The organism is Sphingomonas sp. AP4-R1 (assembly GCF_013113735.1).
Classification (GTDB): domain Bacteria; phylum Pseudomonadota; class Alphaproteobacteria; order Sphingomonadales; family Sphingomonadaceae; genus Sphingomonas_I.
On sequence record NZ_CP053346.1, the window covers coordinates 3,822,108 to 3,936,882 of the forward strand.

Annotated in this window: 104 protein-coding genes and 1 tRNA gene (2 of these 105 only partly in view); 65 read left to right on the top strand and 40 right to left on the bottom strand. The window is 64.9% G+C overall.

Annotation, left to right across the window (positions count from 1 at the left end; translation table 11 throughout):
- The 6 genes from HL653_RS17425 to HL653_RS17450 form a co-directional block, all read right to left on the bottom strand.
- Window positions 1-525, bottom strand: partial view of a LysR family transcriptional regulator gene (locus HL653_RS17425; RefSeq protein WP_171745637.1) — the 5' portion only. It extends 384 nt beyond the left edge of the window; 525 of the gene's 909 nt are visible here — the first part of the coding sequence; the start codon lies at window positions 523-525; the stop codon falls past the left edge of the window.
- Between the two features lie 115 nt (window positions 526-640).
- Window positions 641-1,381, bottom strand: a complete 741-nt coding sequence (gene arsH, locus HL653_RS17430; RefSeq protein ID WP_171745638.1) for an arsenical resistance protein ArsH — start codon at window positions 1,379-1,381, stop codon at window positions 641-643.
- Entirely contained in the window at window positions 1,378-2,046 is a 669-nt protein-coding gene (locus HL653_RS17435; RefSeq protein ID WP_171745639.1) for an MIP/aquaporin family protein, read from the bottom strand. The genes arsH and HL653_RS17435 overlap by 4 nt, the downstream gene beginning before the upstream one ends.
- Complete coding sequence (gene arsC / locus HL653_RS17440; RefSeq protein WP_171745640.1) at window positions 2,043-2,474, bottom strand: arsenate reductase (glutaredoxin); 432 nt, start codon at window positions 2,472-2,474, stop codon at window positions 2,043-2,045. The genes HL653_RS17435 and arsC overlap by 4 nt, the downstream gene beginning before the upstream one ends.
- Window positions 2,475-2,484: 10 nt before the next feature.
- Entirely contained in the window at window positions 2,485-2,814 is a 330-nt protein-coding gene (locus tag HL653_RS17445; RefSeq protein WP_171745641.1) for a helix-turn-helix transcriptional regulator, read from the bottom strand.
- Window positions 2,815-3,224: 410 nt separating this feature from the next.
- Complete coding sequence (locus HL653_RS17450; RefSeq protein WP_171745642.1) at window positions 3,225-4,127, bottom strand: LysR family transcriptional regulator; 903 nt, start codon at window positions 4,125-4,127, stop codon at window positions 3,225-3,227.
- Between the two features lie 193 nt (window positions 4,128-4,320).
- Between HL653_RS17450 and HL653_RS17455 the strand changes: the two genes are divergently transcribed.
- From HL653_RS17455 to HL653_RS17475, 5 genes are all read left to right on the top strand, one after another.
- On the top strand, window positions 4,321-5,448 hold the full coding sequence (locus HL653_RS17455) for an epoxide hydrolase family protein (protein WP_171745643.1): 1,128 nt from the start codon (window positions 4,321-4,323) through the stop codon (window positions 5,446-5,448).
- Window positions 5,449-5,769: 321 nt separating this feature from the next.
- Complete coding sequence (locus HL653_RS17460) at window positions 5,770-7,389, top strand: SulP family inorganic anion transporter (RefSeq protein ID WP_171745644.1); 1,620 nt, start codon at window positions 5,770-5,772, stop codon at window positions 7,387-7,389.
- Entirely contained in the window at window positions 7,386-8,015 is a 630-nt protein-coding gene (locus HL653_RS17465) for a ParB-like protein (RefSeq protein WP_171745645.1), read from the top strand. The genes HL653_RS17460 and HL653_RS17465 overlap by 4 nt, the downstream gene beginning before the upstream one ends.
- A gap of 331 nt (window positions 8,016-8,346) precedes the next feature.
- Entirely contained in the window at window positions 8,347-9,564 is a 1,218-nt protein-coding gene (locus HL653_RS17470; protein ID WP_171745646.1) for a sensor histidine kinase, read from the top strand.
- A 59-nt stretch (window positions 9,565-9,623) separates the two neighbouring features.
- Window positions 9,624-11,348 (top strand): PAS domain-containing protein, encoded by a 1,725-nt coding sequence (locus HL653_RS17475; protein ID WP_253717002.1) that lies wholly within the window; start codon window positions 9,624-9,626, stop codon window positions 11,346-11,348.
- Window positions 11,349-12,119: 771 nt separating this feature from the next.
- Here the strand turns inward: HL653_RS17475 and HL653_RS17480 are convergent.
- Window positions 12,120-13,118 carry a serine hydrolase gene (locus tag HL653_RS17480; protein ID WP_253717003.1) on the bottom strand — a complete coding sequence of 333 codons (999 nt, stop codon included), beginning with the start codon at window positions 13,116-13,118 and terminating at the stop codon, window positions 12,120-12,122.
- Between the two features lie 420 nt (window positions 13,119-13,538).
- Between HL653_RS17480 and HL653_RS17485 the strand changes: the two genes are divergently transcribed.
- Both HL653_RS17485 and HL653_RS17490 read left to right on the top strand, forming a co-directional pair.
- Window positions 13,539-13,856 (top strand): multidrug efflux SMR transporter, encoded by a 318-nt coding sequence (locus HL653_RS17485; protein ID WP_171745647.1) that lies wholly within the window; start codon window positions 13,539-13,541, stop codon window positions 13,854-13,856.
- Between the two features lie 282 nt (window positions 13,857-14,138).
- Window positions 14,139-15,011, top strand: a complete 873-nt coding sequence (locus HL653_RS17490) for a PEPxxWA-CTERM sorting domain-containing protein (protein WP_171745648.1) — start codon at window positions 14,139-14,141, stop codon at window positions 15,009-15,011.
- Between the two features lie 54 nt (window positions 15,012-15,065).
- Here the strand turns inward: HL653_RS17490 and HL653_RS17495 are convergent, their stop codons facing one another.
- A complete protein-coding gene (locus HL653_RS17495; RefSeq protein WP_171745649.1) occupies window positions 15,066-16,025 on the bottom strand; it encodes a GlxA family transcriptional regulator in 960 nt (319 codons plus the stop codon).
- Window positions 16,026-16,142: 117 nt separating this feature from the next.
- Here HL653_RS17495 and HL653_RS17500 point away from each other — a divergent pair, with 117 nt between their 5' ends.
- The 4 genes from HL653_RS17500 (at window position 16,143) to HL653_RS17515 (ending at window position 20,005) form a co-directional block, all read left to right on the top strand.
- Window positions 16,143-16,823 carry an alpha/beta fold hydrolase gene (locus HL653_RS17500; RefSeq protein ID WP_171745650.1) on the top strand — a complete coding sequence of 227 codons (681 nt, stop codon included), beginning with the start codon at window positions 16,143-16,145 and terminating at the stop codon, window positions 16,821-16,823.
- 24 nt (window positions 16,824-16,847) lie between these two features.
- A complete protein-coding gene (locus HL653_RS17505) occupies window positions 16,848-17,663 on the top strand; it encodes an alpha/beta fold hydrolase (protein WP_171745651.1) in 816 nt (271 codons plus the stop codon).
- A 29-nt stretch (window positions 17,664-17,692) separates the two neighbouring features.
- Complete coding sequence (locus tag HL653_RS17510) at window positions 17,693-18,514, top strand: enoyl-CoA hydratase/isomerase family protein (protein WP_171745652.1); 822 nt, start codon at window positions 17,693-17,695, stop codon at window positions 18,512-18,514.
- Window positions 18,515-18,763: 249 nt separating this feature from the next.
- Window positions 18,764-20,005: a glycoside hydrolase family 105 protein gene (locus HL653_RS17515; RefSeq protein ID WP_216599895.1), complete on the top strand. Its 1,242-nt coding sequence runs from the start codon at window positions 18,764-18,766 to the stop codon at window positions 20,003-20,005.
- 57 nt (window positions 20,006-20,062) lie between these two features.
- On the opposite strand, the gene HL653_RS17520 is transcribed toward HL653_RS17515, so the two are convergent.
- Window positions 20,063-21,175: a cellulase family glycosylhydrolase gene (locus tag HL653_RS17520; RefSeq protein WP_171745653.1), complete on the bottom strand. Its 1,113-nt coding sequence runs from the start codon at window positions 21,173-21,175 to the stop codon at window positions 20,063-20,065.
- A 230-nt stretch (window positions 21,176-21,405) separates the two neighbouring features.
- Between HL653_RS17520 and HL653_RS17525 the strand changes: the two genes are divergently transcribed.
- The 6 genes from HL653_RS17525 (at window position 21,406) to HL653_RS17550 (ending at window position 29,197) form a co-directional block, all read left to right on the top strand.
- Entirely contained in the window at window positions 21,406-22,146 is a 741-nt protein-coding gene (locus HL653_RS17525; protein ID WP_171745654.1) for a YafY family protein, read from the top strand.
- Window positions 22,147-22,174: 28 nt separating this feature from the next.
- Window positions 22,175-22,546 carry a DUF1330 domain-containing protein gene (locus HL653_RS17530; RefSeq protein ID WP_171745655.1) on the top strand — a complete coding sequence of 124 codons (372 nt, stop codon included), beginning with the start codon at window positions 22,175-22,177 and terminating at the stop codon, window positions 22,544-22,546.
- A gap of 309 nt (window positions 22,547-22,855) precedes the next feature.
- On the top strand, window positions 22,856-23,299 hold the full coding sequence (locus HL653_RS17535) for an RNA polymerase sigma factor (protein ID WP_171745656.1): 444 nt from the start codon (window positions 22,856-22,858) through the stop codon (window positions 23,297-23,299).
- Entirely contained in the window at window positions 23,283-24,248 is a 966-nt protein-coding gene (locus HL653_RS17540) for a FecR family protein (RefSeq protein ID WP_171745657.1), read from the top strand. The genes HL653_RS17535 and HL653_RS17540 overlap by 17 nt, the downstream gene beginning before the upstream one ends.
- 90 nt (window positions 24,249-24,338) lie before the next feature.
- The gene (locus tag HL653_RS17545; RefSeq protein WP_253718129.1) at window positions 24,339-27,497 is read left to right on the top strand and encodes a TonB-dependent siderophore receptor; all 3,159 of its coding nucleotides are present in this window, start codon (window positions 24,339-24,341) and stop codon (window positions 27,495-27,497) included.
- Between the two features lie 98 nt (window positions 27,498-27,595).
- On the top strand, window positions 27,596-29,197 hold the full coding sequence (locus HL653_RS17550) for an alkaline phosphatase (protein ID WP_171745659.1): 1,602 nt from the start codon (window positions 27,596-27,598) through the stop codon (window positions 29,195-29,197).
- A gap of 224 nt (window positions 29,198-29,421) precedes the next feature.
- Here the strand turns inward: HL653_RS17550 and HL653_RS17555 are convergent, their stop codons facing one another.
- The gene (locus HL653_RS17555) at window positions 29,422-30,000 is read right to left on the bottom strand and encodes a PEPxxWA-CTERM sorting domain-containing protein (RefSeq protein ID WP_171745660.1); all 579 of its coding nucleotides are present in this window, start codon (window positions 29,998-30,000) and stop codon (window positions 29,422-29,424) included.
- A 604-nt stretch (window positions 30,001-30,604) separates the two neighbouring features.
- Here HL653_RS17555 and HL653_RS17560 point away from each other — a divergent pair.
- Window positions 30,605-31,444 (top strand): RMD1 family protein, encoded by an 840-nt coding sequence (locus HL653_RS17560; RefSeq protein ID WP_253717004.1) that lies wholly within the window; start codon window positions 30,605-30,607, stop codon window positions 31,442-31,444.
- Between the two features lie 93 nt (window positions 31,445-31,537).
- Here the strand turns inward: HL653_RS17560 and HL653_RS17565 are convergent, their stop codons facing one another.
- Window positions 31,538-32,086 carry a lipocalin family protein gene (locus tag HL653_RS17565; RefSeq protein ID WP_171745662.1) on the bottom strand — a complete coding sequence of 183 codons (549 nt, stop codon included), beginning with the start codon at window positions 32,084-32,086 and terminating at the stop codon, window positions 31,538-31,540.
- Window positions 32,087-32,220: 134 nt separating this feature from the next.
- Complete coding sequence (locus HL653_RS17570; protein WP_171745663.1) at window positions 32,221-33,027, bottom strand: transporter; 807 nt, start codon at window positions 33,025-33,027, stop codon at window positions 32,221-32,223.
- Between the two features lie 71 nt (window positions 33,028-33,098).
- Between HL653_RS17570 and HL653_RS17575 the strand changes: the two genes are divergently transcribed.
- The 3 genes from HL653_RS17575 to HL653_RS17585 all read left to right on the top strand — a co-directional run bounded on the left by HL653_RS17575 (window position 33,099) and on the right by HL653_RS17585 (window position 35,836).
- The gene (locus HL653_RS17575; RefSeq protein WP_171745664.1) at window positions 33,099-33,245 is read left to right on the top strand and encodes a hypothetical protein; all 147 of its coding nucleotides are present in this window, start codon (window positions 33,099-33,101) and stop codon (window positions 33,243-33,245) included.
- Window positions 33,246-33,395: 150 nt separating this feature from the next.
- On the top strand, window positions 33,396-35,216 hold the full coding sequence (locus tag HL653_RS17580) for a sodium:proton antiporter (RefSeq protein WP_171745665.1): 1,821 nt from the start codon (window positions 33,396-33,398) through the stop codon (window positions 35,214-35,216).
- A 125-nt stretch (window positions 35,217-35,341) separates the two neighbouring features.
- Window positions 35,342-35,836 (top strand): OmpA family protein, encoded by a 495-nt coding sequence (locus HL653_RS17585; protein ID WP_253717005.1) that lies wholly within the window; start codon window positions 35,342-35,344, stop codon window positions 35,834-35,836.
- A gap of 451 nt (window positions 35,837-36,287) precedes the next feature.
- Here HL653_RS17585 and HL653_RS17590 read toward each other — a convergent pair whose 3' ends face one another.
- Window positions 36,288-36,557, bottom strand: coding sequence for a hypothetical protein (locus tag HL653_RS17590; protein WP_171742673.1), 270 nt, complete (start codon window positions 36,555-36,557; stop codon window positions 36,288-36,290).
- A 263-nt stretch (window positions 36,558-36,820) separates the two neighbouring features.
- On the opposite strand from HL653_RS17590, the gene HL653_RS17595 reads away from it, so the two are divergent.
- Window positions 36,821-37,111, top strand: a complete 291-nt coding sequence (locus tag HL653_RS17595) for a hypothetical protein (RefSeq protein WP_171745666.1) — start codon at window positions 36,821-36,823, stop codon at window positions 37,109-37,111.
- 586 nt (window positions 37,112-37,697) lie between these two features.
- On the opposite strand, the gene HL653_RS17600 is transcribed toward HL653_RS17595, so the two are convergent.
- Window positions 37,698-38,453 carry an exonuclease domain-containing protein gene (locus HL653_RS17600; RefSeq protein WP_216600045.1) on the bottom strand — a complete coding sequence of 252 codons (756 nt, stop codon included), beginning with the start codon at window positions 38,451-38,453 and terminating at the stop codon, window positions 37,698-37,700.
- A gap of 87 nt (window positions 38,454-38,540) precedes the next feature.
- Window positions 38,541-39,101, bottom strand: coding sequence for a hypothetical protein (locus HL653_RS17605; RefSeq protein WP_171745668.1), 561 nt, complete (start codon window positions 39,099-39,101; stop codon window positions 38,541-38,543).
- A 121-nt stretch (window positions 39,102-39,222) separates the two neighbouring features.
- On the opposite strand from HL653_RS17605, the gene HL653_RS17610 reads away from it, so the two are divergent.
- Together HL653_RS17610 and HL653_RS17615 are read left to right on the top strand one after the other, a co-directional pair.
- Window positions 39,223-39,888 (top strand): response regulator transcription factor, encoded by a 666-nt coding sequence (locus HL653_RS17610; protein WP_171745669.1) that lies wholly within the window; start codon window positions 39,223-39,225, stop codon window positions 39,886-39,888.
- Window positions 39,885-41,261, top strand: a complete 1,377-nt coding sequence (locus HL653_RS17615; protein ID WP_171745670.1) for a HAMP domain-containing sensor histidine kinase — start codon at window positions 39,885-39,887, stop codon at window positions 41,259-41,261. Before HL653_RS17610 ends, HL653_RS17615 begins: the two co-directional genes overlap by 4 nt.
- A gap of 35 nt (window positions 41,262-41,296) precedes the next feature.
- Here HL653_RS17615 and HL653_RS17620 read toward each other — a convergent pair whose 3' ends face one another.
- The 5 genes from HL653_RS17620 to HL653_RS17640 form a co-directional block, all read right to left on the bottom strand.
- On the bottom strand, window positions 41,297-42,220 hold the full coding sequence (locus HL653_RS17620) for an NAD(P)/FAD-dependent oxidoreductase (RefSeq protein ID WP_253717007.1): 924 nt from the start codon (window positions 42,218-42,220) through the stop codon (window positions 41,297-41,299).
- A gap of 26 nt (window positions 42,221-42,246) precedes the next feature.
- Window positions 42,247-42,486 carry a CsbD family protein gene (locus HL653_RS17625; protein WP_171745671.1) on the bottom strand — a complete coding sequence of 80 codons (240 nt, stop codon included), beginning with the start codon at window positions 42,484-42,486 and terminating at the stop codon, window positions 42,247-42,249.
- Window positions 42,487-42,953: 467 nt separating this feature from the next.
- Window positions 42,954-43,301: a MarR family transcriptional regulator gene (locus HL653_RS17630; protein WP_171745672.1), complete on the bottom strand. Its 348-nt coding sequence runs from the start codon at window positions 43,299-43,301 to the stop codon at window positions 42,954-42,956.
- Window positions 43,301-44,242, bottom strand: coding sequence for a phytanoyl-CoA dioxygenase family protein (locus tag HL653_RS17635; RefSeq protein WP_171745673.1), 942 nt, complete (start codon window positions 44,240-44,242; stop codon window positions 43,301-43,303). The genes HL653_RS17630 and HL653_RS17635 overlap by 1 nt, the downstream gene beginning before the upstream one ends.
- Window positions 44,239-44,865 (bottom strand): acyl-homoserine-lactone synthase, encoded by a 627-nt coding sequence (locus HL653_RS17640; protein ID WP_171745674.1) that lies wholly within the window; start codon window positions 44,863-44,865, stop codon window positions 44,239-44,241. The genes HL653_RS17635 and HL653_RS17640 overlap by 4 nt, the downstream gene beginning before the upstream one ends.
- A gap of 226 nt (window positions 44,866-45,091) precedes the next feature.
- Here HL653_RS17640 and HL653_RS17645 point away from each other — a divergent pair, with 226 nt between their 5' ends.
- The 7 genes from HL653_RS17645 (at window position 45,092) to HL653_RS17675 (ending at window position 48,300) form a co-directional block, all read left to right on the top strand.
- Window positions 45,092-45,550, top strand: a complete 459-nt coding sequence (locus tag HL653_RS17645) for a hypothetical protein (protein ID WP_171745675.1) — start codon at window positions 45,092-45,094, stop codon at window positions 45,548-45,550.
- Window positions 45,547-46,455, top strand: coding sequence for a toprim domain-containing protein (locus tag HL653_RS17650; RefSeq protein WP_171745676.1), 909 nt, complete (start codon window positions 45,547-45,549; stop codon window positions 46,453-46,455). The genes HL653_RS17645 and HL653_RS17650 overlap by 4 nt, the downstream gene beginning before the upstream one ends.
- 54 nt (window positions 46,456-46,509) lie before the next feature.
- Window positions 46,510-46,659, top strand: coding sequence for a DUF2256 domain-containing protein (locus HL653_RS17655; protein ID WP_171745677.1), 150 nt, complete (start codon window positions 46,510-46,512; stop codon window positions 46,657-46,659).
- Window positions 46,660-46,776: 117 nt separating this feature from the next.
- Window positions 46,777-47,175: a thermonuclease family protein gene (locus tag HL653_RS17660; RefSeq protein ID WP_171747075.1), complete on the top strand. Its 399-nt coding sequence runs from the start codon at window positions 46,777-46,779 to the stop codon at window positions 47,173-47,175.
- Window positions 47,172-47,372 carry a hypothetical protein gene (locus tag HL653_RS17665; RefSeq protein WP_171745678.1) on the top strand — a complete coding sequence of 67 codons (201 nt, stop codon included), beginning with the start codon at window positions 47,172-47,174 and terminating at the stop codon, window positions 47,370-47,372. The genes HL653_RS17660 and HL653_RS17665 overlap by 4 nt, the downstream gene beginning before the upstream one ends.
- Before the next feature lie 107 nt (window positions 47,373-47,479).
- A complete protein-coding gene (locus HL653_RS17670) occupies window positions 47,480-47,716 on the top strand; it encodes a hypothetical protein (RefSeq protein ID WP_171745679.1) in 237 nt (78 codons plus the stop codon).
- Complete coding sequence (locus HL653_RS17675; protein ID WP_171745680.1) at window positions 47,716-48,300, top strand: alpha-ketoglutarate-dependent dioxygenase AlkB; 585 nt, start codon at window positions 47,716-47,718, stop codon at window positions 48,298-48,300. Before HL653_RS17670 ends, HL653_RS17675 begins: the two co-directional genes overlap by 1 nt.
- A gap of 8 nt (window positions 48,301-48,308) precedes the next feature.
- Here the strand turns inward: HL653_RS17675 and HL653_RS17680 are convergent, their stop codons facing one another.
- The 3 genes from HL653_RS17680 to HL653_RS17690 form a co-directional block, all read right to left on the bottom strand.
- Window positions 48,309-48,917 (bottom strand): hypothetical protein, encoded by a 609-nt coding sequence (locus tag HL653_RS17680; protein ID WP_171745681.1) that lies wholly within the window; start codon window positions 48,915-48,917, stop codon window positions 48,309-48,311.
- A 311-nt stretch (window positions 48,918-49,228) separates the two neighbouring features.
- Complete coding sequence (locus HL653_RS17685; protein WP_171745682.1) at window positions 49,229-49,501, bottom strand: HU family DNA-binding protein; 273 nt, start codon at window positions 49,499-49,501, stop codon at window positions 49,229-49,231.
- Between the two features lie 741 nt (window positions 49,502-50,242).
- Entirely contained in the window at window positions 50,243-51,055 is an 813-nt protein-coding gene (locus HL653_RS17690; RefSeq protein WP_253717009.1) for a transglutaminase-like domain-containing protein, read from the bottom strand.
- 227 nt (window positions 51,056-51,282) lie between these two features.
- On the opposite strand from HL653_RS17690, the gene HL653_RS17695 reads away from it, so the two are divergent.
- The 4 genes from HL653_RS17695 to HL653_RS17710 are packed head-to-tail and all read left to right on the top strand — an operon-like array spanning window position 51,283 to window position 57,440.
- Entirely contained in the window at window positions 51,283-51,657 is a 375-nt protein-coding gene (locus HL653_RS17695; RefSeq protein ID WP_171745683.1) for a hypothetical protein, read from the top strand.
- A gap of 14 nt (window positions 51,658-51,671) precedes the next feature.
- The gene (locus HL653_RS17700) at window positions 51,672-52,442 is read left to right on the top strand and encodes an ImuA family protein (RefSeq protein ID WP_253717011.1); all 771 of its coding nucleotides are present in this window, start codon (window positions 51,672-51,674) and stop codon (window positions 52,440-52,442) included.
- A complete protein-coding gene (locus HL653_RS17705; RefSeq protein WP_367613566.1) occupies window positions 52,357-54,183 on the top strand; it encodes a DNA polymerase Y family protein in 1,827 nt (608 codons plus the stop codon). Before HL653_RS17700 ends, HL653_RS17705 begins: the two co-directional genes overlap by 86 nt.
- A complete protein-coding gene (locus HL653_RS17710) occupies window positions 54,180-57,440 on the top strand; it encodes an error-prone DNA polymerase (RefSeq protein ID WP_171745684.1) in 3,261 nt (1,086 codons plus the stop codon). The genes HL653_RS17705 and HL653_RS17710 overlap by 4 nt, the downstream gene beginning before the upstream one ends.
- Before the next feature lie 259 nt (window positions 57,441-57,699).
- On the opposite strand, the gene HL653_RS17715 is transcribed toward HL653_RS17710, so the two are convergent.
- The gene (locus HL653_RS17715) at window positions 57,700-58,188 is read right to left on the bottom strand and encodes a MucR family transcriptional regulator (RefSeq protein WP_171745685.1); all 489 of its coding nucleotides are present in this window, start codon (window positions 58,186-58,188) and stop codon (window positions 57,700-57,702) included.
- Window positions 58,189-58,388: 200 nt separating this feature from the next.
- Here HL653_RS17715 and HL653_RS17720 point away from each other — a divergent pair, with 200 nt between their 5' ends.
- Together HL653_RS17720 and HL653_RS17725 are read left to right on the top strand one after the other, a co-directional pair.
- Complete coding sequence (locus HL653_RS17720; protein ID WP_171745686.1) at window positions 58,389-59,588, top strand: DUF932 domain-containing protein; 1,200 nt, start codon at window positions 58,389-58,391, stop codon at window positions 59,586-59,588.
- A gap of 42 nt (window positions 59,589-59,630) precedes the next feature.
- Entirely contained in the window at window positions 59,631-60,173 is a 543-nt protein-coding gene (locus tag HL653_RS17725; RefSeq protein ID WP_171745687.1) for a hypothetical protein, read from the top strand.
- Window positions 60,174-60,380: 207 nt separating this feature from the next.
- On the opposite strand, the gene HL653_RS17730 is transcribed toward HL653_RS17725, so the two are convergent.
- On the bottom strand, window positions 60,381-61,823 hold the full coding sequence (locus HL653_RS17730; protein ID WP_253717013.1) for a DUF4403 family protein: 1,443 nt from the start codon (window positions 61,821-61,823) through the stop codon (window positions 60,381-60,383).
- Window positions 61,824-62,120: 297 nt separating this feature from the next.
- Entirely contained in the window at window positions 62,121-64,019 is a 1,899-nt protein-coding gene (locus tag HL653_RS17735; protein ID WP_171745689.1) for a transglycosylase domain-containing protein, read from the bottom strand.
- 511 nt (window positions 64,020-64,530) lie between these two features.
- On the opposite strand from HL653_RS17735, the gene HL653_RS17740 reads away from it, so the two are divergent.
- Entirely contained in the window at window positions 64,531-64,746 is a 216-nt protein-coding gene (locus HL653_RS17740) for a DUF6117 family protein (RefSeq protein ID WP_216599896.1), read from the top strand.
- 49 nt (window positions 64,747-64,795) lie between these two features.
- Here HL653_RS17740 and HL653_RS17745 read toward each other — a convergent pair whose 3' ends face one another.
- A complete protein-coding gene (locus tag HL653_RS17745; protein WP_171745690.1) occupies window positions 64,796-65,308 on the bottom strand; it encodes an SRPBCC domain-containing protein in 513 nt (170 codons plus the stop codon).
- A gap of 447 nt (window positions 65,309-65,755) precedes the next feature.
- Between HL653_RS17745 and HL653_RS17750 the strand changes: the two genes are divergently transcribed.
- The 4 genes from HL653_RS17750 to HL653_RS17765 all read left to right on the top strand — a co-directional run bounded on the left by HL653_RS17750 (window position 65,756) and on the right by HL653_RS17765 (window position 68,186).
- On the top strand, window positions 65,756-66,223 hold the full coding sequence (locus tag HL653_RS17750) for a DUF736 domain-containing protein (protein WP_171745691.1): 468 nt from the start codon (window positions 65,756-65,758) through the stop codon (window positions 66,221-66,223).
- Window positions 66,224-66,304: 81 nt separating this feature from the next.
- On the top strand, window positions 66,305-67,318 hold the full coding sequence (locus HL653_RS17755) for a DUF2493 domain-containing protein (protein ID WP_171745692.1): 1,014 nt from the start codon (window positions 66,305-66,307) through the stop codon (window positions 67,316-67,318).
- A 191-nt stretch (window positions 67,319-67,509) separates the two neighbouring features.
- Window positions 67,510-67,776: an AbrB/MazE/SpoVT family DNA-binding domain-containing protein gene (locus tag HL653_RS17760; protein ID WP_171745693.1), complete on the top strand. Its 267-nt coding sequence runs from the start codon at window positions 67,510-67,512 to the stop codon at window positions 67,774-67,776.
- Window positions 67,773-68,186 carry a type II toxin-antitoxin system VapC family toxin gene (locus HL653_RS17765; RefSeq protein WP_171745694.1) on the top strand — a complete coding sequence of 138 codons (414 nt, stop codon included), beginning with the start codon at window positions 67,773-67,775 and terminating at the stop codon, window positions 68,184-68,186. Before HL653_RS17760 ends, HL653_RS17765 begins: the two co-directional genes overlap by 4 nt.
- A gap of 495 nt (window positions 68,187-68,681) precedes the next feature.
- On the opposite strand, the gene HL653_RS24690 is transcribed toward HL653_RS17765, so the two are convergent.
- Together HL653_RS24690 and HL653_RS24695 are read right to left on the bottom strand one after the other, a co-directional pair.
- Window positions 68,682-69,113: a hypothetical protein gene (locus HL653_RS24690; RefSeq protein ID WP_367613567.1), complete on the bottom strand. Its 432-nt coding sequence runs from the start codon at window positions 69,111-69,113 to the stop codon at window positions 68,682-68,684.
- Window positions 69,065-69,277: a hypothetical protein gene (locus HL653_RS24695; RefSeq protein ID WP_367613568.1), complete on the bottom strand. Its 213-nt coding sequence runs from the start codon at window positions 69,275-69,277 to the stop codon at window positions 69,065-69,067. Before HL653_RS24695 ends, HL653_RS24690 begins: the two co-directional genes overlap by 49 nt.
- Before the next feature lie 78 nt (window positions 69,278-69,355).
- Here HL653_RS24695 and HL653_RS24700 point away from each other — a divergent pair, with 78 nt between their 5' ends.
- Window positions 69,356-69,637: an SLOG family protein gene (locus HL653_RS24700; RefSeq protein WP_367613569.1), complete on the top strand. Its 282-nt coding sequence runs from the start codon at window positions 69,356-69,358 to the stop codon at window positions 69,635-69,637.
- Window positions 69,638-69,732: 95 nt separating this feature from the next.
- Here the strand turns inward: HL653_RS24700 and HL653_RS17775 are convergent, their stop codons facing one another.
- Window positions 69,733-70,077 carry a hypothetical protein gene (locus HL653_RS17775; RefSeq protein WP_216599897.1) on the bottom strand — a complete coding sequence of 115 codons (345 nt, stop codon included), beginning with the start codon at window positions 70,075-70,077 and terminating at the stop codon, window positions 69,733-69,735.
- Window positions 70,078-70,812: 735 nt separating this feature from the next.
- Here HL653_RS17775 and HL653_RS17780 point away from each other — a divergent pair.
- The 13 genes from HL653_RS17780 to HL653_RS17840 all read left to right on the top strand — a co-directional run bounded on the left by HL653_RS17780 (window position 70,813) and on the right by HL653_RS17840 (window position 88,066).
- Entirely contained in the window at window positions 70,813-72,729 is a 1,917-nt protein-coding gene (locus tag HL653_RS17780; RefSeq protein ID WP_171745695.1) for a methyl-accepting chemotaxis protein, read from the top strand.
- Between the two features lie 56 nt (window positions 72,730-72,785).
- Window positions 72,786-74,150, top strand: a complete 1,365-nt coding sequence (locus HL653_RS17785) for a chemotaxis protein CheW (RefSeq protein ID WP_171745696.1) — start codon at window positions 72,786-72,788, stop codon at window positions 74,148-74,150.
- Entirely contained in the window at window positions 74,147-75,301 is a 1,155-nt protein-coding gene (gene cheB / locus HL653_RS17790; protein WP_171745697.1) for a chemotaxis-specific protein-glutamate methyltransferase CheB, read from the top strand. The genes HL653_RS17785 and cheB overlap by 4 nt, the downstream gene beginning before the upstream one ends.
- The gene (locus tag HL653_RS17795; RefSeq protein WP_171745698.1) at window positions 75,298-76,122 is read left to right on the top strand and encodes a protein-glutamate O-methyltransferase CheR; all 825 of its coding nucleotides are present in this window, start codon (window positions 75,298-75,300) and stop codon (window positions 76,120-76,122) included. Before cheB ends, HL653_RS17795 begins: the two co-directional genes overlap by 4 nt.
- On the top strand, window positions 76,119-78,074 hold the full coding sequence (locus HL653_RS17800) for a chemotaxis protein CheA (RefSeq protein WP_367613570.1): 1,956 nt from the start codon (window positions 76,119-76,121) through the stop codon (window positions 78,072-78,074). Before HL653_RS17795 ends, HL653_RS17800 begins: the two co-directional genes overlap by 4 nt.
- Window positions 78,071-78,349, top strand: coding sequence for a hypothetical protein (locus tag HL653_RS17805; protein ID WP_171745699.1), 279 nt, complete (start codon window positions 78,071-78,073; stop codon window positions 78,347-78,349). Before HL653_RS17800 ends, HL653_RS17805 begins: the two co-directional genes overlap by 4 nt.
- Before the next feature lie 40 nt (window positions 78,350-78,389).
- Entirely contained in the window at window positions 78,390-78,770 is a 381-nt protein-coding gene (locus HL653_RS17810; protein WP_171745700.1) for a response regulator, read from the top strand.
- A complete protein-coding gene (locus HL653_RS17815) occupies window positions 78,767-79,405 on the top strand; it encodes a chemotaxis protein CheX (protein ID WP_171745701.1) in 639 nt (212 codons plus the stop codon). Before HL653_RS17810 ends, HL653_RS17815 begins: the two co-directional genes overlap by 4 nt.
- Window positions 79,398-81,386, top strand: coding sequence for a hybrid sensor histidine kinase/response regulator (locus HL653_RS17820; RefSeq protein WP_171745702.1), 1,989 nt, complete (start codon window positions 79,398-79,400; stop codon window positions 81,384-81,386). The genes HL653_RS17815 and HL653_RS17820 overlap by 8 nt, the downstream gene beginning before the upstream one ends.
- 538 nt (window positions 81,387-81,924) lie before the next feature.
- Window positions 81,925-82,224 carry a ribbon-helix-helix protein, CopG family gene (locus tag HL653_RS17825; protein WP_171745703.1) on the top strand — a complete coding sequence of 100 codons (300 nt, stop codon included), beginning with the start codon at window positions 81,925-81,927 and terminating at the stop codon, window positions 82,222-82,224.
- On the top strand, window positions 82,221-84,224 hold the full coding sequence (locus HL653_RS17830) for a type IV secretion system DNA-binding domain-containing protein (protein ID WP_171745704.1): 2,004 nt from the start codon (window positions 82,221-82,223) through the stop codon (window positions 84,222-84,224). Before HL653_RS17825 ends, HL653_RS17830 begins: the two co-directional genes overlap by 4 nt.
- Entirely contained in the window at window positions 84,221-87,160 is a 2,940-nt protein-coding gene (gene mobF / locus HL653_RS17835) for a MobF family relaxase (RefSeq protein ID WP_171745705.1), read from the top strand. The genes HL653_RS17830 and mobF overlap by 4 nt, the downstream gene beginning before the upstream one ends.
- A 600-nt stretch (window positions 87,161-87,760) precedes the next feature.
- Window positions 87,761-88,066 (top strand): helix-turn-helix domain-containing protein, encoded by a 306-nt coding sequence (locus tag HL653_RS17840; RefSeq protein ID WP_171745706.1) that lies wholly within the window; start codon window positions 87,761-87,763, stop codon window positions 88,064-88,066.
- A 3-nt stretch (window positions 88,067-88,069) separates the two neighbouring features.
- On the opposite strand, the gene HL653_RS17845 is transcribed toward HL653_RS17840, so the two are convergent.
- Both HL653_RS17845 and HL653_RS17850 read right to left on the bottom strand, forming a co-directional pair.
- On the bottom strand, window positions 88,070-89,524 hold the full coding sequence (locus HL653_RS17845; protein ID WP_367613571.1) for a tyrosine-type recombinase/integrase: 1,455 nt from the start codon (window positions 89,522-89,524) through the stop codon (window positions 88,070-88,072).
- Window positions 89,525-89,600: transfer RNA gene (locus HL653_RS17850), tRNA-Thr, on the bottom strand.
- A gap of 133 nt (window positions 89,601-89,733) precedes the next feature.
- Between HL653_RS17850 and HL653_RS17855 the strand changes: the two genes are divergently transcribed.
- Window positions 89,734-90,771: a hypothetical protein gene (locus tag HL653_RS17855; RefSeq protein WP_171745707.1), complete on the top strand. Its 1,038-nt coding sequence runs from the start codon at window positions 89,734-89,736 to the stop codon at window positions 90,769-90,771.
- A 124-nt stretch (window positions 90,772-90,895) separates the two neighbouring features.
- Window positions 90,896-95,557, top strand: a complete 4,662-nt coding sequence (locus tag HL653_RS17860) for an NAD-glutamate dehydrogenase domain-containing protein (protein WP_171745708.1) — start codon at window positions 90,896-90,898, stop codon at window positions 95,555-95,557.
- 144 nt (window positions 95,558-95,701) lie between these two features.
- Here HL653_RS17860 and HL653_RS17865 read toward each other — a convergent pair whose 3' ends face one another.
- The gene (locus HL653_RS17865) at window positions 95,702-96,493 is read right to left on the bottom strand and encodes an arginyltransferase (RefSeq protein WP_171745709.1); all 792 of its coding nucleotides are present in this window, start codon (window positions 96,491-96,493) and stop codon (window positions 95,702-95,704) included.
- 257 nt (window positions 96,494-96,750) lie between these two features.
- Between HL653_RS17865 and hemC the strand changes: the two genes are divergently transcribed.
- Genes hemC through HL653_RS17880 form a run of 3 tightly spaced genes read left to right on the top strand, consistent with a single transcriptional unit; the run spans window position 96,751 to window position 99,241 of the window.
- The gene (gene hemC, locus HL653_RS17870; RefSeq protein WP_171745710.1) at window positions 96,751-97,665 is read left to right on the top strand and encodes a hydroxymethylbilane synthase; all 915 of its coding nucleotides are present in this window, start codon (window positions 96,751-96,753) and stop codon (window positions 97,663-97,665) included.
- On the top strand, window positions 97,665-98,375 hold the full coding sequence (locus HL653_RS17875) for a uroporphyrinogen-III synthase (protein ID WP_367613572.1): 711 nt from the start codon (window positions 97,665-97,667) through the stop codon (window positions 98,373-98,375). Before hemC ends, HL653_RS17875 begins: the two co-directional genes overlap by 1 nt.
- A gap of 38 nt (window positions 98,376-98,413) precedes the next feature.
- A complete protein-coding gene (locus HL653_RS17880; RefSeq protein WP_253717015.1) occupies window positions 98,414-99,241 on the top strand; it encodes an MICOS complex subunit MIC60 in 828 nt (275 codons plus the stop codon).
- A gap of 46 nt (window positions 99,242-99,287) precedes the next feature.
- Here the strand turns inward: HL653_RS17880 and HL653_RS17885 are convergent, their stop codons facing one another.
- Entirely contained in the window at window positions 99,288-100,085 is a 798-nt protein-coding gene (locus HL653_RS17885) for an inositol monophosphatase family protein (protein ID WP_171745712.1), read from the bottom strand.
- The gene (gene argJ / locus HL653_RS17890) at window positions 100,085-101,308 is read right to left on the bottom strand and encodes a bifunctional glutamate N-acetyltransferase/amino-acid acetyltransferase ArgJ (RefSeq protein ID WP_171745713.1); all 1,224 of its coding nucleotides are present in this window, start codon (window positions 101,306-101,308) and stop codon (window positions 100,085-100,087) included. Before argJ ends, HL653_RS17885 begins: the two co-directional genes overlap by 1 nt.
- Before the next feature lie 190 nt (window positions 101,309-101,498).
- Here argJ and HL653_RS17895 point away from each other — a divergent pair, with 190 nt between their 5' ends.
- From HL653_RS17895 to dnaE, 4 genes are all read left to right on the top strand, one after another.
- On the top strand, window positions 101,499-103,352 hold the full coding sequence (locus HL653_RS17895; RefSeq protein ID WP_171745714.1) for a pilus assembly protein TadG-related protein: 1,854 nt from the start codon (window positions 101,499-101,501) through the stop codon (window positions 103,350-103,352).
- A complete protein-coding gene (locus HL653_RS17900) occupies window positions 103,349-103,855 on the top strand; it encodes a TadE/TadG family type IV pilus assembly protein (RefSeq protein WP_171745715.1) in 507 nt (168 codons plus the stop codon). The genes HL653_RS17895 and HL653_RS17900 overlap by 4 nt, the downstream gene beginning before the upstream one ends.
- Window positions 103,852-104,277 (top strand): TadE/TadG family type IV pilus assembly protein, encoded by a 426-nt coding sequence (locus HL653_RS17905; RefSeq protein WP_171745716.1) that lies wholly within the window; start codon window positions 103,852-103,854, stop codon window positions 104,275-104,277. Before HL653_RS17900 ends, HL653_RS17905 begins: the two co-directional genes overlap by 4 nt.
- A gap of 80 nt (window positions 104,278-104,357) precedes the next feature.
- Window positions 104,358-107,852: a DNA polymerase III subunit alpha gene (gene dnaE / locus HL653_RS17910; protein WP_171747082.1), complete on the top strand. Its 3,495-nt coding sequence runs from the start codon at window positions 104,358-104,360 to the stop codon at window positions 107,850-107,852.
- 204 nt (window positions 107,853-108,056) lie between these two features.
- Here dnaE and HL653_RS17915 read toward each other — a convergent pair whose 3' ends face one another.
- From HL653_RS17915 to HL653_RS17935, 5 genes are all read right to left on the bottom strand, one after another.
- The gene (locus tag HL653_RS17915; protein WP_171745717.1) at window positions 108,057-108,356 is read right to left on the bottom strand and encodes a DUF4919 domain-containing protein; all 300 of its coding nucleotides are present in this window, start codon (window positions 108,354-108,356) and stop codon (window positions 108,057-108,059) included.
- Between the two features lie 254 nt (window positions 108,357-108,610).
- Window positions 108,611-109,855, bottom strand: a complete 1,245-nt coding sequence (locus tag HL653_RS17920) for a DUF445 domain-containing protein (protein WP_253718138.1) — start codon at window positions 109,853-109,855, stop codon at window positions 108,611-108,613.
- Window positions 109,856-109,910: 55 nt separating this feature from the next.
- Entirely contained in the window at window positions 109,911-113,060 is a 3,150-nt protein-coding gene (locus HL653_RS17925; RefSeq protein ID WP_171745718.1) for an efflux RND transporter permease subunit, read from the bottom strand.
- A 10-nt stretch (window positions 113,061-113,070) separates the two neighbouring features.
- Window positions 113,071-114,228, bottom strand: coding sequence for an efflux RND transporter periplasmic adaptor subunit (locus HL653_RS17930; protein ID WP_171745719.1), 1,158 nt, complete (start codon window positions 114,226-114,228; stop codon window positions 113,071-113,073).
- An 80-nt stretch (window positions 114,229-114,308) separates the two neighbouring features.
- On the bottom strand, window positions 114,309-114,775 hold the 3' portion of the coding sequence (locus HL653_RS17935; RefSeq protein WP_171745720.1) for a 50S ribosomal protein L11 methyltransferase. Its footprint extends 451 nt past the window's final position; 467 of the gene's 918 nt are visible here — the last part of the coding sequence; its start codon lies beyond the right edge, outside the window; it ends in the stop codon at window positions 114,309-114,311.

Genomic DNA, 114,775 nt, shown 5'->3' on the forward strand with positions numbered 1-114,775 from the left:
AGCGGCGAGATAGTCCGGCGCCGCCACGGTGATCATTCTCATGTCGCCGATCTTGCGGGCGACGAGGTTCGACGAGCCGAGTTCGCCGACACGCAGGGCGACATCTACCCCATCCCTGACCAGATCGACCAAGCGCTGGCCACTGATGAACTCGATCTCGATCCTGGGAAACTGCGCGAAGAACGCAGCGAGCCTCGGGATGATATACATACGACCCAGCGCTGGCGGCGTGGCGACGCGCACCAGGCCAGACGGTTCGGCGGCGCCGTCACGGACGCGGGCTTCCGCCTCGTCGAGATCGCTCATCAGGCGCGTTGCCGAATGATAGAGGTCGAGGCCTGCGGCGGTCGGCCGGAGGCCTCGCGACGAACGGTCCAGCAACCGCGTTCCCAGGCGCGCCTCGAGGGCCGCCATCTGCTTGCTCACCGCTGGCTGGCCAAGTCCTGCCTCGTGGGCCGCGCGCGTGAAATTGCCCAGCTCGACGACGCGGGTGAACAACTGCAAGGGAGAAAAGCGATCGGCCATAACCATTCCTAGCGGGAATGATCTACAACTGGCCAGCCCTCGACAGCTCTCGATCAAAGGTTGCCGGCTGAGGGACGCGCCACCATCCCCGTAACCTGTCATCCAGAGCGAAAATCTACCGTCCGATCGCGATCGCCGAATGGTCCTCACGTGCGACCGGCATGCCGCTCTCCTTACGCTCGGAATAACGGTCGACGAGCTGGGCGACGTGCGGGCGCATCAGCACAGTCGTCCGCACGAGTTCCTCCATCACGTCGACGATCCGGTCGTAATAGCTGGACGGATGCATCCGATTGTCATCGCCGAATTCCTCATAGGCCATCGCAACCGAGCTCTGGTTCGGGATCGTGAACATCCGCATCCAGCGGCCGAGCAGGCGCAGTGTGTTGACGCTATTGAAGGACTGCGATCCGGCCGACACCTGCATGACGGCGAGCGTGCGGCCCTGAGTTGGGCGCATGCCACCCATCGACAGCGGCAGGTGGTCGATCTGGGTCTTCATCACGCCCGTGATCTGGCCGTGCCGCTCGGGGCTGCACCAGACGTGTCCCTCGCTCCACATCGACAACTCGCGCAGCTCGTGAACAGCGGGATGGTTGTCGCCCGCCGCCTGGTCGGGCAGCGGCAAGTCGGACGGATCGAAGATTCGGGTCTCGGCGCCGAACAGCTGCAGCAGGCGGGCGGCCTCCTCGACGCAGAGCCTTGAGAAGGACCGCTCGCGCAGCGATCCGTAGAGCAGCAGGATGCGTGGCGGCGGCTGGTCGGCACCGAGGCCTAGCGCCGGCCGGTCGATGACGAAGGATCGGTCGAGGGCGGGCAGATGGTAGGGATCGGACAGGACGCGGACGCGGCTCATGTGGTGGCCTTCAGTTGTTCGGTGAACAGTAGATCGGCCGCGAAGTGCGCTGCGAGGGCACCCAGGACCTGCGCCGCGATGAAGCCCGGGACGCACGCGGGGGAGATCCCGGCGAAGCTGTCGCTCAGCGACCGTGCCACGGTGATCGCGGGGTTGGCGAAGCTGGTCGACGACGTGAACCAATATGCGGCGGTGATGTAGAGTGCGACGCTCGTCGGAATGCTCTCCGGTCGTATCCTCGCCGTGCCGAAGATGGTCACGATGAGACCGAAGGTGGCAACCGCCTCGCCGGTCCATTGGCCGGGCCCGGTACGGATCTTGTGGGACAGCTGCAGCACCGGGACGTCGAACATCAGGTGGGCGAGCCAGACGCCGAGGATGCCACCGAGCAGCTGGGCGACGGCGTAGCCTATGGCCACCCTGGTGCTGACATGGCCGCGCAGGCGCATGACTAGCGTGACGGCCGGGTTGAGATGCGCGCCGGAGACCGGGCCGAGCATGGTGACAAGCACGAAGAGGATGGCGCCGGTCGCGAGAGTGTTGCCTAGGAGTGCAACGGCGACATTCCCGCCGGCCAGCCGCTCGGCCATGATGCCGGATCCGATGACCGTCGCGAAGAGGATGAGGCTGCCGAGTGCCTCGGACAGGAGAGCGCGGCGGATCACCTATCGCTGACGCGCTGGCCGGCCGCATCGACGACCTGCTCGCCGTCCTCCTTGGCGAAGGCGCCACGCTGCGCGTCCGGCAGGATGTCGAGCACCACCTCGGACGGACGGCATAGCTTCACGCCCAGCGGCGTCACGACCAGCGGCCGGTTGATGAGGATCGGGTGCTCCATCATCACATCGACCAGCGCCTCGCCGGTCAGGGCTTGGTCGTCGAGGCCAAGCTCGGCGAAGGGCGTGCCCTTCTCGCGGAGCAAATCGCGAGGCGTCATGCCGGCTCGCTCGATCATCTCGATGAGCAGCGTGCGCGACGGTGGCGTCTTCAGGTACTCGATGACGTGCGGCTCGACGCCGCTGTTGCGGATCAGGTCGAGCACGTTCCGCGACGTGCCGCAGGCGGGATTGTGGTAGATTACGATGTCGGTCACGGCCGGTCCTTCAGCAGCAGGCGAGGTCGGCGAGCAAAGGCTCGCATAGTTCGGGACGGCCCGCGCAGCAGTCCTTCGCCAGGAAGGCCATGAGAACCCGGAGCGTGTCGATGTTGGCGCGTTGGATCTGTTGCCGGCCCTGTCGCTCAGCAATCACCAGCTCGGCTTTAGCGAGCACAGCGAGGTGCGTTGAGAAGGTGCTCTGTGTCAGGCCACTCGCCTCGACCAGCGCGCCTGTCGGCAAACCATGCGGCTCGTGGCGAACGAGCAAGCGGAAAGCGTTGAGCCGGGTTGGGTGAGCCAGCGCCGCGAGCGCGGCGATTGCCGAGTCCTGATCCATAGATCGGAAATATCCGATCAGTGTGCGGCAGGCAAGACCTATCGGATTATCCCGATGCAAGTGGCGTCAGGTAAGGCTAGTCGTGGTCCTCAGAACAGCCCGACTGCTTTGTCCCAAATCTTGCCGTCGCGGTCGACCGTCAGGCCCGGTAAATGAATGTCGAAAGTCGGGAAGCAGCGGCTTGGCCGTCAACGCCCGCTATTGGGTGCTAACCGCCGTTTCAGAACGCCATTCGAAAACGCCCCATGTTCCCGTAGATCCGTCTCTGAGGTGCATGTTCGGGACAGAGCAGTTGGGAACGAGCCGCGGGGGATACGTGTCTCTAGTGTGGGAAAAGAGTGGTCGGCGCCAGCCGGCTTCCCACCGGCCGTTACCTTGCGGCAAAGCGGATTGTTCCGATCTGGTAACGATCATCTTCGCCCGGACCGCCATTCGGCCACATGATCCACCAAGGCGCGTAGTTTAAGCGGCATGTGACGGCGACCGGGATAGAACAGGAAGAAGCCCGGAAACGGCGGACAGAACGGTCCTAGCACCTCTCTTAGTTCTCCGCTGTACAGCCACGGGGTAAAAGTCTCGGACATGCCGATGGTCAAGCCGCTGCCGGCCAGCGCCATCTTCACCATCAGTGCCATGTCATTGGACGTCACTTCGGGTTCGACCTCGACGGCGAACTCGCGCCCGACCTCGCTGAACTCCCAGCGATAGGGTGCCGTCCCTTCGGATGAACGCCAGCCGATGCAGCGGTGTTGTGTCAGGTCGCGCGGGTGAAGCGGCGTTCCGGCCGCGTCCAGATAGGCGGGGGAGGCAACGACGATCTGGCGCTGCTCCTCGCTCACCGGCACCGCGATCATGTCGCGCTCGATCACCTCGCCGAGCCGCACGCCAGCATCGAACCCGCCCGCCACGATATCGAACCTGGCATCGGTGACGAGAATATCGAGGTGTACATGCGGATGGGCGGCCCGAAAGGACGCCAGCAGGTCTCCCGATAGGAAGGTTTCCGCGATGGAAGACACCGCGAGGCGTAGAAGGCCGGCAGGCTTGCCCTCATGGGCGGCTGCGGCTGTGGCAGCCGCTTCGATTTCGGCGAGCGCCGGCGCGACACGATCCAGCAGGGCTTCGCCTGCCTCCGTCAACGCAACACTGCGCGTTGTACGACGCAGCACCGCCACTCCCAGCACGTCTTCCACCTTGCGGACGGCTTGGCTGACCGCCGACCGGGTCACGCCGAGCTGATCGGCCGCGCCCCTGAAGCTGCGGGCGCGAGCAACCGCCGCGAGGGTGGTGAGAGCGTTGAGGTCAAGCTTCATTGTCCAGCCAAGCTTACCAGACCATGCATGATTATGCCAATAGTAGCGACCTTTCCCAACGCATAAGTTTCGGGCGGCCATAGGACCGCCAGTCGACGAAGGAACGCCGCCCGGGGCCGCGTCACCGAGCAGAGGGTAACGTCTGAGTCCGGAAAGCTCAGCGACGAAACAATTCTCAAGGAAGAGTCACACCATGATCCGTCCATTTAAGATTTTCATTTCAGATGATCGCCTGAGCAGGATCCGGCGGCAGGTCGAAGACTTCGACTGGCAAGATTTCCCCGATGCCGGCGGGTGGAAGTCGGGCGTTGGTCTTGCCGACCTCCGCCGCCTCATCGACTATTGGCTGAATACCTTCGACTGGCGCTCTCAAGAATCAAAACTCAACCGACGGCATCATCATCTCGCCGATATCGATGGGCAGACGCTCCACTTCGTGAAGGAGAGCGGAGACAGCTCGCGGCTGCCAATCCTGCTCCTACATGGTTGGCCCGGGTCGTTTATCGAGTTCGAGGCGCTGATCGATCCGCTGACGAGAGACGGGCACGACGTCGTCGTTCCCTCGCTGCCCGGCTGCGTTTTCTCCGGCCGTCCAGACACGCCGATCGGGCCGCGACGCGCGGCCGTGCTGATGGACGGGCTGATGCGCGAGCTCTTCCCAGGTACGCGCTATCTCGTCCAGGGCGGCGATTGGGGCAGCGCGATCGGCGCGTGGCTGGCTCACGACTATCCCGATCGCGTCGCCGCGCTCCATATCAACATGATGACGGCGGAGGCGGACGGCGTTCATCCCGAAACATTTGAAGAGAAGGTTTGGGCGGAGCGCGTCCGCGCGCTTGCCGAGGAGGAGCGCGGCTATTTCCTCGAGCAGTCCACCCGTCCTCAAACGCTCGGCATCGCCATGTCGGACAGCCCGGTTGGTGTCGCCGCCTGGATCCTAGAAAAGTTTGGCGCTTGGGCGGACGTTCCTCGCGACGACGCCGGTCGTCCCGATCTATGGGCTGCCTTCGACGAGGATCTGCTCCTCACGAACATCATGCTCTACGTGGCGCCCCGATCGTTCGTCACCTCGACTTGGCTCTATCGGGGGCGCGTCTTGGAAGGCTCCCACGTTTTCCCGGCCGGCTCGCGCGTCAGCGTTCCCACGGGGTTCGCGGCGTTCCCTGATCCGGTCTTCCCACTTCCGCCGCGCTCGATCGCAGAGCAAAGCTACAGCATCAAGTCATGGACGGACATGGAGCGTGGCGGCCATTTCGCGGCGCTCGAACAGCCCGATCTGCTGCTGGCTGACCTTCGAACCTTCGTCAAAAACGTTCGGTAACGCCGTAGTCCAAACACTATCCTTTCAGGAATGACAGCAGGGTAAAGAGGGGCACCGCCGCCTTCAAACGGTGGTGGCCACCTAAATGAACGGGCGTCCGCTTATGGGAAGTCGGTGGAACAGTCCGAACGACTGAGATTGAGTCATATTGCTCGGAAGGTATCTGCGGAGCTACCACGTCGCACTCTATTCACATCTGGCAGCGGTTCTGGCGGACTGGCCGCTTTGTATCAGCGACCATCGCTGCAGCAATAAGCTCGGACAACGCCCCACCGCAGGTCCGCTTGCCAAGCGTTACGACAGTGGTGCTAGTCACTAGCCGTGCGCAGTAACGATCTGGTCGCCGGCTTGTGCGTCGCGGGCCTCATGCTTCCCGAGGCCGTGGCTTATGCCGGCATTGCGGGATTGCCGCCGCAGCATGCGATCTTCGCAGGGATAGCTGGGTGCCTCGTCTACTCTCTTGCTGGCCGGAGCCGGTTCGCGATCGTCTCGCCCACATCGTCCTCGGCCGCGATTCTTGCAGCAACCCTGGCGGTCGTACCATTGCCGGGGGCAGCGCGCATTGCCTTCGCTACCGTCGTCGTCGGCATGGCAGGACTGCTGTTCCTGCTCGCGGCGGCGGTCCGGCTCGGCGGGTTGACCGGCTTCATCTCCAGGCCGGTGTTACGCGGTTTCGCGCTCGGCATCGCGCTGACCATCATTCTCCACCAGTTCCCGGTCATGACGGGAGCCAGCATCCAGGCGTCCAGCCTTGCGGCCTTCTGCCTAGCCCTGATCCGATCGATACCCGCCTGGCACCCGGCGAGCGTCGCGACCGGCGGAATCGCGCTCGTCCTTCTCCTCGCGCTACGCCGCTATCCCGCCGTTCCTGGCGCCTTTCTCGTGCTCGTTGGCGGAATCGCCGCATCTTATTGCCTTGATTTGCACAACCACGGCGTAGGTATTGTCGGAGCCGTCGAAACCGCGCTTACCTTGCCAACATTCCCAAGGCTGGACTGGAACGACATATCGCGCCTCGGGCAGTTCACGGTCCCATTGGTGCTGATCCTATTCGCGGAATCCTGGGGGACGATAAGGACCCTGGCGCTTCGACATGGTGATGTGGTCGATGCCGATCACGAGCTTGCCGCGCTCGGGCTCGCAAACGTCGCGAGTGCGCTCGTTCAGGGCTTGCCTGTGGGGGCCGGCTTCTCGGCCGGTTCGGCGAACGAGGCAGCCGGCGCGACGAGCCGGATGTCCAGTGCGATCGCAGCGGCCGGACTGGCGATCATACTTCTTATGGCGATGCCGTTCGTGGCTCTGTTGCCTGAGCCGGTACTGGCCGCAGTTGTGATCGCTGCGCTGGTCCACGCGCTCGATCCCACACCGATCCTGCGTTTGTGGCGGCTCGATCGCGATCAGTTCGTGGCGCTTGGCGCTGCGGCTGGTGTGCTCGTGTTGGGCGTACTCGACGGCATGCTGGTGGCGATCGCACTGTCATTGGCTGCGCTCGTCCGTCGCTTTGCTACGCCGCGCGTGGCGCGGCTCGGCAGATTGGGCCACAGCCACGATTATGTCGACGTCGCCCGCCATGCGGACGCGGTCGCACCACCGCACGTCGCGATCTGGCGCCCGACCGCGCCGTTGTTCTTCGCTAACGCGGAGCGCATGCTCGGTCTGGTCGTCTCGGGCGCGCGTGGCGATCCTGCAATCCATGCGGTCATCCTCAGCCTTGAGGAGAGCTATGATCTCGACAGCACCGCGCTCGACGCGCTGATCGAATTCGATCGGACGATGACGCGCGATGGCTTCTGCGTGCAACTCGCTCGCGCTCACGATCGCGTTCGCGACCTGATCGCGGCAGCCGGCGAAACCGACCTCGATCAACGCAGCGCTTATAGTGTCGATGACGCCGTCGCGCAGATAGACGCGACGCTGAGCCAAGGGAGGAATGAACCATGAGTGAGGATTTCGCGCCCACCCTTCGTCCGGTCGAAATCGCGATACTGCGGCCGACCCAAATGACGGTAGGTTTCCGGGAAATAAAGCGGAAGCGCGGGGAGTGGTGTAAGCGCGCTGAACGCGACGGTCCGGATTTTCTGGGTCGGCACATGATCCCGGTGATCCTCGGGCCGAAACACACGCCGTATGTGATCGACCATCACCACCTGGTGCGCGCGCTGCATGAGGAGGGCATCAGTCATGTTCTGGTCAGCGTCGTCGCGGATCTCCATCACCTGAAGAAGCAGGTGTTCTGGACCTTCATGGACAACCGCAACTGGCTGCACCCGTTCGATGCCGACGGTACGCGTCATAGCCACGACCAGCTGCCGAAGCGTGTGGCCGACATGAAGGATGATCCATACCGCTCTCTTGCGGGCGAACTGCGGCGGTCGGGTGGCTACGCCAAGGATGCGACCCCATATTCCGAGTTTCTTTGGGCGGATTTCCTGCGCAGGCGGATCAGTGCGAAGCTTGTCGAGCACGACTTCGCTCGCGCAGTGAGCAAAGCATTGAAGGCGGCCGGGCAGGGCGATGCCGCCTATCTGCCTGGATGGTGCGGGCAGTCGGGGGATACGGACGGCTGATCGGCGGCGTCACCGAATGCCGGGCTGATCCCTCTGAGCTAGCCGACAACGCTACGATGCGTTTGGAAGCGGCGGACTTGGGTACCTCGCGCATTTTTTTGCTCTCGATGGGAAATCTGTCGGATCGGCGATGCATCGCGCCAGCGGACCTAGCCGCCAAGATCGGCGTGCTCCTCGACCAAGTTCAAGCAGGGCACGGGCGAGCAAGCGCCGATCTCTCATGGCGACCATGACGATTTGCGCACCGCCTGGGGAAACGTTCGCCAGCCCGGCTTGCTTGATCGAGGTTTATTGAGAGACGAAGCAGGTCGCGACTATAGCGGGGTAGGTGATGGCGCGTAGCGGCCGACAAGCCTGCATCAAGGAACGCCGTTTGCCATCTACCCATGCTCCCGTGATCTCTTCTGACCTTCTGTTGGCGGAGCGCGACATCCTCGCGCGCGTTGCCCGCGGTGGCCCGTTGGCCGAAGTGCTGACCGACATCGTCCTCCTCGCGGAGAGCCCGACAAACGGCCAGATGCTCGCATCCGTCTTGCTTGTGTCCGACGACGGCAGGTCCCTGCTCGAAGGCGCGGCGCCGAGCCTCCCCAAGGCGTACAACGCTGCCGTACATGGTATACCGATCGGCCATGGAATAGGCTCGTGCGGAACGGCGGCGGCGAGCGGCAAGCCGATCATCGTCACCGATATCGCGGTGGATCCGCTCTGGGCGGACTATCGCGATCTCGCGCTCGGCTTCGACCTGCGGGCCTGCTGGTCTATGCCCATCGAAGCCGCAGATGGGCGCCTGCTCGGCACCTTCGCCAATTACTACCGGGAGCCACGGGAACCGACCGAGCGCGATCTCGAACTGATCAGCATGGCCGCCCGCACGACGGCCATCGCCGTTGAGCGTCACATCAACGACCTCGAGCGTGAACGCGCCGAGGAGCAGCGCATGCTGGTGGTCCGGGAACTCAACCACCGCGTGAAGAACGTCTTCGCGCTCGTCCAGTCGCTCCTTGCCATGAGCGCCCGCTCCGCCACGAGCGTCGAGGCCTACGCACAGGCCGTCCAGGGGCGGATGAGCGCGCTCAGCCGCGCGCATGAACTGGTGCAACCCGGGCTCTCTCTCGACGATCTCGCAGGACCGTGCGATGTCGCGTTGCGCGAGATCTTCGCGGATATCCTCGCCCCATATCTGCACGACGACATCACCGAAAAGGTGGTGCTCACGGGCGGCGACGAGCAGGTGTCGCCGCATGCCATAACTGGCCTTTCGCTCATCCTGCACGAACTTGCGACGAACGCGGCGAAGTACGGCGCGCTTAGCAAGCAGGACGGTCGACTCAGGGTGTCCTGGCAACTTGTAGACGATCTCGTCGAGATCGTCTGGTCGGAGCGCGGGGGACCGCGGCCGACGGTGCCGACGCAGACCGGGTTCGGATCGACCCTGATCAAGCGGACGGTGGAACGCCAATTTTTGGGAACCATAGACCGTGACTGGCGTCCAGAAGGGCTCGACGTGCGTCTCCGCCTTTCCGTGGGCCGGTTCACGAAGTCCCTTTGACATAGCCGAACGGCACGCCCGCCGATCGGGATCGCAACCACGCCAGAATGAAAGGAAGGATGATGGCGAACGACAGGAACGCCACCGGCGTCCCTTCCGACGGTGAGATGGACACCCGGCACGATGACATCCTCGGCGTCGGGGGCGGCAAGCATCACTGGAAGCAGAGCACGATCACGAACCCGTCGCTCGACGAGCGGGGAGGCATCTTCTTCGCCGCGATCGAGATGACGCGGATGCCGATGATCCTGACCGACCCGAACAAGGACGACAATCCGATCGTCTTCGCCAACAACGCCTTCCTCGATCTCACCGGCTACGATCTCGATGAGATCATTGGGCATAACTGCCGCTTTCTGCAGGGCGCGCAGACCGACCGCGGGACGGTGCGCGAGATGCGCGAGGCGATTGCCGCGAGGCAGGCGATCAGCCTGGAGATCCTGAATTACACGCGCGACGGCACCCCCTTCTGGAACGGTGTTTTCATCGGCCCCGTCTACGACGAGGGCGGCGAACTCCTCTTCTTCTTTGCAAGCCAGCTGGACGTCACCGCCCGCAAGGAAGCCGAGGCGACGCGCTTCCAGTCCCAGAAGATGGAGTCGATCGGCCAGCTGACTGCAGGGCTTGCGCACGACTTCAACAACCTGCTGCAGGTCATGAGCGGCAGCCTCGACATGATGGCTTCGCGTCGCGAGGACGAGAAGAGCTTCAGCCGCTACCATCTGGCCGCCACTCAGGCGGCCGAGCGCGGCACGAAGCTGACCGCGCAGTTGCTGTCGTTCGCGAGGCGCAGCAGACTCGAGCCTCGTCGCATCGAGCTGACCGGTCTCATCAGCAACGTCGCGGAGCTGCTGGATTCGACTGTCGGCGCCAGGGCCGAACTGCAGATGAACCTGAGGCGCAGGTTGCCCGAGGTCGAAGCTGATCCCAATCACCTCGAAATGGCGCTTATCAACGTCATCGTGAATGCGCGGGACGCGGTGGCGGCTGGCGGCGTGATCACGATTGCCACGGGTATGGAGGACGTCGACGCCGATCACGCCGTGATCGGGCTCGCGGACGGACAGTACGTGGTGCTGACCGTCAGCGACGACGGTGCCGGCATGTCGCCCGAGACTCTGAAGCGGGCATTCGAACCGTTCTTCACCACGAAGCAGAAGGGTGCAGGCACGGGGCTTGGATTGGCCACGGCTCATGGCTTCGCACTGCAGTCGCGCGGTGCTCTCACGATCGACAGTACGGTGGGTCAGGGAACGGTGGTGAAGTTCTACTTTCCCGTGGCGATCGACGAGGACAGGACCTTGGCGCTCGAACCCGATCGCGACGGATTCAAGCAGGAGGATGTCGACCGCGCCAGCACCAAGACCATCCTGGTGGTGGAAGATGAGCCCGTGATCGCGGATCTGGCGCAGACCGTCTTGGCCGAAGCGGGATATCATGTCCGTGTCGCACATGACTTCGAGCAGGGGCTGTCCGCATTCGAGGAACTGATGGCCGACGGCGGTGTCGCTCTTGTCTTCTCCGACGTCGTCATGCCCGGCACGCACAACGGACTGGCGCTCGCGCAAGAGGTCCGGAAGCGTGCGGCGGATGTGCCGGTCCTGCTGGCGACGGGCTACAACGACGAGATGGCGTTACAGGGGCCTCAGCCCGAGGCCTTGGACGTGCTTGGCAAGCCCTACCGCCGCCAAGAACTTATCGCCAGAGTTCAGGCGGCCATTCGCCGCGGTGGGCGCGATCGGCAATCCCATCAGACGTCGGACTTCGGACACGCACAAGGTTAGCGACTTGAAGCGCTCTGCCGATCGGGGAGGATTCAGTTCCTAGCGCGTGCACACGATCTTAAGCGCTTCTTCGAATGCCACCGTGAAGATCAGCTCGCCTGCATCATCGACGATCTCGCAACGTCCGACGAGATTGAGTTCGCCATCGGGTTCCGGCTAGACTGCTGTGATCCATTCACTGCGATGGTCGGCCGTCACTTTTTCCGACCAGTCGATGAAGCGCGAACCCGCGGCGCCAAATGCCGGCGCGCGGGATACATGATCGACAGCAGCCGGCACAGCTTGCGGGCCCTAAGGGAGTAACTCGACGAGCGCACCCGGCCAGATGATCCGCCATGCATGCGCCGGGTCCCTGTGCGAGGCCAAGGCCGAACAACGTCGCGGCAATGAAGGCCTCGGTATCGCTCACCATCACGCCGCTTTTCAGAGCGATCTCGCGCGCATCATCGCCGTCGGGGAGCTGCCACGGCATAGGTCGATGCCCTCGACCCGCGAGGTAATTGACCGCCCGGTGACCAGCCAGGTCAGCGACGGTTTATCTCGCGTACCTCCCGCTTTGACGAGATCCAGGACGCGACCCGCTTTCTCGAATCGAACGAGCAGATCGGCAAGACCGTCGTACTCGTCTGACGAGCTGACACCATGGCGCCTGAATCCGTCCGCCTTGGAATCGAGCGCGCCGATTTCTGTCGTCGGCGGGCCGGAGACGGCACGGGTGTCGCGGGCAGTGCTGCGGCAACGGTGCTGGTGGTCAACATGATCTTGGTCCAGTCAGCTCATTTGGCCGCGAAGGAAGGCGATCAGCTTGGGATCGCTGCCGGTGCGCTCAAGGACGGGCAGGATGATCCGCCATCCGTTATCGCTGTTGGTCAGGATGACTATTCCGTCACCGCTCGCGCGATCGATCGCGGCAAATGTGAAGGCGCCGGCATCCTTGCCGGTGTGGAGCATCGTCGTGCCCTCGGGAAAGCCGAGAAGCTGCCAACCCAGTCCGAAGCCGGTCCAGGGTGGACAAGTGTTCGCTTTCGTTCCGGCACACATCTCGGGTGTCAGATCGGCTTGCGATTTGCTGCGCTCCGCCGCGACAGACGCGACTAGGCCCCGGTCGTTGCGGGCATCAATGAGGAAGCGCGCATAATCACGCGCCGTCGCGTGAGCCAGATCGGCAGCGTTGTATCGCGTCACTCGCTCGAGGGACAGTGGCGTGCCTACGTCGTCATATGGCACGGCGATCGGCACCGTCGCGCCCTGCGCCGACACATAGCCCGAGGCGCGCATGTAGGCAGGAGCAAACAGCCGGCGGCCCGCAAGCGTCTCGAACGACTGCCCGGTTCGACGCTCAGCGTAGCGCGCGGCATATTGATAGCCCTCGCCCGAATAGCCGGTGGTCGTGCCTGGATCATGATCGAAGGCCAGTCCCTTCGCATCGCGCCAGTTCGGCAACCCGGTGCGATGGCTTAGCGCCATGCGAACCGTCAGCTTCATCCGCCGGGGATCGCGCGACAGATCAGGGTCGCTCCAGTAGCGATCCATCGGCTCATCGAGCGACAGATTGCCGGCCGACACCAGTCGCAGGATGACCTCTGCGGTTAGCGGCTTCGTCAGCGAGGCGAGATTATAGGGCGTGGAGACGGTCGCAGCGCGGTTCGGCCCCGCCATGCCCCAAGCCCCGGTCGAGACGATCCGTCCGTTGCGGATCACGGCGATCGACGCGCTCTCCACGCGCTGTTCACGCAGGGTCGTAGTCATATCCAGCGGCGCGCTGTTCATTCTGGCATCTGCCATAGAGGCGCAAGCCACCAGCGCGACCAAACCGCCGTAAACTGTCCGCTTTAATACGGCGACTGTATTGCCCATGTGCAACAGTTACCGGCATCGAAGTTTGGCCGCAACCTGGATCGTATTTCCCATTGATGTGACGGGCGCAAGAACCGGTATGAGATCCCCGAAATCACGTCGTTATCGGGACAGCTAGCGGCTTGGCGATCGGCAGCTATGCGCTCTGAGCTTCCTGATAGCTGCCGGACTGCTTTCGTCAATGACGCAGGCCGCCGATGGGGTGAGGTGGTGGTAAGCGGACGTTGACCAGCACGTTCGCAATTTTTAATGGGATCGGGCGGCGACCACGTTCCCGTGTCCCAAGCAGGACGGTCAAGACCGGGACGGCCCGGCAGCCTTGAGGAGGCTGCTGTGGCGTGGATTCTATTGACGATTGCTGGACTCCTGGAAGTCGTATGGGCCACTGCTTTGAAGCAGTCGGAGGGATTCACCCGCCCACTGCCCTCCGCGATCATGGTGGTGACGCTTATCGGGAGCTTCGCGCTTCTCGCCGCCGCGATGCGCACGCTGCCGCTCGGGACTGCTTACACCGTGTGGACGGGAATCGGCGCGGTGGGGGCCTTTGTTGTTGGCTTCTCCGTCATGGGCGAGCCGATCAACTTACCGAGGTTGCTGGCGGCGTTGCTCATCCTCTCGGGCATCATCTTGATGAAGTTTACGAGCCATTGAACAACGACACCGGAAACGTCCGCAATTGGGCTTAAGCTGCCTATCATCAGGATTGAAGGCCAGTCGAGACTGCGATGCCGTCACAGGGAGACGAATCTCCCACTGATCCATCGCCAACAAACCGTTCATGCGCGATCCTTCTATGGACCGGAATAGGATTGGTTGCTAACAGTCCGTAATGACGATGTCGATGGAGTTCGAGTCAGTATGCGGTCCAGGGAAAACTGAGATGCGGCTCCGCCGAAATGCATGAATTATCGTGGTCTATGCTTGGGGGGTAATATGCGGCTTGGATTGATCGGAATATTCGCTGCTCCGGTTGCCGCGCTGGCGGCGACGCCTTCACATGCGACCTACTGGAATGTCTTCAATGTCGAGGGCGAGCGGACCACCAGCACTGCCTTAGCGACATACGACACGGCGACGGATATGTTCACCGATACGAACCGCACTGGAACTTACGCCACCACCGGTGGCGGCCAGTTTTCCCTCAACATCGTCGACAGCGGATCGGATGGTTCGACCTATTGGAATCTGTTCAACGTAGAAGGCGAGCGCACGACGCAGACCGCCTTTGCAACCTATGCGTCGCTCGCCGACATGGCGACCGATACCAATCGCACCGGGACCTATGCCACCACTGGCGGCGGTCAATTCTCCTTGAACATCGTGGGCTCAGGGACCGACGGCACGACCTATTGGAACCTGTTCAACGTCGAGGGCGAACGGACCACGAGCACTGCCCTTGCGACCTACGCTACCGCTGTGGACATGTTCACCGACGCAAACCGCACTGGAACCTACGCCACCACCGGCGGCGGCCAGTTTTCCCTTAACATCGTAGACAGCGGATCGGATGGCTCGATCTACTGGAACCTGTTCAACGTGGAAGGCGAGCGCACGACGCAAACCGCCTTCGCAACCTACGCGTCGCTCGCCGACATGGCAACCGATAGCAATCGCACCGGGACTTATGCCGCCACCGGCGGCGGCCAGTTCTCTCTCAACATCGTCGGCAGCGGCTCCGATAGCTTTCCTTCTGTGACGCTGCCGTCGGCCGTGCCCGAACCAGCAACCTGGATAATGATGGCTTTGGGCTTTGGAATCATCGGGCGCTCCGCCCGCCGCGGCCGTGCGAAAATGCTGGCAGAATAGAGCGAGAAACCAGACCCCAGACTTTTGCTTGTCACCGCGAACGCTGCCCAATAATCAGCCTCGCCGCTGCCGACGCAAAGCCTGCGGGGGATGCCCATAGATACGCAGGCACGCACGGCGCATTCGTTCGAGATCGCCGAAACCGACATGGAGTGCGATCTGGTCGAGCGCCTCACTTGAATTTTCTATACGCGGAATCGCGGCCTCGCAGCGGAGCCTTTCGACCGCACGGGCGGGCGTCTCTCCGGTTTCGGCGACAAACTGCCGGGCGAACTGGCGCGGGCTGATGCAGGCCACCTCGGCAAGCCGTTCGACCGAGAGCCGTTCGCGAAGATGCGCCCGGGCATAAGCGAGCGCCTCGCGAATGCGACCGGGGCGTGGCTCCAGATCGAGCAAGGTCGAGAATTGCGACTGTCCGCCGCTGCGTCGATGATAGACGACGAGATCGCGGGCGATGATCTTGGATGTCTCGGTGCCGCAATCCTCTTCGATCATCGCGAGTGCGAGATCGATTCCGGCCGTGATCCCGGCCGAGGTCCAGACCTCGTCTTCGCGGATGAAGATGCGATCCGCATCAACCTTCAGCGAAGGATAGCGCCGTTGCAGTTCCCCCGCGTAACGCCAGTGCGTCGTTGCGCGGTGACCATGGAGCAGGCCAGCCTCCGCCAACAGGAATGCGCCCGTGCAGATACTGGCGATGCGCCGGGCGCGCGGGGCTGCTGCGCGGAGAAAGGCGACCGTGTCTGGTTGGCTTTCGAGCGCGTCGATCGTCGAGGCCCCGACGACGATGAGTGTGTCGATATGGCCGCTCTCATCCGGGCGGACAGTATCTATCGCAACGCCTGAGGAGCCCCGCACGAGGCCGTCCGAGGTCGAGACGATCCGGATCTCATAGGGGCCGGCGTGAAAGTCGACCGCCAGATTGAACGCGCAGAGTGGACCGCCAAGATCGAGCAATTCGAAGCCCGGGAAAACGACGAACCAGATGACACGCAGGGCGACCGCTTCGATCATGGCAGTTTCTCATGGCAGAATATGCGTTTTCTATGTCATTTCTGACAGAAGGGACAGCGCTTAAATCGGCACCACCGAAAGCGAGCGGACTTTCGCTCATTCCGTGGGAGCAAGACGATGGCGAAAATTTCCAACATCATTCTGGTTCATGGCGCTTGGGCCGATGGCTCAAGCTGGGTGAAAGTCCTGCCGCTGCTGGCGGCGCAAGGTATGACCGTGACGGCGGTTCAGCTTCCTCTCACGGCCTTCGACGCCGACGTCGCTGCGGTCCGCCGCGCGATTGCTCTGGCGGAAGGCGAGGTCGTCCTGGTCGGGCACAGCTATGCCGGCGCGGTGATCGGTGAGGCGGGCAATGATCCGAAGGTCGCCCGCATGGTCTATATCGACGCCTTCGCGCCCGATGCCGGCGAGTCCGCGGGTTCGCTGTTCGCCCAGTTCGAGACGGCGCCGCTCGCAGCCGAACTACGACCCGATGCCGAAGGCTTCCTGAAGCTGAGCCACGATGGTGCCTTCAATCTGTTCGCGCAGGATCTCGACGAGCGTGAGAAAGCTGCAGTCTACGCGACGCAGGGGCCCATCAACGGTGCTGCGCTCGGTGGTACACTGACTGCAGCAGCGTGGCGCGATCGGCCGGTCTTTTACATGATTGGCGATCAGGATCACGCGATCCCGCCCGTCGAGCAGGCGCGCATGGCAACGCGGATGAACGCGACCGTCATGCACGTCGATAGCAGCCATGTTCCGATGCTGTCGCAGCCGCAGGCGGTTGCCGACTTCATCCTGAGTGCTGCCGCCTGATCCGATATCCCGAGGAGACGCGCCATGTTCATCCGTTCGAACGGCATCGAACTTCATGTGCGGCAAAGAGGCGCGGGCGTGCCCGCTCTCGTCTTCCTGCATTATTGGGGTGGCTCCTCGCGAACCTGGCATCATGTGATCGAAGCCTTGGAGGCCGACTTCCGAACCATCGCCATCGATCAACGTGGGTGGGGGCAATCCGATAAGCCGAACAGCGGCTACGCGCTCGCAGATCTGGCGATGGATGCCATGGGTGTGATCGCGGCGCTGGGACTGCAACGCTATATCCTCGTCGGTCACTCGATGGGCGGGAAGGTCGCGCAACTGATCGCCTCCCAGAGGCCCGATGGGCTGAAGGGGTTGGTTCTGGTCGCTCCATCTCCGCCTTCTCCGCTCGGTCTACCAGGGGACGTGCGGCGAGCGATGGTAAGCGCCTATGCGACGCGTGAGAGCATCATCACGACTGTCGAGCAGGCGCTGGCCCCGGATGGCCTTGGCGCCGGTGATCTTGAGATGGTGATCGCGGACAGCTTGTGCGGTGTTCCGGCGGCGACCGAGGCATGGCCGCTTGCCACCAGCCAGGAAGACATCGCCACCCTGGTATCGCAGATCGAGAGTCCTACGATCGTCATCTCTGGAGAGAATGACCGCGTCGATCCGCCGGAGATTCTTCGGCGCGAACTTCTGCCTTGCATTCCGCAGGCACAGCTTCACCTGCTGCTGGGTGTAGGCCATCTCTCGCCGCTGGAAGCGCCGGGCGCAATCGCCAATCTTATCCGCACCTTCGCGCGTGCCGTGATGTCCGACCGCACTGCCCCGACATCCGCAACGGGCCGCTGAGCCGATACACTGAGCGAGGAGTCTATCCGATGCACGACTATCAAACTCTCCGACTGGAAGCCCAGGGCGCCGTCCTGTTCGTCAGCATCGATGCGCCGCCGATGAACCTGATCGGGCCTGAACTCATCCGCGATCTTGTCTCGTTGATCGAGGTGCTGGATCGCGGTGAGCCTTACCGTGTCGCGGTCTTCCGTAGCGCCGATCCGGACTTCTTCATCTCGCATGTCGACGTCACGAAGGTGAATGCCTATCGGGCGGAAGCGGCAAAGCTGACGGGTGAGGCTTCGATCGCGCTGCTGTTCCGCAGGCTTGCCGAGACGAAGGCAGTCACGATCGCCCAGATCGAAGGCCGTGCGCGTGGCGCGGGCAGCGAGTTCGTCCTCAATTGTGATATGCGCTTCGGCGCACGCGGCCGGGCGATACTCGCGCAGAATGAAGCAGGGTTCGGGTTGATCCCTGGCGGTGGTGGCGCGCAGCATCTTGTCCGCATGCTCGGGCGCGGCCGTGCGCTGGAGATCCTGCTGAGCGCCGACGATTACGACGCCGATCTGGCCGAGCGTTATGGCTGGCTCAACCGCAGCCTCGACAGGGACGAAATTGCACCGTTCGTCGCGACGCTCGCGCATCGCATCGCCCGCATGCCCGCCTCTGGTCACGTCATCGTAAAAGAGCGGGTCAATGCTATCTCGCTCGCGTCTGTCGAGGACTTCCGGCGCGATTCCGATCTGTTCGGTGAAGGTGTGACCCAGACCACCGCCCAGCGCCGCATTCATGATGCGATCGGACACGGATTCCAGTCGCGTGAGGCGGAAATTGATATGGGGAAACTGCTCGGAAATCTGCCTGATTGAAACCCCTTCAATCCCCGAGCTCGACGCAGCGCAGCTTCCGCGTCGGTGATACGTATCGGATTAACGAATGTCCGATTTCGGGAAGCCGAGAGAGGTTTTTGAACGTCCACAATTGGTCCTCACCGATGGAGCGGGCAGGGCGGCTTGCGATCAATTACCACGCTCATCTCCCATCCCCCGAGGCTCGTCCGCCGATCGCGGAACTGGATTTCGACGAATGTTGGCACGGGCCGAGTTGTATGACAAATAATGACCAAGGTGCGTGAACCCCGAAGGCCACACCGGATCGTGGACCATCGTGGCGCGCATCGATTCAACGAGCCTGATGGAGAGAACATGCTTGTGGACCGACGCTCCCTGATCGTTGCGCTTGCGGCTTCGGCGGCTGCCCCATCCATCCGGGCGCAAGCACCCGAGACCGTCTTGTCGGGGTGGCCCAAGGGCATGTCGCCGGGCGCAATCGGCAAGCGCGTCGCCGAACGTTTCGTCCGCATGCCCCACGGTAATGCGGATGGCGTGCAGCCGACCGGCAGCATCATTTATCCGGAAGGCTGCGCCTGGTACGGCGCGCTGACCTTCGCGAAGCTCAGCGGTGATACCGACCTGAGCCATCGTTTGGCAGCGCGTTTCGAGCCGCTGTTTTCAACCGAATCCGCCCTGCTGCCCACCGTCCAGCATGTCGATCCGTCGATGTTCGGGGCTGTCCCGCTGGAGCTGTATATCGAAACACGTGATCCGCGATATCTGGCGATCGGCAAGGCGATCGCCGATCGTCAGTGGGCCCCGCTGTCGTCCGAGCGCCTTTCAGCGCTCACGCCGGACGAGCGCGCCATCTCCGCAGAGGCCGTAGCCGCCAATCTGAGTCCGCAGACCCGCTTCTGGGTCGACGATATGTATATGATTACTATCCTGCAGCTGCAGGCGTTCCGCGCGACCGGCGATCCTGTCTATCTCGATCGGGCCGGCCGCGAGGCGGTCGCCTATCTTGACCGCCTGCAACAGCCCAACGGGCTGTTCTTCCACGCTCCCGACGTGCCCTTCTACTGGGGGCGCGGCAATGGCTGGTTCGCTGTCGGCATGGCGGAGCTGCTGCGGACATTGCCGGCCGGCGATGCAAACCGGGCAAAAATCCTCGTGCATTATCGCACGATGATGGCGACGCTGCTCTCCCACCAGGGCGAGGGAGGAATGTGGCGCCAGTTGATCGACCGGCCGGAATCTTGGCCTGAGAGTTCGGCCACCGCGATGTTCACCTTCGCCATGATTACCGGCGCCAAATCAGGCTGGCTTGACGGGCGATATGCCCAGGCCGGGCGCAAGGGCTGGCTGGCTCTGTGCGCCCGGATCAATGCCAATGCCGAGATCCCCGATGTCTGCGAGGGCACCAACAAAAAGAACGACTATCAATATTATATGGATCGAAAACGAAACACCGGCGATCTCCATGGTCAGGCGCCGATACTCTGGTGCGCAACGGCCTTGCTGGCCTGACGCGGCAGGCGGACAGACCGGCGGGTGGATTGCGTCCCACCAAGCCCCTGTCCCGCCTTACCCGCCTCCACGCGAGAGTGTCGTGATCAGCTTTACTTCGGCCGGGCGATAGGGCGTACCGTCAGTATGCAGAACATCGTGAAACCACAGGGTTGGTTCCTCCAGCACATAAGGTCGTTTCCAGCTGTCCCACGGCAGGCGCGTCTGCTCCTTGCCATCGACGAAGCCCCAATTGATCATACCGACCTTGTGGGCTTTGCCGATCGGCAGCGATCCGTCGAAGGTCGAGCCTGCACCGCGCGCCATATATTCGGTGCAAAGGATCGGCCGATCATAGCCCTCCAGCATGGCAATTCGTTTCTCGATCGATTCCGGCCAACCATAATCGTGGAAGGAAAGGATATCGGACTGGGCCAACTGGACCGCTTCGATCGGCCGGTGCGTGTCGGTCGGTGCCCAGGTCATGCCCGTCCAAAGGCCGCTGGTGAGGGGCTGGCTTGGATCGACTGACCGCGCCCAGGCGAACACGTGAGGTAGCAACGCGGTCACGAGGTCGGCCTTGTTCTTCGGCTGGCCCCGATATTGTTCGGCGGGATTGTCGGGTTCGTTCCAAAGATCCCAGCCTAGGATGCGCTCGTCCTTGGCAAAGGCCCCGATCACGCCCTCCACATAGGCCCTCAGCCGGGGGTGCTGTGCGCTATCCTGCAGGGCCGCAATGCCGGGCGACTGCACCCAGCCCGAATTGTGAACACCCGGAATCGGCGGATGCTGGGGGCCGAGCTTTGGCGCCGGATCCCAGCAGCTATCGAACAGGACCAGCAGCGGCTTGATATGATGCTTGGCGGCAATGGCCAGAAAGGTGTCGAGACGTGCCTTGAACCCCTCCCGATCCTGCGCCCAGAGTTGATCGTGGAGGAACACGCGCATCGTGTTCATGCCCATCTTCTCCGCCCAGCCCAGTTCCAGATCGATCCGGGCGGGATCGAACGTGTCAGCTTGCCACATTTCGAGTTGGTTGATGGCAGTCGCCGGCAAGTAATTGGCGCCGACGAGCCAAGGCTGCTTATCGTACCATGCTTGCGCCTGCGCTGGTACCCATCGATCACGTGCGGCCGCAGGAGAAGTAGCGAGGATCAAGGAAAGGATCGCGATCGAGATTGGCGTCTTCATGGCATATTCCCGACGATGGAGGGCTTTGGCGTGCGCGCGGCTGACCACGCTGAATTTCGAGCGCGCTTGGTGGCGGGTGCACCGCCTTGACCCTTCCGATATCCGCTACCGAATTTATGACCGCACGCTACCGAACCTATTCTTGCTAGTCGAGCGAACCAGCGCGGCATGGGTAGTGATGGAAATTTGCGCATCGTTGTACGAGCGCTGGTCGAAAGGCTAATGTGCGTATGCCGAAGACGAACCGACTTTTTGAGCTGATCGCTATTCTTCGCGCGCGCAGGAGGCCTGTCACAGCTCTCGATCTGGCGGGCGAACTGGGTGTCTCGCAGCGGAGCATCTACCGGGACATCGAGACGTTGCGGGGTGTCGGGGCCGCTATCGAGGGCGAAGCGGGCATCGGCTATTGCCTGAGACCCGGATTCTTCCTCCCGGAGCTCGCATTTTCGGTCGATGAGATGGATGCCCTCATCCTCGGTCTCGGTTGGGTGCAGCAACGCGCTGATCCTGCCCTTGCACAATCCAGCGAAAGTGCTTTGGCGAAAGTCCTGTCCGCCAGGAGCAACAGTATCGCGACAGGCGATGACACGCCGGCGCTTGCGGCGGCAGCCTCTGCGTCCGAGCGTGTGGACCCGCCACAGGGTGCAATGTTGCGGGATGCCATCCGGCGGCAGCGCAAGGTCGAGATCCACTATGAAGATGCTCAGGGCGTACCATCGGATCGCACCGTTTGGCCGATCGTCATTGTCTATTTCGACGATGTGCGCGTTCTGGCAGCGTGGTGCGAACAAAGATCGGCCTTCCGTCATTTCCGCGTCGACCGCCTGCAGGTGCGGTCCGTCTCAGAACAGCGCTATCCCGGGCGACGCAGATCGATCATCGCTCACTGGCAGCAGCAGGATCGCGACTGGCGCTCGCTCCTGACAGTTTCTGACACGCCGGCCGACTACGAGATGGCGCGAGCCCCTTGAGTTGGGTGCCGGATCGAAGGGAAGATGAATGGTCGCGTTGTCGCTTGCTGCCCTCGAGGCGTTCCTGACCGAACAGGACGAGACGCCCGTCGTGATGCTGAACCTCATCCGGTTTCAGCCAGACGGCGGTCGCGATCGATATCTGGACTATCTGAATATGGCCAAGCCGGTTCTTGCCCGGTTCGGTGCCAGGATCCTGTTCGGCGGCGATGGCCTGGCGGTTCTCACCGAAGGGGCCGGCCAGGGATGGGATGCCGTCGCACTCGTCCAGTATCCGCGCCGATCGGCGTTCAAGGACATGATCGCCGACCCGGAATATCAGGTCGCCTTCAAGGTCGGGGTGTCGGCCGTCGCTGACATCGTGCTGCAGCCCTTGAAGGCCATCGACGGGTTGGTTTGAATCGGGACGTCTTTTGCAAAGGTCCTGTTCCAAGGAACGTTGCAGCAACGCCGCGCGACCGAAAACCGGTCCTCCGGCCCGATGCTTCCGAAAAGTTTTAAATCCGTTCCGGGAGCCAGGAGAACGCATGGACAGCGAGGCCACGTCTGAGAAAACGTCGAGAAAGCGAGACCCTCAAACGCCTTAGCCGATCGTGCGAGCTGCAACCATTGTGTCAAAGAGCGGCTCTAAGGCGCGTGCGGGATGCGTATCGACAATTCGGAATGGGGCGCCAATCGCGTCGATCTGCTGCGTTACGTCGGCCGGCGGGTGGACGACCCCGCCGTTCGCGAGGACATCGTCCAGGAAGCGATCGCGAAGTTCTTCCTGTATCAGGCGAAATCCGGGATCGCGGTCACCAGCGTGAGCGGGCTGCTGCGTCGGATCTCGCTCGATCTCGCGCGGGATTATTATCGCCGCCGCCGCCGCTCGCGCGATGTGGAGCTGTCCGACGATCTTCCGTGCCAGGCGGCGAGCGCCCAACAGCAATTGGAGCAGCGCCAGCTGCTCGAGATCATCGTCGGTGTGGTCAAGGGAATGCCGCGCCTGCGCCGCGAGGTATTCTTTCGCCGTCGGCTGGAACGGCAATCTGCCCGCGAGGTGGCGGAAGCGCTCGGCATCTCCCCCGGCGCAGTGGATGCGCATATAGCTCGCGCCGTGCTTGATCTGCACCGGACGCTTGAGAAGATCGAGAAACGTGGCGGAACTCTCTGAGGATAACACGGTCGAGTGGCAGGCGGCCCAGTGGGTCGCCCGGCGCATGGGCGACGAGCCGTTCGACAAGGACGACTTCGACCGATGGGTGGCGGGCGATCCACAGCGGGGGCCGCTGTTCGACACGATGTGGGGGCGCATCGCCGCTCCGCAGGTGGACGAGGCGCTCACGGCCATCGTGCGCCGCCGTCGGTCGCGGCGCGCGGCGTTGGCGGGCGGCCTCGCCGTCATGGTCGCCGCGGTCGGAGGTTATCAGGCCTGGCCGATGCTCGAGCTATCCCTCACGGTGCCCCGTACTTATGTGGCGGCGGACCATGCGATCCGCGAGGTCGTTCTCGAGGACGGCACGCGGCTGACGCTGGCCGGCGGCGCCGAAGTCCGTGTCCGCTATGTCGGCCGTCGCCGGGACGTCGAGCTGACGCGCGGGACCCTGTTCGCCAATGTCGCGCGAAATCCCGACCGGCCTTTCCACATTACCGCCGGTGACGGCGCGATCACGGTGCTGGGCACGCGGTTCGAAGTCGCTTCGAAACCGGAAATGCTGCGCGTGACCGTGGAGGAGGGGCATGTCCGGTTTGGCCGCGATCGCTGGTTCGCCACGCCGATCGAACTGACGGCCAATCAGGCAGCCATCCTGTCCGCGCGGAACCTGCAGCGCACTGTCGATGTGAGTCCCCGACGCGGGGTGGCTCGCTGGCGCAGCGAATGGGCCGACTATCGGGACGCACCGCTGCAGCAGGTCCTCGATGATCTGGAAAGCGTGTCGCCGCTGCCGATCCGGATCGCCAGCGCGAAGCTTGCCGGGCTGAAGGTGAGCGGCCGCATCCGGCTGACCGATCCGGACCGTCAGATCGAGAATTTGTCGATCATCCATCACTTCACGGTCCGTCGGCGTGACGGTGAAATCCTGATTTCCGCCGCCGGGGCGGCGCCGTCGGAAAATATGTGAGACCGCAAAAAAAGTTCGTAAGATTTCGTCCCCGGCGGCGGCTTTCCCCCTGACCGTTACCGATCATTAAGGGGGGATCTCACCGTGTTCATGTCCAAAAGCCCGCTTCGCGCAAGCGTCGCGGCGCTCGCTCTGGCGCTCGGCATCATGCCAGGCGCCGCCCATGCCCAGCCTCGCGCCGGATTGTCCCTGCCGTCCGCAACCCTGTCCGCCTCGCTCGATGCGCTGTCCCGTGCGGCGAATGTCGAGATCCTGGCTGATCCCGCGTTGCTGCGGGGCAGGCAGGCGCCGGCCGTCCGTGCGGCGGCCGATGCCGAGGCCGCCCTGGCCCAGCTCCTTCATGGCACGGGTCTCACCTATCAGAAGCGTGGCGGAACCTTCCTGATCGTCCAGGGACCAAGCCCAGCGCCGTCGGCCACCGGCCCCCGGAGGAAGAGCGAACCGGCGATGGCCTCACATGCGCCGGAAGAGCCCGCGCTCGCATCTGTCCCGGACGACGAGGTCGTCGTGACGGGCTCCCGCATCGCCCGTCCCGAGCTGGAATCGGCCATGCCGGTCAGCGTCGTCAACATCGCCCAGGCGGAGCGCTTCGGCCGGACGACGGCCTATGATGCCCTGATGCGCGAACCGAGCGTTGGCGTGGGTATCGGCCCGACGAGTTCCTTCGGGCAGAGCTGGGATGCCGGCATATCGACCGTGTCGCTCCGCAATCTGGGCACGAACCGCAGTCTCACGCTCATCGACGGCATGCGGCGCGTCTCGGGTTCGGCGCAGTCTTCCGCCGTCGACCTCAGCATGATCCCCGGCGGCATGATCGAGCGGATCGAGGTCGTCACGGGCGGCGCCGCCGCCATCTACGGCGCGGACGCCGTCACCGGCGCGGTCAATGTCATCACCAAGCGCGACTATAAGGGCCTGGAGATATCGGCTCAGAACGGTGTCTCGACCTACGGCGACATGCGGCGCCTGACCGTCTCCCTCGTCGGTGGCGGGACGTTCGACGATGGTCGCGGCTCCTTCATCATCGGCGGAACCTACACCAAGAGCCCGGAGTTGGCGGACGCGGATCGATCCTTCGCCCGCAACTTCTCGATCTACCTCGCCAACCCGAAGAATACCGGCCCGAACGACGGCATTCCGGACCAGCTCCTGATCCGCAACTATGCCGGCATCTACATCTCGCCGGTGCCGACCTTTTATTATGGCGGCAACTCGTATCTTTATCAGAACGGGTCGCTGGTGAAGGGCACTTACGACACGCAGTATCTGACCGGCGAGTTCGGTGGCGGGACGGGGGGCACGACCTATCCCAACAACAGCACGCGCGGATACATGATCGCGCAGCAGCTCGACACCTTCTCCGCTATCTCGCGGTTCAGCTACGATCTGACTGATGCCATCCGCTACACGGGGCGGATCGATTATGGCGAGAGCAAGAGCGTCAACCGCGCCGAGACCTACCGCGACGACAGCCGTACCGTCTGGATGAATGGCGCGGGCGGCGCGGTCGCTTATCTGGACAATCCGTATTTGCCGGCAGCGGTCCGCCAGTTCATGGTGGCGAACGGCCTGACGAAGCTCGGCATCGATCGCGCCTATAGCAATGTGCCGAAGAAGCAGGAAATCCACGAGCGGCAGAGCATCAATCTCTACAGCGGGCTCGACGGCGGCATCGCCGGCCGTTTCAAGTGGAATGCCTTCTATCAATATGGCCGATCGCGCGACAATGTTGAGGCCTCCAACTACCCCTATCTTTCGCACTGGAAGGCTGCGCGCGACGCGATCGCCGATCCGGCCACCGGCCAGCCCGTCTGTCGCGATGCGGCCGCGCGGGCGGCCGGATGCATCCCCTTCGATATCTTCGGCACCGAAACCGTCACGCCGGCGCAACTCGCCTACATCACCGGCGGACGGATGGAGAAGCGCGTCAACACGCAGCGTATCTACGGCGCTGGCCTGACCGGCAAGCTCTTCGCCTTGCCCTATGGCGACCTTTCCTTCTCTCTTGGGGGCGAGCATCGCCGGGAGTCGCTGGTCACCCGCGATTCCGCCGCCGCCCTCGGCAACGAGCTGATCGGTCCGGGCCAGCTGGACAGCCATCCGGCGCTCGACGCCTCGTTCAGCGTTTCGGAAGTGTATGGTGAGCTGGTCGCGCCGCTGCTCCGCGATCTGCCATTTGCGCATCGGCTGGAGATCGAGGGCGCCTATCGCTACTCGAACTATAACACGTTCGGCGGCACCGACACCTGGAAAGGCGGCGCGACCTGGTCGCCCATCGCGGGGCTGACCTTCCGCGGGGTGCGCTCACGCAGCGTCCGCGCGCCCAATTTCGGCGAGTTGTACAATCCGCAGACCGTGTCCGTGACCGGCTCGATCCTCGATCCGTGCGGCCTGGGGCGCTACAGCAATTCGGCGACGCGCGCCGCCAATTGCGCGGCGCTCGGCATCAAGACGCCGCTTCCTGGCGTCTATTCGGATGCGCTGACGGTCACCGCGGGCGGCAATCCGGACCTGAAGCCCGAAACGTCGAACAGCCTGACGCTCGGCGCGGTGCTGCAGCCGCGTTTCCTTCCCGGCTTCAGCATCACGGCCGATTATTGGAACATCGATATCAAGAACGTGATCACCCAATATAGCTATCTGAACACGCTCAATCTCTGCGTCGATCTGCCCAGCATCGACAATCCTCTGTGCCGCCAGGTCACGCGTGGGCCCGACGGCAAGGTCACGCAGGTCCGCACCAATCAGCTGAACGCATCGCGGATGCGGGCACGCGGTATCGATTTTGGCGCGGATTATCGTCGCAGGATGGGCCCGGGCGAGCTCGGCATCACCTTCAAGGGCACCTATCTGCTCGAACGGCTGGTGCAGACCACGCCGGGCATCGCCGCCGGCGATGTGGCCTATGATGGCGGCTATACCGACCCCCGCTTCAAAGGGTTCCTCACCGTCAGCTACGACGTCGGCAAATTCAGCGCCGCCGTGGACACACGCTTCATCAGCGCTGCGCTTTACTATCCAGACGCGGTGTCGGTCGAATATGTCGACCAGAACCGCATTCCGTCGCGGACCTACAACGACATCTCCGTCATCTATCGGATCAATGACGGGCTGAGTTTCGGCGTCGGCGTCAACAACGTCTTCAACGTCGAGCCGCCTATCTTCCCCGGGCTCGAGTCCGGCGGGAGCGGCCGATACGACGCGATCGGGCGCTACTTCTTCGCCTCGTTGAAGGCCAAGATTCGATAGCCTGACCAAGGCGCTGCGGCCGGGCGCTATCGTCCGGCCGCACATTCTTTCCTGGATATGCTTGGCCGCGCGCGCAGGCCTCGGAAGGTAGAATTGTGATGACGCTGGATATCGATCGCCGGACTTTCATCGCCGGCACCGGGCTTGCGCTCGGTGGGCTGCTGCTTCCGTCGCGGCTTTTGGCCACCTCCTTCGCGACGGGTTTTACCCACAACGTCGCGAGCGGGGAGCCTGGCCAGGACTCAATCCTGCTGTGGACCCGCTATGTCGCTGCGGCCGGCGATCACCCGGTCAGTCTGGACGCGGAGATTGCGCTGGATCCGCAGTTCGCCCGCATCGTCGGGGGCGGGGCCGTGCAGACCGGTGCTTACCGCGACTGGACGGCCAAGCTGCTGATCGACGGCCTCAAGCCGGGAACGACCTATTTCTACCGCTTCATCGCGTCCGACGGCACCAAATCACCGGTCGGGCGGACACGCACGCTGCCGGTCGGGCGCGTCCCGCGTTTTGGTGTCGCGGTCTTCTCCTGTTCGAACGCGCCGGTGGGCTGGTTCAACGCCTACGGCCATGCCGCACGCCGCACTGACCTGGATCTCTGGTTTCATGTCGGCGATTATATTTACGAGGGCGGCCCCTCGCGTCCGCCGCGGCAGATGGAGCCGGCCTACGAGCCGATCAGCCTCGCCGACTATCGGCTCCGTTATGCAAGCTACCGCGCCGATCCCGATCTGCAGCAGCTGCACCAGACCGCGCCGATGATCGCGCTGTGGGATGATCACGAGGTGGCCGACAACAGTTGGGAGGGGGGTGCCAACAATCATCAGCCGGCGACCGAAGGCAGCTGGGACGCACGCAAGAGCGCGGCGATGCAGGTCTATCGGGAGTGGATGCCGGTTTCGGACGAGCCGTGGAAGGCCTATCGGATCGGGGATCTGGCGACGATCTACCGCACAGAATCGCGCCTGCTCGCGCGTACGTGGCATCCGGAGCCCGACGATCTCATGGCGGGCGGCGATCCTGGCGCGGCGCTCAAGGCCTATCGCGACGGCGCCTGGGCCGCTCCGTCCGGGACCCTCCTGGGATCCGTCCAGGAAAGCTGGATGGCCCATCGGCTCAAGGCCGATGCACGCGAGACGACGTGGCAGCTGGTCGGGATGGGCACGAACGTGGGCTCGGTCCTCATGTCGGAGAAGGCGCTGGGTTGGCTGGCGCCCAACGCGCCCGCTGCTGTCGTCAATGCGATCCGGGTTGCGGCCACCGCGCATTCGCTCGGCATGCCCTCCCTGTTCGATAATTGGGGCGGCTATCCGGCCGCGCGCTCACGTTTCCTCCGGTCGGCGCAGGCGGCCGATGCGAACCTCGTCATGTTGACCGGCGACAGCCACAATGCCTGGGCTTTCGACCTCGCCGAAGACGGCAGGCCCGCCGGCGTCGAGTTCGGGGGACATAGCGTCACCTCGAACGGGCTGGAGAAGATCTTCACGCCGGATGCCGGGCTGGTCGCACGGCATCTGGCCGCCGCCTCTCCCGAGCTGCGCTGGGCCGATACGAGCCGGCGCGGATATATGATGATCGACGTCACGCCGGCCGCTGTCACCGGGGAATGGCAGTTCATGGAGACGATCAAGACCCGGAACGCCACCGTCGCAGCGACGCATCGCATGACGGTCGAGCGGGGTCGAAAGCGTTTTGCTGCGTAGGGGACCGTGGGCTTCGGTGCTCAATCGAGGCGTATGGCAGGCGGGCCGGGATATTTGAAAGTGGCCATGCTGGAAATGAACAGGCGTCCGCTTTCCCAGTCATTCGGTGCCGATCTGAACGGCAGGTTTGGCCTTGTCACCGTTGCGAAGCTTACGGGCAGCAAGCATCCAACGTTCGGACGGGGTGTGGCCGGATCACGCTCCCACGAAATCCGGCCTGTCGCTCATGCGGGACGGACGATCGACAATCTGCGACGGCGGAGCGCTCCCCCGGTCAGACCGAAGCCCACGACGAGCATCGCCCATGTCGCCGGCTCGGGCACTGACGCCGGAAGTTCTCCCGTCGAAATCGAGCCGAGCGGCGTATCGTTGTAAGCAAATTGAACGAGGCTGGAGCCGCCTGCCTGGGCATAGCCATAATAGGTCTGCCCGCCGGTCATGAAACGCAGCGCGATCGAGGACAGGCTGGCCGAGTAAGGGATGGATTGCGTGCCGGTCTGCTGGAAGAACTGACCGAGCGACAGCTGGTCCGGAACCAGAACGTCGATCTGCAGCGGGTCCGGGCTGTTGGGTGAGAAGAAACCATTGCCGTAGACTTCCCCGGTGCCCGTCATCGACACCGCGACGGTGCTGAGCCCGTTCGGGCTGTAGCTGAACGTATAGCTTGCATCGGAACCGATGTTGACCGTGTATGGGCCGGACGACAGGTCCACATCTGTTGCCAGACTGACCACGGCTGCTTGGCTTGGCAGGGATGCGAGCAGAGTCAGGGCGCTGGCGGCTGCCAGGTGAAGTCGCTTCATTGGGGTTTCCCTCTTGATACGCCTCCCCGGCGCTCGGGACTTGAGCCATCGCGCTAAGTCCGTCAAAGCATTAATGTTTTTTTAACCATGCAACTTTTTGATATTCCTTACGTATCCGGTCGGATAACTGACTATACGACGCGATTTTCGTCGTTTCCCAACATCCGGTAGAGCAAGAAGTCATCGGCCGGCATCGCCGGAGACAGGGGATCTGTTTCCACGATCGCGCGACATTCAGGCAGCCCGTCCATCAGGGGGACCGCCGCAATAAATAGAGATGAACCGGTGCTCGATGTTGGAAAGTTGGCGAGACGGATTTCATCACCGGCTTTGGGCTTTGCCGACCGTAATGCCGAGGCGTCGGCGAACCAGCGCCCGTACGGCGGCTTTAGACTGGACCGCGGGTGCGATCGATCGGAACCAAGCGAAGTCCGGCGATGCAGCTCGCTACAAGGGGACATCGCGGAATGACGTGCGTTATGTATTCGGCCTCAGACCTTTTCTTGAAAGCGTCAGGCCGCTGACAGCGAAACGTCGCCGCCGACTGCTGTGTGGTTGTGCTGCATAGTGGGAGCATGGCGGCTTGACGAAGGAGACTATGCTCGTGACCGACACGCAGGCCCTGCGTCCGACTGGCGTGCCAGAGGCGCTCGTCGCCCCACTGCCCGGACGCGGCGACCAGATCGAGATGCGTGCACATCTTCTGGGCACGCGCATCGACATGCGCTCGCTTGCCGGATTCGGCGATCCTGAGACGGTTGAGCTGCAGGGCGCGGGGGCCTTCGTCTTCCGCTACGGTGCCGTCGTCCTCGTCGGCGCAACGCCCGCGGAAGAGGCGCGGATCCTGGCGCATGTCGCGCCGCATGCCGTCGATCCGCCGGCCAGCCCCGAGATCGAAACGGCACGCATCGAACTACGTGACGACGGCGAGGAGACCGTATCCGCCGATGGACGCATCCGGCTGCGAGAGGCGACGCCCGAGCGGCTGCTGCTCGCCGCTACGGTTCTTGCGCGCTCCGTGGTCCTGGCGCGAGACGAGATGCGCATCGAAGACGCTTTCGACCGGATCGAGCCGCTTCTCACTGAAATGCGGGAGCACGGTCGCGCTCACCTCCCCATCCGTCAAATCATGCGCCAGATCGGCAGCGTCCTGTCCGCCCAGCATCGTGTCGTCGGTCGCGCCCGCATCGGCGAGAAGCCGGATCTGCTCTGGGAGCATCCGGAGCTCGACCGTCTCTACGGACGCCTCGAGGCCGAATACGAGCTAGGCGACCGCACGCGCACCATCGAGCGTAAGCTCGAGATGCTCGGCGATTCTGCCGAGTGGTTGCTTGACCTGGTTCAGGACAAGCGCTCGTTGCGTCTCGAACTGTCCGTTATCGGGCTGATCGCTTTTGAAGTGGCCATCGGCCTCTACGAGATTGCGTCTCGCTGGCCGCACTAGAACCACCATCATCAATCGAGCGGAACAGCGTCGGGGCGCCTCTGCTTGTTAGGGACGGGGACAATGTCTCAGAGACCTGATGGGATCAGTCGGTCAGGACTGGCGTGTCATGCGCAGAAGCGAAAGGTCATAGCCCAGTTGGCGAGTTCTCTCGAAGATCGCGTCTCGCATTTCCAAAGACGGATGATCGTTACGGCTCAGCAGCCATAGATAGCGACCCGATGGCTCACCGACGATCGACCAGGAATAATCGTCGGCACGATCGAGGATCCAATAATCGCCGACATAAAAGGGGCCAAAGAACGAAACCTTGAGCCGGGCGCCATGGCTGCCCTCAATCCGTTTCGCGCGGCCTTTGATCGATTTTATCGCACCGCCTGCCCCACGGGAGGCATTCAAGACATCGACGAGCCCATCATCACGGAGAGTGTAGCGGGCAGTGACGTAATCGCAGTCCTTCTCGAACCGGTTCTCATACCGCGCCAGCTCGTACCAAAGTCCAACATATCGATTGAGATCGACGGGCTTGGCGGGGCGAGGAACCTTGGGGTTTCCCACCGGGCCGAGCCGCGACCAATGTCGGATACCGATTACGCCGGCGAAGCCGATACCCGCCAAAGCGATGATAGTGGATCGTTTCATAGGCTGCGAACTTTCGCCCAACCGAGGGGTTCCACGAGACAGGCACACAAGCTCTTCTGCCAATTCAAGCATGGGGGAGGGGGCATGCTGTCAGACCGACGCATCTGGCCAGGGCCTTGTTCGACCTTTGAACTTCAAAATTTATGAGTGACACCGAACGACAGTTCAACGTCGGGCGTGTTCCGGTTGAGACCGGCGACAGCCTGAACATCCAGCTGAGTCATCTTGGCGGGCTGTACGTCGAAGGACAATGCCGCGTTGCTCATCGTCACATGGTGTTCCGGATCATTGTCGCGCACGAACTGAAGCTCCGGGGTCAGGCGCATGTGTTCGTTGAGGTGGACCTGGACGCCCATCGCCGATCCATAGGCGAAATGGCGCCCTGAGCCGCTCTCGTTCACGGCGGCCTGCACTTCAGGGCTGAATTCCAGCGAGACCGTGTCGTCGAACTTATAACTGGCCGGGACGATCAGTCCGCCGCCCCAGTCGCCGTCGCCGACATCCTTCCGGCCAGCTGGTAAGGTCGCGTAAGGAAGCAATGCGATCGCCAGCCCCGTTCGCCCCTCAGCGGGATGACGTAGGTTCTGCTTCAGGCTGAGCGTGACGTCGCCAATCCCGCCGCTACGATCAATTTCGCCCGTGTCTCGATCACGGTTACGAACATGGCCATAAGCCGTCCATCCGAACCGCACCTCTGTAGTCGCGCCGACACCGTAGCGGAGCAGCATCTGGCCTGTCTCTATTCGGTCTTCTCGTTGGTCGGACTGGCGGTTCATCGTCCAGTCGCCCAGCCCCAATTCGATCTGAAGGTGGCCCGGATCGACGGTGCAAGCAGGTGTGTTCAGGCCTGGCCGTTCACTGCACAGTTCGCGGAGTTTGAGCTCCTCGGAGAGCGCGGGCGAGCCAGCGAAAAGCATCAGGCTTGCGACAATCCGTTTCATGAAGCCCCTTTATTTCTGGATCGCGATTAAGCGGCCGGATCGGAACTTCGTTCCGACCGGAAGACAGTGACATGTGGATCGAAGTAGCGAGCCTCGATGCGGCGGCGGGACTGAATGAACCAGCGACCAGCGGTAAAACGGAAGTGTACATCTCGACGTCGGCAGAGCCGAGCGGGGATGGCGACATGGTGCCTGCCAAGCTGTCTCCGATCGTCTGAGCCGCACGCGAGGAGTGGGCGCTGCAGCCAACTGGGGCTGCCATGCCCCAGATGGCTTCGACAGAAGCCGGCCACCTTCCATCCCGCTCCCGGTGCAATTCGGCCCTTCGTTCGCTTTCGCCTGAGAAATCGGACGGCTAACGCCCGCGGATGGAGCAACAAGCCCTCGTTATCGCGCTGATCGGCGCACTCGGCATCGGCGCACAGTGGATCGCCTGGCGGACGGGTTGGCCGGCGATCGCACTGATGCTGGTGGCCGGGGTCGTAGCCGGGCCCGTCACCGGCCTGATCGTTCCCAAGCAGACGTTCGGCGCCCTGCTCGAGCCGGTCGTCTCCATCGCAGTCGCGCTGATACTGTTCGAAGGCGGTCTCAGCCTCAATCTGCGCGAGCTGCGCCGCACGGATGGCGCGGTCACGCGGCTGCTCGTGCTAGGCGTGCCGATCGGTTGGGTGCTAGGCGCACTCGCCTGCTATTATGTCGGCGGTCTGGTGTGGCCGGTCGCCATCCTGTTTGCGGGCATCATGGTGGTGACGGGGCCGACGGTGGTCTTGCCGTTGCTGCGGCAAAGCAACATCGCTGCGCGGCCCAGGGCGATCCTGAAATGGGAAGCGATCGTTAACGATCCCATCGGTGCGCTGTGCGGCGTGGTGACCTACGAATATTTGCGTCGGGTGGGGGAGGGCGGCACGCTGGCGAGCGTGGCGATGTCGCTGCTGGCGGCCAGCATCGTCGCCGGGCTGATCGGCTGGCTGTCCGCCAAGGCGGTCGGCTGGGCTTTTCCGCGCGGCCATGTGCCGGAATATCTGAAGGCGCCGGTCCTGCTCGTGGCGGTGATCGGCGCGTTCGTGATTTCGAATTTGATCCAGCAGGAAACGGGTCTGCTGGCAGTAACCGTGATGGGCGTCGCGCTGGCCAACATGCAGCTGGATTCGTTGCGCGATATCCACCCCTTCAAGGAGAATGTCACCGTTCTGCTGATCTCGGGCGTGTTCGTGCTGCTGTCGGCCTCGCTCAACCTCGAGGTGATCCAGCATTTCGAATGGCGCTTTCTCGCATTCCTGGCGGCGCTTCTGCTGCTGGTCCGGCCGGCGACGGTGCTGCTCAGCCTCGCATTCACGCGCGTCCCCTGGAACGAGCGGCTGCTGATCGCTTGGATCGCGCCACGCGGCATCGTGGCGGTGGCGATCTCGGGTCTGTTCGCGCTGCGGCTCGACCATCTCGGCTATAGTGACGGGTCGATCCTTGTCACTTTGTCCTTCTCGGTCGTCGTCGCGACGATTGTGGCGCACGGCTTCTCGATAGGGCCCGTCGCGCGCCTGCTGAAGGTAACCGGCGCGACCGAGCGTGGCCTGCTGATCGTGGGAAGCACGTCGTGGAGCCTTGCGCTGGCCGGCCAGCTGCGCCAGCTCGATGTCCCGGTCACCGTCTGCGACACGAGCTGGCAGAGGCTGTCGCCGGCCCGCAACGCCGGCATCCCGACCTACCATGGCGAGATACTGGCCGAGGCGACCGAGGATCGGCTGGACCTGTCGCAATTCGAGATACTGGCCGCGACGACCGATAACGAGGCTTATAATGCCCTGGTCTGCAACGAATTCGCGCCGGAGGTCGGTCGCGACAACGTCTATCAGCTCGGCAGCGGATCGGATGAAGAGGATGTCCGCGCCTTGCCGGCATCTTTGAGAGGTCGCGCGCTTTTCGAAAGCGGGCACGGCGTGGAAGAGATTGTCGCGCGGGAGCGGCAGGGTTGGGTTTTCCGGAAGACCCGCGTGACCGAGCAATTCGATTTCGGCGCCGTGAAAGCGGATCTGCCCGATGAGGCGGATATGCTGCTGCTGATCCGGAAGGGAGGCGGCCTTCGCTTCTTCTCGCATGCCAGCCGGCCGACGCCACAACTTGGCGACACGATCATTTCCTACGTCCCGCCGAGCGGCACGAGCGGGCGGGGAGGGACAGGAGAAACCGTATGATGCGCAATCGAACAGCATGGATCGCGACGATAGGATGCTTGGCGGGATGCTCTCCATCGTCGGTTCGGAACGAAACGGAGCCATCGGCACGGGTCGCGAACGCGCAAACCGGAGTCGATGACGTCGTGCCCCAGGAGGTGCCTGTGATCGTGGCAGAGGCGCATAAATCGATCCTTCGCCCCGAGATCGTCGCGCCCGAGCCGGCGCCGCCGATCCTGCCGCTGGATGCGGTCGTCTCGTTCGGCGCATCCGGTCTAAAGCTGGACGACGCCGGGCGTGCGGTGCTGGATGGCGCGCTCGTCAGCCCCGCTTTTCTGGCGGGCGGTCCGATCACGCTACGCGGGCACAGCGATACGCGCGGTGCCGATGCCGACAATCTCGCTGCCTCCAGGAAACGGGCCGAAGCCGTCGGCGCCTATCTTGTCGGGAAGGGGGTACGCCCCGATCGGATCGATGTCGTAGCCCTTGGCGAAACCCGACCGATTGCTCCGAACGCTCATCTCGATGGGACAGACGATCCCGAAGGCCGAGCCAAGAACCGACGAGTCGATGTTGTTATCTCTCTGCCTCCTGTCCAAACAGAGGCGCCACGGACGGCAGAGAAAATGGGACCACCCTAGTGTCTGGGCATCTTAATCATCAGACGATGATTAGAGGCCGCGGTCAAATAGAGACTCTGAGCAGCTTTTTCGGCAAGGTGAATGTCGCGCAGGCCAAGACACATAAAGCGACGCTGAAAGAGATTTTCGCTGGTGCTGGATCACATTACGCCCATGAACGTTCGGGCAAAAATGGAAAGCCTTACTGCCAAACTTCGACGAGCTCAGTGATAGCATTTCTGCTATGCGCTCCCGTGTCGAAGGTGCAAATCTCTTAAGCAATGGATCGAGATTTGTCCGCGTCCAGCGGAGGGCGGCCCCCCAGTCGGTTGCGCGCCTGCTCTCTGCCTGAGTTAAAAATTGTCGGCTTGGTCGCAGCGCCACAATTTGAAGATGAACGAGAGGCAGAATTTGCAAGACGCGGGCTGAATCGCAAATGGCCTGTTCTGGCTTCTTACGACCCTGTTCGCCATTAGCTGTCCACGAAAGGGCCTACAATGATCACACCTGCGGCTCGCAACTGGGCCGCGAGGCCATCCGCCTTTTTGCGAAGCGCGTCGGGCAAGGGCGCCCCAATATGACGATCTGACAAATCCGCCTGTTCGCCATTGCCGTAGACTCGATCAAGATAATATCCGGCAAGCTGGTAATGAGCTTTCACGACCGCTGGTTGAACCGCCTGCTGAGCCAGTTTCAGCTCGGTTTCGGCGCGTTGATAAAAGTAGGCTTTGTCTTTTTCCATGGGCGGTGTCAGCTCGATCGGAGCGGCGGATTAGCGCTCCGCGACAGGACCGGCAATCCCGGCAATCCGACCACAGCGTGGCCGGCAACAAACGATCAATCTGCCGAAGGCGTTACGTGCTGCTGGCAGGCTTTTGTGGTGGCGGCTGCAGTCGTTTCGCAACGGAGGCGTCCCGCGATGAACCGCGGGCGTTCTCATCAGTTGGTCCGCCACCGGCTATCAAAAAGATGGGTCGGCTGAGGTCCTTCGGAGGCATTCCGGTCATGAAAAACATCCGCAGTTCGTTCATCCTAGTGGCAGGCGCCGCGCTTTTGACGGCTGGTCCGGCGCTGGCGCAAACCACACACCAGACCAAGGTCGATACAGATACCAGCGTGTCGAACGGCGTTGCCACGACGACAACGACGCAGACCCACACCACAAAGCGCACAACCCGGCAGCCGAAGAAGGTTCTGGGTGTAAAGGTTGGTCACAAGACGGCGGTTCATCAGACGGTCAAAAAGACGTCTGTCAGTACCAATGGCGACAGCAGCACGACCGTGAAGACGAAATAAGGCGCCGCATATTGTCATCGACGGATGGGGCCATCCCGATCAAGACGTCCCGTCCGTCGTGGGACAAGATGGCCCTCTCAGGCCATTGCGATGACGCGGGTGCGTCCGAATTTCGTCGTGCCTCTACTCTCTGGAAATCCAGGCGTGGCTACATTCTAGAATGAGCTGGCGCCGAGCGGACGGCTCTGCGAGATGAGCCTCTACGGCCACACGGTCGTCTTTGGGCAGTCTGCGCAGGATGTCCGAAACGCTGCGACACAGCCCCGATCGCGCTAAATCATAGGCGTGTTTGATCGCCGCATTTGTCACCATCGCAATATTTCATCCCAAGAGGCCAACGAACCAGAAAACTCCAGGCATCGGTCGCGGGTACCGCATAGCCTGTTGATCGGACGTTTGGCATAACGCTTTCGGCTCCCAAAAGCCGCGCTCGCCACCCAGCCTCTGTCGCTACCCAAGACGCTCGCCGAATCCGTTGCAGGTCGCGCTGGGGAGGGGGCTGCCGTCGTTACAGCCACGAACCGACAGCAAGTCCAGGCTCGACTACGGTATCCAGCCGACGTCTCGGCGCATAACAACGGCGCGGCTAAAACAACCGGCCCTGCCTGGGCGCCTCCTGCCCCGGGGGCTCGTCGTCAAGCCTGCTCCGCAACGCGTGCTCCGCTGAAAAACGGAGGTCTTCGTCGCGATCGGATAGAAACCGCCTGAGAACATCATCGTGGAGCTCGCTCCAATATTTCCCGCGATCAGGGCCTGCCGGGACCCGTGGCAGCAGGCCGGGTAGGCCGCTCCATTCGATCAGTCGCTCCAAACCCGCTTCGTTGAGCATGTCGCGAAGATGATGGGCGGTGACATAAGCGTCCGGCATGGCGCGGTGAACGGGCAGCCCCGTCGCGCGGTCAAGGCCCTGCGGCATACGCCAATAGCGCAGCACCTGATTGGAAAAACTGGGACTATCAGGCCAAAGCCGAAGCGCACATTTCCATGTACAGATCCATGTCGCCCCGCCCGACAAATGAGGCGTACAGAAGCGCTGTTCGAACGAGGCTCGATGCGTGGCCAGAGCGATGGCGCCGCCTTCGGGTCTGAGCACGCACGGCGCAATCTCCTTCCAGAACGGCGCTCCCACGACATCGTCATCGACAATGTGATGCACGGCCATGGTCACCGCCGGGATCGGGCGACCGGGATTGACCAGCACGGCACCGCGATCATCATTGACCGACCAGAGACCGTCTTCCCCCAGCACGACATCCTGCCAGCCGATCTCACACACGTCATGCGCAGGCGGACGAGATCCGGTGGTTTCCAGATCGATGACGCGAACCCGGGTTTTAGACATGCCGTCAATATGGGGCGCCAAGCTCTCGAATGCTCGTGTCACCATGTGCGGTCGGGGCGGCTGGGCGCCGCCCCGGATTGGGTCGATCTAGCCGCGCGATGGCATCACGGACGGGGCTGGGCCAGCCGGCGAAGCCGGCGCCTGATCACCGTCCATGTCGGACGGGGGCGGGGGGGCGTCGGGACCGTCCTCCGGTCCGTGCCGCGGGCGACGGTGGTCATGAGCGTCATGCGGGCCGCCGAGCGGTCCCAGAGCAATCACCCTTGCGTCGGGCCCGACGAGGAATGCAGCCCGGACGAAACCCTCGTCGAACCGGCCCTGCACCGTCACCAGTTCGCCTTTTGTGACGAGCTCTCCGTCCTCGCCCTCTCGGCCGGTCTCGACGAGGGCGCGGCCGCTCTGGTCCTGCACGATGAACTTGTTGCCGTAGATCTCGGCGACCTGTCCCTTGATCGTGACAATCTGTTCCGACTGTAGCGATCGGATGGCGACAGGGGTGGCTGGCGCCATCGCGACGGATGGGCGCGTCGCATGCATGGCAACCGCCCCTACGCTGCCACCGACGGCGAGAAGGGCGATGCCGGCCACCGCCGCTGCGGCCTTGCCGCGCCATCTGCCGACAGCCACGTGGTTTTCGATATCGGGCACTGTGTGTCTCCTACGATGTTGATGGAGTTGTTCTAGGCGCCCGCGACCGACGCTGGCTGAACCCGGCGGTTCAGTTTCGGTTTGGGTTGGCGGGCTACCTCCGGGCCAGAAGGAAGCGCATGTGCGGATATTGCTCGTCGAGGATGATCCGGCCTTGGCCGACGGACTGGCCCGCGCGCTGCGTGCGGAAAATTTCGCGGTCGATGTCGCGGGCAATGGGGAGGACGGCGGCCACCTCGGTTCCACCGAACTCTACGATGCGGCGGTCCTTGATCTGGGCCTTCCCAAGCGGGATGGCGTTTCGGTGCTGCGCGACTGGCGGGCCGAAGGCCGCACGCTGCCAGTGTTGATCCTGACCGCACGCGACGCTTGGTCCGAAAAGGTCGCGGGCTTCAAGGCCGGTGCCGACGATTATATCACCAAGCCATTTCGGACCGAGGAAGTGGTCATGCGCCTGCGCGCGCTGGTCCGACGGGCGGCCGGTCATGCGGGCGCGCGCATCGAATGCGGCCCATTATCATTCGATGCCCAGCTCGGTCAGTTTGAACTCGACGGTCTGCCCTTGAGGCTGACGGCGTTCGAATGGCGTGTGCTGTCTGCATTGATGCTACGGAAGGAAGTGGTGATCGAGCGATCCGATCTCATCGAACGCGTCTATGAAGGTGACGCCGACGTCGACTCCAACTCGATCGAGGTGATCATCGGCCGGCTTCGTAAGAAGATCGGGGCCGATCGGATCGAAACGGTACGGGGACGCGGCTATCGGCTGACGGCCGGCGCCGCGTGAAATATGTGCCTCGCTCCTTGTTCGGGCGGTTGCTTGCCGTCGCCACGCTCACCACGATCGCAGCGCTGGCGTTCGCTGCCGTCTCGATCGGGCATGTCTTAGAGCGCTTCGTCACCCGCGGCCTCGACCAGCAGCTGGACACACAGGTCGCCATTCTTGCTCGCGCGATCGAGCCCGATGGCCGGCTGGACCGAAAGCGCACGATCAATCTCCCCATGTTCGAAGAGACCGGATCCGGGTGGGGCTGGCGCGTGGACGGCCCTGCCGGGCATTGGTCGCAGGGCGCAACCTTCGAACCGGAGCGGGAGCGCAGACATCATCCCTCTCAACCGGGAGTTGAGCATGGCCGCCAGCGCGATCGCGAACCGGTCCCCGGCGAGGGCCGGGACAACCACGGGCAACGGGTCCATTCTCGACAACTCAGTCTCTCAACCTCGGCGGGGCCGGTGCTGCTGACGGCCGCCGGCCCGCGCCGGGTTTCAGAGCAGCCGTTGCGCGAGGCTATGGAACCGCTCTTCGTCTCGCTGGGCCTACTGGGGTGCGCCTTGGCAGCGGCTACCCTCCTGCAGTTGCGGTTCGGGCTTCGTCCTCTGCACGCCTTGCGCCGCGACCTGGGCGCCGTGAGAGAGGGACGCATCAGGCGCATTCCAGGAGGTCAGCCGGTCGAGCTTGCCTCGTTGGCTGCTGAACTCAACGCGCTGATCGACCAGAACGAGGAAAGTCTGGCCCATGCACGCCGACATGTCTCCAATCTTGCACATGGTTTGAAGACGCCGCTCGCCGCGCTCGCCCTGAAGGTTTCGGAGCCGGGTCGGGATCCTGACGGCGCACTGGGCGAAATGGTCGCCCAGATCGACCGTCGGGTGCGCCATCATCTCGGTCGGGCGCGAGCGGCAGCACCAGGCGGGAGCCAGAGGCTTCGCAGCGGGCTTGTGACCGCGGTGTCAGACCTGCTCCTCGCATTGCGCCGCATCCATGCGGATAGACAAGTGACGGCGACGGTCCGCATCGATCCTGAGGTGGCCGTAGCGGTCGACCGCCACGATCTCGACGAGATGGTCGGCAACCTGCTCGACAACGCTTGGAGGCACGCAGCCTCAAGGATCGAACTGAACGCCGTCCGCGATGGCAGCATCGTTCGGATCATCGTCCAGGACGACGGGCCGGGTCTCTCGCTCGCTGCCATCGACGAGGCGCTGATGCCCGGCCGGCGGCTGGACGAGCGTGGTGACGGGCATGGATTCGGTCTCCCGATCGCCCAGGAACTGGCGGAACTGAATGGCGGTGGGCTCGAGCTGCAACGAGCCTCCGACTTGGGTGGGCTTTGCGTGACACTGTCGCTTCCCGCATCGGGTGGTGGCGCGGCGTCTTGATGCCTTGTGGCGCGGGTCCGGCAGCCACCTCGCTGCTACCGCGCAAGGTCCCGACGGGTCGCGAGATCATTCCGTATCGCAGTGGCCGCGACGGCCGCCTCACCCATCGCATGGCTGATCTGGTCGAGCCCTTTGGCGACATCACCCGCTGCGTACAGGCCGGCGACCGTCGTGCGCTGATGAGGGTCGATGACAAGGCAGCCATCCTCGGTGGCCTCCGCGCCAAGCGAGATGGCGAGCTCCGAGCGGATGACGGACCCCAAAGCGGGGTAGATGGTGTCGAAGGTGAGGAGACCGGACGGCGTTGATACGAGGATGGAGGCCTCGGCCAGTTCGAGCGGATCGCAGGGCCCATCGACCAGCACAACGCCGAGCTCGCCGAGGTGCCGGCGTTCCCCGATGCCAAGTGCATGGCCGGCATTCGGCGCAACCAACGTCACGTCCCGCGAATACATGCGAAGAAACACCGCTTCCTTGTACCCGTGCGTCTGTGTTCCGATCACACCGACCCTCCGGTCGGTGACCTCATACCCGTCACAGATCGGGCAATATCGGATCAGCCCGCGCTCGAGGGCTTCGTGGTGGAGGTCGTCGCGCATCCGGGGGCGGTTATTGACCACGCCCGTCGCGAGGAGGACGGATCTGGCCCGCACCTGTCCGTCGACCAGGCTCCCAACGAATGCCTCGCCGTCTCGCTCAAGTCTTTCCACCACCCCCGAATGGATCTGAACGCCGAACTCCGACGCTTGAAGGCGCATCCGCTGCAGCAATTCGGTCCCACGGACCCCTCCCGGATAACCGGGATGATTGCGCGTTCGCGGGATCAATGCGGCGCGGCTGTCGCCGGCATCGATGACCGCGACAGACAGGTGAAACCGGCTGAGATAGATTGCGGCCGTCAGGCCGGCGGGCCCGGCACCGACGATCAGCACATCGTGCATGGCCGATGACAGCGTCATTCCCGGTTCGGGGGGCGGTACAACTGCTATTTGCCGCGCAGCGTATTCAGAAGTGCGACACCCGCAACGACGCCGAGAGCGGCGGCCGCGAAGGGGCGTTTGCGGGCAAAATCGCGTGCCTTTCCGTAAGCTGTCTGGATCGTTCCGGAGAACTGATCCGCGACACCCGAAGCCTGAAGCTGCTCGTCGCCGAGCGCCTTGCCGGCAACCTCCTTGACCTGGCCGGTGAAATTCTTGTCGTGGCCGATGATCGTGTCGCTGTTCATGACGGGCTTCCTGCAAGACGGTTTCGAGCGACTTCAAACCGCGAGATGCAAGATTGTGCCTTCGAGCCGAGAAAGTTTCGCGTCCGACGACATAGCCGACCCACGTCACGGGCGGGCGTCCCGATCCCGCAGGTTGGCCATCCGGGATGCAGAAGGCGCCTGCGATCGGCCGAGGGGCGGGGCGCGTAAGTCGCCAGCGCGACCACCCAGAGCGATAGTTCAACGATCCGGCGTGATGGGCGGTCTCCACGCGATCCATGCAGCGAGTTGAGCGGTCCGAAACACCCGGCATGTTCATCACATCCAGGCCTTTGCAGATTGAGGCAGACTGACCAGCGACATCCCCTTTATCCCACGCCGCGCGACGAACAGGCAGGATAGACATGGTTCGAGACGCCGACCGGGTTCCTTAGGGGGGGCGAAGTGGCTTGCCGGACATGATCGAAAATGGGTCTGAAGCGCGACAGTCAGAGATCGGCAGCGCTGTCCAGCAGCTCGTCCATGATCGAATGAACGGCCGGCATCATGGTCACCGTCACTCTCCGTGCATCGGTGGTGTCCAGGGCGCGATGGAGCAGTCCCAGTTCGACCAACATGTTGATCTTGCGGTGGGCGCTGGAGACCGGGATATTGGCCGCGACGCACAGCGACCAGAGGTAGGTGGGACGTTGCTCGTGATGCGCGAGATACAGGTCCAGAAGCACGTCCCAAACTGGACATGGGCAGATATCAAACCCGACGTGCTGACCGACCAGGGCGCGTTCGGCGATAAGCGCCCGACAGGCGTCGACGCGACGGTCTGCAGGTTGATCCATCAGGTTTTCGCAGGCACCGCCGACCCGGGTCGTGCCGCAAGCGGCGTGCCCGGCTGAAGCGCGCCTTCCCGGTACAGCGCGATCAATCGCTCCTGCTCGGGGCGAAGCGCATCGATCGCGCCCAATTCATCGCCAGCTGGCTGCAACGTGGCGGACGGACATCGCCCCTCATAAGTCCCGAGATTAGGGCGGTGCGCTCGGTAGCCGGCCAGCGCAGCAAGGTCCGGGTGAAAGGTGCTTGCGACATGCGGCGGATAGGCGAGCCACGGCAGCTCGTAGGGTTTCAGCCATCCCAGGCTGTAGCTGACGATCATGCCTCTGCGCGACGTCTGGGTTCGATTGACCCCGCCACAATGTAGGGTCGAGCCCAGGAACAGGAGCGCATCGCCGGGATCCATCTCGACCGGGAGCGCCTCGTCATCCGACATGACGATCTCCTGCTGGCGCCGATGACTGCCGGGCCACACAATCGTCGTGCCATTTTCGGCACGATACGGCGTGAGCGGCCACATCACATTGATGAGATATTCGACGCCAGGGTGCTGAAGCGGCCACATGTCCTGATCACGATGCGGAGGCTGCGCCATCCCGCCCGGCAGCAATTCGATCGCCTGCGTCAGATTGAGCTGGATCGTGTCGCAATGCGGTCCGAGGATCGCGGTCACAGCCTCGAAGATCGCCTCCTGCAGCACGAACGCCGCCATGTGAGGGCTGCGCCGGAGCAGGCTGTGGAAACGCTTGGTGTTGCCGCCATAGAAGACTCCGGTCGATCGCGGTGTGGCAGCGAAGGTCGGTGCAAAGTCGCGGGACAGAGCCTGCACCAGGTCCTCGCGCACCGCGCTTCGGACAAGGCAGACGCCACGGTCGAGCAATTCGGACGCGATGGCGCCTCCGTCGACGTTCCTCGAGGGCGTGGGAAGGCGGGACGCGGCGGCGTTCATGCGGCCGCTCGTGCGGGCATGCCGGCGAGCGCGAGCGTGCACGCCTGGAATGTCCCCGCCTGCTGGAGCTGCCGAAGCGTCTCGGTCGTGATCTCGATCTGAAGCGCACCCGCCATGGCGCGTCCTATCCGGCGTGGCGTCCCGAGCGGCCGGCAATCCCATCCCAGCGCCAGGATCTGGCGAAGCCAACCGGACTCGGCGATGCAGGTGAAACTCCAGATGCCCCGCATCATCGCATAGCGTACGGCCGCCGTGGTCAACGCGTTGCGGACCTGGCGTCTCTCCGGCGCTCGCAGACGCGGCGAAAGGCAACCGCGGCTGATCTCCTGGATATGCGGCGACCGAGGCACGGGCTGGTCGCACAGTTCGGGGAAGATCGTGCCCAGGATATGATCGCTATCGGTCGGCAAAAGCCGGATCGAGCCCAGATGGCTGCCGCTGGCATCGCAGGCGACAAGATAGGTGGCGGCGCACGTGTCGAACTGGTCGATCTCGAACTGATCTGCGACCACCGGCACCTCCCACTTCAGTAGGTCCACGAAGATGCGTTTGCGATCGCGGTGCATGTCGTCGGTGAGCAGGTCGGAGCCCGGTGTGTGCGCGCCGTGATAGATGCGGATCATGATGAGCCTCCCATGGTCTGAGCCCGATCGTCGCCGGGCTCCCATCCGGACGCATCCCGCTACCTAGGGGGTTGCGACGCCAGAGCGGCCGGCCGCCCGAAGGGCTGCCCGTCTAGGCGAAGCCCGTCGGCAGGTCCGGCGAAGGGGAGGGGGGAGGAAATCTGGCGAGCAGAGGCAGAACGGCCATCGATCCAAGCGTCTGCGTTACCACCAGGAGAACAGAAAGATGTTCGGATCCTTCAGGCGCCGACGGGCGCCCCGTGCGCGCACAACCTGCGATGCGGCCCGCGAGACGGCGGCGAAGGGGGCCCGCCCTGGCCCACCGGCCGTCGCTGCCGCGCGGGAGTATTTCTGGGATCGCGACGCCATCTCGTTCGATCCGCTCGAGACCGTCTTTGTGCGGGATGGTGCAGGCGTGCGGGTGCGAGCATGGGTCCATATTCCGCCGGACCGACTGTCGCCGGCAGACCGGGTCAGCATCGATCTGAGCGCACGCGCTTTCGCCGACGAGCCGCTTCTGGCCCGCATCTTCTTCCTCAGCACGTCGTATGGCCTGTCGATCCGTGACATTGCGCCCCTGCTCGACATTGGGCCAGGCGCCGCCCGACGCCTGCTGGTTCGCGCCATCGCCTGTCTGGATGCCGCCCGTCTCGGGGACGTGGGGGACGCGGAACGACAAGAGTGACCATCAAGACGACTTTTCCCCCGGTAAGCCGGGATGAGCTTGCGGCCCGGGGGCAGAACCTCGTCCGCGCGCTGGGCGGTGCCTGGCATGTCGATCGGGGAATGTGTCGCTGCCCGGCCCATCTCGACCGGACACCGAGCCTGTCGGTTCGCGTGGGCGAGACGGCTTTGCTGTTCAAATGTTTTGCCGGGTGCGCGACCGGCGCTGTCTTGCGGTCGCTCGACCGGATCGACCCGCGGGCGCTCCGCGCGCGGGCGATCGTCCCACATCGGCCGGCAGGATCGCCTTGGTCTGAAGAACGCATTGCGACATTGTGGCGGGAGGCGTCCGCGATGTCCGGCACGCCGGCCGAGCGATATCTGGTCGCGCGCGGCATCGATCAGGAGTCGGTGGCGCTGCGCTACGCCGCCCGTGTGCCCGTAAGGCTGGACCGTGAACTTCACTTTCGGCCGGCAATGCTGGCCGCCGTTTGCGAGGGCTCTCGCATCGTGGCCCTTCAGCGAAGCTTCCTTGATCTCGGGCGAACCACGCTCGCGCGAGACCTTGCCCAGCCGCGGCGTATGTTGGGCAAGCCCGGCCAAGGTGCGGTCATGCTGGCGAGCGCGGGCCCCATATTAGGCTTGGCCGAAGGCATCGAAACCGCACTTTCGGCCATGCAACTCCTTGGCATTCCGGTCTGGGCGACGCTTGGCGCCGAACGGCTTGCAAGGATCCGCCTCCCGGCAAGGCTCGAGCGGCTCGTCCTGTTGCCGGACACCGATCCCGCGGGCGTGGCGGCGTGCCAGCGTGCGATCACCGCTTATGCCGGCCGAACTCCTAGCGTCGAGGTACGCATGCCGCCGCCGCCAGCAAAGGACTGGAACGACGCGCTGCCCACGTGGTCAACCGGCGCAGGTGGAGATTGAACGGCGCACATAGCGTCTCTGCCTCGAAATCGGCTCCGCTTCGTTTCCTGCTGCATGACCCATCACAAACTCACGCTTCCCAGCAAAGAATGCGTCGTCTGCCGACGCCCCTTTGCTTGGCGGAAGAAATGGTCACGCGACTGGGCGCAGGTGAAATTCTGCTCGGATCACTGCCGCGAAAGCGCGAAGCGAACCGGCGAATGAGCATGGCCCGGAGACCGGGCCTGCGCCTGCGGGCGCGCCTCTTCCGATTGCGGCCGATCGTGCCGGTTCTTGCGGAACGGCGATGCACGATGACGCAGCCTCGACTAGATCGTGCCGATGATCGGCTTGTTTTTCGTTGCTGCCACCACGCTTGAGGGACCGATCCGCGTTGTCGATGGGGATACGATCCGTGCCGGATCGGAACGCATCCGACTGCTCGGCATCGACGCCCCCGACGATCCCCATAACGGTCGCTGCCGGCCGGTGCCGAAGCCGCGCGCCATTTGCGACAAAGCACGCTCGAGCGAGGCGACGACGTCTCTTCGGGCGGCCATGACGCCGCGGCTCGAGATCGAGCGGGTCGGCCGCGATCGTTATGGTCGCACCCTCGCCATCGTCTGGTCCACGCGGGCGAATCTCAGTTGCTGGCAGCTCCGCCGCCGTCAGGCCGTCTATCATGCCGAATGGGATGATGGCCGGCGTGTCGCCCGCGCTTGCCCGGAGGTCGTGCGGTGATCTCCGATCGCGAGCTTTGGGCCTGCGCGGCAGAGATAGTGCGGCAATATGGCGCGCATGCGATCGATCATGCCTCAAGCCGCGCGGCCGACTTGGCGAGAGCCGGCGATGAAGGAGGCGTCAGGGCCTGGGTCTCGATCGCCGACCGGATCGGGCAGCTGACCGATCTGCCCGGCGAGGGAGACCGGCCGAACTGAAGAGCTGGCCTCTTGGGGCACCGGCGATTGCGTATTTTCGACTATCGTCCGTCTTGAATGTTCTGCAAATGTTCCCAGATGACGACATCCGTCTCCCGAGGTTTCATATGGACGCCATCATCGCCCCGCCAATACCGGCACCGAACCCCGATGCGCCCGAGGACCGGCGCGCGCGGGCCGCCGCCGCGTGGCAGGCCGCGTTCGATCCCGACCATCTGATCGATCAGCGGGCGATTGCGGGCGCGGCGGCGCAGGCCCCGCTCTCCGATCGGGACGGGTGTCCGCAATTTGACCCCGTCGCCTTCGCCGATCTGGTCACCTTCATCGCGGAAATGCCGTTCTGATGCTCGATCTCTTCGACGCGCCGGTCGTGCCGGGTATCACGTCGCGGGCGGATGTTGTGACATGCGCCGAGGAGCAAGCCCTGATCGCGGCGATCGATGGCCAGGCGCTCACGCCTTTCCGGTTCCAGGGCCATACCGGCAAGCGACTGACCCACAGCTTCGGCTGGAGTTATGATTTCGAGACCGCGCAACTGGGCCGCGCTGCGCCCATGCCGGCTTGGCTCGCCGAGTTGCGCGACCGAATGGCCGTCTTTGCCGAGCTGGCGCCGACCGAGCTCGTTCAGGCGCTGCTGATCCGCTATGATGTGGGAGCGGGGATCGGCTGGCACCGCGATCGACCGCTCTTCGAGCATGTGGTGGGATTGTCGCTCGGTGCACCGGCGACATTGCGGCTGAGGCGTCGCGTCGGCGATCGCTGGCTGAGGACGGCGCTGCCTCTTCCGGCACGAGGCGCCTACCATCTGTCCGGTGAAGCGCGGCACGCCTGGGAGCATAGTATCGTCGAGATGGCCGAGACACGGCATTCCATCACGTTCCGAACCTTGTCGGATAAGGGGCACAGGCTCGCTCGCTCGACCCTGTGAGAGGGGTATCATCCCTGGTCGTCGATCCAATGCTGGAGTGCGTCGGTATGGGCTTCGCGCGCCTTGCGTACGCGTAATTCGGCCGTCTTTCTATCGCGTTGATGGCGAGTATTAAGATCCCGTCTCGTGCGTTCAAGCGCCTGCTCGCGCTCGCGCAACGCAGCCTCCTCCTGCGCTTGCGCGGCGACCAATGCCTCCAGACCTTGCTCGGCGCGGTCCAGCGCGGCGCGCGATGGACGTGGCTTGGACCGGGGCCGCGGCTTGGACTTCGGCGTCTTCTTTGACGATGCGCGGGCTTCCTCCCCCTGCGATCCGCCCCGTTTCGCCTTTCGATCGGAAGATCTGCGCCCGGGCCGCTTGGGACTGGGCGCGGCGGCGGGAAGGGCGGCCAACTGCTCCTCCGCAGATCCGCGCAGACGTTTGATCACCTGGCCGGGAGACGCGAGTGGTTCTGCGGTCAGCGCGTCGTCCGTGACCAATTCCGCGATCCCGCGCGCGAAAAGGTCCGCGTCGCTGCCCCAGGCCTCGAGCGCCGCTCTGCGGCTCGACGCCGCGACATAAGCATCGTGAAAGCCGATCGGAGTCCGGAAGACCTTGAGCTTGCGCTTTGCCGCCATGGCAACGTCTTAGCGTGCTGCGGTGCGGACGCCATGGACAAGCGATCAAGCTGCCGCAGCTTTCCCGGAATAAGGCCGTACCGCAAGCGACTGGTCGTCGCTGCCGTCTGGCGAAACCCCGCGAAAGTCCCGGTCATCCTCGACGCGATAGCAAGCCGCCCGATCATGGTTCGGCCAGAAAGCCAGCGTCTCTTGCCGGTGCCGGCCACAGAGCCGATCGGACAGATGCCATGACGCGGCGGCTGCATATATCGCTTTCTGGGAGCGTTGCATCCAGCCACGCCATGCGCGGCTTGTTCAGCGAAGCCTGGTCAACTGACGAGTTCCTTGAGCACTTTGCCGGGCCTGAATTTGGCCCGGGCCACTGAGCCGATGCTGATCGGCGCTCCAGTCCTCGGATCCCGGCCCGCAGAAGGTTTGCGATGGGAGATTGAGAACGCTCCGAAACCCACGAGACGAACCTCTTCTCCTTTCGCAATCGTCTCGGCGATCTTGCCAAGAAAGGTTTCTACAATTTCCGCAGTTTCCTGGCGATTTATCCCGGTCCCTGAAGAAATTTCCGCAATAAGCTGATGCTTGTTCATACACGAACTCCACAAATGCAGGCCATTTCACCGATCGCAACCGCGATCCTGGATACTAACATTGCGCGAGTTTGTCTGGCTGCTTCAAGATTGAAACAATCTATAGGGTGCCTGTCAGGCGTATGCGGTTTCTGAGCTCAACCGCTTGCTGGTTCAGCCACGAGGGCCAAGATCGGGGCAAGACCGACAAGGCAGGATCGAGGCGACGATCAGCGCATACGGCGCGACGGCAAGGCGTTGTGGTGCCCTGCCGATTGCCCTGGCAACACCGCCGGGCTGGGATACGCTCTGTTTGGATGCGTGTCGGGCAGCAGCGTGCAGCGACTGCGCCGGATATGCGAAGGGCCGCCCCTCGCAGGACGGCCCCTCCATTGTCTACCGAACGCGGTCAGTTCAGGCGAGCCGCGGCCCCGCGGTGGAGGCCATGCTCAGACGTTCTGCCGTGGACGGCATATGACAATGAGACATTCGACCACCTCCTTTCCGTTGTTGACGATGAACAGGATGTGGGAGGCGTCGTCTGTCTTTCAAGCAGGCTAAACCTCTAAATTTCCAGCGGGACTTCGACAGAGACGGTGGGCTGGTCGTCGCCCCTGTCGGTCAGGCCGGGACAAGGACCAGGATCAGCGGCATCTACCCCGCCTCGCGCCGATCCGCGTGGGCGGCAGAAGAGACGAGGTCTCCCGAGTTGCAAACATGACCGGGCGAAATGAGCATCGGCGTCACGCGCCACGCTCGACGTCAGGACGCGACAAGCGCCTCCAGTGTCGCCGAGACGGTTGCGCGCAGAGCTGGCTGCCGCGTCACTTCGAGCATGGAGGCGAGGCTGCGGCGCGCTCCCGCGACGTCATGATCGACAAGCTCGAGCCTCGCCCGCTGCCACCATGCCTGCCCATATTCCGGTGCGAAGACATTGATCCTCCGATAAAGGTCCAACGCCCGACTGCCCATGCCGGCCTCTTCCGCCCGCGTGGCCTGATTGAGGATCAGTCGCGCCAGGATCGCCCTGTTGGGCATCGCCGCGACCTCCACGACATCGGACTTGGGGGGTGTCGAAGACGCCGAGACCAGAGTGAAAAGCTGGTCCGGTTCAACGAGCACGCCGCCGCGAAACGGGTCGATCACGACCGAGTCATCCGAATCCCCGACCAGTACCAGCACATGCCCCGGCACATCCAGCATGCTGGCTATCCACCCCAGGCGCCGCGCTGCGGCAACGTACAGGATCGACAGGCTGACAGGCAGGCCTCGGCGCCGGTCGATCACCCGGATCAGATCGGCATTGGCCGGATCGTCATATGTATCACGATCGCCGACCAGATCGAACTCGCCATTCAGCACAAGCGAGAGTGCGTCGGCGCGATCATGGGCCGTCACCGCATCGGGCGCCACCGCGCGCAATCGCAGCGCGATCTCGCCTATGAAAGCCTGATAGGGCTCGAGGTCCGTTTCCGGATGATCGAGCGCAGCGAGCGCCAACGCGGCTTCATCGAGGATGATGGTCTCTTCATCGACGAGACCAAGTCGCATCAGATTGTCGTCCATCGCGATCATATAAGGGCTCAGTGCGCGATCGCAATTTCGCCCGCCGAGCGATCGCCATTCTTATGGTCCGGCCACCAACATCTGTGCTTCATCGCCGGGAAAAGGGCTCGGATCGCCAATCGTCGCGATCGCCAATCTGGCGAAGGCGTCACAAATCTGTACGTGCTTCTGGGGACAGTCCGTGGATAACACCCAATCGGGCTTGAGCGATGTTCTCTCTATGTTCATTACGAGCCATGGTCGATTCGTCCCATGATGCGGAGGAGGGCGCTGAGCATTCCGACCGGCTTGGACGGGCCTTTCAGATGCGCGTCGACATTGCGGTTGCCCTGGCGCTCGTGCCGAGCCGGCTGCGTCGCAGCCTCGGCGACCGCAACGCGGCCAAGGCCCAGGCTGCACGCGCAGAGATCGTCGAACGGATCGCAGCGGCCATCGAGCGCCGCTTTCGCATATCCTGGATCGGGAGCAACGATGGGACAGCCAATGCCCGCGCGCTGGATCGTGCGGCACCATTGTTCGGCGGACCACAGCCAGGCGATGCGGCCGAACCGAGCCAGCAGCAACGATTGACTTCGCCGGCCTCTGTGATGGAACATAAAGAGAACATTTGAGTCGTAAGGCGTCCATGTTGAATCTATCATCTTCGCGGTCGAACCGTATTCAGGCGCTGCGGGCCGAGGTGCAGGCACTCGTTCCCGGCGGAAGGCCTGGTGCCGCCAGACTGGGCTTCGCCGTCGATGCGATAGATTGTCGGCTGGCGGGCGGCGGGCTCGCCCGTGCCGCTTTGCATGAGGTGGCCGGCGCATCGCCGGCTTATGGCGACGACGCCGCAGCAAGCCTGTTTGTCGCCGGGATCGCCGCGCGATCCTCACAGGCGGCATCGGTTCTGTGGGTGATGGCACGGACCGACCTGTTCGCACCGGGACTCTCGCAGGCCGGGCTCAAGCCGGATCGCCTGATGCAGGTCGAGGCACGCACCGACCAGGAGACGCTCGCCGTCGTCGAGGAGGGACTGCGCCATGGTGCTTTGTCCGCAGTCATCGGCGAAGTTGGCGCGATCGGACTCACCGCGACCCGCAGGCTTCAGCTGGCGGCGGAAGAAGGGGGCACGATGGCGCTCCTGCTCCGCCGCTGGCGACGTACCGGGCGGGACCCCATCGTCGAACCCTCCGCCGCCGTCACACGGTGGCGGATCGGGTGCGCGCCCTCGACCCCGCTTCCCGTCGCCGGCGTCGGCCGACCGCAATGGCATGTCGGACTGGTTCGCCAGCGAGGCGGGGATCCCAATTTCTGGATCATGGAGGGGTGCGATGCGCAGGGTTGCCTCGCTCTTCCTGCCGAGTCTCGCGACCGATCGGCTTCGGCGGATCGACGCGGGAAACGGCAGGCCGCCTGATCGCGGAATTGCTCCATTTCTCGATCCCGGGCTGTCGCCTGGCCCGGATGACGCATTTGCCTGCTCCTGTCCGCGTGGCGCCGGCTGGCGGCCCGGCGCGCGCTGGGCCCAGACCGACGGCGCCGGCGCCGCCATGCGCTCGCGTGAAGAGGCGATCGAGAGCCTGCCTGTCCATCAGCGCCCGAGCCCACGCGAACTCGGACGGCGGTCCGAGCCGGCCGATCATCCCTTCAAGGCGATGCGGACCGACGACGGCGGTCGTGCCTCCCTGCGTTCGCGGATCAGCACCGCTGCAGGAACGCTCCGCCCGCTGGTGACGGCCATCCAGGATCGCCAGAAGGTCGTCATTGCCGCGGCCGATGCGGGTGCGCTCGCTCAGGGCCTGGTGCCCGGCATGGCGCTGACCCAGGCGCGAGCGCTCGTGCCCGATCTCGACGTGCGCGATGCCGCGCCCGCTGCCGACCGCGCTCTGCTGGATCGCCTGGCGATGCTGGCCATGCGCCGATGGACACCGACCGCGATGCTCGACGAGGATCATGGCCTATTGCTGGACCTGACCGGCGTCAGCCACCTCCATGGCGGCGAGGAGCGCATGGGCAGGCGGCTTCTCCATGTCTGTGCGCGCCTCGGGCTTGAGGCGCGGCTGGCCATCGCCGGTTCGATCGGCGCCGCCCACGCTTTGGCTCGCCATGGCGCACGCGCGCTCATCCTGTGCGAACCATGTGGCGAGCCGACTGCGATTGCCGCACTGCCGATCGCAGCGCTCCGCTTGGATGCCCGCCAGCGCGATGCGGCCCGCCGGCTCGGGCTCGATCGCGTCGGGGACATCCTCGCCATGCCGCGCGCTCCCTTGGCCAAAAGGTTTGGCGCCTCCTTTCTGGACCGGCTCGACCAGGCAATCGGGCGGGTGCCCGAGCCGTTCGACGCGATCACGCCGTTCGTCGTCCCTCGGGTTGAGATGCGCTTCCCCGAGCCGATCGCCGCGGCGGGATCGGTGGCCGCCGCCATGGCCGAGCTCGTCGGACGACTGTCGACGCAGCTGCGCGATCGGGGGCTCGGTGTCCGGGTCCTCCGTCTTTCCTGCGACCGGGTGGACCGGGTTGACCAGATCATCACGGTCGGGCTGGCGCGGGCAACGCGAGACGTGCGCCATATGCTGCGATTGCTCGAAATGCGGATCGAGACGATCGATCCCGGCTTCGGCATCGACGCGATGCAACTGACGGCAGTGCGCAGCGAGCCGGTCGCGCCCGCTCATGTCGACGGGGATCTCAGCGGCGAGGAGGTCGTGCCGGACGTTGCGACCCTGGTCGATCAGATCACGGCGCGGCTGGGGCGGCGCGCCATCTTCCGCTCCGGTGCGATCGAAAGTCATGTGCCCGAACGGTCGGTGCGCCTGCTGGCCCCGACCGAATCCCCCGTCGACTGGCCAATGCGCTGGCCGCGGCCCGTCCGGATTCTCCGGCGACCCGAGCAACTCGACGGCGTGATCGCGTTGCTGCCAGACCAGCCCCCGCGGCGCTTTTCCTGGCGGGGCGACGCGCATGTCGTGGTGTGCGCCGACGGGCCCGAGCGCATCGTCGGGGAATGGTGGAAGCGCACGCGCGAAGCGTATTCGGTTCGCGACTATTTCCGGCTCGAGGACGTGAACGGCCAGCGTTTCTGGGTCTTCCGGCGCGGCGACGGGCAGAACCCGCTCACCGGCGACCTGTCCTGGCACATGCATGGGTTTTTCGGATGAGCGGCTATGCCGAGCTTCAGGTCACGACCCATTTCTCGTTCCTGCGCGGTGCGTCCTCTTGCGAGGAATTGTTCGCGGCCGCCGCCATGCTAGACGTGCCCGCCTTGGGGGTCGTCGATCGCAATTCGGTCGCGGGCATGGTACGCGCCTGGGAGGCGTCGAAAGCCACGGGCGTTCGTCTGGTTCCAGGCTGCCGGCTCGATCTGGCCTGTGGAACAAGCTTGCTCGTTTATCCGACCGATCGGCCGGCCTGGTCGCGGCTGACGCGATTGCTCACGGTCGGCAAGGCACGCGCCGGCAAGGGGGCATGCGCGCTGCAGTGGGACGATGTCGCCGCCTGGAGCGACGGCCTGATAGCGATCCTCGTGCCCGATATGCCCGATGTCGTGACGGCCGCGGCTCTGGTGCGCATGCGGGATATCTTCGCAGATCGCGCTTATCTCGCACTGACATGGCGGCGTCGTGCCGACGATGCGCTGCGCATCCATCATCTATCGGTCCAGGCGGAGCAGGTCGGTATGCGTTGCGTCGCGACACGCGATGTCCTGTATCATTCGCCCGAGCGACGCCTGCTCCAGGATGTGGTGACCGCGATCCGCGAGAAGAGCACGATCGATGCGCTCGGCTTTCGGCGCGAGTCCTGTTCGGACCGGCATCTGACTTCGCGCAGCGAGATGGAACGCCTGTTCGCAGACTATCCCGATGCCCTGGCCGCCAGCGGCGACATCGTCGCCGCCTGCCACTTCGACCTCGGACAATTGCGCTATCAATATCCGCAAGAGGTGCGTCCGGGATCAAGCCCGCAGCAGACGCTCGAGGAGCTGACGGCGTCTGCCTGCGAGCGCATGTTTCCCGGTGGCGTGCCGACCGCCTACGCCGCCCAGATCGCCCATGAGCTGCGCCTGATCGACAGTCTGGCGTACGCTCCTTACTTCCTGACCGTGAACAGCATCGTCGCCGAGGCGCGACGACGCGGCATCCTCTGTCAGGGACGCGGGTCGGCCGCCAATAGCTGCGTGTGCTTCGTCCTCGGCATCACCTCGATCGACCCGATCCGGCATGAACTGCTGTTCGAGCGCTTTGTCTCGGGCGAGCGCAAGGAGCCGCCCGACATCGATGTCGATTTCGAACATGAGCGGCGCGAGGAAGTGATCCAGTGGATCTACGAGACCTATGGGCGCGATCATTCCGCATTGACCGCGGTCGTGACCCGCTATCGCGCCCGCGGCGCGGTCCGCGAGGTGGGCAAGGCGCTCGGGCTGCCCGAAGACATGACCGGATCGCTCGCCGGCCTCGTCTGGGGCTGGAGCGAGGAAGGGGTCGGGGAGAAAGAGGTCGCCCAACTCAATCTCGACATGTCGAACGAGCGCCTCCAACTGACCCTCGATCTCGCGCGGCAGTTGATCGGCACGCCCCGACATCTGTCCCAGCATCCCGGTGGCTTCGTGCTGACGAGCGATCGTCTCGACGAACTCGTGCCGATCGAACCCGCCGCCATGGAAGACCGCCAGGTGATCGAATGGGACAAGGACGATATCGATGCGTTGAGTTTCATGAAGGTCGATGTGCTCGGGCTCGGCATGCTCGGCTGCATGCGCCGGGCCTTCGCGATGCTGGCGGCCGACAAGGGCGTTCATCTCGAAATGGCCTCGCCCGAATTGCAGGTCGATGATCCAGCGACCTTCGCGATGATCCAGAAGGCGGACACGCTGGGGACCTTCCAGATCGAGAGCCGCGCCCAGATGTCGATGCTGCCGCGGATGAAGCCGACCAAATTCTACGACCTTGTGATCGAGGTCGCGATCGTGCGTCCCGGCCCCATCCAAGGCGACATGGTCCACCCTTATCTGCGCCGACGGGAGGGCAAGGAGACGGCGGACTATCCAAAGCCCGAACTGCGCGCCGTGCTCGAAAAGACGTTAGGCGTACCGCTCTTCCAGGAGCAGGCCATGAAGGTCGCGATCGTCGGTGCCGGCTTCACCGCTGCCGAGGCCGACCAGCTGCGGCGCGCGATGGCGACCTTCAAATTCACAGGCGGCGTCAGCCATTTCTACGACAAGCTCGTCGAGGGCATGGTGGCACGCGGCTACCCCCGCGATTTCGCCGAACGCACTTTCAAGCAAATCGAAGGCTTCGGTTCCTATGGTTTCCCCGAAAGCCACGCCGCCAGCTTTGCCAAGATCGCTTATGCGAGCGCTTATGTGAAGTGCCATTATCCAGACGTCTTCTGCGCGGCGCTTTTGAATTCCCAGCCCATGGGCTTTTACGCACCCGCCCAGATCGTGCGCGATGCCCAGGCCCATGGGGTTGAGGTCAGGCCGCCGTGCATCAACGCGTCTCGCTGGGATTGTACGCTGGAGCGGACCGGCAAGCGTTTCCTCGCGGTCCGCCTCGGCCTGCGCATGGCGCGCGGCCTGTCCAACGTGCATGTCGCCGCCATCGTCGGCGCGCGCGGAGATCGTCCTTATACCGATATCGACGAGGTCTGGCGCCGCTCCGGCGTCCCTCCCGCTGCAATAGAGAAGCTCGCCGATGCCGACGCCTTTCACGGGCTCGCTCATGACCGGCGCCAGGCTCTGTGGAAGGTGAGGGGGCTGGGCGAGGCGCCACTGCCTTTGTTTGCCGCCGCGGACGCGCGCGCCAAGGCCTGGTCGGCAGAGGCCATCGAAGACGCGGTCAACCTCCGTCCGCTGACCGAGGGCCGTGAGGTCGTCGAGGATTATCGGACGATCCAATTGTCGCTTCGCCGCCATCCACTCGCCTTTCTGCGCGACGATCTGCGACGACGCGGCGTCGCCAGCGCCGCCGATCTTGAGCACATCCGGGACGGCCGGCGGGTCGAGGTGGCCGGGATCATTCTCGTTCGCCAAAAGCCGGGTTCGGCCAAGGGCGTCCTGTTCATCACGATCGAGGACGAGACCGGAACGGCGCAGGGAATCCTCTGGCCGGATCGCTTCGAAGCGCAACGGCGGACTGTTCTGTCGTCGGCCATGATCGGCATGCGCGGCATCGTGCAGAAAGAAGGGATCGTCACCCACGTCATCATCGAAAAGATCGTCGATTACACCCCGCTCCTGCGCTCGATCGGGGTCATGGCCTTCCTACACCGGCCAAGCCCGGGAGATGGTGCAACCGGCGGCGGGGGTCCCGATCCACGCGATCCGACGTGGCCGCGACCGCACGAAGGCTATTACAAACCTTTTGCCGAGGGCGCAGATCCGGAAACGATCAGCGTCAAGACAAGGGATTTCCGCTAGGACCGCCCTCTCACATACGGGTCGGCCGCACGGCCGGGACATCAGGCGGCCGATGTCGCGCTCGCCTTTCTGCCCCGGGCGTGGCCCGGTCGGTCGCGACCATCCTTCGTTTGAAAGGGCGCCGGTCGGAAAGACCGGGCGACGCCCGGAGGACGAATGCTCGCTATGCTGCGGCCGTCCTGCCAACCGGGCTGCCCAGCAACAGCAGCCCGCCCGATTTCATTTGCCTATCAATATGCCTGAAGCAGGATTGCCGAACTCAACCGCCCAGATGCTGCTTGGCCGCGCCGAGTGCGTCGGTCACCGGTTTTTGCGTGCGGCTGCGCTTGACCGGCTCTTTCGCACTCTCCGGTTTGCGGCCGAGGCCGATCTTAAGAGCGAGCGATCGCCGCTTCTCGGCATAGTCTGCCGCCACCATCGGATAATCGCGCGGCAGGTTGAACGTCTCCCGATAACTTTCCGGCGTATGGCCGTGCAGGCCGAGATGGCGTCGCAGCATCTTGTAGGGCTTGCCGTCGATCATACTGATCAGATGGCCGGGCTTTACGGACGCACGCACGGAAACGGCGCCTTTGGGCTTTTGGGAATTCTCGACCTCGGGCGTTTGCCCCAGGCCGGCCAACGCCTCGTATACTGCTCCGATCAGTTTCGGGACCTCGGCTATGTGAACCGAATTGTTTGTAACATGCGCCGCCACGATGTCGGCGGTCAATGTAATCAGATCGAAATCATGATCGGCCTCAGCCATGCGATACTCCTGCGTCGAGGAAACGTTCTGGATCACCCCGACTGTCAACGAGCCTCTACACCCTTGGTTTCGGGACGTCTCTATCATATTTCGGTCATGTGATTTCGGAGGCTACTGGAGGGGGGAGGGAGTCAGTGGGTGGCTGCGAGAGTGGCTTGCAGTCTCCTTTTGCTTCCTGGAGGTCCGTCATGACCCAATCCATGTCCGACGCCGCGTTCGCACAGGGCGCCGCCCCCCGCGGACAGGCGCCCTACAAAGTCGATATCAGCCGTGGACGAAACGTCAGTCGTGTCTCGTCGGAATGGTTCTCGCGCCCGGACGACGAACGCTTTCTCTCGTTGACCGACCTCTACGCTCGCGTCCGCGATCGCGCCGAGACGGCCACGACCCGCGTGCTCGAAAGCAAGTTGCTACGGGTCCAAGCGCGCGCCGACCAGCCGGAGCGGCTTGCCCTCTTTGCGCCGGACAGCGACGCGCCGGTCGCACCGACCCATTGGTCGTTCGGCCAGTTGTGCAGCCTCGTCGGAGCGCCGGGATCCTATTTGCGCGCCTTGCCGGCGGCGCTGGCCGGCATCAACCTGCAACACGGGCTGATCGGACACCGCGGCGAACAGATGAAGTTGCTCGAAGCGCAGGACGGGCGCAGCGAATTGCGGGCTGTGACCGGTCCCGACTATGGGCGGATCTGGGACCATGAACTCGTCGCCGCCGTCATGCGGATTGCCGGTGACGGAATTGGCGACACCAGGTGGAAGGTGCCGGGCGTGCTCGACTGGAGCACCATGCACCATAATCCTCATGTCGATGTCTCGACCGACACGACGACACTCTATGCATCCGATCGTGATGTCTTCCTCTTTCTCGTCGACGACACGCATCCGATCGAAGCCGGAAAACTTCCGAACGGCGATCCCGACCTGTTCTTTCGCGGCTTCTATTGCTGGAATTCGGAAGTCGGTTCGAAGGCACTCGGCATCGCGACCTTCTATCTGAGGGCCGTCTGCATGAACCGCAACCTGTGGGGGGTCGAACAGTTCGAAGAGATCAACATTCGCCATTCCAAATTCGCGAGCCATCGTTTCTCCCATCAGGCAGAGCCGGCACTGGCGCGATTTGCGGATTCGTCGCCCGCCCGGTTCGTGGATGGCGTGAAGACGGCGCGCGCGCGCATTGTCGCCCGCACGGATGACGATCGTTCGAGCTTTTTGCGGGATCGCGGTTTCTCCAAGCCCGACACGTCCAAGGTGATCGCGACCGTCCTCGCTGAGGAAGGCCATCCACCCGCTTCGCTCTATGATTTCGTGCAGGGCATCACCGCCCTCGCACGTGCCAAGCCGCATCAGGATGATCGGCTGGAAATGGAGGGCAGGGCGCGCAAGCTGCTCGAGACCGCGCATTGACGCTCTTTGCCGGTCACGGACCATCATCTGCGGGAGGCAGGCATGCCAAGCTTCACGCCAACTCCATCGACCCTCTATAAGGTCGTCGCTTTCTATTCGAGACAAGGCGTTCGTTTCGCCAGGGCCGAGTTCCGGATCGACGTGCCGGGACAGGTCTCGCCTTATGTCGTCGCCCGGTCGCGCGCGGAGCAGCTTTCCGGTGTTGATTTCCATGCCCCCGGGCTGGCCATCTTCATCCTGCTCAGACCTCTCGTGCGATCGCGCCCGGACAAGCTCTCCTCCGATGCGCAAATCTCACCGGTGATCGGATGTTATCTGCTCCTGTCGACGCTGCATGTCAGCATCGCCACCGCGCAACGACTCGATCGATGGGCGACATCAGCTTTCTTCGATCAGCCTGTGCCGGTGGCGCGTACCGATGGTGGATGGCTGCTCTCGACCCGCTGCGTTACCGGCCGGGCAGCCTCTGCAGGAGCACATGAACTCCCTGCCATTCTTGAGTTTGGACGTGCGAACCGCTGCGACTACGTTCTGCTGGATTGCGATGGTCCGCAAAATCCAGTCCTTCCTGTCCATCCCTGGTGACCTGCGAGACCTTCAACATGGAGCGCCGGGTCTTCCCGATCCTTATGACGCTCTCCCTCATGACTTCGATCTTTCCGCTCAGTCCATGAGGACATGCCCAGCGGGCAGTTTTGCCCTTACACCAAGGCTTGCGTAGCCCCGGTGCCGCGACAAAGGCGGCTGCGCCACCGACGATACCATTCCCAACGACCGGCATGCTGGGCGGACTCACCGCGGTAAAAGCGCGATGCTTGCCGTTCCTCTGCCCCAAACAGGCAGATACACACCCCGCCCGACCGCTTGGATCTGGCCGGTCCGCATGTCGACGATGTGCGCCCGGATGACAATGTCGCCGACCCTTTTCTCGGCCATGGCCCGTCCGACCTTGTCCAGAAGTCGATCATAATCCCTGCTGAAGTTCTGGGCGAGCGCATCGGCGATCGTCGCGGAGAGGCCAGGCGTATTGGCGAGCTTGATCAACAGGCCCGCGCCTGTGGAATCTGTAATGCCACTTATCTCCAGCTCCGAAAATTCGACGTGGCGGCTGTTCATTTCATTGATCGGGCGCGCGGTCAGCCAAATTGTGCCGTGCGAAGAGCGAACGCCCGGCCGGGCCGCGCTGAACGTCAGGCCGACCGCAATACGACCGCCGAGAGTGCCGTAAATGACGACCTTTCCGAACGTCGCATAGACTGGACCGATGCCGGGAACTTCAAATGGGCGTCGGGCCCGCTTGGCCAGAGCCCTCGCCAGAACCGGCTCCAGCTCGCCATAGTCCGCGATCACGGGGATCGTGAACAGCACCCGGCTCGCCCGCTCCCTCGCACGGTGCAACCGCGGCAGGGGCGTCGCCGGTGGGTCTGAAGGACGCGGGCCCACAATAGTCTTCGTCGCGGCCCGCATGCCGAGGTTGAGCGTCAGCTCACCACGCGTGATCGTGTAACCGCCATAGCTTAGCGCGTGTGGCGTGATCTGCATCCAGACCGGCGGATTGCTTTCATTCAACTGGATCGACGTAAAAGCCTTCCGCCATGCCTGCGCGGCACGCTCTTTGGTATGCAATCTGGCCAGCTCATTCGGCAGCGTGCGCTTCAGCGCCGCGATCACGCCCTTGAGCTTGTCGTCGGCCTTGCTCGTGAACTCGATCCGGTGCCCCAGGAACCGGACATGGGGCGGGTCCACCCAATCATAGGCAATCGAGGCTGCCGCGCTGGGTGTCCAGTCATCGGCGAGGTCGAGCCGCAGACGGATGTGCACCCGAGCGTCGGCCTGCGCGGTCTCCTGTTTCAAGATCCCGCCAACGTCTTTGGCACTGATCGTTGCATGCATTGGGATCGACACGATCAAGTCCTGACCGGCGCCTGACACGGTAATGGTGCCCCGTGTAACATTACCGACGATGCGACAGGTCACGTCCGGTGTTTTGACATGAGCGAACACCAATTTTACCCGCTTGGCGGGAACGCACAGTTGATCGGCCTTGTCGATCGCCCACAAACGTCGGGGGATCGCCCGATTGAGCGCCAGCCCAAGTCGGTCCAGCTTTGCTCGGATCGGCACCGCGATGATCGTCTCCTGGAGTGAGCTCGGGATCGCATCGACCGCGCGGATCGGAGCCTCATGCCGGACCGGCTGGCAGGCGCTCAATACGATCTGGCCGATCAGCAACACGGAGCAACAGCAGCGTCTCATACCGGCGGCGCACCTTTCCAACACAGGCCTCTCCGCAAGATCCGCGCCTGGCATCCCATCGCCAATCGTGCGGACCAAACGGCCGCCTGGCCGGCAGGTTGCAAGCCTAACAGATCGCCGGGAGGATCGATGGCGGTTGCGGCGATGTCGGTGCCACGAGCAATTTTTTCAGACCGCAGGGGCGGCGTTGCGTGCCTCGTGTCATGTGCGCTCGACCTAGCATACCCTTCTCGAACACTCCCGGTCCCGCCAGTCTGACGCTGCGATCAGAGACCGTTAGAAGTGGAAGATGCTTTTCAGTCTGCCGACGACCGAGTGGATGATGCCATCGATGCCGGCATCAGGATCCACCGTGTCCGGCACCTTGTTCGGCGCCGGTTTCGCTCCGATCGCGCCGGCCATGAACGTTCGCCAGACATGGGCAGGCAACCCGCCCCCAGCGATGCCCGGCATCGGGCGATTGTCGTCACGGCCGATCCAGACGGCGGTGACGAGACCGCCCGCAAAACCGACAAAGAGGGCGTCGCGATTATCCTGCGACGTCCCCGTCTTGCCATAAACCTGGGTCGTAAGTGCAGCGCCGCGGGCCGTGCCGCTGTTCACGGTGGTTGACAGCAGATCCAGCAACGTAGCGCGGTCGGCATCGCTGAATGTCGTCTCCTCTGTCCGAGCCGATCGCTCGGGCGAGGCGAGAGCAAGACCATAGGGTCGGATCGGGTAGGCGCCATGCGCGACGGCAGCATAGGAACCGGCAAGTTCGAGAAGCGTGACACCGGACGTGCCCAGCGCGATGCCAGGATCCGGGTTGAGCGGACTCCGGATCCCGAGATCTCGCGCCGCCTGACTTACCGCTTCGGGGCCGACCCTTTGCGTCAACCGGACAGCCGCCACGTTGCTCGAGCGCGCAAACGCCTCCCTCAATGTGATGGGACCAAGATATTGGCCGTCGGCATTGCGCGGTGACCAGCTACCGATGACGATCGGGCGATCCTCGACCAGGTCGTTGGGCGTCATTCCGGCCCGAACCGCTGCAAGATAGACAAACAGCTTAAACGTCGAGCCCGGCTGCCGGCGGGCTTGGGTTGCGCGGTTGAAGCTGCTCGCCGCATAGTTCCGGCCGCCGACCATTGCGACGACCTTGCCGTCGGGGCGCATGGCGACGAGCGCAACCTGCGCGCCGGGAAGGCGAACCTGTCCAACGGCGGTTTCGGCGAGGCGCTGCAGACGGGCATCGAGCGTCGTTCGCACGATCTGCTCGGCATACGCGTTAGCTGGCGGCATTGCTGCGGAAGCAGCCCAGTCGCTGAAATAGGTTGCTTGTTTGGGCTCGGGCGCAGGCTTGAGTCGAAGGTGAGCGGTTGCCTCGGCTGCCTGATGCGGCGTGATAAAGCCCGCATCCAGCATCGCCTTGGAGACGAGCGCGGCCCTCGCACGAGCCCCCGCCAGATTTTCATTGGGTGCCAGGCGTGACGGCGCTTTCATGAGCCCGGCCAGAAGTGCGGCTTCTCCGACCGTCAACCGCTCAGGCGACTTGCTGAAATAATGGCGGGCCGCCGCACGCAAACCGTACACATTGTCGCCGAAATAGGCGTTGGACAGATACCGTGACAGGATCTGGTCCTTGCTCAACCAGCGCTCCAACCAGAGCGCGATCAGCGCTTCGCGGATCTTCCTTCCCACCGATCGATCGGAATTCAGGTAGACCAGCTTTGCGAGTTGCTGGGTGATGGTGCTCCCGCCCTCTCGGGCGCTTCCACTGCGAACATCATGCCAGGCCGCGCGCATCAGGCCACGCGGATCGAGTCCATAATGGTGGTAAAACCGGCGATCCTCGATCGCGACGAACGCATTGCCAACATGAGCGGGGAGGATGCCGACATCGACGGCCTTCTCGGTAATGGCGCCACGACGCGAGATCAGTGTTCCGTCGGAGGCGAGAAACGTGATCCTGGGCGGAACGATAGGCCGTGCCGTCTGCGATGGCGGCGCCACGGTCGCCAGCCAGCTGACGATGACGAGAAATAGCACCGTGAGCAGGACGAGCGACCAGAGCACCATCTTTCGGAGTCGCAACCGCCTGCGTTCGATGGCGGATGCAACAGTCGCGGTGCGCGGATCCAGATCGTCTCGCTCGGCAGGCCGCAAACGATCGGGATCATTCTCAAAACGCAGCATCGGGTGTCTTATATGGGCAACTCACGTTATTCGAAAGTGCCGTAATCCGCTATGGTCCGCTCGTCATGCACGATCGCTTGGTAGAGGTGGCCCATCATCGTCTTTTCTGGTCTCGCCCTCTCGCACGATTAGGCGCCGATCTGGGATCGGTTCGACCAGATCCATGCGCGCATTCCTCACGTGACGCTCGTCAGACCGGCCACAGCAAAGGGGTCGATGCGATCGCGGCAGCTTGGGCGGCTCGGCTCTAAAGCAGCATGTCGGTCGTGGCTTACTGCATGTATGGACCGGGCCGGAAGATCGCCTTCACGGGTAACTGCAGGCTGACAGATCTCAAACCGGTCGAGGTGGTCCTGTGCGAAGGACCAGACTTGCAAGCCAATCTCGACCAACTCCTGCGCGAGGCGGCCATTCCGATCCATGCTTTCCGCAAGGGGAGCAGACCGGAAGCGTCGGAGGCCCGCTTCGTGCACGCCCGCCCACGGAGACCCCGGCCTGAAGGAGAGCGACGATGGCAATTCCCGACGCTCGCTGCCGGATTTTCGACACGTTGCTGCGCGCCGCGCTGGCCGGCGACCTCATCTTGATCGAATTCCGGGATGCGAGCGGCGGCGAGACGCGCTTCGTAATCCGCGCGGTCGGCCGGGCCGGCAACAGCAATCGTCCCATGACACTCTTCAGGATCTATGCGACGGCAATCCGTTCGGGGCTACCGGCCGCCGCCTAACGACCCGGCACCTGTGTGAAACGTCCGTTCGGGATGCCCGAGCGGGCCCTTATTCCGTAAGCCGGGCGAGACTTCGCAGCGCCGCCGCCAGCCTGTCATGATGGTCATCGGCAGGCATCACCGACGGCACGTTCGACACGGTTAATGTGACCTTGGTTCCGTCGCGTGTCGGTTCCAGCCTGGTCGTCAACATCATCGGCTCGGCGAACGCCGGATCAAGACTCAGAAAATGAACTTCTTCCACGACCAACTCGTCCGGAAGCAACGTGATGAAACGAACCTCGATCTCGTCTTCCCGCGTGCGTGTCCTGCCCGCCGTGGGTGGCGCATCCTGGCCATGCCGCAACAGCATGGAATAGCCGCCGCCGACAGAGGGTTCGAAATGGCTGATCCGCGACGTCATCTCGTCCGGCGTCCGCCAAGAGGCCAGCATCTCGGCATCCATAAAGGTCCGAAACAGGGTTCTTGGCGTCGCCAGAATAACCCGCGATACGCTGTCCGTCCGGTCCCCCTGCACCACAGCCAACACCGCCTGATCGCTCCCGAATCTGATATGCCCCATGGCCCCGTCTTAAGCGTGCGTCGAGGATCTCGCCAAGCTCGCGAGTCAGGCTCGGCGACGGAATCCCACGATGATCAGGCCCATCGCAGATGCTCTGCTGGGCATCGAAAACCCGAGATGCAGAGAGGAAACTCCACTCTATCAGCAGGTCCTAGCTTGGTACGGGGCCGCGACGGAAGTCGGCGCGGCGCCTATGCGCGTCCGAAACCCGTGCGCGGGCCGGACGGGCGATCCGGGGCCCATGGGTAGACCGGACTCTCGACGACTGGACGCTCAAGCGGTCGCAGGTGGTGGCGCGGTGGTTGAGCGCCGGGGAGGGCCGTGTGGTGGCGCCCGGCAGGGCGGCGGCGGGGCAGGGCGCGGGCGCCGGGATGCAGAGGAGAGGGGGATTTTGATGGGTGTCCTTTCGGAATGACCCGAGGGGACAGACGTCAAAGGAAATGTGTCATGAACATCGGTGAATTCAAGCTGGTCAACAACCGTCTGCTGGGCTCGATCGCGACGCGGACCATCGATCTTCCCCGTTTGGGCCTGCGCCCGGTCGAGAGCACCAACGACAAGGCGCCCGCCTATGAGATCGTTGCGCTCAACGTCGGCAATCGCTGGGTCCAGGTCGGTGCGCTGTGGGAGGCGGTCGCCCGCAACACCACCGGCGAAGCCTTCCTCCAGGGTTCGATCGACGACCCGAGCCTGCCCGAACCGCTCCCCATCGCGCTGTTCGGCACGACCGAGGAAGGCATGCGCGTCGCCTGGCGGCGGCCGCAGCGGCGCGACGACTTCGGCATGGCGACCCGCACCGGCAGCCGCCCCGAAACGCCCGAAGGCGGCGACGGCTTCGGCCCGAGCACGGCCGGCAATGACGGCGGGCTGATGGGCGGCAGCGGGCGCTTCGACGAGGACGAGCCGATCTACTGATCGTCCGCCCGTTGGACCGGGAGCGCTCAGCCCCGAGCGCTCCCGGTTTTTCTTTGGCTTCTCTTCGTCAGGAGACAGACCGTGAACCATTCTGTCCATCGTCTTGAGGATCTGCGCGAACTCTACGCTGCCGCCGTCGCTACCCCTGAATTCCAGGCCGCCTTCGGCGATCCGCTGTCCGTCACCATCGTCGAACCGGGTGAACCGGCCGGCGAATATGAGATGCCCGAACCCATGGCCGCGCAGGCCGACTGCGCCGGTATCGTAGCGACCCTGTTCGATCTCTTCTCCGGTACGCGGCTCGAACCGCTCGCTCAGGAAATCGCCTGGGGGTTCGTGAACTCCTTCCACTTCGTCGCGGGCAAGCTCGGCCGGCGCGAAGACTCCCTTGCCGACGAGATCGGCGAGATGGCGCGCGCGCCCGACACAAGCGAGGTCTTCACCTGCGAGCTTGAGGAGAAGCAGCTGCTCTGCCGATCGACCGCCGAGCAGCGCGAAGCGATCGAGTGCATGCGCGATTATGCCGCCGAGATGTACCGCGCTCTGTCCGGCTGGCCCTGGTCGCCGGCGCGGGGAACGCGCGCGTCGTCGGCCTCGTCGGCAAGCCAGATCGCGGCGCAGGATTTCCTGCGCGAGCGCCAGCTCCAGGCGCGCGAACGGTACATGCCGCACGGGCCGATCGTGGTCTTCTCCGGCCCCGCAATCTGGCATGACTGGCGCCAGATCTGGGACCGGCTCGACCAGATCAAGGCACGGATCCCGCACATGACGCTCGTCACCACCGGGCAGCGCAAGGGGGGCGATGCGATCGCGGCCGCCTGGGCCGCGCGCCCCGAAGTCCAGGTGCCGGTGGTCGCCTACGGCCTCTTCGGATCGGGCCGTAAGGTTGCCTTCACCCGCAACCGCAAGCTCGCGGATCTGAAGCCGGCAGAAGCGGTCCTGCTGGAAGGATCGGGGCTCCAGGCCCATCTCTACCAGCTGCTCCGCGACGCGGGCGTTCCGATCCACGCTTTCCGGAAGTCGGATCAGGCACCGATCGCGCCGCCGCCTCCACGAAGGGCCTGGACGCCATCGCGCGAGCTGGAAATGGCGTGAGGCGATACCCCGTTCGGGGGCGTGTCACGATGACATCGAGCGGTCGCCTGACGGATCAGGCGGCCGCTTTTTCGATGCCTCGTTTCTGCGTGACTGCGGGAGGAACGGGGGACCCTTCAGCCAGTGCCACGAGATGATTGCTGCCGCCTCTGGAATATGCCAGAATATCCCACTGATCAAAGGACCGTGTCGTGACCCATATTATCGTCGGTAAATGGGGCAAGAACCTCGCTATCCGCGTGCCCCAGGAACTGGAGCAGTTGCTGGGCCTCAGCGTCGGCGAAGAAGTCGAGATCGAGTCGCACGATGGTGATATCATCATCCGTCGCACCGCTGCGCGGGCACGCTCGCTAGAAGCTGCGAGGGAAGCAGCTGCCCAGATCATCGCCAACAGTAAGGGACGCACCCTTGATGGCATTTCCATCAAGGAGCTGCGACAGGAGGGACAGAGAGGATGAGCATCGTCCTCGACGCTTCCATGACGTTGACCTGGCTTTTTGAAGATGAACGAACGCCAGCCGCCTATGACGTGATGATGCGCGTGGTCGACGAAGGGGCCGTCGTCCCGTCTCTCTGGCGGCTGGAGGTCGCCAACACGCTTCGAACCGCAATCCGGCGGGGGCGCTGCGACGAAGACTTTGTAACGAAGACGCTCGTGCAGCTCTCGCGCATGATGATCAAGGTCGACGAAGAAACCGATCAGCACGCATGGTCTTCAACCCGTGCGCTGTCGAGCGAGGAAGGGCTGACCCTCTACGACGCCGCCTATCTGGAACTCGCGCTTCGCGCGGCCCTCCCTCTCGCGACCTGCGATCGTGAGCTCATCGCCGCCGCTGAGCGCCGGTCGATGGACGTCCTTTCCGCCTGATCCCTCTCTCGGCTCCAATAATGGGATCGCTGGCGCGGAGACGTTTCTCTCTCCTCACTCGGCCAGCTTAACGCGATCGCAGGGCGTTTACGTTACCCAAGATCTCCCGCCAATTCCGCTGCCTTGCGAGGGGTGATCCACTCCTCGCAAGGCAGTCTGGGAATTCTGACGGTGGAGGTTCGACGTCTTCGGGAACCCGTGCCTGCGGCCCGGGTCCGTCGGCCGCCGATGCGATATCCTTTGCCGGATATCGGCCTCCTGTGCGCGGCTCCGCCGTGCTCGGCGCGTCGAAGCTATCTCTCTCAAAGATTCTGAAGGGTGGCACGGGACCGCGACGGCCTCAAGGACGACGGGGCCCCACCATTTTGCTCCGCAAAATCGTGACCCCCATCGCCGCTCACGCGGTCGGGCTTCGCCCGATCCTTGACCCCGTCGCTCGGAGCCCGTGCCTGATTGGGAACCTCTTTTTTTCAGGAGGTTTTGATGACGGCTTCTTCACGCTTCAGCGACATGGATGCATTGCTGGCCGACGCCACGGCCGGACCCGACGACCGCTACCACCCGGCCTTCGCCGAGACCGCGCAGGTCGTCAGGCTCTCGCCCGCCGACGACGCGTCCGACGCCGGCATGCCGGATCCGGAGCAGGCGCAGCGCGGCATCGAGATGGTGATGACGACGCTCTTCGATCTCCTCCGGGACAGCCGCCTCGAGAGCATCTCCGAACGCCTCGCCTGGGGCGTCGTCCACGCCTTCCACAAGGTCGCCGATCAGATCGACGCAGAGGCAGACAGGGCCGCACGGCAACTCGGAGAACGCATCCGCCAGAGCGACGGTAGCGAGATCGCCACCAACGAACTGGAGGACGCGCAGACGCTCTGTCAGGGGCTCGACGAGGCCCGCGAGGCGGTCGCCTGCATGCGCGACCACGCGTCGCAGATCTTCCACATCGAGACAGGCAGGCCGTGGAGCGCACCGCGCGCGACGCTCGTGTCGGGCAAGCGCACCGCATCGGTCATCGCCGCGACCGACTTCCTCGCGGCACGGCGACAGCGGCGGATCGACGCCAACGCGCCGACCGGGCCGATCGTCATCTTCTCGGGCGGTCAATCGTGGGAGGATCACGCGCAGCTCTGGGAGCGGCTCGACCAGATCAGGACCGGGTGCCGACGATGGTGCTCGCTACGACCGCACAGGACAAGGGCTGTGATGCAATCGCCGCCGCTTGGGCCGCCAGCCGGAACGTCAAGCTGGTCGCGTTCGGCCTCGACCGGAGGCTGGGGACGCGGGCCGGGTTCGCACGGAATGAGACGATGGTGAGACTGCGGCCGATCGAAGCGGTCGTGTGCGAAGGGTCGGGGCTGCAATCCCACCTCGCACGACGGGTCCGGAGCGGGGGCATCCCGGCCCACTTCTTCACGCTCAACGGGCAGACACGGCGCGCGGCATCGTGACGCGAGGGAAGGAGCTTCGGCGGAGGGTCACACCTTCGCCGAAGCTGCCCTTTTTTTGCTGTCGGGCAACGATCTGCGGGCTCGGTGACCCGGCCTTATTGGCCGGGCCGGTCGCCCGCCGATGCAGCTTCGCTTGGCGAAGCTGGCCTCCTGCGCGCGGCCCCGCCGTGCTCGTCGCTGGGTCGCCGTTCCGGCGACGTCTTTGCAGGAGAAGGGGCCAGCGCCTTCAAGGCCGCGATCGTCTCCGCCCCACCGATCCTGAGGGTAAGCCCCAGCACATCGCGGAACTCCCGTTCGGTCAAATTCTCGATCGCGAAATCGGCGACGATCGCGCCATAGGAGGCACGTACTGATCGCCTCACGCTCTCGGCTTCGAGCGCGAGGTTGCGCTGGTCGGCTTCGATCTTCGCGAGCCGCTCGCGGTCACTCAATTTGGGCATGTTCGCCCCTTCGCAGGAGGCCTGCCCGCCACCCGGCCATTATCGGAGGGGCCCTGTCATGTTGCAAGAGATGGGATGGTCGGCGTGCCGCCGACGGAAGAACAAAATCCCCCTGCCGGGGTGCTCCGCGCCTTCCGGCTCGAAGCGGCGCAGCGGGCAAGCCGCTGCGAGAAGGGACACGCACGGCCAGGGCCGTTTGTAATGCACCGTACGCACGGGTGCTGCGAGCACTTTTTCTAAAATTCCCAACAACTTGGTAGCGGCGGACAAAGCGGACGGCATCACCTTTCGAGTGGCGGACATAGCGGACCAGCAGAGCGAGCCACGTCTCCAAACACTTGATCTGAAACCCAAAATCGTGTCGGCCGCGTCCCACCGCCGGGGTGCGACGTTCCATCGTCCCACCCCGGTCGGGATCGCCTAGAGGCAGCCATCCCCGGTGGCCGCTGACACGCGGCTGAGAGGCGGGCTGCAGCTCACGACCCGCTGCACCTGGTCTGGTTGATACCGGCGTGGGGAGGGCCACGCTACGCGCCAGCATGTCGATGCGAAATTGCTCAACGAGTGGAGCGACAGCAATCGCGCGGGAATCGCGGTATCGCTCAACGAGACCAATTCGTCGGTCTATCGAAGCCCGACCTTGGCCGACTGGAAAGCCAATGCCCCGGCACCCGTGGCTGGTGTGATCACGCCGCATTGCCTATGCCGACGGCGTAACCGACCGGAATGGACCGCATGGCGCTCGTAAAGAAAACGGCTTTAGGCTCGCGAACCAGGAAGGGCTCAATTGCACCGGCTGCGGCGAAGCCGATCCCAACGCGCAAGCCTGTCCGGGGTCCCAAGGGCAAGGCGGGCACCACCGCAGGGCGGATCGACCAAGCGACTCTCGAACTCGCTTCGGGTCTCAGCGAGGCGGCGGCCGCCGCCGCCGAACTTCAGCGCGCAATGGATCAGATCGCCAGCGGCGCCGAGGAAGCAGCCGGCGCCTCGCAGGAATCGCTCGGCCTTATCACCTCTTTGAGCGCGCGCTTTCGGGAGGCACGCGACCAGGCCAATATTTCGCAGCGGCAGGTCGAGACAATTGAAACGGGGTTCATCGAGACCAGCGCCCAGATAGAGGCTTCAGTCGCAGCGATCGCCCTGAACGCCCAACGTCAGCTCGGCACCATCACCGTCGTCGAAGGGCTCGAGACAGCGGCAAGCCAGATCGGGGCGATAGCACAGGGCGTCGCCGACATCTCCGAACAGACCAGCATGCTGGCGCTCAACGCGACGATCGAGGCGGCGCGGGCGGGTGAGGACGGCGTAGGCTTCGCTGTCGTCGCCGACGAGGTGCGTGGTCTCGCCGAAACTTCTGAAACCAGCGCAGCCGAGATCCAGGAACTCGCGACGACGATTGCCGTCGAAATTCGCAGCGTTGCAGAGCGGATCCGCGAGGCCGCGACGCTTGCCGAACGCGAAGCCGCGACCGGCCGCTATGTCTCCGCGCAGATTGAAAGCGCGCGCGGCGAGCTCGCCCTTATCGCCGCCGCAGCGATCGATATCCTGTCCGCTTCGGTCGAGGCCGAGACCGGGGCGCGCGAAGCGGTGCGCGGCGCTGAGCAGGTCGCGAGCGCCGCAGAGGAACAGTCCGCCGCCGCTGCCGAGGCGCAGCAGGCGATCGAGCAGCAGAGCCTGTCGCTCGACCAGAGCCAGCAGACCGCTGAGGCACTCGGCGAACTCTCCGGCATCCTCCAGACCGAGGAATCCAATCGAGGCGCCACCGAACAGGTCGCCGCCGCCGCCGAGGAGCTATCGGCAACCGTCCAGGAATTGTCGGGGGCGGCCTCGCAAATCCTCGTCGCGATCGAGCAGATCAGCCGGGGGTCGGAAATCCAGGCTTCAGCGACGATCGAAGCCAATAGTGCAATGGAGCAGATCGAGCGCGCCGCTGCCCTGACCCAAGAGCGCGCGCAGGACAGCGCCGCGAGGCTCGAGGCTGTCGTTGCCTCCGCGAAGACCAGCGCTGGTAAAATCGACGGCCTCGTCGAGGGCGTCAGCGCTGCGCTCGACCAGACTCGCGCGGTTCAGGCGCTGCTGGGCACCCTCGTTCGAACGGCGCGCCAGATCGAGGCGATCACCGATGGCCTAGGTCTGCTCGCCGTCCAGACGAGCATGCTCGCGGTCAGCGGGTCGGTCGAAGCGACCCGCGCGGGCGAGGCGGGCGCAGGTTTCGCGACCGTGTCCGGCGACATTCGCAAATTGTCGCGCGAGGCTGCGGCCAGCGCGGCGCGCGCCAGGGAGGCGATCCGCGACATCCAGGATCAGATAGGCACGATCCGCCGCGATCTCGACCAAATCGTCGGGGCGGCTGAAAGCGAGATCGCCCGTAACCGCGCCTTGGTGGAGCGCCTCGAAGTGATCGGCACCGACCTTGCCATTACGCGCGACGCCAGCGTCGCAATCGGCGAAAGCGCGGTTACCGTGATGCGCTCGGTCGGCGAGGTACGCAGCGGCACCGAGCAGATCGCATCCGCCGCGGAAGAGGCGTCGGCAGCGGCCCGGCAGGCCTCGGCGGCAGCGCGTCAGCAGGCCGAAGCGTCCGAGGAACTGGCAGCGGCTATCGAAGAAATCGCGTCGCTTGCGGGCGCTCTTCTCGACACGCAGGCTTGAGTACCCAGGCGCCTGAGGCCGGGCGAGAGGCTAACGGCCCCACAGCGCACGACCGTGTGCTGCGCTTCACGAGCGGCCGTCGCAGCTTCTTCCTGCCGGCGTCGCAGGTCCGCGAGGTTGTCGGCCAGCAGCGGCTGACACGGATCCCCCGGGCACCGGAAAGTCTGCTCGGTCTCATCAACGTCCGCGGCGCGGCGGTACCAGTGCTGTCGCTTGCGAACCTGCTGGGGAAGAAGTCCTGCGCGGAGGCACGGATCATTTTGCTGGATGGCGACACTCAGATCGGGCTCGCGGTCGACCGCGTCGCGACCGTCACGCAGCGCGACGCAGCCCAAGCCGATGGCGCCAAGCCGATCGACCTGGCACCGCTCATCGCGAAGGACTTCGCGGGGCTCGCCCCCCGGTCGGGGCGGCGCAGCGCGCCGGTGCGCCGCCAACGGACCGCAACCCGTGACGCAAGTCGTCTCCAGCTTCTGGCATTCGCGATCGGCGATCAGGAGCTTGCACTGCCGCTCGACGCAATCGATGCAGTGATCGCTGCTCCCAAGACGATCGCGCGCGTGCCCGGTGGCGAGGCGGCGGTGCTTGGAACCGCCGACTGGCGCGGCCGGCTGCTGCCGTTGCTGTCGTTATCCGTCCTGCTCGGCCTGCCTGGCGATGCCGATGCTAAGGGGCGCGTGCTAGTCCTGTCGATCGACGGCGCACGGATCGGCCTGCGCGTCGACCGGCTGACCGACGTGCTGGCGCTCGATCCCGCCAGCGTCGACCTGTTGCCGGCTGCGCTGACGCGCGGCGCGGGCGAGGCCCGCATCCAAGCGGTCGCGCGGCTCGACGGCGGCCACCGTCTGGTTTCGATCCTCGCATCCGGCGAGTTGCTCGCGCCCGAGCATCGTCGTGGGCTGGCGCGCGACGCGCAGGCGGAGGTCGCTACGACACGCATGGCGGTGGACGCCGGAGAGCCGGTCCTGCTCTTCACGCTCGGCGGCGCTCCATTCGGGTTGCCGCTGGCCGCGATCGACGAAGTCGCACGGGTGCCCGCCCGTTTGACGCCGGTGCCGCAGGCCGCGGGGGTCCTGGTGGGGCTCATGGAACTGCGCGGCCGCGCGCTTCCGGTGATCGATCAAGCCCAGCGGTTCGGCGGCGAAGCAACAACGGGCGCGCGGGCGATCGTCGCGCGCGCGGGCGCTCTCGAAGCTGCCTTCCTCGTCGATCGCATCATAGGCGTCGTGCGCGTGCCGGCCGACCGGCTCGCGTCAGCACCGCCGCTCGGTGGCGAGGGCTTGTTCGACAGGACCATGATCGACGGTGAAGGCGGTCCCATCACCTTGCTGATAAACGCTTTCGCTCTGCTGGCTGGCACCGAGCGGGCCTTGCTGGCGATGCTCGCCGCCCGCGCCGACGACGGTGACGCCACACCGTGACCCGCCTGCTGATCGTAGACGACAGCGCCTTGATGCGCCGTCTACTCACCCAGATTTTCTCCGCTGCCGGCGATTTCGAGATCGCGACCGCGCGTGACGGCAATGAGGCGATCGGCCAACTGACCGCGTTTGCGCCGGACGTGGTCACCCTTGATGTCCATATGCCGGGCATGGACGGCCTGACCGTCCTTGACCGGATCATGGTCGAACGCCCTTGTCCGGTAGTGATGGTCTCGTCTCTGACCGAAGACGGTGCGGAGGAAACGCTGGAGGCGATGGCCTTGGGGGCGGTCGACTTCTTTCCCAAGCCGCGCGGCGCCGTCTCGCTCGCGATTGCCGAGGTCGCCCCCGAGCTGGTCGAGACGGTGCGCGGCGCCGCGAAGGCGCGGATCTCGCGCGCGCTCCGCCTGACCGACAAGGTGCGCTTCCGCGCCGGAGCGGCCGAAGGCTTGGCGCGCGCTAAGGCACCGGTGCGCCCGCGCCGTGCCGCTCCACGTCCTGTGGCGCCCAGACAGACGGGGCCGGTGGCTGATCGGGACGAAACAGACGGTTCGCCCAGTCCGGATGCGGTCCCCGCCGAGCGGTTGATCCTCATCGGGATTTCCACCGGCGGCCCGCCGGCGCTCGACGTGCTGCTCGAGGCGCTACCGGCGCAGTTTCCGGCGGCGATCCTGATCGCCCAGCATATGCCGGCAAGCTTCACCGGCCCACTTGCCCGCCGGCTCGATCGGCTCTGCGCGCTCCCCGTTTCCGAGGTGACAGCCGCGACCCCGCTCCTGGCGGGCCATGTCTATATCGGGCGCGGCGACGCCGATCTGATCGTCTCGAAGCGTGGCGGCGCGCTGGTCGTCCTGCCTGCGCCGAGCAGCCCCGATCATCATTGGCATCCAAGCGCCGATCGGCTCGTGCAAAGCGCCATGGCCCATGTCGAGCCGCAGGCGCTGACCGGCGTGCTAATGACCGGCATGGGCGCCGACGGCGCCAAGGCGATGACAGCGTTGCGTCAGGCTGGTGGCTATACGATCGCCGAAGCGGCGGAGACCGCCGTGATCTGGGGCATGCCGGGCGCCCTGGTGGCAGCCGGCGGCGCCGCGATCATCCTGCCGCGCGAGCGGATTGCGGCCTCGCTGGTCAAGCGTGTCCGCCAATGACCGCCACGCTTTCCGCCGACGAGCTTCAGCTCGTCACTGGCCTGCTCTACCGGCTGACCGGCATGACATTCGGAGAGAACAAGCGTTACTACATCGAGCGCCGCATTACCGAACGGATGAAGCAGACCGGCATCGCCAGCGCCCGAGCCTATCTCGCTCACGCCGCGCTTGATCCCGCCGAGCGTCAGGCGCTCGTCAACGCCTTCACGATCAACGAAACCTATTTCTTCCGCGAGGATCATCAGTTTCGCGCACTCGGCGACCAGATCCTGCCGGAGATCGTGCGCACCAAGCGGCCCGGCGACCTTGTTCGAATCTGGTCCTTGCCCTGTTCGACCGGTGACGAACCTTATTCGATCGCCATCTGGCTGCTCGAGAATTGGCCGATGGTCGATGCCTACAATATCGAAATCATCGGCTCGGACATCGACACCTCGGCGGTCGAGGCGGCGCGCGCCGGACGCTATGCCGCCCGCGCACTCAGTCGCTTGCCGGCGTCGCTTGTCGAGCGCTATTTCGAGGCCGAGCATCGCCAATACCGTCGGATCATCGAGGACTTGCGCGAGTCGGTGCAGTTCAGCGTCGTCAATCTCGTCGACCCTGCCTCGGTGGCGACGCAGGGTCGGTTCGACGTCATCCTGTGTCGCAATCTGCTGATCTATTTCGACGATGCATCGCGCAAGATTGCCGCCGACAATCTGTTCGACCGCCTCCACCCTGGCGGTTTCCTCTGTCTCGGGCACAGCGAATCGATGGCGCGGATATCCGACCGCTTCGACTTCGTTCGCCTCGACGACGCGATCGTCTATCGTCGCCCATGATGGACGAGTTGCTCACCCAATTCCTTATCGAGGGGCGCGAACTCGTCGCCGAGGCCGAGGCTGACCTGGTCCGGCTGGCCAGCCAACCCAACGACCGGGCTGCGCTCGACGGTGCATTTCGCGCGATACATACATTGAAGGGCTCGGTGGGGCTGTTCGACATGGGGTCGATCGAACGGCTGCTGCACGCCGCCGAAGACGCGCTCGCCGCTGCCCGGCGCGACGGCAGCTCGCTCGATGTCAGCGTGCTCGAGGCGCTGGTCGGTAGCGTCGATGAAACCGATCGCGCGATCGACGAGTTGGAGCGCGACGGTCGCCTGTCTCCGGATGCTGGCGCCCGCGTGGAGCGGTGGCTGGCACGCCTCGGGGCAAACGCAACGAACGATACGGGCGGGACCGACGGCGCTCAGCGCGTCGGCGAGACCGGATTTCCGCCGTGGGCGACCGCGCTCGGCACGCGGGCACGCGCCGCGTCGGTCGAGCTTGGCGACCAGAGCCTCACCGCCTTCCGTTACACGCCCGATGCCGACTGCTTCTTTCGCGGTGACGATCCGCTGGGCGTCGCCGCCGCCGTCCCCGACCTCATCCATCTCGACCTGCTGCCCGTCGCTACAGTCGCGTCGCTCGATGGCTATGAGCCCTTCGCTTGCGTTACGATTCTCGAAGGGCTGAGCCGCGCGCCGCTCGACACCGTGCGCCAGGCCTTCCGACTGGTGCCCGACCAGATCAACCTCGTAACACTCGACATCATCAGCGACGAGCAAGGCTATATGACCGCCGGTGCCGTGCGGGGCGGGCGCACCGTGCGTGTCGATGGCGCCAGGCTCGATACGCTCGCCAATGAGGTCGGCGAGCTAGTCGTCACAGCCAACGCGCTCGCTCATGCCGCTCGCCAGGCCGAACGTGCCGATCCCGCACTCGCCGCGGTGCTGCGTGGCGTCCAGGCCGATCTCGATCGGCTGTCGGGCCGCCTCCACCAGAGCGTCTCGCAGCTGCGCCGAGTGCCGCTCGCACCGAGTCTTCGGCGCTTGCCGCGTCTCGTCCGCGACATCGCCGCAAGCGTCGGCAAGCCCGTGACCTTCGCGCTGCACGGCCACGCGACCGAGGTCGACAAGCAGATCGCCGACGCCATTTTCGAGCCTTTGCTGCATCTCATTCGCAACGCCCTCGATCATGGGCTGGAGGACGGCCCCACCCGCGCGGCGGTGGGCAAGCTGGCGGAGGGACAGCTGACGATAACGATCACCCGCGCCGGCGACGAGGTCGTGATCACGGTGTCCGATGACGGGGCCGGGATGGATCCGGACCGCATTCGCGCCCGTGCCGTGGCACGCGGCATGATTCCCGCCGAGGAGGCTGATGAGTTGTCTGACTCGCAGGCGCTCCGGCTTATCCTCGCGCCGGGCTTTTCGACCGCGGCGACAGTCACTGAGATCTCCGGGCGCGGTGTCGGCATGGATGCGGTGCAGAGCGCGATCGAACGGCTGCAGGGGCGGATCGAGATCAGCAGCGTTCTCGGCAGCGGCAGCCGATTCGCGCTGCACATCCCGCTCGATGCCATCACCACCAAATTGCTGATCGTGCGCGCTGGCCGGGATCGCTACGGAGTGCCGCTCGACCAGATCGTCGAGACCGCGCGGATCGCCGCGGCTGACATCCATGCGGTCGGACAAGGCCGCGCTTGTGTCCTGCGAGAGCGCACCGTGCCGCTATTCGACCTCAGCGGGTTGTTGGGGGTCGAGGCCCTCGGCGGCGATGTCGCGCGTCTGGTTGTCACCGAGGCGGCCGGCGAGGCGGTGGCGCTGCGCGTAGATGGATTCGAAAGCCGGATCGATGCGTTGGTCCGCGACGGCCAAGGCCTACTCGGCGTCCTGCCCGGCGTGGCGGGAACGGCCCTGCTCGGTGACGGCACCGTTCTGCTTGTCCTCGATCTGCCGGAGTTGGTCGGATGAGCATCCGCATTGAACTGGGCCTCGTTCACCTCGAAGGCGCCTGTCCAGTCGGCGATGCCGAACCCTTGCTGGCGGCGCTTCAATCGGTCCCGGAGGTGGTCGTGGACCTCAGCACAACGACCCGGCTCCATCTCGCGGTCGTCCAGCTGCTGCTCGTCGCCCGCCCGGCCGTGCGCGGCGTGCCCGCCGATCCTTTCCTGCGCGACCACATTCTTCCGAAACTTCGACAGCTTAGCGCGCAAGATACTATGCCGGGCGGGGGGGCTTCGGTATGACGAAGTCGGGTAGTTCTCAAAGATATGGTCGGAGACCGGCGTGGCCGTGAATGTATTGATTGTCGATGACAGCAAGCTGGCGCGCATCGTCGCAGCCAAGGCACTTGCCGAACTGCAGCCCGATTGGGCCAAGGTCGAAGCGGGCAGCGCTGCTCAGGCGCACGAGATCATCGCCGGCACGCCGGTCGACATGGCCTTGATCGATTATAATATGGCCGACAAGGATGGGCTCGAACTCGCCGGCGAATTGCGCGCCATTTTCCCCGATCTGCCGATCGCTATCATCACCGCCAATATCCAGGACGAGGTGATTGCCCGTGCTCGCGCGATTGGCGCGACATTCGTGGCCAAGCCGGTCACCGCTGACGGCTTATCGGGCTTCATTGCTGGCGCCGCATTGCGGCTGCGCAGCGCTTCGTGAGCCCCGAGCTCATCGCGCTCACCGAGCTGGAGCGCGACGCCCTCACCGAGATCGTCAACATCGGCGTCAGCCGCGCGGCGTCGAGCCTGCGCAAGATGGTCGGCCATGAGGTCCACCTCTCGGTGCCGTCGATCGAGATCGTCAGCCAGCCGCGCGCGGCGCGGCTGATCAGCGAGCGCGAACTGGAAGCTTTGGTTGCTGTACGCCAGTCGTTCGCGGGTGCTTTCTCCGGCCGCGCATTGCTGATCTTTCCCGAGGCCAACAGCCTGGAGCTGGTGCGCGCGGTGACTGGGGACGAGCTGAGCCCCGATGAAGTGCTCGAGATGGAGCACGAGGCGCTGGCCGAGACCGGCAATGTCATCCTCAATTCCTGCCTTGCAACGATGGCCAACATGCTCAAGCGCTCGCTGACCATGACCATACCTGAGGTGCTGCGCGGTAATGGCGCTACGCTGTTCGAGGTGGCCGAGGGCCAGGGGCAGGAAGGGCTCGTCCTCTTTCTCTATATCGACTTCGCCGTGCGCCAGCGCGACATTCGGGGGTACATCGCGATGCTGATGGATCTACCATCGCTCGCGATCTTGCGCGATCTGCTCGACGAATTCATCGCGCGCGTCGTCGGCGACGATGGCTGATCCGGTAGCCTCCAGCATCGAGCAGCGCATGATGGCGATCCGGGCGGCCGCTGGGTCGAGCGGCACCTGGGACTGGGACATTCTTGCCGACAGGCTCTATGTCGATCGGCATTTCGCCGATCTTTACGGTCTGACCTTCGACGATGCGCGCGAGGGGGTAGAAACGCGCTGCTTCTTCACGGCACTGCATCCCGAGGATCGCGCGCGCATCCGAGTGGCGGTCGCGGGCATACTCGGCGGTGCCGAGACCTTTTCCAAGGAATTCCGCATCGTCACGCCCGACGGCGCGACCCTGTGGATGCACGGCCGCGGCCAGAATATCTTCGACGCAGACGATAATCCTGTCCGCTTCACCGGGCTCCTAGTCGATGTCACCGACCGCAAGCGCACCGAGGAGCGGTTGCGTATCGCACAGACCGCCGGCGGGGTAGGCACCTTCGAATATAGCGATGGCTTCGCGACCGTCGCCGTCTCCGACGAATTCTGCCGGCTACTCGGGCTTCATCCCACTCCTGTCCTGCCGGTCCAGACCGTCAATGGCGTGCTGGTCGCCGGCGAGGCCCCGCTGATCAGCGGCGGCGCGCTGCCCGACGCCCAGGTCGCGCTCGACGCCGAATTCCGCATCCTTCGCGCCGATGATGGCGCAGAGCGTTGGATCGCCCGGCGTGGCGAGGTGGTACGCGAGGGGAGCGGTTATCGCCTGATCGGTGTGATCTACGACGTTACCCGCTCGAAGGAGCAGGAAGCGCAATTGCGCGATCTCGCCGAGACGCTCGAAGCCCGCGTCGAGGCCGAGGTGACCGAGCGCCAGCAGGCACAGGAGTCGCTGCGTCAGGCGCAGAAGATGGAAGCGGTCGGTCATCTGACCGGCGGCATCGCGCACGACTTCAACAATTTGCTGACGATTATTATCGGCAATATCGACACGGTCAGCCGTCGGCTCGACGCCTCGTCCGATCCACGCGCCAAGCGCTCGCTCGACAATGCGCTGAAGGGCGCCGAGCGTGCCGCCGCGCTGACCCAGCGCCTGCTCGCTTTCTCACGCCAGCAGCCGCTCGATCCCAAGGCGATCGACGTTGCGCGTCTGCTTGCCGGCATGTCGGATCTGCTCACCCGCTCGATTACCGAGGCCGTCGCGATCCAGATCATCAGCGCATCCGATCTGTGGCGGATCGAGGCCGATCCTCATCAGCTTGAGAACGCGATCCTCAACCTTGCGGTCAATGCGCGCGATGCGATGGGCGGCAGTGGTGCGCTCACCGTCACCGCGAGGAATGTTACCATTTCCTCCGGACATGCCGGAGGTCTCTCGGCGGGCGACTATGTCGCGATCGAGGTCGCCGACACCGGGGTTGGCATGTCGCCGGAGACAGTGGCCAAGGTGTTCGAACCGTTCTTCACCACTAAGGAGGTCGGCAAGGGCACCGGCCTGGGGCTGTCGATGGTCTATGGCTTCGCTCAACAATCGGGCGGTAGTGTCGAAATCACCTCGGTGTTGGGCGAAGGTACGACGGTGCGGGTCTTTCTGCCGCGCGCGCTCAGTGAGCTCGTCGAACTCGCTGAGACGATCGAGGCGCAACTGCCGATGGGGAGTGCCTCGGAGACAATCCTCGTGGTCGAAGATGACGACGATGTCCGCGCTTATACGGTCGGCATCCTGCGCGAGCTCGGCTACCGGGTGATTGAAGCTCATGATGGCGCGACTGGCTTGCGCCTGCTCGAACGGCAGGATCGCTCGATCGAGTTGCTGTTGACCGATGTAATCATGCCCGAGATGTCCGGGCCGGAACTTGTCGCCGCCGCGACTGCCTTTCAGCCGGGACTCAAGGTGCTGTTCAATTCTGGTTATACGCGTGACGCAATTATGCGTGACGGACGACTGGAGGCCGGGGTGGACCTCCTTTCCAAACCTTTCACCTTTGCGACGCTCGCCGCCAAGGTGCGCGAATTGCTCGACCGCGCCATTGATCCGGTGCCCTGACTTTGCGGCTTTGAATATATCGACCATTACATCAGCGATAATCGATATATCGGCGTTCCGACGTTTCCTAGACGGACGTCCGGCTTCAGGAAGCGCTGGAACAATCGCGAATGGACGATTTGAAGCCCTCTTTCAGCCTGTGAAGGCTCTGGTGCCTGTGCCGACCAGCTATAGTGATAGAAATCCGTGGTTTCCATACCACAACGGGTAACTGGGAGATCGCCGCTCATTCGTTTGCGTGTGCAAGGTTTGTCTCTGAAATATATGCCGCTCTCCGCTCGCCGAAGCTTCGCTAAAAGCAGAGGCCGTCCGCCTATACCCATTGAGGCCGGATCGGCCGGCGCCGGTATGGTAAGGCAACCAAGAGGATTTTAGAACGGCGTGGCAGAGGTCGATGCCGCGCCACGAATCTTCGTAAAGCAGGTGCAGTCTTGATTTAAGATCTTCGCTCGACGCGGTCTAAGTTGCGAGGCGAACGGACTGACGATATAGTAATTTCGCTTCGGACCGCTGCGACCGAGTCTCTTCGGAGGCTCGAATGTCGCGCATCAGTGTTCGACTGGACCCCGCTTTAGGCGAACGGCTGCAAGTGCGCGCCGCTGGCGCGGGACTCTCGCTTTCTGCCTTCGCAAGATCGGTCCTTGAGCAGGCTGCCGACCCATCTGATCGCTACGTCTACTCTTCGCAGGACGAGATCTTCGCGACCTGTATCCAGATCCTGTCGATCCTTGCGACATCGGTCGGCGATCGCGCGCCGGATACGCTCGCTCGCGGCATGAACGAGGCAAAAACGATGCTCCGCCAGCGCGGCTTGCTCGATCCCGAGCGAGACCGGTGAGCATCTTCCGCAACGACGCGCTGGGTTCGTGGACGCGGGGCGGACAGGCGATCGTCCACAATGTTCGCATGACCACGCAGGTGTTCATGCAGACAATGGTCGCCGGCATCGCGCTTTGGGTGGTCGGAACAATCTGGTGGGCGCTCGAGCATTGCACGGCTTACGAGCGGTACGTCGCGGTCAAGCTTATCGAGGCGACCTTAAAGACCGACGCCGCCGCCGGGACCAACGACCCGGTCCGTTTCAAGACGCCGGGCGGCCGGGTTTACTGGACGTCGGCGGACTGGCTCATGGCGTCGTCGCTTGGTAAGCGCACGTTGCATTCGCTTGAGGTCCAAGTGCTGCACGGAGCACTGGTCGCCGGGGCTTTTTCGCTGCTGGCCCTGCTTTTTGCCTGGTACTCCTTCACGCGCACCGGACGCGGCTTAGGATCGAACGAATATCTGCGCGGCGCGCGCTTCGGGACTGTAAACGAGGTCCGACGCATCCTGCGCCGCCATCGGATGGGGAGCTTCACGATCGGAAGTGTGCCCATTCCGGATATCTTCGAGCCGGAACATGTCCTGCTCTGCGGCGCACCCGGCACAGGCAAGACCAATATCATCGTCAAGATGCTCGACGGCGTCCGCAAAGATGGCCGTCGCGCGATCGTCTACGATACGGCCGGCACCTTCGTGGAGAAGTTCTATCGGCCCGGCGTGGACGTCATCCTGAACCCGCTAGACTGCCGGACCAGCCGCTGGTCACCCTGGGGGGACGTCCCCCGCGATTATCATTACGATCAGATCGCCGAATCCACGATCCCGGACAAGGCGGGCGACCCATTCTGGGCCAAGGCGGCGCGCGGCACTTTGGTCGCGGTGTTGCGCAAACTCGCCCGCGAAAAGCAGATGCTGGTGTCGGTCCTGCTCGATCGCCTGCTACGCTCGAAACTCAAGGATCTCGCCGCCTTCGCCGCCGGCACCGATGCGGCGGCGTTCATCAGCACCGAAGGTGAGCGGACCTCGGCCGGCATCCAGGCCGAGCTTGCATCGGTCATGCGCAGCTTCTCCTACCTCGACGATACGCGCAAAGGTCTCTCGATCCGCGAGTGGGTCGAGAATGAAGACGGGGACGGTTGGCTCTTTATCTCGGTGAAGGCCGACCAGCTGCCGTCGCTCCGGCCGCTCATCACTGTCTGGCTCGACATCGCCATCTCCGCGATCATGAGCCTCGCGCCCGATCGCGACCGCCGTCTCTATTGTGTAATCGATGAGCTGCCGACGCTACAGAAGCTGCCGTCGCTCTCCGACTTCCTCGCTCGAGCCCGCAAATATGGCGGCTGCGGGATCCTCGGCTTCCAGTCCTATCCGCAGCTCGAGGCGACCTACGGCATTCAGGATGCCGCCGCGATCACCGGCTATTGCTCGACCTGGGTGGCGCTCCGCGCGAACGACACTCTGACCGCCAAGCACGTCTCGGAAAATCTCGGCCAGGTCGAGCAGGTCGAGGCCAACGAGGGCATGTCCTATGGCGTCAACGATATGCGAGACGGCGTGAACCTATCGCGCATCCAGGTGACGCGGCCGCTGGTGATGCACACCGAGGTCACCAACCTTCCCAACCTGTCGGGCTTCCTGCGGTTCGGGCGCAACCTTCCCGTCGTCCGGTTCGCCGACAGCTTCAACACGGTGGCGACCGTGGCGGAGGGTTTCATCGAGCGGGACCGGTCGCCCGAGCGCGATACCGATGCCGAACGGCTTCGTGAGATCGCTACACCCGCGCTGGAGCCCGACGACGATCCCGCTGGTGATTTCGAGCCTGAACACCCCATCGACGCGCCGGACGAGGTTATCGACAAGGTCACTCAGCCCGAGCCCTCCGTCCAGATCGACGACCCGGTCCCCACGCCAGCCGGCCCGACAGCCGAACTGCTGGCTCCCGCGCGAGGCCGCATCCGGATCGAGGTCGACGTCTATGACCGCGAGAATGGCCCGGCGCACCGGGCTCGGCCGGCATGATCCATCCGCGTCGCCTCAAGGGCAGTCCGGCCAATGTCGCGCGTTATTACACGGTCGGCGATTACTACCGGAAGGGCGCCGACGAGCCTTCACAATGGGGTGGGGCGCTGGCCGAAGAGCTGGACCTTGAAGGCGCGGTGGATCCCGCGACGTTCAAGGAGCTTCTCGCCGGTCGAATCGGCGACCAGCAGCTCGGCCGTCATCGCAGCGACGGCCAGATCGAGCATCATCCGGGCTGGGACTTCGCCGTCAACGCGCCCAAGTCGGTCTCGATCATGGCGCTCGTTATGGGCGACGAGCGCATCACCGAAGCGCACGAACGCGCCGTTGGGACCGCGCTTTCGTATCTGGAGGAGCACGCAGCGCTCCGTCGGCGTGACTCGGGCGAGATCGTCCACCACACGACCGGTCGACTCCTGTTCGCGCTCTTCACCGAGCATGCGAGCCGCGAGCTCGATCCGCATCTTCATACCCACGTCGTCGTCATGAACATGACCAATGGCGAGGATGGCGCGCCGATCGCGAGCCTCGAGACCCGCGCCATGTTTGCAGAGCAGATGGTGGCCGGTCAGGTCTATCGGAACGAGCTGGCCCACGGCCTGCGCCACCTTGGCTACGAGATCGAATTCGATCCGCGCCGCGGTCTGTTCGAGATCATCGGCGTGCCGAAGTCCTTCATCACCGAGACCTCGCAGCGCGCCGAACAGATCGAGATCCACGCGCGCGAGCTTGGCCTGACGGGGCAGGCAGCGCGCCGGAGGTCATTCTACGAGACCCGGCCGGCCAAGGAGAAAACGGACCTCAGCTCGCTCAAGGCGCGCTGGGCCGCGCGGGCGGAGCCCTATCGCAAGGTGCTCGACGCGACATTGGAGGGCGCCAACGGGAGACCCGATCGCGAGGAGCTCAGCGCACTGTCCGACGCGCGTCGGGCCGCACTGTTCGGGATCCGGCAGGCCGATACCCGCGAGGCGGTCAGCAACCTCGGCGAGATGATCCGCATAGGTCTGGCCTCGCACGTCGGCGAGGTTCGGCTTGAGGATGTCCGGCCGCTTCTTGCAGCGCATGAAGCGCGCGCCAAGCTGCTCGCGACGCGCGAGCCGACTGGCGATCGCACGCTCACGCGCGGGCGCACCACGCGTCGGACCGCGAAGCTGGAGATGGCGCTCTCTCAGCATCTCGCGCTGGCGCTCGATGATGCGCGGCCAATCGCGTCGGCCGATCGATTGCTGGTTGCCCTGGAGGGGGCCGGGCTCACCCCGCACCAAGAGCAGGCACTGGTCACTATCGCCACATCGCGCGATCGCGTGACTGGGATCCATGGTGTCGCAGGCGCGGGCAAATCGACGTTGATCCGTTCGCTGCGCGAAGCAGCCGAGCCCGGCACCACGCTGATCGCCTTGGCCCCGACATCGTCCGCCGCCGCCAACCTCGGCGATATCGCCGGCATCGAGTCGCGGACCGTCGCGAGCCTGCTGGCCGGCGGCGGGCGTGGCATTACCGATTCCCATGTGCTGGTGGTCGACGAAGCGGGTCAGCTCGGCAACCGCCAGGCGCAGCGCCTGCTCGAAATCAGCCGGGAGACGGGTGCCCGGCTGATCATTCTCGGCGACAACAAGCAGACCGGCGCGATCGAACAGGGCAAGCCCTTCTGGCTGATGCAGCGGCTTGGCCTTCCGACCGCGCAGCTCACCGAATCCCTCCGCCAGGAAACCCGCTCGATGAAGGCGGCGGTGACGCAGGCGCGCCTCGGCAATCACGCCGCCTCGCTTTCCTATCTCGACAAGGTGACGAGCGGGGAGGGGGCCGACGAACTCGCCCGCAGCCTCGTCGCCGAATGGACGCGACTGAAGCCCGAGAGCCGGGCGACCACCAACATCCTTGTGCTCGACAACGCGACCCGGCTCGTCGTCAACACGCAGGTTCGCGAAACGCTGAGGCGGGAAGGGGTGGTGGCCGCAGAGGACACCCGGCTCCAGATCCTGACGTCGGCCGGAATGTCGGATCAGGAGAAGCAGGTCGCGCGCTTCTATTCTGGCGGGCAGGTGGTGACGTTCGGGCGCGACAATGCCGGGCTCGGGATCGCGCGCGACAGCGAACATCGCGTCGTCGGCACCGGTCGCGATGCCAACGGCCGCCAGGTCGTGAAGTTGGTCGACGAGAATGGGCGGATGATCCGATGGGACCCGCGGGTGGGCTCGGCGCGCCATGTGAACGTCTTCAACCGCGAGGAGCGCGATCTTGCCGCCGGCGACCGCATCCAATGGCGCCTCGTCAGCCGCGATCTCGATCTCAAGAATGCCGAGCGCGGGACTGTCGTCGAGATGCGCGGCGCAGTGGCGACGATCAGATGGGACCGCGGCGACCGCGCCCGGGACGTCGATCTCTCGGTCCATAAGACCTGGGATCATGGCTATGCCGAGACGGTCTACTCGTCCCAGTCCAAAACTTATGCACGCGCCTATGTGCTCGCTCCGGTAAATTCGTCGCTGGTGAACGGCCAGAATTATTACACCGCCATCACCCGCGCCCGCTTTGGTGTGAAGCTCTGGACCGAAGATCCCGAGCGGCTGGTCGAGAAGCTCGATCGGTTCAGCGGCGAGAAGACATCCGCGATCGAAGGGCTTGGGCGCCTCGGCCGCGACGGTCGTGACGCGCTCGCCCGGCGCCATGCGCCGTCAATCGATCGGCTTCGTGCCGAGCAGATCCAGACACGACAGGAGCTTCGGGATAGGGTTCTCGCAGCCAGGCTAGATCGTCGGGGTGCGCCTGCGAACTTGACCGACCGCCTCGCAAGCGGTGCCCGGTCCATCGCCGAAATGCTCGACGCTTTGCTGGCTCGGCTTTCCACGCAAACCCAGACCAGGGCTGACCGTGATCCTCGTCCCTCGGGCGAAAGGAGCGTGCATCATGCGCGGTCTCATTCACCGGAGCGATAAAGCCCCAGAGCGCCGGCTTGCCAGGCTTTCGTGCCTCGGGGCCGCCTGCCTGTTTGTATCGGCTGCCTCTTCGACTCCCATCCGAGGGGCGATCCCATTGACGGCCAGCCACGAGCAAAGGGTCGGAAGCTGCATTTTGACGGCAGCCGCCGGTCACCAATGGCTTGAACGGACGCTTTGGGGACTTCGAGACCAGGAGGGAGGCTGGGAAGGCGCGGAAATCCGAAACAGGGATGGCTCGAGCGACCTTGGTCCCTTGCAGATCAACAGCCAGTGGGTTGTCCGGCTCGCTGCTCTCACGAGACGGCCTGACGATCAGATCCACGCGGCCTTAGCTCATGACACCTGTTTCAATGTCCGGGTCGCGAGCTGGCTGTTCCTCACAGCCCTTTCCCGCGCCGGCGATTATTGGTCCGCGATCGGGATGTACCATTCTCCAGACCCCCGCCACGGACGCACCTACGCCCAAAACGTAGCGCGCAAGATGATCAGCCGATTTGGTGAGACTGTGTTCGGGCGGGGCGCATCGCCACCGACCAAGACCGGTGACACCGCCATCCGGCACGCGGTTCCGCCAGCCCATCACTGCAGGAGTAGGTCATGAAACCGGAAGAAAGACTGCCGAAGGCGTCCGCCAGTCGCGCGAATTCGGTCAATCGAACGGCTTTGGACGCATCCCCGTTCGCGATCGCCTGGGAACCCATTACGGTTCGCATCCCGGCAGCGATCAAAATGACAGGGATCGGGAGATCAAAGCTTTACGAGCTGATCAAGGCTGGAGAGATCGAGACCGTCAAGATCGGCTCTTCAACGCTCATCAAAGTGGACAGCTTGCAGAGGCTGCTCGGTCTCTCGCCCCTAGCGACTCCAGACCGATCCGGCAGCCGCGACGACGGTCGTTTCTGACGTTCAGAGCGCGCCGCGCCGCACACCTCCTGCGAGGCTCCTCCGGGAATATGCGGCCCCTCTTGTGGCCGCAGCGGGTGCAAAGCTCGGCCGCAGGATTTTCGCGCCGGCGCGAAGTTGGTCGAGGTGATCCGACCACCATTGGGCCATCTCGACGCGCTCGTCCCAATGCGCCCCACGGTGATAGGCCGCGCGCACTCCATTCCGCTCTCCATGCGCAAGCGCGCGCTCGATCGCGTCCGGATGCCAAAGACCACATTCGTTCAACAAGGTGGAGGCGGTTGCTCGGAAACCGTGTGAGGTCATATCCTCCTTCCCGTAGCCGAGCCTGCGCAGCGCCGCGTTCAGGGTATTCTCGCACATCGGCCGCACGGTCGAACTGAGGGCCGGAAACATATATTTCGTGCTTCGCGCCATTCCCTTGAGCTCTCTAAGAAGCGCAAGCACCTGACGGGAGAGCGGCACGACGTGCGGCTGCTTCATCTTCATGCGATGCGGCGGCAAACGCCAGACGCTGGCATCCCAATCGATTTCACTCCACTCGCCCTGCCGGAGCTCACCCGGGCGAAGGAAGACGTGCGGCGCGATCCTGAGCGCGAACAGGGTTTCGGCCTGGCCGCCATAACCTTCGATCGCCCGCAACAACTCGCCGACATCCTTGGGATCCAGGAGGGCCGCATGGTGTTTGGCGCGCGGTGCGATCAGGGCCCCCTTCAGGACATCGGCCGGGTTGGCGGTGGCACGTGCCGTGACGATCGCATAACGAAAGACACGAGACGAGAAAGCGCGCGTCCGGTTCGCCGTTTCGCGGTGCCCGCGCCGCTCGAGCTTGCGAAGCGCGGCGAGGAGCTCCTGCGGCGTGATGTCGGACACGGGCAGGGGGCCGATGTCGCGATCGAGCAGGTCGCGAAACCAGCGCGCCTTCTTCATCGTGGCGGCCGATTTCTCTTCGGCCTCCATCTTCTCGAGATACTCGTCGGCCACCAGGCGGAACGTGGTCGCCGCCCTCAGTTCGCCGGCGAGCTTCTCGCGGCGGCGGATGGCGAGCGGATCCTGCCCTTCATCGATCATGCGGCGGGCATGGTCCCGACGATCTCGGGCATCCTTGAGGGAAACCTCAGGATATTGGCCGAGCGACATCTTCCGCTCGATCCTGTTGAAACGGTATTTCAGCCGCCAGAGTTTGGCGCCGGATGGCTGGACAAGGAGGAACAGGCCTCGCTCATCCGTCAACTTATAGGGACTCGCCTTTGATTCGGCGTTCCGGACCTCGATCGCAGTGAGAGCCATGGACGTGGGGCCACCAGAAATTCGGGTTTCGCTCGTGGCCCCAAAAAGGCCCCCAAAATCGTCCGGATGGGGACGAATTCGAGCGGACACTCCCGGATTGCCGAGAGCGATTTTACCATATTTTCCAATGGTTTTCAGCGAATTTCTGAATGGCCACGGATGGCCCAATGGTGCCGCTTACAGGACTCGAACCTGTGACCCCCGCATTACGAATGCGATGCTCTACCAGCTGAGCTAAAGCGGCGTCCGGCGCGTCCCCTATACGGGCTTTTCGGAGACCGCAAGCGGCTCGTTCAGTTTACCTTTCAGCAACCCTTAAAGCGCATCGGTATTTCCGTGGCGCGGGGGCGCTCACGATTGGCGGGATCAGGATTACGATGGCGATCGGGACGGGACGGGACGGGACGGGAACGGATGCCGGCCCAACCTTCGAGCCGCTGCCTATCATCGGCAGCGAGCGCCGGCTCCATGTGCGGGCGTTCCATTATTGGCGCGCGCGGGCCGATGGCCGCCCGATGCCGCGTCTGGAAGACTGCGCCGATCTGAGCGAGGCCGGCTTTGCGCGTCAGATGATTCTGATCGATCTGGCCAAGGGCGACAGGCCGGCGCGAATCCGTGCGGTCGGCCGCGATCTGGTCGAGGAGGTTCCCAATGCCGAAATTCCGGCCGGCAGCCTGATCGACGAGCTTCTCGTAAGGCTGCCGACCGTGGCGCTTCAGCGCGCGCCTGTCGGCTTCGAGGCTGAAGCACCGGCGGGCGAGGATCTGGGCCGCTGCTTCCGGGGCATTCTTCTGCCCATCGCCGGTGACGATGATGCGATCGCGCACGTGCTGGGCGTGATCAGCTGGCGTCAGGTGGCGGCCGAACATCCGGGCCGCGAGATCATGGCCGCGGTAGCCAGCCTGCCGACCGCGCCGCGCGCGGCGGACGGTGGATCGCCCTGGTCCGCGGATCCCGTCACGCGGCGGCTTCCCGCAGCGGCGACGCCGGAGGAAAGGCTGGCCTCGGCCCGCACCTGGAAGGCGCTGGCGGGCATGGACCGCACGCGGTCGCGCACGCATTTCCATGCCGCCATCGGCGCGGCCTATGACGCCGTGGCCGATCTGCCGACGGACGAGACCGCCGGGACGCTTCTGTCCGTATTCGATGACGCACCCGAACTGCCGCTGATCGAGCAGGCCATCGAGCATGCCCGCCTGCTCGCGATCGGCGGGCATGAGCTGGCCAGCTGGCTGGACGGGCTGCCGGGCGGGCTCGCCGAGTTCATCGCCCAGCAGGACGCCGCGCTGGAACCCGAGGCGGAGCCGACCCGCATGCGTTTCCGCCTGTCGTCGCTCGATGCCGATCTGCTGGCGCCCGCTCCCCGGCGCGACAAGGACTCGCGAACCCTGCCGAAACGCCGCGCCTCGCGCTGATATCCGGCGGCAGGCCCGCTTCGTCGCTCCGCTTGTGCTGATAACCGGCGAAGCGCATATCGCCCTCCCATGACAGCATGGAACGAGGGTGGCCGCACCGATGGCCGCCCCGAGGAGCGGATGCATGGATGCGGAACTCGCCGAAGCCGGAACGGAGATGATCTTGGACAAGTCGATGGGGGAGGCCATCGCCGCTTCCCTGACCAGTGGAGCACTGCCTGGCGAAACGGACGGGTTTGATGAGGCCAGCCGCGCGGAGGCTGCGGCCTTCGTGATGGCAACCGCCTCGGAGCGGCGCCCCGGAGAAGCGGCGCTGCGGATCGAATCGATCGGGGGCGAGGGCGCGCGGCGCCGGATGCGCGTTGCGATCGTCAATGACGACATGCCCTTTCTGGTGGATTCGGTTGCCGGCGCGCTGGCGGATCAGGGCATCGATATCCACCGGCTGCTGCATCCGGTCGTCGCCGCGCGACGCGATGGCGAGGGGCGCCTGATCGAGCTGATCCGGGGCGAGGCCAGCGGCGAGCGCCGGGAATCGATGATCTATATCGAGGCGGATCGCGCCGACGCGAAGGCACGCCGCGCGCTGGAAAGCGAGATCGGCAGCACGCTCGGCGACGTGCGGCTGGCCGTGGAGGACTGGCCGCGCATGCAACTGGCGCTGCGCGATGCCGCGACGACGCTGCCCGATGGCGAGGGCGCCGCCTTGCTACGTTGGTTCCTGGAGCGCCACTTCACCTTGCTGGGCGCGCATGTCGAGGCACGCGACGGCTCGTGCCGCGACGGGCTGGGCATCCTGCGACGCGACGGCGATCCGCTCTGGACCGATGCGGCCCGCGCCGAAGCCTTCCGCTGGTTCGAGCGCGGCGGCGATGCGCCGCTGGCGATCAAGAGCGATCGCCAGGCGCGCGTGCATCGTCGCGGCGCGCTGGACATGCTGGTGGTGCCGGTTCGCGGCGACACCGGCGTCGAGGCGCTTTCCATCCATGTCGGCCTGTGGACCAGCGCAGCCCTGCGCTCGCCATCGGACAAGGTGCCGGTGCTGCGCGCCCGGCTGCGTTCGATCGAGGAGAAATATGGGTTCGATCCGGCGGCCCATGCCGGCAAGGCGCTGCGCCATGCGCTGTCGGCGCTGCCGCACGATCTGCTGGTCGGGCTCGCGCCGGATGGACTGGAGGACGTGGCGCTCACGGCGATGTCGCTGGCGGATCGCCCGCGCCCGAAGCTGGTGATCGCGGCGGGGCCGCTGCGGCGGCATCTTTACGCCTTTGTCTGGTTGCCGCGCGAGGCTGTGTCGACCGCGCTGCGCGTGGCGATCCGCAACCTGTTGTCGGAGGCGACGGAGGCCCCCGTCTCCAGCTGGTCGCTGGAAACCGGGGGAGAGGGCGATCTCGCTCTGCTGCGTTTCACGCTCGATCCGGGCGCGGGCGCGACGATGCCCGATGTCGCGGCACTGGATCACGCGATCGAGGCGATGCTGCGCGGCTGGGCCCCCGCCGTCGAGATCGCGCTGGGCCAGACGGTGAATGCTACGCGCGCCGCCCGCCTGACGATCGATTGGGCCGAGCAGTTTCCCGCCGCCTATCGCAATGTCGAGGGGCCGGCCGAGGCCGCGGCGGACGCGCTGCAACTGGATGCGCTGGGTGACGAACGCGCCCGCGGCACGCGCATCGCGCCCGCTGCGGACGGCGAAGCGAAGCGGCTGCGGCTCAAGACCTATCGTCTCGGTGGACTGATGTCGCTGTCGTCGGCCGTGCCGGTGCTGGAGAATTTCGGCTTCACGGTCCTGTCGGAGCGCCCGACGCGCATGGCCGATGAGCGGCAGGCCTATATCCACGATTTCCTGCTCGAGACGCGCGATGCGGCGATCGTCGACAGCGTGCTGGCGCGAAGCGAAAATGTGAGCGCGGCGATCACGGCGGTGCTGGAAGGCAAGGCCGAGGATGACGCGTTCAACGCGCTGGTCGTCTCGGTCGGCTTGAGCCCCGCCGATGTGCTACTCCTCCGGGCGTGGTTCCGCTATCTGCGGCAGACCGGCCTGGCTTATGGTCTGCAGACGGTGGCCGATGCCTTGGCACGCTCCGCCAGCGTTACCAAGGATTTGCTGGCCTTCTTTCACGCCCGGCATGATCCGAAGAACGCCAGCGACGGGGCGGACGAACTCGCCCGGATCGACGAGGGCCTCGCGGCCGTCGCCTCGATCGAGGATGATCGCATCCTGCGGCGCCTGCGCGGGCTGGTGCTGGCGATCTTGCGGACCAACGCGTTCACACCGGCCTCCGAGGAGGCGCTCGCCTTCAAGCTCGATTCCGCCGAGGTGCCGAATTTGCCGCGCCCGCGTCCGTGGCGCGAAATCTGGGTCTACAGCCCGCGCGTCGAGGGTATCCACCTGCGCGGCGGCCCGATCGCACGCGGCGGCCTGCGCTGGTCCGATCGTCGCGACGACTTCCGCACCGAAATTCTGGGCCTGATGAAGGCGCAGGTGGTGAAGAATGCCGTGATCGTGCCGACGGGGGCGAAGGGCGGCTTCTATCCCAAGCAACTGCCTTCGCCCACCGATCGTGATGCCTGGCTGGCCGAAGGGACGGAGAGTTATCGTATCTTTATCCGTACCTTGCTGTCGGTGACGGATAATCTGGTGGAAGGCGCCGTCGTCCATCCGGACGGCGTGACGATCCGCGATGGCGACGATCCCTATTTCGTCGTCGCCGCCGACAAGGGCACGGCCACCTTCTCCGATGTCGCCAATGCGATCGCGGTGGAGCGCGGCTTCTGGCTGGGCGATGCCTTCGCCAGCGGCGGCAGCGTCGGCTATGACCATAAGGCGATGGGGATCACGGCGCGCGGTGCATGGGTTTCCGTCCAGCGTCATTTCAAGGAGATGGGGATCGACGTTCAGACCGATCCCGTCACCGTCGTCGGCTGCGGCGACATGTCCGGCGACGTGTTCGGCAACGGGATGCTGCTGTCGAAGTCGCTGAAGCTGGTCGCCGCCTTCGATCATCGCCACATCTTCCTCGATCCCACGCCCGATGCGGCGCGGAGCTGGGAAGAGCGTGCGCGCATGTTCGCGCTGCCCCGGTCTTCGTGGGCGGATTATGATGCCGGGCTCATCTCGGACGGCGGCGGCATCTTCCCGCGCACGCAGAAGAGTATTCCGCTCTCGCCCGAAATCCGGGCCGTGCTGGGCATCACGGAGTCCGCGCTCGATCCCTCCTCGCTGATCAGCGCGATCCTGAAATCTCCGGCCGACCTGCTCTGGTTCGGCGGCATCGGCACCTATGTGAAGGCCGCGGCCGAAGGCAATGTGGAGGTGGGCGACGCCGCCAACGATCCGCACCGCGTGAATGGCGAGGAATTGCGCGTGAAGGTGGTGGGCGAGGGCGCCAATCTGGGCGTCACGCAGGCCGGCCGCATCGCCTTTGCCGAGCGTGGCGGGCGCATCAACACCGACTTCATCGACAATTCGGCGGGCGTCGATTGCTCGGACAATGAGGTCAACATCAAGATCGCGCTCAATCGCGAGATGAACGAGGGGCGCCTGCCGTTCGAGGAGCGCAACATCTTCCTCGCCGGCATGACCGACGAAGTGGCGCGGATCGTGCTGGAGGATAATCGCCTCCAGACGCTCGGCCTGTCGCTGGCGGAGCGGGGCGGTGCCGCCGCATTGCCGGGCCAGGTGCGCGTCGTCGAGATCCTGGAAGGCATGGGCCGGATCGATCGCGCGGTCGACGGGATCGAGCCGAACGAGGCCCTGTTCCGGCGGGCGCGCGAGGATCGCGGGCTCACGCGGCCCGAACTGGCGGTACTGCTGAGCCACGGCAAGCTCGCGCTGCAGGCGGCGATCGAGGCCACCGAAGTCGCGGCCGATCCCTGGTTCCAGCCTTTGCTGCGCGCCGCCTTCCCGCCGCAGATGCAGGCGCGCTTCGCCGAAGCGATCGATGCGCACCGGCTGCGGCCGGAGATCGTCGCCACCAAGATGGCGAACCGGGTGGTCAACCGGCTCGGCCTCGTCGGGCCGTTTGAGCTTTCCGAGGAAGAGGGCGTCACGCTGGCCGACGTGGCCGCGGCCTATTTCGCGGCGGATGCCCTGCTCGGCTTCGAGGCGCTGTTCGCGCAGATCGAGGATGCCCCGATGAGCGAAAGCGCCCGCCTGCTGTTGCTCGACATGGCGGGGCATGGTGCGCGGCTGCATGTCGCGGATCTTCTCCGGGCCTGCGGCGGACGGATCGAACCGGAAGCGATCGTGCGCGATCTGAAGCCGGGCCTCGATCGCCTTTCCGAAGGGCTGGACTCGCTCCTGCGGGACGATGCCCGGACGCAGGCCAAGGCGCTGCAGGCGCGGCTGGTCGATGCTGGTGGTGACGAGGCGCTCGCGGATCGCATCGTCCAGCTGTTCGAACTGGACGGCGCGGTCGGCACGGCGGCGCTCGGCGCCCAGATCGGACAGAACGAAATGGCGCTGACCGAGGCCTATGTGCGGCTGGGCGAGACGCTCGGCATCGATTGGGCGAAATCGGCGGCGGTGCGCTTCGTTCCGGCCGATCCGTGGGAGCGACTGCTCAGCGCCGGCCTCGCGCGCGATTTCGAGCAGCTCCGTCTCGATTTCTTCGCCCGGTTGGGCGGAGACAATCCGGGGGCCGCGCTGGATGTGTGGCTGGCCGAGAATGAGACGGCGGTGGCGCAGTTCGTCCAGCTCGTCGATCGGGCGCGGCGTGCGCCGACCGTGACTGCGGCGATGCTCGCGCAGATCGCGGCGCAGGCACGCGGGCTGCTTTCCCGCTAGACCGATCGACAGGAGAGGGGCGGGCGACCGCCTCTCTTCCCGTCTGTCGGCGGGGCTGCGTGGGGATCGGCGAGAAGAGCATGATTTCGCGCGGGTCAGCTCCGCGCAGGCCGATCCGCTCCGTTCAGGCGGTGAATGCCCCGATCAGAGGCGCGGGAATTTGAAGCCGCCGGGCATGGGTGGCGCACCGGGCTCCACGTCCGCCACGTCGAGGCGGCGCCAGCCATTGGGGCTCAGGCGCTCCATCGGCTGGAAGCGCGTCTTATACTGCATCCGGGCCGAGCCCTTCACCCAATAGCCGAGATAGACGTAGGGCAGGCCGGCCGCATTGGCGCGGACGATATGATCGAGGATGATGAAGGTGCCGAGACCGGGGCGGTCCTCCAGATCAGGCTCGAAGAAACTGTACACCATCGACAGGCCGTCCGACTGCTGATCGGTCAGGCAGGCGCCGATCAGGCGGCCGGGGCGGCCGTTGGTGGAGGGCTCGCGATATTCGACGACGAAGGTGGTGACGGGCGTCTGCTCCACCATGTCGGCGAAATCCAGCTCGTCCATCTCGGCCATGCCGCCGCCGGGATGGCGCGCGGAGAGATAGCGGCGGAGCAGGCCATATTGCTCCTCGGTCGTCCACGGGCGGCAGGCGCTGATCTCGAGATCGGCATTGCGGCGCATCAGCTTGCGCTGGGTGGAGTTCGCCTTGAACTCGCCCGCGACGACGCGGACGGACACGCAGGCCTGGCAATCGATGCAGCTCGGCCGGTAGGCGACGCCCTGGCTGCGGCGGAAGCCGATTCGGCCCAGCGCCTCGTTCAGCTCGGCGGCATGCGGTCCGGCGAGTTCGGTGAAGACCTTTCGCTCCGTGCGCCCGGCCAGATACGGGCACGGCGCAGGGGTCGTCACGAAGAAACGCGGAAATTTGAATTGCGCGCTCACCGCCCGATCACGCCCCTACCGCTTCAAATGACCCCATCCGGGCTTATGCCGTCAGCACGCCCGCATGGAAAGTCCGTTTACCACCAAAGATGGTTGCGGAATCCTTGCCATGGCAAAATATCCGGCAAGTCGAGCGTCTTTCCTTCCCGGAGACGAAAGAAGGGGCCTGCTCCGACGGGCGATACGATCGGTGGGATCGGTTGCACCTCGGGAACGATCCGCTTGATCGCCCGACGCGGACGCGTACAGGCGCTTGCATGTTTCCGCTTCGACTTGGCACCCGTGGTTCCCCGCTCGCGCTGACGCAGGCCGATATGGTTTCGGCCGCGCTCCGTGCCGCGCACGGCTGGAGCGAGGAAGCGATCCGGATCGTGCCGATCCGCACGACCGGCGATCGTATCCAGGATCGCGCGCTGGCCGAGGTCGGCGGCAAGGCGCTGTGGACCAAGGAACTGGATCGCGCCTTGTTCGACGGCGATGTCGATTTCGCGGTCCACTCGATGAAGGACGTCGAGACGATTCGGCCCGAAGGCATCGTCATCGCGGCGATGCTGCCCCGTGCCGACGTGCGCGATCGGCTGATCGGCGCGGAGACGGTCGCGGCGCTGCCGCAGGGCGCACGCATCGGCACCTCGTCGCCGCGCCGCGCCGCACAACTCCGCCGGCTGCGTCCCGATCTCTCGGTCGTGCTGTTTCGCGGCAATGTCGATACGCGGCTGGCCAAGCTGAAGCAGGGCGAGGCGGACGCCACGTTGCTGGCGGCGGCGGGGCTCGACCGGCTGGGCCGGGCCGAGATCGGCCATGCGATCCCGATCGAAACGATGCTGCCCGCGCCCGCGCAGGGCGCCGTGGGGATCGAGACTTTGGCGACCCGCACGGAGATCGCCCGGCTGATCGCGGCGATCGATCATGGCCCGACGCATCGCTGCGTCGCGGCCGAGCGCGCCTTTCTGGCGGCGCTGGGTGCGGACTGTCGCTCGCCCGTGGCGGCGCTGGCGGTGGAGGAGGGCGAGACGATCCGCCTGCGCGCCGAGATATTGAGCGAGGCCGGGGAAACGCAGGTCGGCGGCGAGGCCGTGTTCGCGGCGGAGGATCCGGCGGGGCCGGCTACGCTGGGTCGTGACCTGCTCGCCCGCGCCGATCCGGCCCTGCGCGCGCTTTTCGCGGGCTGATGCGCCTGCTGGTGCTCCGTCCCGAGCCGGGCGCGCGCGCCACGGCCCAGCGGATCGCCGCGCTCGGCCACGAGGCGATCGTCACGCCTCTGTTCACGGTGGCACCGGTGGCGTGGCAGGCGCCCGATCCCACCGATCATGACGCGCTGATCCTGACGAGCGCCAATGCCGTCCGTCATGCGGGGCCGGGGCTGGCGGATCTGGCGGGGCTTCCCGTCTATGCGGTGGGCGCCGCGACGGCGACGGCGGCGCGCGAAGCCGGGCTCTCGGTACGCGCCGCCGGCCTTTCCGATGGCGCCGCGCTTTTGGCGCATGCCGCTGCCGATGGCGTGCGGACACCGCTGCATCTGGCCGGGGCCGATCATCGCGCGATCTCGCAGGACGGGTGCGAACTGCGCCGGATCATCGTCTATCGCGCCGATCCGGTGGCGCGCCTGCCCGATGAGGCGCGGCGGGCGCTGGCGGATGGCGCCATCGCGCTGCTCCATTCTCCGCGCGCCGCCGCCTTGTTCTCCGGCCTCGTCGCGGAGGGCGAAATTCCGCGCGGTTCGATCGCGATCGCGGCCATCAGCGCCGCGACCGCACGGGCGGCGGGAGAAGGTTGGCGCTCGACAAGTCTCGCCGCCTTGCCCACAGACGAGGCCCTGTTGGCGGCGGCACTGCTGCTGTGCCAGACAGAGGCGGGGATGCAGGACCGCGCAGGGGTGTGATGGACGAGAGGGATTTTCTCGGAAAACCGCGACGGCGCGTGTGGACGCCGTTGCTCGCGATCCTGCTGGCCTTTGCGGGCGGCGGGGTGGCGATGGGCTATGCCGTCCATAACTGGAGCAAGCTGGCGCTGCTGGTGAAACCCGCGCTGCCTGTGCCCGTGCCGCCCAAGCCGATCCGCACCACGCCGCTGTTCGTGGCGCCGCCCAACGCCGTCACCGATCCCGCGATCATCCAGCGGGTCGATGCGCTCGATGCCCGGGTCGAGGCGATCGACAGCCAGGCGCGCGAGGCCAGCGGCAATGCCGATCGGGCCGAGGCGCTGCTGGTGGCCTTCGCCGCGCGCCGCGTGATCGATCGTGGCCAGCCACTCGGCTATCTGGAGACGATGCTCCGCAACCATTTCGGCGGGGTCGAGCCGCAGGCGGTGGCGATGACCATCGCCTCTTCCCAGCGCCCCGTGACCTTGGCGTCCCTGCAGGATGGTTTCGTCGCCCTCTCGCCATCGCTGGTCGCGCGACCACCGCAGGAAAGCTGGTGGAAGGGGTTCAGCCGCGAGATGAGCGCGCTTTTCGTGATCCGCCGCGCCGATACGCCCTCCGCCTTGCCGGACGATCGCCGCGATCGTGCGCGCCTCGCGCTGGAGCAGGGGCAGGTGGAACTGGCACTGACCGAAGTGGCCCGGTTGCCGGGGGCGGCAGCGGCGAAGGACTGGATGGCGTCCGCGCGGCGCTATGTGCTGGTGCATAATGCGCTGGACCGGATCGAGACGGCGGCGTTGCTGGCGCCCCCACCCGTGCCGGCGCCTGCCGCGCGGGTCGCCGAGCCTGTAGCGGCTCCTGCTCCGGTTGTGCAGCAGAAGCCATAAGTCAGGCCAATCAGTGCTCCTGCGAAAACAGGAGCACCGTGAGCGATCACCCCAGCAATATCTCGCGCACCTGATCCCACAGCGCGGGGGTGGCGGCGGCGAGCAGGCCGAAACCGGGTTTGTCGACGCGATACAGCGAGCCGTCGAAGCGGGCCATCTTGCCGCCTGCTTCGGTCAGGATCAGTTCGCCGGGCGCATGATCCCACGGAAACGCGCGCCAGAAAAGCGCCGCGTCGTTCTGACCGAGGATGACACGCGGATATTGCTCGCCCGCGCAGCGCGGGACCGGCACGTTGGCAAGCCGGCCCGGCAGGCGTCGCTCGAAATCGGCGCGCACGTCCGCAGGCAGGAATTGCGTGGCGAGCGCGGCGACGGGCAGGGGGCTGCCGGTCGGTTTCGTCATGACCCGCGCGCCGTCGACATACGCGCCGCCGCCTTTCACCGCATGGAGCAGGCGCCCGCTGACCGGATCGAGGATCCAGCCGGCCTGCGTCTCGCCGTCCGCCACCAGCGCGATCATGATCGCGAAGGGCGTGATGCCCTCGGCATAATTGTTCGTGCCGTCGATCGGATCGACGATCCAGACGAGGCCGCTGCCGATCCCGTCGAGCAGACTCGCATCGGCCGCGACGCCTTCCTCGCCGATCATGCGCGCCTCGGGCAGGATCTTCGCGAGGCCTTCGCCCAGTCGAGCCTCGGACTCGCGATCGGCCACCGTGACGAAATCGCCCGGCGCCTTCTCGATCACGTCGCTTTCCGCCAGCGCCCGGAAATGGGGAAGGACGACATCCGTTGCCACCTGCCGCATCAAAGCGGCGACGGGCGCGATCAGCGACGCGCTCATCAGCTGCGATAATCCGCGTTGATCGAGATGTAGCCGTGCGTGAGATCGCAGGTCCACACGGTCGCGCGGCCCTCGCCGAGGCCAAGATCGACGCCGATCTCGATCTCCTGCCCCTTCAGATGCGCGGCAACGGGGGCCTCGTCATAGCCGGTCACGGCGAGGCCGCCGGTGGCGACCTGCGTGCTGCCGAAGCGGATCGAAAGCTGGTCGCGCTCGGCCGGTTCGCCCGCCTTGCCGACGGCCATCACGACGCGCCCCCAATTGGCGTCCTCGCCCGCAATCGCCGTCTTCACGAGCGGGGAGTTGGCGATCGACATGGCGATGCGGTGCGCGCTCTCGTCGGAGGTGGCGCCGGCCACCTCGACCGCGATGAACTTGGAGGCGCCTTCGCCGTCGCGCACCACCAGATGCGCGAGCTGGCGGCAGACGTCGGCGATCGCCGCCTGGAATGCGTCGGCGCCCTCATCCTCGATGCTGGCGAGCGGGGCGTTACCCGCCTTGCCGGTGGCGAAGGCCAGCACCGTATCCGACGTGGACGTGTCGCCATCCACGGTGATGCAGGAGAAGGTGGCGGCGTTGGCGCCGTCCATCATCTTCTGGAGCAACGGCGCCTCGATCGCGGCATCCGTGAAGAGATAACCGAGCATCGTCGCCATATCCGGCGCGATCATGCCCGAACCCTTGATGATGCCGACGATGGAGACGGTGGTGGCGCCGATCACCGCCGTCGCCATCGCCGCCTTGGGGAAGGTGTCGGTGGTGGAGATGGCCTCGGCCGCCTCGCGCCAGCTCGCCTCGGGGGCGGAAAGCGCGGCGTCGATCCCGGCCTCGGCCTTGTCGATCGGCAGCGGCACGCCGATCACGCCGGTCGACGAGACGAACACGTCGGAGGGCTGGCAGCCGGTGGCGCCGGCCACGCGCGCCGCGATCGCCTCCACCGCCGCGCGCCCGCGATGGCCGGTGAAGGCATTGGAATTGCCGGCATTCACGACCAGCGCGCGCGCCTGCCCCAGCACCAGGGCCTGGCGGCACCATTCCACCTCGGGCGAAGGGCATTTGCTCCTGGTCGTCACGCCCGCGACGACCGTGCCCGGATCGAACGCGGCATACGTGAGATCGGCGCGATCCCACGTCTTGTAATGCGCCCGCGCGACGGCGACGCGGACGCCCGCGATCGGCGGCAGAGCGGGGAAGGGGACGGCGAGGGGCGAGACGTCGGTCATGGCGACGCGATGGCATCGGAATGCGCTGTTGTGAAGCGGCCTTGAAAACGGCGTGTCACGATCGCCGATGCGGCCGGCAGTTCGGTCCATTTTCGAATTAACTGCTCGGCGAAGGACCTCGTTAACGCTGTCGGGTTAACAGCCTGACATCGTGTTTAGATCGCTAATCCGCCATTCTTGGCTTCGCCGCTTGATGCGAAGCGATCGGGGATCCATCGCGGTCCTCGGCGCTCTCGCCTTGTCCTCGGTGCTGGCCATGTCCGGTTTGGCGGTCGAACTGGGCACGGGCTATGCCGCCAAGATCCGCAACCAGCGCGCGGCGGATATGGCGGCACTCGGCGCCGCCGTGGCGTACAAGGCCGGCGGACAGGATATCAAAGTCGCCACCGACGCGGCCAACGATATCGCCGTGGCCAACGGGCTTCCCTCGGGCGTGGCGACCGCCTCGCAGGTGACGGTGAACGGCCAGAGCGCATTGAAGGTGGTGATCACCACCCCCGTGCCGATCGCGCTGGCTCGCGCGGTCGTGAACAGCGGCAGCTATGACGTGACGACGGCGGCCTATGCGTCGCTCGTCAGCAATACGACGCCCGCCTGCATCCTCGCGCTCTCTTCCAATACCACAAGCGTGACGGCCTCGGGCGGCGCCAGCATCAGCGCGCCGGGCTGCTCGGTCACGAGCAACGGCACGATCGCGTCGGACAATTCGAGCGCCAAGATCACCGCCAAGCAGGTGGTGGGCAAGGCGATCGCCGACACCGCCGCCTCCTACAATCAGAACGCGATCACGACCACGCCGGTCGCCAAGAACATCAAGACGCAGCCCAACGCCGCGGTGGACACGGTGAAAAACAGCACCGCCGTCCAGACGGCGCTCTGCTATGTGAACAAGCTGACCGGGAATAACGATCCGGACTATCAGGGCGGGAACAAGAACTGCACCAGCCCGCTGGTGGTGCCGACCGTATATTCCAACACCAGCTCGACCGACTGGTCATCGGATTGGGGCGGCAAGAGCAGCAGCGGCTTCAATCAGTACACGAACGGCAGCTGCAATTACACGATCCCGGCCGGCACCTACACGATCCGCGATCTGACGATCGGCGGGGGCTGCTCGATCAAGTTTCTCAGCGGATCGACGCTCACCTTCCGCAACGTCAACATGTCCGGCGCGACGATGACGTTCGGGGATGGCGACATCACCATCACCGGCACGTTCACGGTGAGCGCCAACGATCCGATCACGATGGGCAACGGCAATCACAGCTTCGGCCAGATCTCGATCGGCGGCGGCAAATCGCTGACGATGGGAACGGGCAATTTCAATCTCGTCGGCGCGCTCACGCTTTCGGGCGGCGCGCATCTGCGGGTGAATACGGCCGCGACCAACACCGTGATCATCGGGAACGACGGCAGTTCCAGCAATCCCAAGGCCATCTCGGTCGATGGCGGCAGCGATGCCTGCTTCACTTCCGATTGCTCGGCGCCGACGGCGGCGGCCGGAACGTTCAGCGCGAGCGGCTATATCAGCACGGCGGGTGGCACCACTATCGTCTTCCCCAAATCGGCCATGCATGTGGTGAAAGGAAATCTGGCGCTGCAGGGCTCGGCGATCATGGGGGACGGCCTCTATGTCGTCGGCGGCGATTGGACGAACGGCACGGGCGGGGCGATGACGGGCGTGAACGTCACCTTCGCGCTGGGCGGCTCGTTCAATTTCGCGGGCGGCACCTCGTTCGATCTTGCCGCACCCACCGCATCCAGCGGCTACGGCATAACGGACATGCTGATCCTGACCAAGACCTCCTCCGCCACGGGCATCAGCGCGGGATCGAACGGCAAGGCCTCGGGCCTGATCTATGCGCCCAATTCCGCGTTCAGCTCGTCCGGCGGCTCGTCCATCTCGGGCAACGGCTCGGCCTGCATGATGCTCGTCGTCAACTCGGTTTCGGTCACGGGGTCCGGCACCGTCAACACCGCCAACTGCTCCAGCCTGTCGAACGGCAGCGGTAGCGGCAGCGCCACCGTGAGCCTGATCCAATGACGCCCCTGACCTCTCTTCTCCGTCGCCTTGGCCGGGACCGGCGCGGCGTGGCGGCCGTGGAGTTCGCTTTGATCTCCACCTTCCTGTTCGCGACATTGATGGTCGGGCTCGATTTCGGCTTCTACATCCAGCAGAAATTGCGCCTGGGCTCCGCCGTCGAGCAGGCGGCGATGCTCGCCTACAACCAGCAGGTGGCGAGCGACACGTCCGCGATCAGCAACTATGTCCGCAATTTCTCCGGCGTGAAGGTCGCGCCCACCGTGGCGATCACCTGCAACGGCACGACGAGCTGCGGCGACGGCAAGTGCAGCTGCATCACCTCGACCGGAACCTTCGCACTGGCCGCAGCCTGCAACACCAGCTGCTCCGCTTATGGTTCGCAGGCCGTATCCGGCAATTATCTGAAGATCGCCGCGACGACGCCCTATAGCGCGGTGATCGTTCCCGATCGCTATCTCGGCGGCAAGACGATCAGCCAATATGCGGTGGTGCGGCTGCAATGAGCCTGCCGCGTCGCTTCGCCGCCGACGCGCGCGGTGCCACCACCGTCGAGTTCGCGATCGTGGCCCCGGCCTTCCTGATGATGCTGTTCCTGCTGCTGGACGGCGGTCGGATGATCTTCGCCAAGCAGGCGCTGAACGAACTGGCGACCGCCTCCGCCCGCTGCGCCGCGCTGAAGCCCACGGGATGCACGACGGCGGCCGAGGTGCAGAGCTGGACCGTCAGCCGCGGCAACACCCGCTCGGCAATGGCGCTGACCACGACGATGGTGGCGGTCGTCCCCTCGACGACCTGCAACGGCCAGAGCGGCATGGCGCAGGCCACCATCTCCGTACCCTTCAAGAAGGGTGCGATGACCTTGCTGCCCCAGTCCGTCGCGCCGGCGAACCTGACCTCCACCTCCTGCTTCCCCGTACCGAACTGATCGGACGATCCGCGCATTAGCGGTGGATAAGTCGCGCGCGGATGCTCGCTTCTGCGGGGCATCGCGCCTACATTCCGCGCATGGCCGTCCAGAGCTTCGTGCCGCTCCGCATCCTGTCCGCCTTCACGATGCTGGAAGGCGCCATCGACCCGAAGGCGATCGCCTCACGGGTGAAGGCGCTCGGCTATCCGGCGGCGGCGATCGTGGATCGCAACGGCCTCTATGGTTCGATGGCGTTCGGCGATGCCTCGAAGAAAGCGGGCGTCCAGCCGATCATCGGCACATTGCTGGCGGTGGCCCGACCGGGAACGGCGGACGGCAAACCGCCGACGATCGACTGGCTCGCGCTCTACGCGCAGGACGCACAGGGCTATGACAATCTCTGTTCGCTCGTCTCCGCCGCGCATCTCGACCGGCCGGTGCAGGAGGATGCCCACGTGCCGCTCGATCGGCTGGAGGGGCGCACCGACGGCCTGATCGCGCTGACCGCTGGCGGCGAGGGCGCGCTCGCCCGGCTGCTCGCGGGCGAGCAGATGGATGCGGCCGCCCGCTATCTCGATCGCCTGCAGGCGCTGTTTCCGGAGCGGCTCTATATCGAGCTGTCCCGCCGTGGCGACGCGGCGGAAGAGGCGGCCGAAGGGGCGCTGATCGATCTCGCTTATGCGCGCGATCTGCCGCTGGCGGCGACCAACCCGGCCTCCTATGCCGAGCCGGGCTTCCACGCCGCGCATGACGCGATGCTGTGCATCGCCGGCTCCGCTTATGTGGATTCGGACGATCGCGTGAAATCCTCGCCGGAGGCGTGGATCAAGCCGGCCGAGGCGATGAACGCTTTGTTCGCGGATCTGCCCGAGGCGCTGGCCAACACGCTCGTCGTCGCCCAGCGCTGCGCGATCGCGGCGCCCTATCGCAAGCCGATCCTGCCCAGCCTCGCCGGCAATCGCGAGGCGGAGGCCGAGATGCTGCGCGAGGATGCGCGCAAGGGCCTCGAGGCCCGGCTCGCGCGCAAGACGCTGACCGAGGAGGAGCGCGCCTCCTATTTCGCGCGGCTGAAGTTCGAGACGGACGTGATCGTCCAGATGGGCTTTCCCGGCTACTTCCTGATCGTCGCCGACTTCATCAAATGGGCGAAGGATCGCGACATTCCGGTGGGGCCGGGGCGTGGATCCGGCGCGGGCTCGGTCGTCGCCTGGGCGTTGACGATCACCGATCTCGATCCGCTCGAACTGGGCCTGCTGTTCGAGCGCTTCCTCAATCCCGAGCGCGTCTCGATGCCGGACTTCGACATCGATTTCTGCGAAACGCGGCGCGGCGAGGTGATCCAGTACGTCCAGCAGAAATATGGACGCGGACAGGTCGCGCAGATCATCACCTTCGGGCGCCTGAAGGCGCGCGCCGTGCTGAAGGACACCGGCCGCGTCCTGCAGATGAGCTATGGCCAGGTCGATCGACTGGCCAAGCTCGTCCCCAATCATCCCACCGATCCCTGGACCTTGCCGCGCGCTCTTAACGGCGTGTCTGAACTGGCCAAGGAAGTGGAGAGCGACGAACAGGTGAAGCGCCTGTTCGATCTGGCCTGCCAACTGGAAGGCCTGCCGCGCCACAGCTCGACCCACGCGGCCGGCGTGGTGATCGGCGATCGCCCGCTCGACCAGCTCGTGCCGCTCTATCGCGATCCGCGTTCGGATATGCCCGTCACCCAGTTCGACATGAAGTTCGTCGAGGGTGCAGGCCTCGTGAAGTTCGACTTTCTCGGCCTGAAGACGCTGTCCGTGCTACAGAAGGCGGTGCAGTTCCTCGCGCGGAAGGGCGTCACCGTCGATCTCGGCGCATTGAGCGTCGACGATCCGGACGTCTATGCCCTGCTCCAGCGTGGCGACACGGTCGGCGTGTTCCAGCTGGAATCGGAGGGCATGCGCCGCACGCTGGCCGCGGTGCGCCCCACCAATTTCGGCGACATCATCGCGCTCGTCTCGCTCTATCGGCCGGGTCCGATGGACAACATCCCGATGTTCGGCGACCGCAAGAATGGCCGCGCCGAGATCGAATATCCGCACCCGCTGCTGGAAGGCATCCTGAAGGAGACCTACGGGATCTTCGTCTATCAGGAGCAGGTGATGCAGGCCGCGCAGATCCTGGCCGGTTACTCGCTGGGCGACGCCGATCTTCTCCGCCGCGCGATGGGCAAGAAGATCCAGGCGGAGATGGACGCCCAGCGCAGCCGCTTCGTCGAGGGCTGCGGCCGGCAGGACATCGGCGCCGAGAAGGCCAACGAACTGTTCGATTTGATCGACAAGTTCGCGGGCTATGGCTTCAACAAGAGCCACGCGGCGGCCTATGCGCTGCTCGCCTATCAGACGGCGTGGCTGAAGGCGCATCACAAGCCGGAATTCTTCGCGGCTTCCATGTGTTACGACATGGCGTTGACGGACAAGCTCAACATCTGGGTGGACGATGCGCGCCGCTCCGGCGTGGATCTGCTGGGCCCCGAGATCAATTCGGCCGAGGCGGAATTCTCGGTCGAGGACGGTGCGGTCCGCTATGCGCTCGGCGCGCTGAAGGGCGTGGGCGAGAAGGCGATGGAGCAACTCGTCGCGGAGCGCCGCTCGAGTGGCCCCTTCAAGAGCCTCGACGATTTCGCCGAGCGCGTGGATCCGCGCCTGATCAACCGCCGCCAGCTGGAGGCGCTGGCCGCGGCCGGTGCGTTCGACGCGCTGGAAAAGGACCGCGCGGGCGTGTTCGCGGCGGCCGAGTCGATCCTGGCCGAGGCCGCCAAGGCGCACGAGCAGCGCGAGACCGGGCAGGGCGGCCTGTTCGGCGGGCCCTCCGAGGCGGCGCACGCGCATATCCGGCTGGCTACCGGACAGCGCTGGTCGGTCGCGGAGCGGATGGGCGCAGAGAAGGACGCGTTCGGCTTCTATTTCTCGGCGCACCCCACCGATCGCTTCCGCCATGTGGCGCAGGGCGAAGGCGCGCGGCCTTATGCCCAGATCATGACGATGTCGGTCTCGTCCGAGCCCGAACGCGACGATCGCGGCCGGCCGACCGCGCGGCCCACCGCCAAGCTGGCCGTGCTGGTGGAAGGGGCGGCCTGGCGCACGTCCGCGCGCGGCAATCGCTGGCTGCTCGCCACCTGTTCCGACCAGACCGGCCAGTTCATGGTCAGCGTGTTCGACGAGCCGGTGGGGATCGAGATGGAGGCCGCCGCCAAGTCGGGCGCGTGCCTGCTGGTGACGGCGGAGCTGGATCGCCGTCCGGGCGAGGAGACTCCGCGTCTCACCGCGCGGGCCACCCGCCCGCTGGACAGCCTCGTCGGCGGGGCTCGGCTGCGGATGGAGGTGGAACTGGCGGATCCGGGCGCGCCCGCCGCGCTGGCCGGTCTGTTCGCCGACGCCAAGGGCGGCCGCAGCGAGATCGATCTGATCGCGCATGTCGAGGGGCAGGAGATCCGCATCCGCGTGGGCCGCGACTATCGCGTCGATGCCGAGCTGGCGGCGCGCGTGGAGCACATGCCGGGCATCGCTGCGGCGCGGCTCGCCCCGCTGGAGCCGCCGAGGCTGGCGCTGGTCAGCTAGAACGGCGGCCTACGACGGTGACGTGAAGGCAAAATCCCTCCCATCGTCATTCCCGCGAAGGCGGGAATCCATGGACAGGGGGGCGATCAAGGACGTGCATTAACAGCGGCGACCACATCCATAGATTCCCGCTTTCGCGGGAATGACGGCTGTGGGCGGGGAACGACCGTCTTCTTCTAGGCGACTTATATGGTTGGTTGCCGTTCAGAATTCTGGATAGAAGCTGCTAATGTCGAACCAAACTTCACGAGCGTCACCGGCCTCATTGGTCGCCTGGAGCATATCAAAAGGCTTCTTTTGAACGACCAATGATTGAGACTGAACTTTCAGTCCTAAGGCGGCGGCTATCTGGTATTCCTCTTTGACGCTGGAAACCTTGAAGGCTGTAGCAGGTGTCAATCCATCACCCTTAGCCATGATCTTCTGGATGTGTTTCGAAGTTGGAACCGGCTGCGCACCGCTCGCCGTTGAAATCAAAAGCGCGACGACAACGGCTTTATGCATTGATACCCCCTACGAAAGCCCAAGTTGACGAGATTACCGGCCAGGGTCAACGATCGCTCGTGGTGCCGGGCTCGCCACCTCTGAACGCCGACTTATGAGGCGAAAGCCGCCGTTGATGATTCCGCCCCCGGCCTGATCCGGAATCACACGTCTTCTTTTGCGGGGCCGCAGAGGAAGCGGGACCCCGGATCAAGTCCGGAGTGACGAGGTTCGGTTTAGGTCCACAAGCGCGCGTCGGCCGCCGCTGATGCGCCTCACCCGATCGCCAGCGACACCGCATAGATCACGAGGCCGACCAGCCCGCCCACCAACGTCCCGTTCACCCGGATATACTGCAGATCCCGGCCCACCGCCGTCTCCAGCCGCGCGGTGACGGTGCTGGCGTCCCAGCCCCGGATCGTGTCCGACACCAGAGCCACGATCCCGTCGCCATAGGCCGCGACGATGCCCACGGTGGCGCGGCGGGCGAAGCGGTTGACGGCGATCCGCAGGCGCTCGTCATTCTGGAGCGTCTCGCCCGTCTGGCGCAGCATCTCGCCGAAGCGGCCCGCCATCGCCTGCTGCGGATCGCGGACGGCGCGCAGGATGGCGCCCCGCGCATTCTGCCACATCCCGTCCAGCCAATGCCCGACCGCCGGATTGGCGACCATCGCGTCGCGGAAGCGGTCGACGCGCTCCTGCATTTCGGGCTCATGCTGGAGCCGCTCGGCGAGGTGCTGGAGCGCCTCCTCCGCCTTCGCACGCAGCGGGTGATCGGGATCGTCGGCCACGTCCGCGAGCAGCTTGAACAGGCCTTCGAGGATCTTGGTCGAGAGCGTCTCGTCGAGCCCGGTCCAGCGCAGGATCGATCCCGCGCGCTCGTGGATCATCTTGCGGAACAGAGGCTCGTTCGCATCCAGCGTGCGGCCGATCCAGTCGATCGCGCCGTCGATCAGCGGACGGTGGCGCCCTTCGGCCATCGCCGCCGCCAGCAATTGCCCGGCGAGCGGGGCGAGTTTCATGTCCTTCAGCCGCTGGACGGCAATACCCTTCACCATCCCGCCCAGCCGCTCGTCGGCCAAGCCCTCCAGCAACGTGACCACCAATTTGCCGCCGCGCATCTTGCCCGAGGGCGGGCGGGCGAGCAGGCGGCCGACGCCGGCGGCGATGTCCAGCCGCTGCATCCGCCGCGCGACGACGCTGGGCGTGAGGAAATTGGAGCGCAGGAAGGCGGCGAGGCTGTCGCCGATCCGATCCTTGTTGCGCGGGATGATCGCGGTGTGGGGTATCGGCAGGCCGAGCGGGTGACGGAACAGAGCCGTCACCGCGAACCAGTCGGCCAGCCCGCCGACCATCGCCGCCTCGGCGAAGGCGCGCACGAACGCCCAGGCGGGATGACGCGGGACGAGCAGGGTGGAGACGACGAACAACAGCGCCATCGCCAGCAGCAGCCCGGTCGCGACCGCGCGCATCCGGCGGAGCGGGGACGGGGTGGCGGTTGCTCGGGCGGGCGACATCATGAGCAGGGAATGGGCGACGGCATGTCCGAAGACAATCACCGTCGCGCCCGAAGGTTCATTCCGCCGCGTGCGGCGCTCCGTGCGGGGGCGCGTGTTCGCCCCCGCTGGTGAGGCCCTTGCTGAGCTTCGGGCCCAGCCATTTCTCTAGCCCGTCGGCCAGACTGAAGCCCGCCGGCACGATCAGCAGCGTCAACACGGTCGAAAGGACCAGGCCGCCGATCACGGTGACGGCCATCGGCTGGTTGAACGATCCGTCGGCGCCCAGCGACAGCGCGGTGGGCATCATGCCCGCCACCATCGCCACCGTCGTCATCACGATCGGCTGCGCGCGCTTGTGCCCGGCGTCCACCACCGCCTCGGTCAGCGATCGCCCCTGTCGCATCTCCTCGATCGCGAAATCGATCAGCAGGATCGAATTCTTCGCGACGATGCCGAACAGCATGAGCAGGCCGATGAAGACGGGCAGCGAGATCGCCATCCCCGCCACCGACAGCGCGATCAGGCCGCCGAGCGGCGCCAGCAGCAGCGACCCCATGTTGACGAAGGGCGGCATCACACGGCGATAGAGCAGAACCAGCACCGCGAAGACCAGCAGCACGCCGGCAACCACCGCCAGCATGAAGTTGGTGACGAGTTCCTCCTGCCACTTGGCCTGGCCGGCCGGCGAATAATGGACGCCTTCGGGCAAATTCTTCATCGCGGGCAGCGCCATGATCTTCGCGCGCTCGTCCCCCGCGATCGCGCCGGGGGCGAGATCGGCGCTGATCACCACGCGCCGCTCCTGATTGAAGCGCTGGATCTGCGACGGGCCCGCCCCGAAGCCGATTTCGGCGACCACGCTCAGCGGCACGCTGCCGCCGCGCGATGTCGGCACCGGCAGGTTCTGGATCGTCGAGAGGCTGCGGCGGCTATTCTCGTTCAGCACCACGCGGATCGGGATCTGACGATCGCTGAGCGAGAATTTGGCGGCGTTCTGATCGATGTCGCCCAGCGTGGCGATGCGGATCGTCTGGCTCAGCGCCTGCGTCGTCACGCCCAGATCCGCGGCGAGATCGACGCGCGGCTTGATCGTGATTTCAGGGCGCGGGAGATCGCCGTCGACGCGCGGCGCGCGGACGCCGGGCAGCGCGCGCATCTCGTCCACCACCTTCGAGGCGGCAGAGTTCAGCAACGCGGGATCGTCACCCGCGAGCAGGATCGAGAGGTCGCGATTGCTGGTCTGGTCGCTGTTCTGCGACTGGAAATAGATGCGCCCGTCGGGGATCTGGTTCAGCAGCGGCGCCACCTCACGCTCGAACTCGAAGCTCTTGCGCGTGCGATCGTCCTTCAGCGTCATCGAGATCGTCGCCTCGCCGACATCGACATAATCGACGGCGGTGGCCACGTCCGGCTGCGCCTTCAGGATCTTCACGACCTTCTCGGCCACGTCGCGGGTCTGCTCCAGCGTCGTGCCGGGCGGCATCGTCACGGTCACGCGGCTGGTGTCCTGATCCTGCGGCGGCATGAAATTCTTGGGCAGCATCACGAACAGGGTGATCGTGGCCAGGAAGGCGACGAAGCCGAAGCCCATCGTCCACCAGCGATGATCGTAGCGCCAGGCGAACAGGCGGCTGAGGCGGCTGCCCTGCTTGCGCGCGGCATGCGCCTTGCTGTCGTCGATCGTCCAGTGGAGGACGCGCATATAGACGTCCATCAGCCAGCCCTCGCCGTGGCTGGCCTCGCCGTGCGATTTCAGGAAATAGGCCGCGATCATCGGCGTGATCAGGCGCGCGACGAGCAGGCTCATCAGCACCGCGACGACGACGGTGAGGCCGAAATTCTTGAAGAACTGCCCGGCGATGCCCGGCATCAACGCGACCGGCAGGAAGACCGCCACGATCGAGAAGGTCGTGCCGACCACGGCGAGGCCGATCTCGTCGGCGGCGTCGATCGAGGCCTGATAGGCGGTTTTGCCCATCCGCATGTGGCGGACGATATTCTCGATCTCCACGATCGCATCGTCCACCAGCACGCCGGCGACGAGGCTCAACGCCAGCAAAGTCATGAAATTGAGCGTGAAGCCCATGATGCTGAGGACGAGGAAGGTGGGGATGGCCGACAGCGGAATGGCCAGCGCCGAGATGAGGGTCGCGCGACGATCGCGCAGGAACAGGAACACGACGGCCACGGCGAGGACCGCACCCTCGACCATCGCGCGCATCGCGCCCTTGTAATTCTCGGCCGTATATTTGGTGGAATTGAAGCGCTGGATGAAGTGAATCTTGGGATTCTCCTTCTCCAGCTGCGCCAGCACCTTCACCGCATTATCGTAGACGGTGAGGTCCGAGGCGCCGCGCGAGCGGAGGATGCCGAAGCTCACCACCGACTTGCCGTTCATGATCGCCAGATTGCGCCGCTCGCCATAAGCGTCGCGCACGTCGGCGATGTCGGCGAGCTTCACCGAGCGGCCATTGGCGAGCTGCACCTGGGTCTGCCCCAGCGCATAGGCGTCGCGCGCATTGCCCAGCACGCGGACCGATTGCTCGGCACCGGCAATCTCGGCGCGGCCGCCGGCGGCGTTCAGGTTCATCGCGCGCAGCTGCACGTTCACCTGGCTGGCGGTGACGCCCTGCGCCTGCATCTTGGCGGGATCCAGCACGACGCGGATCTCGCGATCGACGCCGCCCCGGATCTGGACGCTCTGCATCCCCTCGATCGCCAGCAGGCGGCGCGAGACGATATTCTGGGTGTACCAGGAGAGCTGCTCCATGGTCATGTCGGTCGTCTCGACCGACCAGTTGGCGAGCGCGCCGCCATTCACCTTGGCGCGGATGATCTGCGGTTCGAGAATGCCGTCCGGCAGCTGGCCGCGAATCTGCGAGATGGCGTCGCGCACGTCGGTAGTCGCGCGATCCACCGGCGTTTCGATCGTGAACTGGACGAACGTCTCCGAGCTGCCCTCGGAGATGGTCGTGTTGATTTCCTCCACGCCCTCCAGATTTCGGACCGCCGCCTCGATCCGCTGCGCGACCTGCGTTTCCAGTTCGGTCGGCGCGGCGCCGGGCTGGGTGATGACGACGACGACGCCGGGGAAGGTGATCTCCGGATTCTGGTTGACGTCCATCCGCATGAACGAGACCCAACCGGCCAGCGTCAGCGCGAAGAACAGGACGATCGAGGGAATCGGGTTCCGGATCGACCAGGCGGAGATGTTGCGGAAGTTCATGCGCGTCGCCTCAATGGCCGGCGAGGACGGGGGTCACCTTGTCGCCCGGATTGAGGAAGGCGCCGGCCGACGCGATCACCCGTTCCCGGCCGATGAGGCCGGAGGCGATGCTCACCCCGCGATCGTCGACCCCGCCCACCGTGACGTCACGGCGCGAGACGCGATTGTCGGAGCCCACCACATAGACGAAATTGCCCTTGGGATCGGACAGCACCGCGCTCTCCGGCAGCAGCGGCAACTCCTGGGGGCTCCCGCCGAGATCGATGCTGGCGAAACCACCGGGGCGCAGCTCGGTGCGGAACGGCAGCGCCACGCGCACCGTGCCCTGGCGGCTGTTCGGATCGATCACCGGCGAAATCTGCCAGATCTTGCCTTCGATCTTGAGCGCCGTGCCCACCGGCGTCACGATGGCGGGATTGCCGACAGCCATGTGCGCGAGATCGGACTCGGCGATGCGTGCCTGCACTTCCATCCGGCCGTCCTCGGCGATCCGGAACAGCGCGCCCGAGGCGGCGCCGACGATCTGGCCGGCTTCCACCGTGCGGGTGAGGACGAGGCCGGCCGCAGGAGCGCGGATGTCCAGCCGGCCGATCAAAGCGCGCTGCTGGCCGAGCTGCGCCTGCGCCACCGCGACGCGCGCATTGGCCGAATCCAGCGCGGCCTGCTTGGAATCGATGTCCGCCTGCGAGACGAAACCATTGGAAACGAGCTTCTTGGCCCGATTGAGATTGGCGAGCGCGAGGGCCGCATCGGCGCGGGACTGATCGATCTGGGCGCCCATCGCGGCCGCCTGCTGCGTCTGGACGGAGCGATCGACGATCGCGAGGATCTGGCCGGCCTTCACCCAGTCACCGGCCTCGACCAGGACGCTGCGAACGACGCCGCCTTCGCCGGCGATGCCGACGGGCTGGTCGCGCCGCGCGCCGATCGTGCCGGTGGCGCGCGTGCTGGCCGCGATCTCGCTGCGGCCCGGAACGATATAGGTCACGCGCTGGAGCGCGGAATCGCCGCCCGCTGCCTTCGGTTTGCGGTGGCTGACATAATAGCCGATCGCGATCGCCACGATCACGACCGCGACGAGCGCGATTATCAGCTTCCGGCGCGAGCGGGCCGGATCGAGAGCTTCATAATCGGCAACGCTGCCGCCGATGCCCGATTCCATGTTCATCTGCTTCCATCCCCGCGCCCCGGACCCCCCTGAGGCGCCATAGTGTATTATGGCAATACATCACTTGTCGCAAGCCATCTTTACGCCTGTCGCGTCAGAACCAGCGTGGGCCAGTCGCCGCGCTGGAGTCGTTCCGACAGACGGAAGCCGCACGCCTCATAGGCAGCGACGACGGCCTGTTCCTGGTCGGCGAGCAGGCCCGCCAGCATCACTCTCCCTTCGCGCCCGATCTGGCGCGCAAATCCCGGGGCCAGCTCGATCAGCGGGCCGGCCAGGATATTGGCGATCAATAGATCGAAAGGCCCGGTTCGGGCAATATCCGGATGATCCACTCCGGGGCAGGCATGGAGAGCGATCGCCCCGGCCGGGATCGCATTCACGGCCATATTGGCGCGAGTCACGTCGATCGCGATCGGATCGATGTCCGCCGCGAGGATGGCGGCATCCGGCCAGGAAGCCCGCGCCGCGAAGGCGAGCAGGCCCGTGCCGGTGCCGATATCGGCCACGTTCGCGAACGTGAGGCCGTCGGTCGCCAGCCGGTCGAGCA

Bases quoted from the DNA above. Each gene is read 5' to 3' on its own strand.
- arsH (WP_171745638.1), bottom strand. From the start codon at position 1,381: ATGAGCCGCGTCCGCGTCCTGTCCGATCCCTACCATCTGCCCGCCCTC.
- HL653_RS17445 (WP_171745641.1), bottom strand. From the start codon at position 2,814: ATGGATCAGGACTCGGCAATCGCCGCGCTCGCGGCGCTGGCTCACCCA.
- HL653_RS17450 (WP_171745642.1), bottom strand. From the start codon at position 4,127: ATGAAGCTTGACCTCAACGCTCTCACCACCCTCGCGGCGGTTGCTCGC.
- HL653_RS17455 (WP_171745643.1), top strand. From the start codon at position 4,321: ATGATCCGTCCATTTAAGATTTTCATTTCAGATGATCGCCTGAGCAGG.
- HL653_RS17465 (WP_171745645.1), top strand. From the start codon at position 7,386: ATGAGTGAGGATTTCGCGCCCACCCTTCGTCCGGTCGAAATCGCGATA.
- HL653_RS17470 (WP_171745646.1), top strand. From the start codon at position 8,347: ATGGCGCGTAGCGGCCGACAAGCCTGCATCAAGGAACGCCGTTTGCCA.
- HL653_RS17475 (WP_253717002.1), top strand. From the start codon at position 9,624: ATGATGGCGAACGACAGGAACGCCACCGGCGTCCCTTCCGACGGTGAG.
- HL653_RS17480 (WP_253717003.1), bottom strand. From the start codon at position 13,118: ATGAACAGCGCGCCGCTGGATATGACTACGACCCTGCGTGAACAGCGC.
- HL653_RS17490 (WP_171745648.1), top strand. From the start codon at position 14,139: ATGCGGCTTGGATTGATCGGAATATTCGCTGCTCCGGTTGCCGCGCTG.
- HL653_RS17495 (WP_171745649.1), bottom strand. From the start codon at position 16,025: ATGATCGAAGCGGTCGCCCTGCGTGTCATCTGGTTCGTCGTTTTCCCG.
- HL653_RS17500 (WP_171745650.1), top strand. From the start codon at position 16,143: ATGGCGAAAATTTCCAACATCATTCTGGTTCATGGCGCTTGGGCCGAT.
- HL653_RS17505 (WP_171745651.1), top strand. From the start codon at position 16,848: ATGTTCATCCGTTCGAACGGCATCGAACTTCATGTGCGGCAAAGAGGC.
- HL653_RS17510 (WP_171745652.1), top strand. From the start codon at position 17,693: ATGCACGACTATCAAACTCTCCGACTGGAAGCCCAGGGCGCCGTCCTG.
- HL653_RS17515 (WP_216599895.1), top strand. From the start codon at position 18,764: ATGACCAAGGTGCGTGAACCCCGAAGGCCACACCGGATCGTGGACCAT.
- HL653_RS17520 (WP_171745653.1), bottom strand. From the start codon at position 21,175: ATGAAGACGCCAATCTCGATCGCGATCCTTTCCTTGATCCTCGCTACT.
- HL653_RS17525 (WP_171745654.1), top strand. From the start codon at position 21,406: ATGCCGAAGACGAACCGACTTTTTGAGCTGATCGCTATTCTTCGCGCG.
- HL653_RS17530 (WP_171745655.1), top strand. From the start codon at position 22,175: ATGGTCGCGTTGTCGCTTGCTGCCCTCGAGGCGTTCCTGACCGAACAG.
- HL653_RS17545 (WP_253718129.1), top strand. From the start codon at position 24,339: ATGTCCAAAAGCCCGCTTCGCGCAAGCGTCGCGGCGCTCGCTCTGGCG.
- HL653_RS17550 (WP_171745659.1), top strand. From the start codon at position 27,596: ATGACGCTGGATATCGATCGCCGGACTTTCATCGCCGGCACCGGGCTT.
- HL653_RS17555 (WP_171745660.1), bottom strand. From the start codon at position 30,000: ATGAAGCGACTTCACCTGGCAGCCGCCAGCGCCCTGACTCTGCTCGCA.
- HL653_RS17565 (WP_171745662.1), bottom strand. From the start codon at position 32,086: ATGAAACGATCCACTATCATCGCTTTGGCGGGTATCGGCTTCGCCGGC.
- HL653_RS17570 (WP_171745663.1), bottom strand. From the start codon at position 33,027: ATGAAACGGATTGTCGCAAGCCTGATGCTTTTCGCTGGCTCGCCCGCG.
- HL653_RS17575 (WP_171745664.1), top strand. From the start codon at position 33,099: ATGTGGATCGAAGTAGCGAGCCTCGATGCGGCGGCGGGACTGAATGAA.
- HL653_RS17580 (WP_171745665.1), top strand. From the start codon at position 33,396: ATGGAGCAACAAGCCCTCGTTATCGCGCTGATCGGCGCACTCGGCATC.
- HL653_RS17590 (WP_171742673.1), bottom strand. From the start codon at position 36,557: ATGGAAAAAGACAAAGCCTACTTTTATCAACGCGCCGAAACCGAGCTG.
- HL653_RS17595 (WP_171745666.1), top strand. From the start codon at position 36,821: ATGAAAAACATCCGCAGTTCGTTCATCCTAGTGGCAGGCGCCGCGCTT.
- HL653_RS17600 (WP_216600045.1), bottom strand. From the start codon at position 38,453: ATGTCTAAAACCCGGGTTCGCGTCATCGATCTGGAAACCACCGGATCT.
- HL653_RS17620 (WP_253717007.1), bottom strand. From the start codon at position 42,220: ATGACGCTGTCATCGGCCATGCACGATGTGCTGATCGTCGGTGCCGGG.
- HL653_RS17625 (WP_171745671.1), bottom strand. From the start codon at position 42,486: ATGAACAGCGACACGATCATCGGCCACGACAAGAATTTCACCGGCCAG.
- HL653_RS17630 (WP_171745672.1), bottom strand. From the start codon at position 43,301: ATGGATCAACCTGCAGACCGTCGCGTCGACGCCTGTCGGGCGCTTATC.
- HL653_RS17635 (WP_171745673.1), bottom strand. From the start codon at position 44,242: ATGAACGCCGCCGCGTCCCGCCTTCCCACGCCCTCGAGGAACGTCGAC.
- HL653_RS17640 (WP_171745674.1), bottom strand. From the start codon at position 44,865: ATGATCCGCATCTATCACGGCGCGCACACACCGGGCTCCGACCTGCTC.
- HL653_RS17645 (WP_171745675.1), top strand. From the start codon at position 45,092: ATGTTCGGATCCTTCAGGCGCCGACGGGCGCCCCGTGCGCGCACAACC.
- HL653_RS17655 (WP_171745677.1), top strand. From the start codon at position 46,510: ATGACCCATCACAAACTCACGCTTCCCAGCAAAGAATGCGTCGTCTGC.
- HL653_RS17660 (WP_171747075.1), top strand. From the start codon at position 46,777: ATGATCGGCTTGTTTTTCGTTGCTGCCACCACGCTTGAGGGACCGATC.
- HL653_RS17670 (WP_171745679.1), top strand. From the start codon at position 47,480: ATGGACGCCATCATCGCCCCGCCAATACCGGCACCGAACCCCGATGCG.
- HL653_RS17675 (WP_171745680.1), top strand. From the start codon at position 47,716: ATGCTCGATCTCTTCGACGCGCCGGTCGTGCCGGGTATCACGTCGCGG.
- HL653_RS17680 (WP_171745681.1), bottom strand. From the start codon at position 48,917: ATGGCGGCAAAGCGCAAGCTCAAGGTCTTCCGGACTCCGATCGGCTTT.
- HL653_RS17685 (WP_171745682.1), bottom strand. From the start codon at position 49,501: ATGAACAAGCATCAGCTTATTGCGGAAATTTCTTCAGGGACCGGGATA.
- HL653_RS17690 (WP_253717009.1), bottom strand. From the start codon at position 51,055: ATGATCGCGATGGACGACAATCTGATGCGACTTGGTCTCGTCGATGAA.
- HL653_RS17695 (WP_171745683.1), top strand. From the start codon at position 51,283: ATGGTCGATTCGTCCCATGATGCGGAGGAGGGCGCTGAGCATTCCGAC.
- HL653_RS17700 (WP_253717011.1), top strand. From the start codon at position 51,672: ATGTTGAATCTATCATCTTCGCGGTCGAACCGTATTCAGGCGCTGCGG.
- HL653_RS17705 (WP_367613566.1), top strand. From the start codon at position 52,357: ATGCGCAGGGTTGCCTCGCTCTTCCTGCCGAGTCTCGCGACCGATCGG.
- HL653_RS17710 (WP_171745684.1), top strand. From the start codon at position 54,180: ATGAGCGGCTATGCCGAGCTTCAGGTCACGACCCATTTCTCGTTCCTG.
- HL653_RS17715 (WP_171745685.1), bottom strand. From the start codon at position 58,188: ATGGCTGAGGCCGATCATGATTTCGATCTGATTACATTGACCGCCGAC.
- HL653_RS17720 (WP_171745686.1), top strand. From the start codon at position 58,389: ATGTCCGACGCCGCGTTCGCACAGGGCGCCGCCCCCCGCGGACAGGCG.
- HL653_RS17725 (WP_171745687.1), top strand. From the start codon at position 59,631: ATGCCAAGCTTCACGCCAACTCCATCGACCCTCTATAAGGTCGTCGCT.
- HL653_RS17735 (WP_171745689.1), bottom strand. From the start codon at position 64,019: ATGCTGCGTTTTGAGAATGATCCCGATCGTTTGCGGCCTGCCGAGCGA.
- HL653_RS17740 (WP_216599896.1), top strand. From the start codon at position 64,531: ATGGCAATTCCCGACGCTCGCTGCCGGATTTTCGACACGTTGCTGCGC.
- HL653_RS17745 (WP_171745690.1), bottom strand. From the start codon at position 65,308: ATGGGGCATATCAGATTCGGGAGCGATCAGGCGGTGTTGGCTGTGGTG.
- HL653_RS17750 (WP_171745691.1), top strand. From the start codon at position 65,756: ATGAACATCGGTGAATTCAAGCTGGTCAACAACCGTCTGCTGGGCTCG.
- HL653_RS17765 (WP_171745694.1), top strand. From the start codon at position 67,773: ATGAGCATCGTCCTCGACGCTTCCATGACGTTGACCTGGCTTTTTGAA.
- HL653_RS24695 (WP_367613568.1), bottom strand. From the start codon at position 69,277: ATGACGATCGGCCCGGTCGGCGCGTTGGCGTCGATCCGCCGCTGTCGC.
- HL653_RS24700 (WP_367613569.1), top strand. From the start codon at position 69,356: ATGGTGCTCGCTACGACCGCACAGGACAAGGGCTGTGATGCAATCGCC.
- HL653_RS17775 (WP_216599897.1), bottom strand. From the start codon at position 70,077: ATGCCCAAATTGAGTGACCGCGAGCGGCTCGCGAAGATCGAAGCCGAC.
- HL653_RS17780 (WP_171745695.1), top strand. From the start codon at position 70,813: ATGGCGCTCGTAAAGAAAACGGCTTTAGGCTCGCGAACCAGGAAGGGC.
- HL653_RS17795 (WP_171745698.1), top strand. From the start codon at position 75,298: ATGACCGCCACGCTTTCCGCCGACGAGCTTCAGCTCGTCACTGGCCTG.
- HL653_RS17800 (WP_367613570.1), top strand. From the start codon at position 76,119: ATGATGGACGAGTTGCTCACCCAATTCCTTATCGAGGGGCGCGAACTC.
- HL653_RS17805 (WP_171745699.1), top strand. From the start codon at position 78,071: ATGAGCATCCGCATTGAACTGGGCCTCGTTCACCTCGAAGGCGCCTGT.
- HL653_RS17820 (WP_171745702.1), top strand. From the start codon at position 79,398: ATGGCTGATCCGGTAGCCTCCAGCATCGAGCAGCGCATGATGGCGATC.
- HL653_RS17825 (WP_171745703.1), top strand. From the start codon at position 81,925: ATGTCGCGCATCAGTGTTCGACTGGACCCCGCTTTAGGCGAACGGCTG.
- mobF (WP_171745705.1), top strand. From the start codon at position 84,221: ATGATCCATCCGCGTCGCCTCAAGGGCAGTCCGGCCAATGTCGCGCGT.
- HL653_RS17840 (WP_171745706.1), top strand. From the start codon at position 87,761: ATGAAACCGGAAGAAAGACTGCCGAAGGCGTCCGCCAGTCGCGCGAAT.
- HL653_RS17855 (WP_171745707.1), top strand. From the start codon at position 89,734: ATGGCGATCGGGACGGGACGGGACGGGACGGGAACGGATGCCGGCCCA.
- HL653_RS17860 (WP_171745708.1), top strand. From the start codon at position 90,896: ATGGATGCGGAACTCGCCGAAGCCGGAACGGAGATGATCTTGGACAAG.
- hemC (WP_171745710.1), top strand. From the start codon at position 96,751: ATGTTTCCGCTTCGACTTGGCACCCGTGGTTCCCCGCTCGCGCTGACG.
- HL653_RS17875 (WP_367613572.1), top strand. From the start codon at position 97,665: ATGCGCCTGCTGGTGCTCCGTCCCGAGCCGGGCGCGCGCGCCACGGCC.
- HL653_RS17885 (WP_171745712.1), bottom strand. From the start codon at position 100,085: ATGAGCGCGTCGCTGATCGCGCCCGTCGCCGCTTTGATGCGGCAGGTG.
- argJ (WP_171745713.1), bottom strand. From the start codon at position 101,308: ATGACCGACGTCTCGCCCCTCGCCGTCCCCTTCCCCGCTCTGCCGCCG.
- HL653_RS17900 (WP_171745715.1), top strand. From the start codon at position 103,349: ATGACGCCCCTGACCTCTCTTCTCCGTCGCCTTGGCCGGGACCGGCGC.
- HL653_RS17905 (WP_171745716.1), top strand. From the start codon at position 103,852: ATGAGCCTGCCGCGTCGCTTCGCCGCCGACGCGCGCGGTGCCACCACC.
- dnaE (WP_171747082.1), top strand. From the start codon at position 104,358: ATGGCCGTCCAGAGCTTCGTGCCGCTCCGCATCCTGTCCGCCTTCACG.
- HL653_RS17915 (WP_171745717.1), bottom strand. From the start codon at position 108,356: ATGCATAAAGCCGTTGTCGTCGCGCTTTTGATTTCAACGGCGAGCGGT.
- HL653_RS17920 (WP_253718138.1), bottom strand. From the start codon at position 109,855: ATGATGTCGCCCGCCCGAGCAACCGCCACCCCGTCCCCGCTCCGCCGG.
- HL653_RS17925 (WP_171745718.1), bottom strand. From the start codon at position 113,060: ATGAACTTCCGCAACATCTCCGCCTGGTCGATCCGGAACCCGATTCCC.
- HL653_RS17930 (WP_171745719.1), bottom strand. From the start codon at position 114,228: ATGAACATGGAATCGGGCATCGGCGGCAGCGTTGCCGATTATGAAGCT.